General features: G+C 38.0%; 102 protein-coding genes, 3 pseudogenes, 1 riboswitch and 1 other annotated feature (2 of these 107 cut by a window edge). Of the genes and pseudogenes, 80 read left to right on the top strand and 25 right to left on the bottom strand.

Going from position 1 to position 115343, the window contains the following annotated elements; genetic code table 11:
- Positions 1-1347: the 3' portion of a GGDEF domain-containing protein gene (locus tag MHB44_RS16780; protein ID WP_053996632.1), read on the top strand. It extends 150 nt beyond the left edge of the window; the window shows 1347 of its 1497 coding nt (coding positions 151-1497); the start codon falls outside the window, past its left edge; its stop codon occupies positions 1345-1347.
- Between the two features lie 58 nt (positions 1348-1405).
- Here MHB44_RS16780 and MHB44_RS16775 read toward each other — a convergent pair.
- Positions 1406-1681, bottom strand: a pseudogene (locus tag MHB44_RS16775) (MFS transporter); the annotation flags it as partial.
- A gap of 814 nt (positions 1682-2495) precedes the next feature.
- A complete protein-coding gene (locus MHB44_RS16770; RefSeq protein ID WP_341300111.1) occupies positions 2496-2819 on the bottom strand; it encodes a Rieske (2Fe-2S) protein in 324 nt (107 codons plus the stop codon).
- Between the two features lie 111 nt (positions 2820-2930).
- On the opposite strand from MHB44_RS16770, the gene MHB44_RS16765 reads away from it, so the two are divergent.
- On the top strand, positions 2931-3341 hold the full coding sequence (locus tag MHB44_RS16765; protein WP_341300110.1) for a hypothetical protein: 411 nt from the start codon (positions 2931-2933) through the stop codon (positions 3339-3341).
- Positions 3342-3489: 148 nt separating this feature from the next.
- Here the strand turns inward: MHB44_RS16765 and MHB44_RS16760 are convergent, their stop codons facing one another.
- The 3 genes and pseudogenes from MHB44_RS16760 to MHB44_RS16750 all read right to left on the bottom strand — a co-directional run bounded on the left by MHB44_RS16760 (position 3490) and on the right by MHB44_RS16750 (position 4787).
- A complete protein-coding gene (locus MHB44_RS16760; protein ID WP_053996612.1) occupies positions 3490-4023 on the bottom strand; it encodes a GNAT family protein in 534 nt (177 codons plus the stop codon).
- Between the two features lie 163 nt (positions 4024-4186).
- A pseudogene (locus tag MHB44_RS16755) lies at positions 4187-4363 on the bottom strand (MFS transporter); the annotation flags it as partial.
- Positions 4364-4565: 202 nt separating this feature from the next.
- A complete protein-coding gene (locus tag MHB44_RS16750; protein WP_053996610.1) occupies positions 4566-4787 on the bottom strand; it encodes a DeoR family transcriptional regulator in 222 nt (73 codons plus the stop codon).
- 357 nt (positions 4788-5144) lie between these two features.
- On the opposite strand from MHB44_RS16750, the gene pepV reads away from it, so the two are divergent.
- The 10 genes and pseudogenes from pepV (at position 5145) to MHB44_RS16700 (ending at position 13958) form a co-directional block, all read left to right on the top strand.
- Positions 5145-6551 carry a dipeptidase PepV gene (gene pepV, locus MHB44_RS16745; protein ID WP_341300109.1) on the top strand — a complete coding sequence of 469 codons (1407 nt, stop codon included), beginning with the start codon at positions 5145-5147 and terminating at the stop codon, positions 6549-6551.
- 27 nt (positions 6552-6578) lie between these two features.
- Positions 6579-7433 carry a D-amino-acid transaminase gene (gene dat / locus MHB44_RS16740; protein ID WP_053996608.1) on the top strand — a complete coding sequence of 285 codons (855 nt, stop codon included), beginning with the start codon at positions 6579-6581 and terminating at the stop codon, positions 7431-7433.
- 205 nt (positions 7434-7638) lie between these two features.
- Positions 7639-8643 (top strand): NERD domain-containing protein, encoded by a 1005-nt coding sequence (locus tag MHB44_RS16735; protein ID WP_053996607.1) that lies wholly within the window; start codon positions 7639-7641, stop codon positions 8641-8643.
- A gap of 2 nt (positions 8644-8645) precedes the next feature.
- Complete coding sequence (locus tag MHB44_RS16730; protein ID WP_083448625.1) at positions 8646-9230, top strand: diacylglycerol kinase family protein; 585 nt, start codon at positions 8646-8648, stop codon at positions 9228-9230.
- Positions 9231-9268: 38 nt separating this feature from the next.
- Positions 9269-9331, top strand: a pseudogene (locus MHB44_RS16725) (IS200/IS605 family transposase); the annotation flags it as partial.
- Between the two features lie 35 nt (positions 9332-9366).
- Positions 9367-10479 (top strand): RNA-guided endonuclease TnpB family protein, encoded by a 1113-nt coding sequence (locus MHB44_RS16720; protein WP_341300108.1) that lies wholly within the window; start codon positions 9367-9369, stop codon positions 10477-10479.
- Between the two features lie 143 nt (positions 10480-10622).
- A complete protein-coding gene (locus MHB44_RS16715; protein ID WP_341302992.1) occupies positions 10623-11009 on the top strand; it encodes a hypothetical protein in 387 nt (128 codons plus the stop codon).
- A 77-nt stretch (positions 11010-11086) separates the two neighbouring features.
- On the top strand, positions 11087-11734 hold the full coding sequence (trmB, locus tag MHB44_RS16710; RefSeq protein ID WP_341300107.1) for a tRNA (guanosine(46)-N7)-methyltransferase TrmB: 648 nt from the start codon (positions 11087-11089) through the stop codon (positions 11732-11734).
- A 14-nt stretch (positions 11735-11748) separates the two neighbouring features.
- Positions 11749-12612, top strand: a complete 864-nt coding sequence (locus MHB44_RS16705) for an MBL fold metallo-hydrolase (protein WP_341300106.1) — start codon at positions 11749-11751, stop codon at positions 12610-12612.
- 119 nt (positions 12613-12731) lie between these two features.
- Positions 12732-13958, top strand: coding sequence for a hypothetical protein (locus tag MHB44_RS16700; protein ID WP_053996604.1), 1227 nt, complete (start codon positions 12732-12734; stop codon positions 13956-13958).
- A gap of 59 nt (positions 13959-14017) precedes the next feature.
- Here the strand turns inward: MHB44_RS16700 and MHB44_RS16695 are convergent, their stop codons facing one another.
- The gene (locus MHB44_RS16695; RefSeq protein WP_053996603.1) at positions 14018-14332 is read right to left on the bottom strand and encodes a peptidase M4; all 315 of its coding nucleotides are present in this window, start codon (positions 14330-14332) and stop codon (positions 14018-14020) included.
- 160 nt (positions 14333-14492) lie between these two features.
- Here MHB44_RS16695 and MHB44_RS16690 point away from each other — a divergent pair, with 160 nt between their 5' ends.
- The 9 genes from MHB44_RS16690 (at position 14493) to MHB44_RS16650 (ending at position 24456) form a co-directional block, all read left to right on the top strand.
- Positions 14493-15569, top strand: a complete 1077-nt coding sequence (locus MHB44_RS16690) for a M42 family metallopeptidase (RefSeq protein ID WP_341300105.1) — start codon at positions 14493-14495, stop codon at positions 15567-15569.
- Between the two features lie 59 nt (positions 15570-15628).
- The gene (locus MHB44_RS16685) at positions 15629-16150 is read left to right on the top strand and encodes a DUF84 family protein (protein WP_341300104.1); all 522 of its coding nucleotides are present in this window, start codon (positions 15629-15631) and stop codon (positions 16148-16150) included.
- An 84-nt stretch (positions 16151-16234) separates the two neighbouring features.
- Complete coding sequence (locus MHB44_RS16680) at positions 16235-16753, top strand: hypothetical protein (RefSeq protein ID WP_341300103.1); 519 nt, start codon at positions 16235-16237, stop codon at positions 16751-16753.
- Between the two features lie 157 nt (positions 16754-16910).
- Positions 16911-17735, top strand: a complete 825-nt coding sequence (locus tag MHB44_RS16675; protein WP_341300102.1) for a DUF1444 domain-containing protein — start codon at positions 16911-16913, stop codon at positions 17733-17735.
- Positions 17732-18346 (top strand): YtpR family tRNA-binding protein, encoded by a 615-nt coding sequence (ytpR, locus tag MHB44_RS16670; protein WP_341300101.1) that lies wholly within the window; start codon positions 17732-17734, stop codon positions 18344-18346. The genes MHB44_RS16675 and ytpR overlap by 4 nt, the downstream gene beginning before the upstream one ends.
- A gap of 265 nt (positions 18347-18611) precedes the next feature.
- Positions 18612-21671 carry a DNA translocase FtsK gene (locus MHB44_RS16665; RefSeq protein ID WP_341300100.1) on the top strand — a complete coding sequence of 1020 codons (3060 nt, stop codon included), beginning with the start codon at positions 18612-18614 and terminating at the stop codon, positions 21669-21671.
- 230 nt (positions 21672-21901) lie between these two features.
- Positions 21902-23215 (top strand): UDP-N-acetylmuramate--L-alanine ligase, encoded by a 1314-nt coding sequence (murC, locus tag MHB44_RS16660; protein ID WP_341300099.1) that lies wholly within the window; start codon positions 21902-21904, stop codon positions 23213-23215.
- A 105-nt stretch (positions 23216-23320) separates the two neighbouring features.
- Entirely contained in the window at positions 23321-23827 is a 507-nt protein-coding gene (locus tag MHB44_RS16655) for a DUF948 domain-containing protein (protein ID WP_341300098.1), read from the top strand.
- Between the two features lie 134 nt (positions 23828-23961).
- A complete protein-coding gene (locus MHB44_RS16650; protein WP_341300097.1) occupies positions 23962-24456 on the top strand; it encodes a YtxH domain-containing protein in 495 nt (164 codons plus the stop codon).
- A gap of 55 nt (positions 24457-24511) precedes the next feature.
- Here MHB44_RS16650 and MHB44_RS16645 read toward each other — a convergent pair whose 3' ends face one another.
- The gene (locus MHB44_RS16645; RefSeq protein WP_341300096.1) at positions 24512-26665 is read right to left on the bottom strand and encodes a cell division FtsA domain-containing protein; all 2154 of its coding nucleotides are present in this window, start codon (positions 26663-26665) and stop codon (positions 24512-24514) included.
- Between the two features lie 173 nt (positions 26666-26838).
- Between MHB44_RS16645 and MHB44_RS16640 the strand changes: the two genes are divergently transcribed.
- Both MHB44_RS16640 and ccpA read left to right on the top strand, forming a co-directional pair.
- Positions 26839-27924: a bifunctional 3-deoxy-7-phosphoheptulonate synthase/chorismate mutase gene (locus MHB44_RS16640; RefSeq protein WP_341300095.1), complete on the top strand. Its 1086-nt coding sequence runs from the start codon at positions 26839-26841 to the stop codon at positions 27922-27924.
- A gap of 217 nt (positions 27925-28141) precedes the next feature.
- On the top strand, positions 28142-29146 hold the full coding sequence (gene ccpA / locus MHB44_RS16635) for a catabolite control protein A (protein ID WP_341300094.1): 1005 nt from the start codon (positions 28142-28144) through the stop codon (positions 29144-29146).
- Between the two features lie 195 nt (positions 29147-29341).
- On the opposite strand, the gene MHB44_RS16630 is transcribed toward ccpA, so the two are convergent.
- The 3 genes from MHB44_RS16630 to MHB44_RS16620 are packed head-to-tail and all read right to left on the bottom strand — an operon-like array spanning position 29342 to position 31808.
- A complete protein-coding gene (locus MHB44_RS16630) occupies positions 29342-30502 on the bottom strand; it encodes an acetoin utilization protein AcuC (RefSeq protein ID WP_341300093.1) in 1161 nt (386 codons plus the stop codon).
- Positions 30502-31149 carry an acetoin utilization AcuB family protein gene (locus MHB44_RS16625; protein ID WP_341300092.1) on the bottom strand — a complete coding sequence of 216 codons (648 nt, stop codon included), beginning with the start codon at positions 31147-31149 and terminating at the stop codon, positions 30502-30504. Before MHB44_RS16625 ends, MHB44_RS16630 begins: the two co-directional genes overlap by 1 nt.
- Before the next feature lie 26 nt (positions 31150-31175).
- On the bottom strand, positions 31176-31808 hold the full coding sequence (locus MHB44_RS16620; protein ID WP_341300091.1) for a GNAT family N-acetyltransferase: 633 nt from the start codon (positions 31806-31808) through the stop codon (positions 31176-31178).
- 330 nt (positions 31809-32138) lie between these two features.
- Here MHB44_RS16620 and acsA point away from each other — a divergent pair, with 330 nt between their 5' ends.
- From acsA to MHB44_RS16595, 5 genes are all read left to right on the top strand, one after another.
- The gene (gene acsA / locus MHB44_RS16615) at positions 32139-33866 is read left to right on the top strand and encodes an acetate--CoA ligase (protein ID WP_341300090.1); all 1728 of its coding nucleotides are present in this window, start codon (positions 32139-32141) and stop codon (positions 33864-33866) included.
- 595 nt (positions 33867-34461) lie between these two features.
- Positions 34462-35496, top strand: a complete 1035-nt coding sequence (gene argC / locus MHB44_RS16610; protein ID WP_341300089.1) for an N-acetyl-gamma-glutamyl-phosphate reductase — start codon at positions 34462-34464, stop codon at positions 35494-35496.
- 34 nt (positions 35497-35530) lie between these two features.
- A complete protein-coding gene (gene argJ, locus MHB44_RS16605) occupies positions 35531-36763 on the top strand; it encodes a bifunctional glutamate N-acetyltransferase/amino-acid acetyltransferase ArgJ (protein WP_341300088.1) in 1233 nt (410 codons plus the stop codon).
- Positions 36726-37511 (top strand): acetylglutamate kinase, encoded by a 786-nt coding sequence (gene argB, locus MHB44_RS16600; RefSeq protein WP_341300087.1) that lies wholly within the window; start codon positions 36726-36728, stop codon positions 37509-37511. Before argJ ends, argB begins: the two co-directional genes overlap by 38 nt.
- Positions 37512-37574: 63 nt before the next feature.
- The gene (locus MHB44_RS16595; protein WP_341300086.1) at positions 37575-38705 is read left to right on the top strand and encodes an acetylornithine transaminase; all 1131 of its coding nucleotides are present in this window, start codon (positions 37575-37577) and stop codon (positions 38703-38705) included.
- 52 nt (positions 38706-38757) lie between these two features.
- Here MHB44_RS16595 and MHB44_RS16590 read toward each other — a convergent pair whose 3' ends face one another.
- Positions 38758-39639 carry an NAD-dependent epimerase/dehydratase family protein gene (locus tag MHB44_RS16590; RefSeq protein WP_341300085.1) on the bottom strand — a complete coding sequence of 294 codons (882 nt, stop codon included), beginning with the start codon at positions 39637-39639 and terminating at the stop codon, positions 38758-38760.
- Positions 39640-39732: 93 nt separating this feature from the next.
- A complete protein-coding gene (locus MHB44_RS16585; RefSeq protein ID WP_341300084.1) occupies positions 39733-42705 on the bottom strand; it encodes a transglycosylase domain-containing protein in 2973 nt (990 codons plus the stop codon).
- A 385-nt stretch (positions 42706-43090) separates the two neighbouring features.
- Here MHB44_RS16585 and tyrS point away from each other — a divergent pair, with 385 nt between their 5' ends.
- The gene (tyrS, locus tag MHB44_RS16580) at positions 43091-44359 is read left to right on the top strand and encodes a tyrosine--tRNA ligase (RefSeq protein ID WP_341300083.1); all 1269 of its coding nucleotides are present in this window, start codon (positions 43091-43093) and stop codon (positions 44357-44359) included.
- Between the two features lie 44 nt (positions 44360-44403).
- Here the strand turns inward: tyrS and MHB44_RS16575 are convergent, their stop codons facing one another.
- Together MHB44_RS16575 and MHB44_RS16570 are read right to left on the bottom strand one after the other, a co-directional pair.
- Complete coding sequence (locus tag MHB44_RS16575) at positions 44404-45207, bottom strand: cobalamin-binding protein (RefSeq protein ID WP_341300082.1); 804 nt, start codon at positions 45205-45207, stop codon at positions 44404-44406.
- 119 nt (positions 45208-45326) lie between these two features.
- Positions 45327-46532: an iron-containing alcohol dehydrogenase gene (locus tag MHB44_RS16570; RefSeq protein ID WP_341300081.1), complete on the bottom strand. Its 1206-nt coding sequence runs from the start codon at positions 46530-46532 to the stop codon at positions 45327-45329.
- A gap of 620 nt (positions 46533-47152) precedes the next feature.
- On the opposite strand from MHB44_RS16570, the gene MHB44_RS16565 reads away from it, so the two are divergent.
- Positions 47153-47596 (top strand): TetR/AcrR family transcriptional regulator, encoded by a 444-nt coding sequence (locus MHB44_RS16565; protein WP_341300080.1) that lies wholly within the window; start codon positions 47153-47155, stop codon positions 47594-47596.
- Between the two features lie 150 nt (positions 47597-47746).
- Entirely contained in the window at positions 47747-48604 is an 858-nt protein-coding gene (locus MHB44_RS16560; protein WP_341300079.1) for a CPBP family intramembrane glutamic endopeptidase, read from the top strand.
- Between the two features lie 51 nt (positions 48605-48655).
- Here MHB44_RS16560 and rpsD read toward each other — a convergent pair whose 3' ends face one another.
- On the bottom strand, positions 48656-49258 hold the full coding sequence (gene rpsD / locus MHB44_RS16555) for a 30S ribosomal protein S4 (RefSeq protein ID WP_053996481.1): 603 nt from the start codon (positions 49256-49258) through the stop codon (positions 48656-48658).
- A 449-nt stretch (positions 49259-49707) separates the two neighbouring features.
- Here rpsD and MHB44_RS16550 point away from each other — a divergent pair, with 449 nt between their 5' ends.
- Entirely contained in the window at positions 49708-51591 is a 1884-nt protein-coding gene (locus MHB44_RS16550; protein ID WP_341300078.1) for a GGDEF domain-containing protein, read from the top strand.
- Between the two features lie 93 nt (positions 51592-51684).
- On the opposite strand, the gene MHB44_RS16545 is transcribed toward MHB44_RS16550, so the two are convergent.
- Positions 51685-52164 (bottom strand): GAF domain-containing protein, encoded by a 480-nt coding sequence (locus tag MHB44_RS16545; RefSeq protein WP_341300077.1) that lies wholly within the window; start codon positions 52162-52164, stop codon positions 51685-51687.
- A gap of 20 nt (positions 52165-52184) precedes the next feature.
- A complete protein-coding gene (hisJ, locus tag MHB44_RS16540; protein ID WP_341300076.1) occupies positions 52185-52982 on the bottom strand; it encodes a histidinol-phosphatase HisJ in 798 nt (265 codons plus the stop codon).
- A gap of 163 nt (positions 52983-53145) precedes the next feature.
- Here hisJ and ezrA point away from each other — a divergent pair, with 163 nt between their 5' ends.
- The 4 genes from ezrA to MHB44_RS16520 all read left to right on the top strand — a co-directional run bounded on the left by ezrA (position 53146) and on the right by MHB44_RS16520 (position 57730).
- Complete coding sequence (gene ezrA, locus MHB44_RS16535) at positions 53146-54846, top strand: septation ring formation regulator EzrA (RefSeq protein ID WP_341300075.1); 1701 nt, start codon at positions 53146-53148, stop codon at positions 54844-54846.
- Between the two features lie 157 nt (positions 54847-55003).
- The gene (locus MHB44_RS16530) at positions 55004-56161 is read left to right on the top strand and encodes a cysteine desulfurase family protein (RefSeq protein ID WP_341300074.1); all 1158 of its coding nucleotides are present in this window, start codon (positions 55004-55006) and stop codon (positions 56159-56161) included.
- Entirely contained in the window at positions 56158-57366 is a 1209-nt protein-coding gene (thiI, locus tag MHB44_RS16525) for a tRNA uracil 4-sulfurtransferase ThiI (RefSeq protein WP_341300073.1), read from the top strand. The genes MHB44_RS16530 and thiI overlap by 4 nt, the downstream gene beginning before the upstream one ends.
- Positions 57367-57511: 145 nt before the next feature.
- Positions 57512-57730 (top strand): alpha/beta-type small acid-soluble spore protein, encoded by a 219-nt coding sequence (locus MHB44_RS16520; RefSeq protein ID WP_053996474.1) that lies wholly within the window; start codon positions 57512-57514, stop codon positions 57728-57730.
- A 65-nt stretch (positions 57731-57795) separates the two neighbouring features.
- Here the strand turns inward: MHB44_RS16520 and thiE are convergent, their stop codons facing one another.
- From thiE to thiM, 3 genes are read right to left on the bottom strand one after another with little or no spacing between them, the layout of a single operon-like run.
- On the bottom strand, positions 57796-58449 hold the full coding sequence (gene thiE / locus MHB44_RS16515) for a thiamine phosphate synthase (protein ID WP_341300072.1): 654 nt from the start codon (positions 58447-58449) through the stop codon (positions 57796-57798).
- The gene (thiD, locus tag MHB44_RS16510) at positions 58439-59263 is read right to left on the bottom strand and encodes a bifunctional hydroxymethylpyrimidine kinase/phosphomethylpyrimidine kinase (RefSeq protein WP_341300071.1); all 825 of its coding nucleotides are present in this window, start codon (positions 59261-59263) and stop codon (positions 58439-58441) included. Before thiD ends, thiE begins: the two co-directional genes overlap by 11 nt.
- On the bottom strand, positions 59263-60018 hold the full coding sequence (thiM, locus tag MHB44_RS16505) for a hydroxyethylthiazole kinase (RefSeq protein ID WP_341300070.1): 756 nt from the start codon (positions 60016-60018) through the stop codon (positions 59263-59265). The genes thiD and thiM overlap by 1 nt, the downstream gene beginning before the upstream one ends.
- A gap of 87 nt (positions 60019-60105) precedes the next feature.
- Positions 60106-60204: riboswitch (TPP riboswitch) on the bottom strand.
- A 183-nt stretch (positions 60205-60387) separates the two neighbouring features.
- On the opposite strand from thiM, the gene MHB44_RS16500 reads away from it, so the two are divergent.
- The 5 genes from MHB44_RS16500 (at position 60388) to MHB44_RS16480 (ending at position 65621) form a co-directional block, all read left to right on the top strand.
- Positions 60388-61989, top strand: coding sequence for an acyl--CoA ligase (locus MHB44_RS16500; protein WP_341300069.1), 1602 nt, complete (start codon positions 60388-60390; stop codon positions 61987-61989).
- Positions 61990-62238: 249 nt separating this feature from the next.
- Entirely contained in the window at positions 62239-63252 is a 1014-nt protein-coding gene (sppA, locus tag MHB44_RS16495; RefSeq protein WP_053996469.1) for a signal peptide peptidase SppA, read from the top strand.
- 12 nt (positions 63253-63264) lie between these two features.
- Complete coding sequence (locus MHB44_RS16490) at positions 63265-63891, top strand: RDD family protein (protein ID WP_341300068.1); 627 nt, start codon at positions 63265-63267, stop codon at positions 63889-63891.
- Between the two features lie 207 nt (positions 63892-64098).
- Positions 64099-64602: a thiol peroxidase gene (gene tpx / locus MHB44_RS16485; RefSeq protein ID WP_341300067.1), complete on the top strand. Its 504-nt coding sequence runs from the start codon at positions 64099-64101 to the stop codon at positions 64600-64602.
- Between the two features lie 89 nt (positions 64603-64691).
- Positions 64692-65621 (top strand): class I SAM-dependent methyltransferase, encoded by a 930-nt coding sequence (locus MHB44_RS16480; protein WP_341300066.1) that lies wholly within the window; start codon positions 64692-64694, stop codon positions 65619-65621.
- A 70-nt stretch (positions 65622-65691) separates the two neighbouring features.
- Here MHB44_RS16480 and MHB44_RS16475 read toward each other — a convergent pair whose 3' ends face one another.
- On the bottom strand, positions 65692-66141 hold the full coding sequence (locus MHB44_RS16475) for a universal stress protein (protein ID WP_053996465.1): 450 nt from the start codon (positions 66139-66141) through the stop codon (positions 65692-65694).
- Between the two features lie 410 nt (positions 66142-66551).
- Between MHB44_RS16475 and ald the strand changes: the two genes are divergently transcribed.
- On the top strand, positions 66552-67667 hold the full coding sequence (gene ald, locus MHB44_RS16470) for an alanine dehydrogenase (RefSeq protein WP_341300065.1): 1116 nt from the start codon (positions 66552-66554) through the stop codon (positions 67665-67667).
- 271 nt (positions 67668-67938) lie between these two features.
- Entirely contained in the window at positions 67939-68106 is a 168-nt protein-coding gene (locus MHB44_RS16465; RefSeq protein WP_341302991.1) for a GNAT family N-acetyltransferase, read from the top strand.
- Between the two features lie 216 nt (positions 68107-68322).
- On the opposite strand, the gene MHB44_RS16460 is transcribed toward MHB44_RS16465, so the two are convergent.
- Positions 68323-69411, bottom strand: coding sequence for a Xaa-Pro peptidase family protein (locus MHB44_RS16460; protein ID WP_341300064.1), 1089 nt, complete (start codon positions 69409-69411; stop codon positions 68323-68325).
- Between the two features lie 228 nt (positions 69412-69639).
- Between MHB44_RS16460 and MHB44_RS16455 the strand changes: the two genes are divergently transcribed.
- Entirely contained in the window at positions 69640-70323 is a 684-nt protein-coding gene (locus MHB44_RS16455; protein WP_341300063.1) for a metal-dependent hydrolase, read from the top strand.
- A 151-nt stretch (positions 70324-70474) separates the two neighbouring features.
- Entirely contained in the window at positions 70475-71782 is a 1308-nt protein-coding gene (locus MHB44_RS16450; protein ID WP_341300062.1) for a DRTGG domain-containing protein, read from the top strand.
- Positions 71783-71856: 74 nt separating this feature from the next.
- Here the strand turns inward: MHB44_RS16450 and MHB44_RS16445 are convergent, their stop codons facing one another.
- Entirely contained in the window at positions 71857-72162 is a 306-nt protein-coding gene (locus MHB44_RS16445) for a YtpI family protein (protein WP_341300061.1), read from the bottom strand.
- A gap of 90 nt (positions 72163-72252) precedes the next feature.
- On the opposite strand from MHB44_RS16445, the gene MHB44_RS16440 reads away from it, so the two are divergent.
- The 10 genes from MHB44_RS16440 (at position 72253) to MHB44_RS16395 (ending at position 85154) form a co-directional block, all read left to right on the top strand.
- Positions 72253-73200, top strand: a complete 948-nt coding sequence (locus MHB44_RS16440; protein WP_341300060.1) for a bifunctional oligoribonuclease/PAP phosphatase NrnA — start codon at positions 72253-72255, stop codon at positions 73198-73200.
- A 19-nt stretch (positions 73201-73219) separates the two neighbouring features.
- Positions 73220-74821 (top strand): DNA polymerase III subunit alpha, encoded by a 1602-nt coding sequence (gene dnaE, locus MHB44_RS16435; protein WP_341300059.1) that lies wholly within the window; start codon positions 73220-73222, stop codon positions 74819-74821.
- Positions 74822-75505: 684 nt separating this feature from the next.
- Entirely contained in the window at positions 75506-77377 is a 1872-nt protein-coding gene (ltrA, locus tag MHB44_RS16430; protein WP_341300058.1) for a group II intron reverse transcriptase/maturase, read from the top strand.
- 139 nt (positions 77378-77516) lie between these two features.
- On the top strand, positions 77517-79010 hold the full coding sequence (gene dnaE / locus MHB44_RS16425; RefSeq protein ID WP_341300057.1) for a DNA polymerase III subunit alpha: 1494 nt from the start codon (positions 77517-77519) through the stop codon (positions 79008-79010).
- Positions 79011-79143: 133 nt separating this feature from the next.
- Positions 79144-79785: a GntR family transcriptional regulator gene (locus MHB44_RS16420; protein ID WP_341300056.1), complete on the top strand. Its 642-nt coding sequence runs from the start codon at positions 79144-79146 to the stop codon at positions 79783-79785.
- A 21-nt stretch (positions 79786-79806) separates the two neighbouring features.
- On the top strand, positions 79807-80664 hold the full coding sequence (gene accD / locus MHB44_RS16415) for an acetyl-CoA carboxylase, carboxyltransferase subunit beta (protein WP_341300055.1): 858 nt from the start codon (positions 79807-79809) through the stop codon (positions 80662-80664).
- Positions 80657-81625: an acetyl-CoA carboxylase carboxyltransferase subunit alpha gene (locus MHB44_RS16410; RefSeq protein ID WP_341300054.1), complete on the top strand. Its 969-nt coding sequence runs from the start codon at positions 80657-80659 to the stop codon at positions 81623-81625. The genes accD and MHB44_RS16410 overlap by 8 nt, the downstream gene beginning before the upstream one ends.
- A 257-nt stretch (positions 81626-81882) precedes the next feature.
- Positions 81883-82842, top strand: a complete 960-nt coding sequence (gene pfkA / locus MHB44_RS16405; RefSeq protein WP_341302990.1) for a 6-phosphofructokinase — start codon at positions 81883-81885, stop codon at positions 82840-82842.
- Positions 82843-82868: 26 nt separating this feature from the next.
- The gene (gene pyk, locus MHB44_RS16400; protein WP_341300053.1) at positions 82869-84629 is read left to right on the top strand and encodes a pyruvate kinase; all 1761 of its coding nucleotides are present in this window, start codon (positions 82869-82871) and stop codon (positions 84627-84629) included.
- Positions 84630-84764: 135 nt separating this feature from the next.
- A complete protein-coding gene (locus tag MHB44_RS16395; protein ID WP_341300052.1) occupies positions 84765-85154 on the top strand; it encodes an FxsA family protein in 390 nt (129 codons plus the stop codon).
- On the opposite strand, the gene MHB44_RS16390 is transcribed toward MHB44_RS16395, so the two are convergent.
- Positions 85138-86103, bottom strand: a complete 966-nt coding sequence (locus MHB44_RS16390; protein WP_341300051.1) for an AI-2E family transporter — start codon at positions 86101-86103, stop codon at positions 85138-85140. The two genes, MHB44_RS16395 and MHB44_RS16390, sit on opposite strands and share 17 nt — an antisense overlap.
- Before the next feature lie 250 nt (positions 86104-86353).
- On the opposite strand from MHB44_RS16390, the gene citZ reads away from it, so the two are divergent.
- The 15 genes from citZ to coaE all read left to right on the top strand — a co-directional run bounded on the left by citZ (position 86354) and on the right by coaE (position 103561).
- Entirely contained in the window at positions 86354-87469 is a 1116-nt protein-coding gene (gene citZ, locus MHB44_RS16385) for a citrate synthase (protein WP_053996451.1), read from the top strand.
- A gap of 79 nt (positions 87470-87548) precedes the next feature.
- On the top strand, positions 87549-88811 hold the full coding sequence (gene icd, locus MHB44_RS16380) for an NADP-dependent isocitrate dehydrogenase (protein ID WP_341300050.1): 1263 nt from the start codon (positions 87549-87551) through the stop codon (positions 88809-88811).
- A gap of 193 nt (positions 88812-89004) precedes the next feature.
- Positions 89005-89943, top strand: coding sequence for a malate dehydrogenase (mdh, locus tag MHB44_RS16375; RefSeq protein ID WP_341300049.1), 939 nt, complete (start codon positions 89005-89007; stop codon positions 89941-89943).
- A 68-nt stretch (positions 89944-90011) separates the two neighbouring features.
- Positions 90012-90140: a hypothetical protein gene (locus MHB44_RS16370; protein WP_341300048.1), complete on the top strand. Its 129-nt coding sequence runs from the start codon at positions 90012-90014 to the stop codon at positions 90138-90140.
- 47 nt (positions 90141-90187) lie between these two features.
- The gene (locus MHB44_RS16365) at positions 90188-90628 is read left to right on the top strand and encodes a MaoC/PaaZ C-terminal domain-containing protein (RefSeq protein ID WP_341300047.1); all 441 of its coding nucleotides are present in this window, start codon (positions 90188-90190) and stop codon (positions 90626-90628) included.
- A 55-nt stretch (positions 90629-90683) separates the two neighbouring features.
- Entirely contained in the window at positions 90684-91400 is a 717-nt protein-coding gene (locus MHB44_RS16360) for a response regulator transcription factor (protein WP_341300046.1), read from the top strand.
- Positions 91397-92956, top strand: a complete 1560-nt coding sequence (locus MHB44_RS16355; protein ID WP_341300045.1) for an ATP-binding protein — start codon at positions 91397-91399, stop codon at positions 92954-92956. Before MHB44_RS16360 ends, MHB44_RS16355 begins: the two co-directional genes overlap by 4 nt.
- Positions 92957-93208: 252 nt before the next feature.
- Positions 93209-94174, top strand: coding sequence for an FtsH protease activity modulator HflK (hflK, locus tag MHB44_RS16350; RefSeq protein ID WP_341300044.1), 966 nt, complete (start codon positions 93209-93211; stop codon positions 94172-94174).
- Positions 94171-95181: a protease modulator HflC gene (locus MHB44_RS16345; RefSeq protein WP_341300043.1), complete on the top strand. Its 1011-nt coding sequence runs from the start codon at positions 94171-94173 to the stop codon at positions 95179-95181. Before hflK ends, MHB44_RS16345 begins: the two co-directional genes overlap by 4 nt.
- A gap of 149 nt (positions 95182-95330) precedes the next feature.
- Positions 95331-95747 (top strand): DNA polymerase I, encoded by a 417-nt coding sequence (locus MHB44_RS16340; protein ID WP_341300042.1) that lies wholly within the window; start codon positions 95331-95333, stop codon positions 95745-95747.
- A gap of 290 nt (positions 95748-96037) precedes the next feature.
- Complete coding sequence (locus tag MHB44_RS16335) at positions 96038-96511, top strand: hypothetical protein (protein ID WP_341300041.1); 474 nt, start codon at positions 96038-96040, stop codon at positions 96509-96511.
- 36 nt (positions 96512-96547) lie between these two features.
- Complete coding sequence (locus MHB44_RS16330) at positions 96548-99238, top strand: S-layer homology domain-containing protein (RefSeq protein WP_341300040.1); 2691 nt, start codon at positions 96548-96550, stop codon at positions 99236-99238.
- A gap of 203 nt (positions 99239-99441) precedes the next feature.
- Complete coding sequence (polA, locus tag MHB44_RS16325) at positions 99442-102069, top strand: DNA polymerase I (RefSeq protein ID WP_341300039.1); 2628 nt, start codon at positions 99442-99444, stop codon at positions 102067-102069.
- A 12-nt stretch (positions 102070-102081) separates the two neighbouring features.
- Complete coding sequence (mutM, locus tag MHB44_RS16320; protein WP_341300038.1) at positions 102082-102954, top strand: bifunctional DNA-formamidopyrimidine glycosylase/DNA-(apurinic or apyrimidinic site) lyase; 873 nt, start codon at positions 102082-102084, stop codon at positions 102952-102954.
- A gap of 13 nt (positions 102955-102967) precedes the next feature.
- Positions 102968-103561 carry a dephospho-CoA kinase gene (gene coaE / locus MHB44_RS16315; RefSeq protein WP_341300037.1) on the top strand — a complete coding sequence of 198 codons (594 nt, stop codon included), beginning with the start codon at positions 102968-102970 and terminating at the stop codon, positions 103559-103561.
- Between the two features lie 134 nt (positions 103562-103695).
- Here coaE and MHB44_RS16310 read toward each other — a convergent pair whose 3' ends face one another.
- Positions 103696-104277 (bottom strand): TetR/AcrR family transcriptional regulator, encoded by a 582-nt coding sequence (locus MHB44_RS16310; protein ID WP_341300036.1) that lies wholly within the window; start codon positions 104275-104277, stop codon positions 103696-103698.
- Positions 104278-104420: 143 nt separating this feature from the next.
- Between MHB44_RS16310 and MHB44_RS16305 the strand changes: the two genes are divergently transcribed.
- The 10 genes from MHB44_RS16305 to rplT all read left to right on the top strand — a co-directional run.
- Positions 104421-105335: an ABC transporter ATP-binding protein gene (locus MHB44_RS16305; RefSeq protein WP_341300035.1), complete on the top strand. Its 915-nt coding sequence runs from the start codon at positions 104421-104423 to the stop codon at positions 105333-105335.
- Positions 105335-106945, top strand: coding sequence for an ABC transporter permease (locus tag MHB44_RS16300; RefSeq protein WP_341300034.1), 1611 nt, complete (start codon positions 105335-105337; stop codon positions 106943-106945). Before MHB44_RS16305 ends, MHB44_RS16300 begins: the two co-directional genes overlap by 1 nt.
- Before the next feature lie 401 nt (positions 106946-107346).
- The gene (locus MHB44_RS16295) at positions 107347-108369 is read left to right on the top strand and encodes a glyceraldehyde-3-phosphate dehydrogenase (RefSeq protein WP_053996435.1); all 1023 of its coding nucleotides are present in this window, start codon (positions 107347-107349) and stop codon (positions 108367-108369) included.
- Between the two features lie 180 nt (positions 108370-108549).
- On the top strand, positions 108550-109020 hold the full coding sequence (nrdR, locus tag MHB44_RS16290; RefSeq protein ID WP_341300033.1) for a transcriptional regulator NrdR: 471 nt from the start codon (positions 108550-108552) through the stop codon (positions 109018-109020).
- 25 nt (positions 109021-109045) lie between these two features.
- Positions 109046-110401, top strand: a complete 1356-nt coding sequence (locus MHB44_RS16285; protein WP_341302989.1) for a DnaD domain protein — start codon at positions 109046-109048, stop codon at positions 110399-110401.
- 18 nt (positions 110402-110419) lie between these two features.
- Positions 110420-111358, top strand: coding sequence for a primosomal protein DnaI (gene dnaI / locus MHB44_RS16280; protein WP_341302988.1), 939 nt, complete (start codon positions 110420-110422; stop codon positions 111356-111358).
- 647 nt (positions 111359-112005) lie between these two features.
- The gene (gene thrS, locus MHB44_RS16275) at positions 112006-113937 is read left to right on the top strand and encodes a threonine--tRNA ligase (RefSeq protein ID WP_341300032.1); all 1932 of its coding nucleotides are present in this window, start codon (positions 112006-112008) and stop codon (positions 113935-113937) included.
- A gap of 155 nt (positions 113938-114092) precedes the next feature.
- Positions 114093-114241: a sequence feature (ribosomal protein L20 leader region), on the top strand.
- 94 nt (positions 114242-114335) lie between these two features.
- Complete coding sequence (gene infC / locus MHB44_RS16270) at positions 114336-114839, top strand: translation initiation factor IF-3 (RefSeq protein ID WP_016994853.1); 504 nt, start codon at positions 114336-114338, stop codon at positions 114837-114839.
- A gap of 31 nt (positions 114840-114870) precedes the next feature.
- Positions 114871-115071 carry a 50S ribosomal protein L35 gene (gene rpmI / locus MHB44_RS16265; RefSeq protein WP_004226312.1) on the top strand — a complete coding sequence of 67 codons (201 nt, stop codon included), beginning with the start codon at positions 114871-114873 and terminating at the stop codon, positions 115069-115071.
- 54 nt (positions 115072-115125) lie between these two features.
- Positions 115126-115343 carry the 5' portion of a 50S ribosomal protein L20 gene (gene rplT, locus MHB44_RS16260; RefSeq protein WP_053996429.1) on the top strand. The gene runs 142 nt beyond the window's last position, so 218 of the gene's 360 nt are visible here — the first part of the coding sequence; it begins with the start codon at positions 115126-115128; its stop codon lies off the right edge, out of view.

The raw sequence follows: 115343 nt of genomic DNA, 5'->3' as shown, positions 1-115343 counted from the left end.
TTGACAGATATGCAAGCGGTAGATTCAGCACAGTTTTATTTTGATGAAAATAGCTCAGATAAGTTAGAGCAGGAACTGAGAAAATTAGCCACCTACTATCGAGAGAACCCGAACATTGCTACTTGGGACCTAGAACAAATAAAAGATAGCATTGGAATGGATATATACATATTAGATCAAACGAATACGGTCGTTTACACAACATTTTACAAGGATCTAGGCTTGAGCTTTGCTAAATGCTGTCAACGTTTTTCTACATTATTGGATGAGCGACGTGCTAGTGGTGAATTTTATACAGATGGCATCGATATTTCAACAACTACTGGAGAATACCGAAAGTATGGCTATCTCGCCACGCACGATAAAAAATATATACTAGAGCTTGGGATGAATTTATTGGATGATCCCATCTTTCAAACCTTTAATTTTGAAAAAACTGCAAATTATTTAATAGGAAAATACACCGATTTAATGGATATTCAAACGATTAATGCAGGTGGTGTATTTTTTAGTAATTCTAAGGCTAAAAGAATTACAGTGCAGGATCAATCAGAGCTGTTTCAGCAGTATTTTGGGCTTGCGTTAAAAAAGATGAAGCCTGTTGAATATCAAAAGACCTTGGATCATGGTCTTACCGAAACACATCTTTTTTTACCCTATGAAGCGGAAGCAGTAAGAGGGGAGTCCTCCAAAAGAATTGTCTATGTAAAGTATGGTAATTTTACAAAATTGGAGGCGCTTCAAAAAAACACGCAGCAATTTTGGTTTACACTGACGATTGCTTTGTTAACCTCCTTTATCATGCTATTAGTGATTAATAAAATTTTATCCAAAACGATGCAGCTTGCCACGTTTGATCCGTTAACAGGTGTTTATAATCGAGCAACTTATCTCAGAAAGTTTGATAAATTAATAAGAAAACAGAAAAACAAGACACCAGGATTATTGTTGGTAGATTTAGATAACTTTAAACAAGTCAATGATCAATTTGGCCATGTCGAAGGGGATACGATCCTGATTGAAACAGCTAGAATTTTAAAGCAGGTAGTAAAAAACAATGGCTTTGTCGTGCGGTTTGGAGGAGATGAATTTGCCGTTGTTCTGTATGATACGACAGAGCTTCATATGCAGCAAATCGCCAATGCCATTTTAACACAAATACGAGCAGCTCGATATAGAGGTAAGCAATGGTCTGTATTATCGGTCAGCTTGGGCGGTGCTGTTTATCATCGTGAAGATACGGAAACAACTCTTTTTAAACGGGCAGATCACGCACTCTATCAATCTAAACATGCTGGAAAAGACCAATATTCTAGCTATGCAGAAGTCGCTGCCACCAAAGAATAATAGAAAGCTCCATTCTACGGATCGTTATATGACTAATCCAATAGAAGTGGAGCTTTTTTTAATGGACAACCTTTTTTGCTCTATAAAATAAGCAACTGCACAGTACAAGGATAGCGATAATCGGAAACAGCGCATCCGTATAATGGGTTAATAGCCATCCACCAATAATAGGACCAAGAAAGCCTCCTAAATTTCTAAACTGTGCAGCTCCTAGATAAGTGGCTTTTTGTGTATCAGGTGCAATTTCATCAATCATCACATTCATTGTTGGAAAGGCGAAGATTTCGCCGATTGTAAAAATAATCATTGCTATAATATAGAGTACATAATTATTGGCAAATCCAAATAGTCACGCGTGTTGATTAACCAAAATTATAAAGCCTACCCATTGTTAGACTCTACAGCCATTCCACTAACTCCTTGATTTCTAAACCCCATTCAATCGGCACTTCATCATAAAGAAGTAGGCAGAGAAAGCCTGCGAATGACAAGGGTTTACAGTATGTTCCTTTGTGTCCTTGCGCATGAAGATATTTGAGTAGAAAGTATACGATCAATGCTGCGAACAGCAGATTGAACACCACGTTTTTGGTCGTGCTGAATAGAACTGGTACATTCAGATTCTGCTTTATCCAACGAAAGAAGGACTCGATTATTCAATGTGATTTGTGCATATCGGCAATTTCCTCTGCTGTCATGCCCATCAGGCTTATGATGACGCTAAATCTTCTACCTTCATAATCCAAGAACTGCACAACGCGATGCTATTTTCTGTCTTTTTTTGTGATGTTCCGAGCTTGCAAGTAAAATCAGCGGTCACATTGGTGCCTATCGGACGGCTTCATAAAGTGATTTCTTTCGGTTCAGTTGGATGTTATCCTGGAATATCCAAATCATTAAAAATCTATATGGAAATATTTTTATAACCTAAAATTTTAATGTTTCTACTCTGTGTGCTCATCTAAAACTAGATATTTTGAATCCGGAAGTTCTTTAACTAAGACTGGATTCAAAATATAGTTATCAGAAACTAATTTTGATTTAACTTTAAACAAGCGGCTTGCTGTATATTTCTCATGTATGTACAATTGGTGTATATTTTTAAATTTTACATAAAGTTGTTTTTAATTTTTTACACTTTACCTTTCCTATATATGAACAAAGATATATTCATTTTCAATTGTAACAGGATAAGTTTCAACTGGATCTTTCTCGATGGTAACCTTATAAGCTTTTGTTCGGCATTTTAATGGGTTAAAAATGGAGTTACCGTTTAATAAATCAAATTCCCAACCGTGCCATGGACATCTCAGAATTTCACCATCTCTTATATATTCGAGTTCTCTGTTTTTTTTAACCACTGTCATGCCCTCTACTCTGCCTTCGCATAAAGGGGCTCCTTGATGAGGACATGAATTTTTAATTGCTGTATATTTTCCTTTGGTACTCCTTATTTTATTGAAAGCGGACATATAGTTCCCGGAATAGTAACAAAGCAACAGGAACAAGAAATTATTAAAAATCAAGAAAAATTAATAAATATATTAGTTGCACAGACGGGGATACTCCATGCTGAATGGATTGTGACGAAAGAAGGACCTAAGCTAATTGAATGCGCTGGAAGAGTCCCCGGTGACGATATCTTAACATTAATAGAGCATGCCTATGACTTTAATGTATATGAAAACTACATTAAAATGCTATGCAATATGTCTACAGCGATAAAAACATACGCTATATGTGGAACTGCAATTAAATTTTTTATGCCTAATGCCGGAATTTTGGAGGATATTAGAAATCTTGATATATTAGACAAGTATAAAAATGAGATAATAGATTTCAACATTACTGTAAATAAGGGAGATACTATACCTCTTTTAACTTCTTCATGGTCAAGGACAGCAGGATATATCATTGTCAAAAATAAAACTAATTATCAAGTTAAAGAGTTTTCGGATTATCTTACTAATAATATAAAATTTTTAGTAAGGTAAAATCAGACGTTTCTAGTGAGCTTGTAGACAAACCAAACGTTGTTAGACGAGTCTACAAGCTTTTTTATAATGTTTATTTTTCAGCCCGAATTCTGTGTTTGCTGGAATATCCGCAGAAAATCACTAATTATAAGACATTGGAGTGAATCTATTTTTGTTCACTGCGCCTTTCTTTAAGAATTGTCCATTCCCTTTTCAAAATACTCATTTCGTATAGGTTCCAAAATTCATTTTCATATCTACATACTTCCCTTAATAACCCTTCTTTTACAAACCCTGCCTTTTCGTAACAACGAATAGCAGATTCATTAAAGTCAAAAACCCCTAGGCTTACTCGATTAAGATCATATTTTTTAAAAGCTAACTCTAGAACACGCTGGATCATCATTAATCCGTACCCTTTTCCTCTTTCGGTATTATTAAATACTAATACTTTACCAATCCGAGCAGTCCTGTTTTGGAAATCGATATCTTGCAGTGCAATGTGTCCAATAGAATAATTTAAATCATTTACTGCTTTAAATATAATTCTAGTATTGTTATTTAAGTAATTATCGAGCTGTTGGGTATTTAATGGATGTTCGAAGGCACGTCCTGCCCATTGAAGCAACATTTTTTTTGAGTCTATATTGGCGATTAATTCATTATAATCATTTCTAGTAAAAGGTTGTAGTTTTATCATACAAATCCTCTCCTCCTTTTTTCTCTTGTAAGGAATATTATAACAATTTTTAAGGATAAGTGATAAAAAATGTGAATTATTAAATGTATTTTTAAAGGTACAAATGTCAACCAATCTATATACAAAAACGCTCGCTTAATTGTGTATAAAATCACTCCCCTCCTGTAGAGATCAATAGTGCTATGCCAATGGTCAACCCTATTTGTAATGGAGAGGCTTGGATTTCATTATGTAAATAAATTGCCAAAAAGGGCATTGCCATAAAGCTTGCAATCCGTGTAAAAATCGTTCCACCTAAAATAATCCAGACTAATGGATGAAACAATTTTGATAATTTCATCGAAACTCCCCCTCTCAAGATGTAGAATGTTTCGAGTTTAACGGATTATAAAGTAGCTGTAAATAGTGAAAATTATCGTAAGAGGGTAAATAACGCAAAATAAGCCTGAGATTGAGCGATTTGCCAAAACGACAAAAAAGAATGACCCCGACGAAAGGTCATTCTTTTTCCCTACTCAATGTTTTACATACAAAACATAAAACTAAGACGTTAATTTTACTTTTTTCTTCGTCGTTGTCCATCTGCCTCGACTTGGACTCATCACCAAATCGTTAAAGGCTAACACGTTCAAATCTCTTTGAACGGTGCGAGGAGTGATACTAAACTCTTCGACTAAATCCTGTGTAGACACGGTTCCTTTGTCTAAAATAAACATGTACACGTCTTTAATACGATTAAGCATTCGATCAGTAGTTGGTTTCATAAATGAACCACTCCTTCATCTTAATTCTCTTGGCAAAGACTAGCGGACGACAATATGTGCGGAGTGCACTTAGGCTTTTTAAATAGCTGCCTTAGACATCCCCTTTTCTAATTTGATGATCAGAACAATTATTCTGATAACTTTATTATATAGAAAAACTACTTGATTTTCTAGTGAATGCAAGAGAAATTTACAATTGAAATATAAAATTTATACTGTATTTTGTGGAGGTATGGGTAAATCATGCTATATATGGTAGTGTTCATCTAAGCGATTGCAAATAGTTGTTAGCAAGATAGTTGTCATCTATGTTGTAAAGTGTAGAATAATGTTATGACATTGAAGGAGGTACATCATATGGATTGGTTACAAGCTGCAAAAGACAGACAAGATGAATTAATACAGGAGCTACAGGAGCTTGTGCAAATTGATAGTGTGCTCGATGAGGAAACGGCTACTGCTGAAGTACCTTTTGGTGATGGTCCACTGCAAGCGCTAGAATGGTTATTAGCAAAGGGTCACAAGGAAGGACTACCAACAAAAAATATCGATAACTACGCTGGGCATATTGAAATGGGTGCAGGTGAAGACTTGTTAGGAATTTTATGCCATGTTGATGTTGTGCCAATTGGTGATGAGGCAGATTGGACATATCCACCATTTAGCGGCACGGTTGCAGATGGTAAAGTATATGCGCGTGGTGCAATTGATGATAAAGGTCCTACTATGGCAGCATGGATGGCTATGAAGCTTGTAAAGGATGCAGGTATTCCATTAGAAAAAAGAGTACGTATGATTATTGGTACGGATGAAGAAACAGGATTCCGCTGTGTCGACCACTATTTTAAAAAAGAGGAAATGCCCACGATCGGCTTTGCACCAGATGCGGATTTCCCGCTCATTAATGCTGAAAAAGGCATTGCAGAGCTTGCATTCTCTCAACATCAAACTGGTGATGCAACGAAAGAACAGCTACTACTATTTAATGCAGGAAAGCGCCCAAATATGGTACCTGATTTTGCTAAAGCAGTGCTTCAACATGTTTCAGCATCAGTCGAACAGAATTTTCGATCATTTTTAAGCAAAAATCAGCTAGAAGGCTCTTTATTATTAGAGGGTTCTCGCTATATAATAACTATCAAAGGTAAAGCAGCGCATGCAATGGAGCCTGATAAGGGGATCAATGCCGCTGTTTATCTTGCGAAATTTTTACAGCAAATGTTAACGACAGAAGCAAGTAAGCAATTTGTTGATTTTATTGCAGATGTTTTTTATCAGGATCATTATGGACATCAGCTTGATTTACAATTTGAGGATGCAATGTCAGGCCCAACAACATTAAATCCAGGGGTTGTTAGCTATGATGTTCAGCGAGGTGGCAGCTTGATAATAAGTATGCGCTACGCTGTAACGTATCCATTTGATGAAAAAATAACAGCTGCCCAGCGATTAGCCGCTGAAAAGGGATTTTCATTAGATATACAAGATGACTCCAAACCACATTACGTCAGTGAGGATGATCCATTTATTCAAACATTGGCAGCCATCTACCGACGTCAAACAGGTGATAGCACAACACCTTTATTATCTACAGGTGGTGGAACGTATGCACGGGTAATGAAAAAAGGTGTGGCATTTGGCATGCTATTCCCAGGCGAGCCAGATGTTGCACATCGAGCCGATGAGTTTGTCGTGGTGGAAAATCTTGTGAAGGCAGCAGCTATTTATGCTGAAGCAATTGTTGAGCTTGCAGGAAGAAAATAACTCAAAGACGAAAAGGATGAACGAAATATGGCATATTCATTATGGAATGATCAAATTGTTGAAGAAGGATCGATTACAGTATCACCAGAAGACAGAGGCTATCAATTTGGTGATGGTATTTATGAAGTAGTTAAAGTATATAACGGACATATGTTTACAGCACAAGAGCATATTGATCGTTTCTATGCGAGCGCCGAAAAAATTCGTCTTGTTATTCCTTACACAAAAGACGTTCTGCATAAATTATTACATGACCTCATTGAGAAAAATAATTTGGACACAGGACATGTTTATTTCCAAATTACACGCGGTGCTAATTCCCGTAATCATGTTTTTCCAGATGCAAGTGTTCCAGCTGTATTAACGGGTAATGTAAAAGCTGGTGAACGTGCATATGAAAACTTTGAAAAAGGGGTGAAGGCTACGTTTGTAGAAGATATTCGTTGGTTACGCTGTGATATTAAATCCTTAAATTTACTTGGGGCTGTACTTGCTAAGCAAGAGGCTGCTGAAAAAGGTTGCTATGAAGCGATTTTACATCGTGGAGATATCGTAACAGAATGTTCATCCGCAAATGTATACGGTATTAAAGATGGTAAGCTTTATACACATCCAGCGAATAACTTCATCTTAAATGGTATTACACGTCAAGTTATTTTAAAATGTGCAGAAGAAATTCATTTACCTGTTATTGAAGAACCAATGACAAAAGCAGATGTTTTAACAATGGATGAAGTGATTGTGTCATCTGTATCTTCTGAAATAACACCTGTGATCGATATAGATGGTCATCAAATCGGTGCTGGCGCTCCAGGGGAATGGACACGTAAATTACAACAGGCTTTTGAGGCGAAATTACCACTTGCATCAAATACAAAATAAACACATCTTGGAAGAAGAACTATTCTATATGGATAGTTCTCTTTTTAATGGTAAAATAAAAAACAGAGTAATAGAACAATTTTACATATTGAACATTGCAGTACAAATGTCGATGTAATAACTACAACTGCCTCTTTTTCGAACACAATAATTGTCATAGAAAGAGAACAAAAGATATGGTAAGGAAGAATGGGGTGACCTTTATATGGCACAATTGGTGAAATTACAAGATTATATTTCACGCTATCAAATTGATTTAGCAAGATATCCAACACAATTTGTTCGCCTAAAGAAAAATCAATGGGAGCGCATTAAGCGTCAATGGGAATTGGGGGAGGATATTAGCGAATGGCAACATGTCGACAATGAGGCAGAAACGGATGTTTTTGAAGAAAAGGAAAGGTTTTCTTTCTTGAAAAAAATATTTGCTGGACGGCAAAAAGAAATAGTAGAGGATGTAGAACAATTAGAAATCTCAACTGAACTTGTGAGCGATGAGGACACCATTCCTGAAGAAGAAACAACCTTAACATTTGAGCCTAAAATTGTCTATGCACCACAATCCATTCATGAGCTAAAACGAATGTTTATTGATCAATTTTTCCATTTTCAAATAAAATGGGCGAGCTCAACATTACGAGAGAAATCTTATGTAGATCCTCGCTTTATGCGTGACTCTTTACTACGCATGTTATTGCAAACGTTACCAGATAACTACTTATTGTTTTATTACCCGATATTACAAATAAGAAAAGCACCGATTGAACTTGATGTAGTGCTAATGTCACCGACTGAATGCATTTGTATTACGGTTTTAGAGGCTGAAAATCAAGCTGTATATGTTGGTGGCAGTGATCGTTTTTGGCTAAAAAAAGTAGGCACAAAGGATGCAAAAGTGTTGAATCCAACCATTAATTTAGGACGTATGGAATCGGTGCTGACGCAATTATTTAAACAAGATCATATTAATATGCCTATCCGCAAGGTCATCCTAACGCGTAATGGCTATTTTGACTATCCTGGCTCACCGTTTGGAGTGCGTTTTGTCGATCGTCGTAATTATGGAGAATGGATTGAGCAGTTAAGAAAAGTGTCCTCCCCTATGAAACATATGCAGATTCGTGCTGCCCAAACCATTTTAAATAATGTGCAAACAACATCCTTTAATCGCGATATTTGGCAGCAAACGAACCATTCAGCAGAGGACTAAGCATGCAAATCTTATTTATTGTCAATGAAGCTGCTGGCAATGGTAGAGGGAAGAAGGTTTGGCAACAGCTCCAACAACAGCTAACAATTGCCTATGAAGTAGCTTTTACAGCCTATGAAGGACATGGGCAAGTAATAGTCAAACACTGGGCACAGCAACATCAGGGTAAAAAACTGCTTGTAATTGTTGGGGGTGATGGCACAATTCATGAGGCAGTAAGTGCTATCGTACATAATGAATACGTTTTAATCGGTGTTGTGTGTGCTGGTTCTGGTAATGATTTTGCACGTTATTTCCCTACCTTTCGCAATGCTAGGCAAATCGAAGATTATGTAAAAACAGCTATGGTCACTACAAAGATAGATGCTGGGTTCATTGAACTTGGCGATCATCACCATAAAATCTTTGTCAATAATACAGGTATAGGGTTTGATGCATATGTGACAAAAGCTATCAATACATCTCGCATTAAGCTGTATCTCAATAAATTAGGACTAGGCAAGCTGTCATATGCTGCTGCTGTGATAAGAGGGCTATTTCGTTTTAACGGCTTTCCGAAAGAAGTCTCCCATCCTGAAGGAATGTGAAGGTTCGAATAGCACCAATAGTAGGTGGGAGGTATATTTGGTCAAGAAGCTTCTGCCTACTTCCAACAGGCGGTGTCCCAATAGATACCATCAAAAAATAGATTGAAAATCAAGGTCAAAAGTGAGGTGAATTGATATGACCAAACAAAACAAAGCTTTCAAATTTCGTTTGTTGCCAAACAAAGAACAATCCGTCTTATTAGCTAAGACATTTGGTTGTGTTCGCTTTGTCTACAATAAGATGTTAGCTGAACGCAAAGAAACGTATGAAAAGTTTAAGAATGATAAAGAAGCACTTAAAAAGCAAAAGTTTCCGACTCCTGCAAAGTATAAAGGTGAATTTCCATTCCTAAAAGAAGTGGATTCACTCGCTTTAGCGAATGCACAAATGAACTTACAGACGGCTTATAAGAACTTTTTTGAAGGAAATGCTGAATTTCCAAAGTTCAAAAACCGTAAAACAAAACAATCCTATACAACTAACTTTGTCAATGGAAATATCGAATGGAAAGATGGTCATATCAAGTTACCAAAACTGAAACTTGTGAAAATCAAACAGCATAGAGAAATTCCTAAGGATTACAAACTAAAATCATGTACAATCTCAAGAACAAACTCAGGAAAATATTATGTTTCTGTCCTAACAGAATACAAAAAAGACATACAGCCTAAAAAAATAGAAAATGTCGTTGGGCTGGATTTTGCTATGGCTGAATTTTACGTGAGTAGTGAGAATGAGAAAGCCAATTATCCTCGCTATTATCGTGTCATGTCAGAAAAATTAGCTAAAGCACAACGTATTCTATCGAAACGCAAGAAAGGTTCTGCACGTTGGCACAAGCAACGGCTAGTCGTGGCTAAGTTACATGAAAAAGTAGCAAACCAACGCATGAATTTCCTTCACCATAAGTCAAAAGAGTTAGCTTCTAATTTTGATGCTGTTGTGATGGAGGACTTGAACATGAAAGGAATGTCTCAAGCCCTTCGCTTTGGAAAAAGCGTTCACGACAACGGTTGGGGGATGTTCACTACTTTCCTCGCGTATAAGCTAAAGGAACAAGGGAAACAACTTGTGAAAATTGATAAGTGGTTCCCTTCCACTAAAAAGTGTTCTTGTTGTGGTGCAGAAAAACCGATGAAACTATCTGAACGCACCTACCATTGTTCCTGCGGCTATGTGGCAGATCGAGACTATAATGCAGCAATCAATATCAAAAACGAAGGTATACGCCTATTAGCGTTATCGTAAGCACCAAAACTCTTGGAACAAGAGGGGTAGCTCGGTCAGTTTTCGTTGGCTAGTAAAAGCAACGATAAGTCGAGAAGCCCCCACTTCAAGCGACTCGCAAGGGTGGTAAGTGGTGGGAGTAGTTCACCTGTTTCGATGTAACAATACATTCAGATAAACAAGCATGGCATTTTCAACAGGTATGGTTTGTGGCAGTAAGTAATCAGCCTTACTTTGGGGGAGGGATGAAAATATCCCCTGCTGCTAGACCCGATGATGGGCTAGTCGATCTAACAATTGTGCATGGCATCTCTCCAATAAAATTATTATTTGCCTTTGTCACTGTATTTTTTGAAAAGCATACTAAATTTAAAGAGATTACCTTTTTACAAGGACCATATTTTGATATTGTTGTACAGGAACATCCGGTAGATTGCCATACAGATGGTAATTATATTGGGGTGGTTCAGCAGGATACAACTATTCATTGTACAGTGCAACAGCAAGCGTGGCAGGTTATAGCACAAAATGGAGATATCATTTCGCAATAATTTTATGCGAATTAAAGAGGAATACGTTATACTATAAAAAAATCAATAATTTTACAAGACAGAAATGAGGAAGAACAGTGAGATTAAGAAATAAGCCTTGGGCGGAGGAAATGATTGATAATCATCCAGAGGTGATTATTCCAAAGCCAGAGGACTTTAAAGGAAATTGGCAGGCTATTTTCGGCAATGACCAGCCTATCCATATTGAGGTGGGTACTGGAAAAGGGCAATTTGTATTAGGAATGGCATTGCAAAATCCGCATATTAACTATATCGGTATTGAGCTTTATGATAGTGTAATTGTTTGTGCATTAGAGAAAATTTTAGAGGCAAAGTCTCCAGCCAATTTACGTTTATTAAAAGTAAATGGCGCGGATTTAAATAAATTCTTCGATAAAAATGATGTATCACGTGTGTATCTGAATTTCTCAGATCCTTGGCCAAAAAAACGTCATGCCAAAAGACGTTTAACGCATGAGGATTTTTTGAAATTATATGAGTCGATTTTGGTGGATAATGGGGAAATCCATTTTAAAACGGATAACCGTAGTCTGTTCGAGTATTCATTAATCAGCATGTCTGAATATGGTATGTTGCTAAAATATGTTTCACTTGATTTACATGCTAACATGCCAGAGGATAATGTGATGACAGAATATGAGCAGAAATTTTCTGCAAAGGGACAGCCGATTTATCGACTAGAATCGCAATTTATCATTAAATAGTAGGGGGAGTATGGATGGATCAGTTACAGTTTCACAGTATGTCATTATCATGGCTAAACGGGGGTGTGACGTGCTTAGATGGTGGTGCAATGTTTGGTGTTGTCCCAAAGCCACTATGGTCACGCAAATATCCTGTCAATGAAAAAAATCAAATTGAGTTACCAACAGAACCAATTCTCATTCAATATGAGGGGAAAAACTATTTGATTGATACAGGTGTAGGCTTTAATAAATTAAATGAAAAACAACTACGAAACTTTGGTGTAACAGAAGAAGGTTCATTGGCAGCTAGTTTACAGGAGCTAGGTTTAACAGCAGCGGATATTGATGCGGTGTTAATGACGCATTTACATTTCGATCATGCTGGTGGTTTAACGCAATGGGAAGGAGATGTACTTGTACCTACTTTCCCGAATGCTAAAATTTTTGTCACAAAAATTGAATGGGATGAAATGCGTAACCCAAATATCCGCTCTAAAAATACGTATTGGAAAGAAAACTGGGAGCCTGTACAGCACTTAGTGGAAACCTATGAGGATACATTAGAGGTAGTGCCTGGTATCGAAATGATTCATACAGGTGGTCATAGTGAGGGACATGCTGTTATCAAGCTAACGCAAAATGGTGAAGTGTTATTGCATATGGCAGATATTATGCCAACGCATGCGCACCAAAATCCATTATGGGTATTAGCTTACGACGATTATCCAATGACAAGTGTATTTGCAAAAGAGCGACTGATGAAAGAAGCTTTGGCAAATAACTATAGCTTTATTTTCTATCATGATGCGTATTACCGTATGATTAAATGGGATGAAACGGGCAAAGAAATAGTGGACAAGCTGGAGCGCAGTAGACAGGCTGTTATTACTTTTTAATATAAGACGAGGTATTTGACAGATAAAATGTCAATACCTCGCTTTTTTGTTCGTGAACAGGATAAAAAATATGATACACTAAACACGATACTAAACTATAAAAGAGAGTTGAAATAAACATGGCAACTGAGCAACCATTTTTACCTGTTTTACTAGGATCAGATATGAATGCATACGGTATGGCACGTGCATTTTATGAGGCATACGGCATTAAACCACTTGTTTTAGGTCGTTCTCATTTAACAGCCACACAAGATAGCCATATTCTACAATTTCAAGAAATTGATCGTTTAAATGAACAAGATGTTTTTGCCCCTGCACTGGCACAGGTTGCAAAAAAATATACAGATAAAAAACTATTACTATTAGCTTGTGGTGACGATTATGCTAAGCTTATTATTAAAAATAAGCCTGCCCTACAGGAGCATTTTACTGTCCCGTATATTGATGAGTCATTAATGGATGAAATTTTACTGAAAGAAAATTTCTATAAAATGTGCGATCAGTATAATTTTAAATATCCAGGTACAGCAACGGTAACAGCCGATAACTATGAAAACTTTACACCACCATTTGATTATCCGATTATTTTAAAAGCATCCAATTCTGTAGAGTATTGGGCATGTAAATTCCCGGGTAAGAAAAAGGTGTTTGTGGCGCACGATGAGGCAGAAAAAACAGCTATTTTAAAAGCGATTTATAGCTCAACCTATCAGGATACAATGATTATTCAGGAATTTATCCCTGGGGATGATTCTTATATGCGTGTGTTAAATGCCTATGTTGGGAAAGACGGCAAAGTAAAATTAATGTGCTTAGGTAATCCAATACTTGAGGAGCATTCGCCTGAAGGCATTGGCAGTTATGCAGCTATCGTAACAACGTATGACAAGGAGTTAATGGACCAGGTACGCTTCTTTTTAGAGGATATCGGCTATACTGGCTTTGCAAATTTCGATATGAAATACGATATTCGAGATAAGCAGTATAAGCTATTTGAAATTAATTTGCGCAATGGTCGTTCCAGCTATTATGTCACAGCAAGCGGTCATAATTTAATGAAGTATGTAGCAGATGACCATATGCTAAATATTGAGCAGGATGTAACATATGTACAGGACAAGCACTTATGGATGATTATTCCAAAAGGTGTGCTGTTTAAATATGCATCGAATGAAAAGCTAAAATTAGAGGCGAAGAAATTAATTCGTGAAGGCAAGTATACAAATTCCCTATACTTTAATGAGGATATGAATGCCAAGCGCTGGACAAAGCTTACACTTAACAACTTAAATTATTATCGAAAGTATAAAAAATACTTTAATAATAAAGGTTTGTCTGAATAAATGAAGGGAGGGCTATGCAAAAAGATGTTCACTTTTTGCATAGCCCCTTCATTTGTTCTTTATACTTCTGTTAGTTCCACGACAACACCTGAACGTGCATCGGCAGCGAATTCGAAGGTTTGTAGTTCACCCTCATTCATACGAGAGATACCTCCACGATATACTGGGATAGTCATAATACCATTTGTATAATCCTCAGTTTTCATAAAAATCCAAGAGCCATCAATGGGTGCATCCCTTTTAAATTCTTTTTTTATGTTTTCAAGTACTTGTCCTGCGGGTACGAATGGAGAAACTTTTTCACTTGCTTCTTTAATAATGACTGCGGCAGCTAGGCCAGTTGCAACACCGATTAAAAAATCACGTAATTTCATGTTTCTTTCCTCCTTTTCTATATTCTTTATTTTAGCATAGCCTATAGAGTGAATGCACGTTCACGATTTTAAAGAAATAGTTCAATATTTCGAATTCAGAAATAAATATGTTACAATAAGTAAAGAAGAATATTCTACTTCGTGGGGAGCGATAGTCATCATGGATAAGGAAACATTACAATTATTTAAAACATTAACAGAATTACCAGGGGCGCCTGGGAATGAACATGCTGTACGCGCATTTATGCGTTCCGAGCTAGAGAAATATTCAAATGAAATGATTCAAGACAATTTAGGTGGTATTTTCGGTGTTAAATATAGTGAAGTTGCTGATGCACCAAAAGTGTTAGTGGCAGGGCATATGGATGAAGTTGCATTTATGGTGACATCCATTACAGACAATGGGATGTTGCGCTTTCAAACATTAGGTGGCTGGTGGAACCAAGTCATGCTGGCACAGCGTGTAGAAGTATTTACGAAAAATGGTGCAATTCCTGGTGTTGTATCATCTATTCCACCACATTTATTAACAGATGCTGAGCGTTCAAAGCCAATGGATATAAAAAATATGCTGATTGACATCGGCGCTGATAACAAGGAAGATGTGTTTGCTCTTGGTGTTCGACCAGGACAATCGGTGATTCCAATTTGTCCATTTACACCAATGGCAAATCGGAAAAAAATTATGGCAAAAGCTTGGGATAATCGATATGGCTGCGGATTAGCCATTGAATTAATGAAGGAAGTACAGCATGAACAACTTCGCTCTCATTTATATGTAGGTGCAAATGTAATGGAGGAGGTTGGCTTACGCGGTGCACAAGTATCAGCAAATATGATTAAGCCAGATTTATTCTTTGCCTTAGATGCTTCTCCTGCAAATGATATATCAGGAGACAAAAATCAATTCGGGCAGCTTGGCAAAGGAACATTGCTTCGAATTCATGACCGCACAATGATTACACATCGAGGGATGCGAGAGTTTATTTTAGATACAGCTGAATCAAATCATATTCCTTACCAATACTTTATTTCACCAGGTGGCACAGATGCAGGGAAAGTGCATATCGCCAACGATGGGATACCGAGTGCAGTAATTGGTATTTGCTCACGTTATATTCACACATCTGCCTCAATTATTCATATTGATGATTACGCAGCTGCGAAAGCATTAATTATTGAATTAGTGAAAAAAGCAGATCGTTCGACATTAGCATCGATTCACGCTAATGTATAGGAAGTTAGAAGGATGCCTTTAGCGGGCATCTTTTTCTATGGAAAGAAAGTGGGGATTAGATGAATATAGCAATTGGTACAACCAATAAAGCTAAAATAGAAGCAGTTGAAGCAATTGCTCGACACTATTTTAAGGATGCTACTTTTACTTATGTAAAAGCTGCCTCAGAAGTAGCAGATCAACCGCTCAGCCTTGAAGAAACTCGAAGAGGTGCTATTAATCGTGCCCAAAATGCTATGATACAAACGGCTGCACAATTATCATTTGGCTTAGAGGGTGGTATTATGGAAATAGAGAATGATATGTATGTTTGCAACTGGGGTGCACTTACTGTTGCAGATGGAGCGAGGTTTACAGCTGCTGGTGCTCAAATTATATTACCAAAAGAAATTGCCCAGGAAATAAGAGCTGGTGGAGAATTAGGGCCCATTATGGAGCAATATACAAAACGTCAGGATATTCGTCAAGGTATGGGAGCTGTAGGAATTTTTACGCAAGGTTTAGTCAGTAGACAAACAATGTTTGAGCATATTGTATCACTTTTAATTGGTCAATATTTGTTCGCATATTTACAAAAATAGTGGATGGTGGTAAGGTAGTGCGGTTGCAACTTATGAAAGATTTTTTTAAAATAGAAAAAACTTTGTAGTGAAAGGAAGAGAGACATGTCATATACATGGCTAAGAGCTGCTGGCCTAATGCTTTTACTGTTGGGGCTTTCTGGTTGTAGTCAATCTATTGAGGAACAAATTGCAAATGGACTGCAAATCACAGAAACCGTTTTTGCTGAAGAGCCAGAACAACATACAGAACAAATTGATGATATCCAACTATACTTACCTGCAAAATTTAAAGTTGAAGATAGTTCAGATGACTATAATATTGTTATTTCAAAAGGAAAAGAAAGCTATATTCTTTTTATTAATGATCGTGAAGCTAAAGATAGTAAGTTATACTATAATCTGTTAAAAGACAATGATGCTGACAAAATTATTGAAGAAACAACTTATGAGAAGGATGGTCATTTTGGCTTTACTGCAGTGCTAAAAACAGCTAATGAGGATGAAATGGAGCTAGTTGTGAGTAGCGGTGGTATAAAAATGACAACGATTTCACAAGCCAAATATATTGAGGACAACTTACGAGAAATGACGAAAATTGTTCATTCCGTTAAGATAAAGTAAGTGGATGAGATTGAATAGATCAAAGATAGAACTCCTTATCAATATAATAAAATCTGATTAAAAATATTTCAAGATAATATTATGCGTGAGATACGTCAATAAAAATCCATATAGATTTTATTGTTAGGAGCTATTTCAAAAATAGGATGTGAACAAAGTGAAGCCAATAAAATCAGAGCAACTTGTAGAGCTATTAAAAAAGCAACTAAATACGGAAAAATTCGAATTTCATGTTGATAAGAAGCACGATAAATTACGTTTAAATCACAAGAAGCTTGGAAAAGGAATGGAGCTTTCTTTACCAGGAATTGCGGCTAAATATAATGATAAACAACAAGCAGCTATTGCAGAAGTTATCTATACAATTGAGCAAACCTTCTATGCAATGGAGCAAGAGATGGATCAGGGTTTCCAGAAAACAACACAAATTTATCCTGTAATTCGTGCCACCTCGTATCCGCAAGCATCAAAAGAGGGACATGCCTTTATTACAACAGAGCATACAGCCGAAACCCGTATTTTTTATGCCCTTGATTTAGGAAAAACATATCGCTTTATTGATGAATCCATGCTTGAAGCATTACAATTAACCGTGGAGCAAATTCGAGAAATGGCTAGATTTTCCGTTAAGCAGCTACCAACTACGTATAAAAAAGATGAGGTAGCAGGCAATCTATTTTATTTTGTCAATGTCAATGATGGCTATGATGCAAGTCGTATCTTAAATGAAAACTTTCTAAAAGAAATGCGCTCGCAGGTGGAGGGTGATATGACATTATCTGTGCCTCATCAAGATGTGCTAATTATAGGTGATATTCGCAATGAAACAGGGTATGATGTATTAGCACAGATGACGATGCATTTCTTTGCAGTCGGTACAGTGCCGATTACGTCATTATCATTTATTTATGAAGACGGGGAATTAGAGCCCATCTTTATCCTAGCAAAAAACAGAGTGAAAAAGGAGCAAGAAAAACAATGAATGTATTTTACAACAAAGAGCATGTAGGCGACGTTTTATTAGTTCAACTAGCAACGGAGCCAATCGTCAAAACAATCGTAGAACGTGCTGGCGATTTTGCGATTTTAAAAGAGGCACAAACAGGAGAAATTAAGGCTTTTAATTTATTTCATGCAAGTAGCTATGTGCAAACAGATGCAAACGGTGTAGTGGATGTAACGCCAGAATTAGTAGCCCAGTTGGAAGCAGCGATTGAAAAAAATGATGCTGCTCTTCGTCTCAATGTTGACTTTTCTCCGAAATTTGTGGTCGGTCATGTAGAAACAAAGGACAAGCATCCAAATGCTGATAAATTAAGTATCTGTTCTGTAAATATTGGCGATGAAACGTTACAAATTGTTTGTGGTGCGCCAAATGTAGCAGCAGGTCAGAAGGTAGTTGTAGCGAAAATTGGTGCAGTGATGCCTTCAGGAATGTTGATTAAAGCGGGTAATTTACGTGGGGTGGATTCCTTTGGTATGCTGTGCTCCGCTCGTGAATTAGCTATTCCAAATGCCCCTTCTGAAAAAGGTATTTTAGTGTTGTCTGAAGACGCAGTAGTGGGCAGTGCCTTTGAAGTGCCAAGTAAATAAAATGGCTAAGCTATTAAATAGAAAATGGTTCAATTTTTAAGAGCATGAATTCACTAGTTGTTCTCCTATTAAGATAAGATATGCTAAATCGTTATGTTACGAATATGACAGTAACATAACGATTTTTTTTGTTTAGAATCATCTACTAAATGCAAGTTTCTCACACATTTTTATGGTATGCTTTTTGATGTAGACATTGTGCTATTGAAAGAAAGATACATAGACAATGCTATAAATGAAGTGTAAGAGAAATGAGTGAAATAAAGTGAATTGGTTTAAAAAACAAATTAATAAAATTTTAAATAAAGAAGATGATGAATACGACTATGAAGAATATTATGAGGACTACGAACAAGAACAACAGGTACAAAGTGAGCCACCTGTAGCGAAGCAAAAAACTTTCCGTTTCCCATTAATTGATGATGAGGAAGTAATGTCTCAGCAGCCATCACAAAAAGAAGCATTTGATTATATAGAAGATGATTATTATGGACAAATTGAGGACCTCTCTTTACCTAAACATTTAAACCATCATATTGTGGATTCTCGTGTTTATGATGTAGAGGTTTCAGGGATTCGGGAGTTATTGGCGAATCGATCAAAGCGTACAGGTCGAAAAACAACTATGCCAAGAAGTCAGGCTGTGGAGCAGGAAAAGAGCTCAAGGGCAAGCCTTGTTTTTCGAGATGCACAACAACAGCCTGTCCAACCTCAACCATCAACACCAAAAGAAACATTTCAGCAACCAGAGAAAATCGTTAAAAGTAGCCTGCCTGAAAACCGTAAACGATTTGTGCCAACAGATGTACCGTCACCTGTCTACGGCTTTGCAAAACCAAGTCCAATCAAGGAATTATTAGATAAACGAAAGGAAGAGTATGACAAGCAAGCGGTGAACGTTCAGAAATCTGATAGACAGGAAACTAATCCGTTATTAAAAGAAGCGACAACAAATAAGGTCAATGCAAATATACTAGAAGAAAAAGAGTCGGTTAGCATCAACCAGCAGGCTGTAGTGGAACAGCCTACACCACTTGAGAAGCAGGAGCCACCTATAAATGAACCGATTATTTTTGATGACGAAGTGTTGGAAGCAGTGAATGATCCGCAGGGGCATACTGAGCCAGACATAGCCGTGCCTCAAACAACCGCCTATGCAATGGACTTTGAAGAGCCTGTACAGGAGGACATTGTGCAAGAGCAAACTATTCAAAAGCTATCAGCAGATCAATCGGAAATTCATGTAAAAGAAATGGTTGTGGAGCAAGTTCAAATTGAAAATTCTACCATTCATATTGGCGAAGTTACTGTAGTGCAGCCAGCAACAAATGAAAAAAACGACCAACAGCTTTCAGCAGAACAATCTATAGCTATGACACAAAGAGACGAAAAAAGTCGAATTCCTTTTAATGTACTCATGTTAAAAACGGATAAAGAAAAGTGGAAAATCAAGCAGCAATCGAAAATGGCACAATCCTCTAATACCGTAGAAAATCAGCAATCATCTTCTAATAAGGTAGTGGATGTCAAACCAGTTGTAGACGAAAAAGATACAGAAGACAGCGTGAACATAGCAGCTAGTCAGCTAGATGTACCACAATATAAAGAACCAGACCATTCAATAACTGCTGTGCAATTGCATGAAGAAACGAATACCAATAAGCACCAGTCAGATAACCATCAAACGGTTATTACAATGGCTCCTGTCACAACGATGTCCAATGTCGCTACTTTAGAAAAAGCAGAAATGGAGCTAGCAAGTGCGGATGAAATTTCAGCAACGACTGAGTTAATGATAGAGCCTATTACTGAAGTTGTTTCCACTACTATTGAAGCGCCTGTGCAAGTGGAGGTGGTGGAACAGCAAGAACCACAAACTGTAGCAGTAGTCGAAAAAACGACAAAGCCTGTACATGTTTACCAAAAACCTGCTGATGAATATTTAGAGCCACCAGAAGAAAAAACACAGGATACAGAGTGGATGGAGCAACAGGGAGATACATTGGTTGAGGCACTTTCTTATTTCCAAGTGTCTGCACAAATTGAATCAATTATGCAGGGACCTGCTGTTACGCAATTTGAAATAACAGTGAGTCATGGTACAAAGGTTAGTAAAATTCGCAACCTAGCAGATGATTTAAAGCTTGCCCTAGCAGCAAAGGATATTCGTATTCAAGCACCGATTCCTGGGAAAAGTTCCATCGGTATTGAGATTCCAAACCGAGTATCACGAGCTGTTCGCTTATCAGAAGTGACAAATAGCGCAGCCTTCCTTGAATCAGATTCACCGTTAGAGGCAGCCTTAGGTCTTGATTTAACAGGAAAACCTGTTACGCTGGACTTGCGGAAAATGCCTCATGGTTTAATTGCTGGTGCGACAGGTTCTGGTAAATCTGTTTGTATCAATTCAATTTTGGTTAGTTTATTATATAAAGCTGCGCCACACGAGTTAAAGCTTATGCTAATTGATCCTAAAATGGTAGAGCTGGCACCATTTAATCATATTCCACATTTAGTGAGCCCAGTCATCACAGATGTGAAGGCTGCAACGGCTGCACTTAAGTGGGCAGTAGAGGAAATGGAGCGTCGTTATCAGTTATTTGCGCATGCAGGTGCACGTGATATTACCCGTTATAATGCAATCGCTGATAAAAATAATGAGCATAGCCTGAAATTACCATATATTTTAATTGTTATTGATGAGTTAGCTGATTTAATGATGATGTCTCCAGCAGATGTAGAGGAGGCCATTTGCCGTATTGCGCAAAAGGCTCGTGCTTGTGGTATTCATTTAATTGTGGCCACACAAAGACCATCTGTGGACGTTATTACAGGATTGATTAAATCCAATATCCCTACACGTATTGCTTTTGCTGTTTCCTCACAAATTGATTCCCGTACGATTTTAGATGGGCAGGGAGCAGAAAGGTTGCTTGGACGAGGCGATATGTTATATTTAGGCAATGGTATGTCAGCACCTGTCCGTTTACAGGGAACATTTGTAACCGATGATGAGATTGAGGCCATTATTGAGCATGTTCGTGAGCAGGGCGAGCCTGATTATATTTTCGATCAGGAGGAGCTTTTAAAGAAAACAGAGGTGTCTGCAGAGCAGGATGATCTATTTGAGGATGTCTGCCGATTTGTTTACGAGCAAGGTGGCGCCTCTACCTCATTAATTCAACGAAAATATCATATTGGGTATAATCGTGCTGCTCGTTTAATTGATATGTTAGAATCACACGGCTTTGTGTCAGAGGCGAGGGGCAGTAAACCACGTGAAAGTTATATTACAGAAGAAGATCTAATCACGATGTTTGAATAAGAATGGCGTCAATCACATCTGAATAATCTTATTGATAAGAAAATTATTTTTTTAGAAAACTTACACATTTATTCTTATGCATAAAAAGTGCTATAATAGACAAGATGTGTTGAATAGTACGTATTTTTTAACACTTGTAAAGGTACTAATACCTAAACAGTCTTGTAATAATACGATACACCTACTAGAGATGATAGATGGGATATTGAAATTCCCGGGGGGTTTAATTAATGACAGTTTTTCATTTCACAGGCATTAAAGGCTCTGGTATGAGCTCGCTTGCACAAATTTTATTTGATGCGGGGGAACAAGTACAAGGCTCAGATGTCGAAAAATATTTCTTCACGGAGCAGCCGTTACGTGAACGTAATATTCCAATTTACACATTTCATGCAGATAATATTCGAGAAGGGATGACGGTTATTGCAGGCAATGCTTTTCCTGATGATCATCCTGAATTAACGCGTGCTCGTGAAATCGGTGTAGAGATTATTCGCTACCATAAATTTTTAGGTGAATATATTGGCAACTACACGTCGATTGCTATCACAGGGGCACATGGTAAAACCTCTACAACGGGCTTAATGGCACATGTAGTAGGTGGTTATAAACCAACCTCTTATTTAATTGGTGATGGTACAGGAGCTGGTCATGAAAATGCTGACTTCTTTGTGATGGAAGCATGTGAATACCGTCGTCATTTCCTAGCATATAATCCTGACTATGTAGTTATGACAAATATTGATTTTGATCATCCGGATTATTTTGCCAATATAGATGATGTTTATTCAGCGTTTCAATCATTAGCGTTACAAGTGAAGAAAGCGATTATTGCATGTGGAGATGACGAGCAACTCCAGCGTATTCAAGCGAAAGTGCCTGTTGTTTATTACGGATTTGGTGCTGAAAATGATTTTGAGGCACGGAATGTTGAAAAAACAACTGAGGGTACAAAGTTTGATGTCTTTGTGCGTAATGAATTTTATAGCACTTTCTTTATCCCGTTATTTGGAGATCATGCAGTTTTAAATACGTTAGCAGTGATCACATTATGTGAATATGAAGGCATTTCACCTGAGCTTATTCAGGAGCGTCTACACACGTATAAGGGTGTAAAAAGACGTTTTACGGAAACAAGGATAGGGGATAATGTGTTAATAGATGATTATGCACACCATCCAACTGAAATTCGTGCAACGATTCAATCGGCACGACAAAAATTTCCTGAGCGTGAACTAGTCGCTATTTTCCAACCACATACATTTACACGTACACAAGCTTTTTTACAAGATTTTGCAGATAGTTTAAGCCTTGCAAATACAGCCTATTTATGTGATATTTTTGGCTCTGCAAGAGAAACACAGGGCGCTCTTTCGATTCAGGATTTAGCGTCACTTATTGAAGGCAGCGCAGTGATTAGCACTGAGGGAATTGAGATATTAACACAACATAGAGGTGCAGTATTTTTATTTATGGGTGCTGGTGATGTTCACAAATTCCAAGATGCTTTTGAAAATGTGTTAAAAAGCAATGAAACAGCTTAGTCCGTAGGGGTTAAGCTGTTTTTTTAAAACTTTAGCAGGAATTTTGTTTTTTTTGTCGAAGTTAGGGAAAGTAATAGTAAAGAGAATTTACTAGGAGGTCAACTTATGGAAGTGATTTTGTATATTGCAGCCATTATTGCTGCAATCGGATTTTTAATTTTATGTGTGAGCTTAGGTATGACATTATTTTCACTCAAATCTATTTTAAACAGCTTAGCTGGGACATTATCAGGTATTGAAGGACAGATGCAAGGCATTACCCGCGAAACAACGTCCTTATTAACAAAAACAAATAGCTTAGCAGAGGATATACAACATAAATCTGAACAATTAAATTCAGTTGTTCATGCTGTTAAAGGTATTGGTGACTCCGTTAATGGTTTAAATAATTCTGTCCAACAAATTACATCCTCTGTTTCTAAAAGTGTAGAGCAAAATGAAGAAAAAATTGCACAGGTTGTACAATGGAGTAATGTGGCAATGGGCATTGCTGATAAATGGAAAAAGCGTAAAATTATTGAACAAGCCCAGGAAGCTGTAGCTGAAAATGCATATGAATTTGAAGCCGAGCAAGCAGAAAAGCCGAAAAGAAAATGGGGTCGTAAAAAATAATAATTATTTGGTGAGTATACAATACTGACCGAATAAAAATAAAGTCTTAGACATAAGTTGAAGATGCATCTGTAAAAGTAGATGAACAACAAGTCTGGACAAAATTGATCATTAGATGGGGAGGAATTGTTTGCATGACAACTAACAAGCCAAATTTTAACGAAGTAAAGGAACAGCAACTTGAAAGTTCATTACCACAGCTTTATCATCCGCAGGAATCGATTTACGAAGAGGAGCGTGTAAATATGAAAGATTTTGTGATTGGCGCATTAGTTGGAGGAATCGTAGGGGCAGCGGCAGGTCTATTATTAGCACCTAAATCAGGAAAAGATTTACGTAGCGACGTAGCTGTACAAGCTGTTAGTTTAAAAGATAAGAGTGCAGATTTTTCAACAACGGCAAAAGATAAAACATTACAGCTTTCTAAACAACTTCAAGAGCAATCTTCACAATTAGTAGAAAAGGTAAAAACATTAAAAACAGCGAAAGCACCAACTGTTTTTGATGATGGGACAGTTTCATTTGAAGGTGAAGAACCACTAGAGGATTATACATCTAATGAGGAACCAGCAGCTGAAGAAACAACAGAGCAGGCTGCTGAAGAGACAACAGAAGAAGTGCGTGCATGATGTGATGCATTGTAAAAGGGCTACGTTACATATTTTCGTGTAACGTAGCCCCTTTTTACATAATTGGTGATTGCTCTAATAAAATTTCTAATTTATCTCCACCGAAAATTTCCATATCAAAGCTAGCAGGTTGTCCATTTCTTAAAATCGTGAAATTTCCTTTAAAGCTGGTAGGTAGTTGCCAATTAGAGAAGCGGAATACATCCTGATAAATCCAACGACTGCGATCCTTTTCTCTAAATACAACTGAAGATCGATTGGCCACCGTTGAAAGAGGCGAAACGACCACCTCATTAACAAGTGCTTCATTTGCTGTTTTTGACAGTTCCAACACTTCATTTTGGAAATGAACAGTTATTTTATCCTCTAGTAAAAGATTCATTTGTTCTGCAATTCGTTGTATAGTTGGGAGGGCTTGTTGCTGAAAGCTAATCACATCCCCATCCTGTACAGCATAGCTTAATTTAGCTGCTTTTCCATTAATCAGTAACTGTGAAGAAAATTCTGGTAAATATAATGGTTGTCCATTTACTTGAATCGTATAGGACTCAAATTGCTTGAGTAAATGCCAATTATTTGTAATCTTAAAGGCGGCTTCAATAGTTTCAGCAATATCAAATGTAATGATATCACGATCATTTAAAACAGTATCTAGTGATGCAGGGGTATGATTCACCGAAATTTTTGGTTCAATCACATACTTAGTATTTTGGATGGTAATGGTTTTAATGGCCGCAGGGTCAACAATGTCACGGACAGTAGCAGTTGCAGGCTGTCCATCTTGCCCTTCAATAAGCTGAATAGCATCTCCTGTTTTAATAAGTGTTTTGGTCGTTGCTTGTTGCCCATTTACTAATATTTCTGCAGGCTGTCCATGTCCACCTGGGATAAAAATATCCTGCCCATTGACATGAACGGATAAGCCATGACCAGGCTTTCCATATAATTGCTTTGCTCGAATATTTGCCGCTAGAAAAGCATCTGCCACGGTCATTTCTTTTAATTCAAAAAGACGCACAACTTGATTATTAACAGTAAGGCTCATATACTGAATCGGCATTTTTTTAGCAGCAATCGCAATTCCTATTGGCGTCACCAACTCTGGTGAGGTTTTAATATGCTCTTCTTTTGTAAGATTCTGAATAGCATCAATGCCACGAACAGCTATGCGATTTGCTGGTAAATCAAGAATATATCCAAGCTCTGCTGGCAGGTGTGGCGTTAAACTACCACCGCCAACAAGCATCACTGCTTTAGGTGCTGTTTGATTATTTAAACGTAAAATTTCCTCGCCAATGGATTTTGCGAGCTGTTTAACGGCTGGTGCAATGGCTAATAAAACCTCATCCCTTGGGAAATACTGATCAAAGCCCAAAATATCTTGAATCAATATATCTTCCTCTGTTTGGAGCTGTCGCTTGGCATTTTCTGCGACAGGAAAGTCTAGTAAATAATGGTCACTTAATGCTTCTGTAATTTCATCACCAGCTGTTGGCACCATTCCATAGGCAACAACGGTGCTTTTATCGGTAATGGCAATATCGGATGTACCAGCGCCTATATCGACCAATGCTACATTTAAGCGACGCATCGTTGGCGGAATTAGCACATTAATCGCTGCAATAGGCTCTAATGTTAATGCCTCCATTTCTAAATCAGCGCGCTTTAAAGCAGCAATCAACGATTCCACAACAACACGTGGCAGGAAGGTAGCAATCACTTCAATTTGTGCCTCATCACCTTGCTGATCAAGCAAGCTACCAATTTCCTCTCCATCCAAGCGATAATAGAGAACGGAGTAGCCAACACAATAATAATGACTAATTTTTGCATCCTCTTTTTGCTGTAATAGTTGCTGCTGAGCTTGCTGGACAGCCTGAAGCTCCAAGCGACTAATATCCTCCTCTGTAAAAATTGGTCGATTTCGTATATTAATGGTCACGCTTGCTTGTTCTGTTTTTAAAGATCGTCCAGCTGCAGCTACACTTACCTTTGTTAAAGGACCGTGTTTTTCTTCAAGCTCATGTTTAATTCCATTAATTAATTCTGCTACATACATGACATTATGTATTTGCCCATCTACCATGGCACGTTCTTTATGCTCTTTCACTAAAATATCTTCCACATGGAAATGGTCGTTTTCCTCTTGGAGGATAATACCAACCACTGAGCGTGTACCAATATCCAGTGCAAATAATTTAGAACTCAATGTAATCGCTTCCTTTCTTATTATAGCTGAAAACAATTTAGCGAGTTGAAGCGCTAAATTAAAAATGCGTGACATTTTGCACAACATTGATTATAATATTGCTAATATCTAAAAATGTAACATACATTTCAGAGTTCTGAAAGTGTCTGTCATAATGAGAGGAGCAACAACGCATGAGCCAAAAAGATTTAGAAAGCTTACGCAGTCAAATAGACGGCTTAAATTTAGAAATTCTTCGTCTAATTAACGAACGTGCAACTGTAGTTGATGAAATCGGTAAAATTAAAGAAAAACAAGGTGTCCATCGTTATGATCCATTACGCGAAAGACATATGCTTGATCTTATTAAGGAACATAATAATGGTCCATTAAACCAAATGACGGTTGATTATATATTTAAGCAAATCTTTAAAACAGCTTTAAAGCAACTTGAAGCAGATAAGAAGAAGGAATTGCTTGTATCTCGTAAGAAAAAATCAGAAGATACTATCATTAATATTAATGGTGAATTAATTGGACAAGGTAAACCATCATTTGTATTCGGCCCTTGTGCAGTTGAATCTTATGAGCAAGTAGCAGCAGTTGCAGCCTCTATCCAAGCAAAAGGTGAAAAATTAATTCGTGGTGGTGCATATAAACCACGTACTTCTCCATATGACTTCCAAGGTCTAGGATTAGAAGGTCTTAAAATTTTAAAACGTGTATCAGAGGAATATGGCTTAGCTGTTATTACAGAGATTGTAACACCTAGTCATTTAGAGGAAGCATTAGATTATATTGATGTAATCCAAATTGGTGCACGCAATATGCAAAACTTTGAATTACTAAAAGCAGCAGGAGCTACAAATAAGCCTGTATTATTAAAACGAGGCTTAGCTGCAACGATTGATGAATTTATTCATGCGGCAGAGTATATTATGTCAAAAGGCAATGAAAATATTATTTTATGTGAGCGCGGTATCCGTACTTATGAAAAAGCTACACGTAATACATTAGATATTTCAGCTGTACCAATTTTAAAACAAGAAACACATTTACCAGTTATGGTAGACGTAACGCATTCAACAGGTCGTCGTGACTTATTATTACCATGTGCGAAAGCAGCTATTGCTATTGGCGCTGACGGTGTTATGGCTGAAGTGCATCCAGATCCATCTGTAGCTCTTTCTGACTCACAGCAACAAATGGATATTCCAACATTTGATGCGTTCTATGAAACACTACAAAAATTCATGAAAAACTATGAAGTTCATGCTTAATGATTAATAATAAACACCGCTTGCTTACTTTTGCAGGCGGTGTTTGTTGTATCGTGACAAATTAATGGCTAGAATATGACTATTTATACTTGGGTTTATTAGTTCTTCTTGAAAGTCATATGAAAATTATCGTATGATAGGGCTATCAATGGTTCCTCATCATGCATCTTTATTATTGATGATGGGCCTTATAATTAGGAAAAGGGAGGCACGTACGATGACTGTTACAATTTATGATGTTGCGAGAGAAGCAAATGTTTCTATGGCAACGGTTTCTCGTGTAGTCAATGGCAATCAAAACGTAAAGCCAGCAACACGAAAAAAAGTATTAGAAGTAATTGAACGATTAGAATACCGTCCAAACGCAGTAGCGCGAGGTTTAGCAAGTAAGAGAACAACAACAGTTGGCGTGATTATCCCAGATATTGCAAATAATGTTTATGCTGAGCTGGCTCGTGGGGTAGAGGATATTGCCACAATGTATCGCTACAATATTATTTTGGCCAATTCGGATCAACATGAAGATAAAGAGTTACAACTACTCGATACCATGCTTGGCAAACAGGTAGATGGCATTGTTATGATGAGTGATGAGGTAACGGAAAAAATGCAACAAACCATGGACCATTCCCCCGTACCAATCGTACTTGCAGGCTCAGTAGATGAATCCCAAACAATCGCTACTGTGAATATTGATTATTTCCAAGCAGCCTATGAAGCCATTTCTTTACTGATTCAAAATGGACATACACGAATTGGCTTTGTGACAGGTCCACTTTCGTATACAATTAATGGCAAATTCAAGCTAGCAGCCTATAAGAAGGCCTTGCAGGATGCTGCATTACCAATCGATGAAGCTTTAATTGCCGCAGAGGAGTCTAGTTATGATATGGGCTTAGAGGCTTGGGAGAGGTTAGCTGCACTTGATAATCCGCCCACAGCTTATTTTGCAGGCAGTGATGAATTAGCGATTGGTTTAATCCATGGGGCGCAGGATGCAGGGAAAAATGTACCTGACGATATTGAGATAATGAGCTTTGAAAACTCAAAGTTAGCACGAATGGTTCGTCCACAGCTTACAAGTGTTGCGCTACCACTTTACGATATTGGGGCTGTTGCGATGCGCCTGCTCACTAAATTGATGAGCAAGGAGCCTGTGGAGGACGAGGCGGTAATTTTACCACACCGTATTGAGCATCGACAATCTGTTAAAAGTAAATAATGAAATAGTAACACGTAAATCTGATGATAGCGGATTTACGTGTTTTTTTTGTTGCTAGAGGGATAGACAAGAGAATAGATATCTTCAAATGACGGATAGAGCCTTTCCATTACCAGATAGAAACCACAAAACGATGGATAGAGCTGTGCTACGAATCCAATGAAAAAAGCCCCACAAATATTGTGAGGCTCAAGGTTAATCTCGCTTTTCATTGCGAATGATGTGTAGCGCTTTCGCTAACATTTGTGCATTCTTTTCTTCAATTTCAGCTTTTCGTGGGATTGCTTCGTATAAAGGATTTGGGTCTTCCCAAGTGGGAATTAATGGAACGGGTGCTTCAGGCTGCCAGCGATCCAGCCATGCTTGTGGTAGTGGACCAGTTGGTAGCGCTTGATTTGTCATTTCGAGCCATAGCATAGCCCAGGCACGAGGCACTACACGCCAAATATCATAGCCACCGCCACCAACAGCAATCCATTTACCATCACAATACTCATGGGCTAATTGGTGTGCAAGCTTTGGAATTTCACGATAAATATTCATTGTGCCATGTAGATGTGTTAACGGATCAAAGTAATGAGCATCAGCTCCATTTTGGGTTAACACAACATCCGGCTTGAAAAATTCAAAGATCTCGCGCATAGATTGCTCATAAATATCTAGGAAACTTTCATCCTCTGTAAAAGCATCCATTGGAAAATTAAAGGAGGTCCCATAGCCTTGACCATTGCCTCGCTCTGTAATATTCCCTGTTCCTGGAAAAAGATAACGACCTGTTTCATGGATGGATAATGTACAGACATTTGGGTCCTCATAAAAGCTCCATTGCACACCATCTCCATGATGCGCATCTGTATCGACATAGAGTACGCGGGCATTATATTTTTCCTGTAAGTAACGGATGGCAACTGTACTATCATTATAAATACAAAAGCCCGATGCACGTCCACGAAAACCATGATGTAATCCGCCACCAAGATTGAGGGCATGCTCTGCTTTGCCTTCCATTACATAATCTACAGCGGTCAATGTTCCACCCACAAGCTGTGCACCTGCTTCATGCATATTTGGAAAAATAGGCGTATCCTCTGTACCGATCCCATAGCTTTCACCTTGGGCTTCCGATAATTCACCGTGTCCTGCTCTTTTTACGATATCAATATATTTTGGATCATGTGCCAGCAAAAGCTCCTCTTCTGTTGCCACACGCGCTGGCACAATATCGACATCATTGAGTGCATTGCTATTTTTTAATAAGTCCATTGTTAGCGTCAAGCGTTTATGGTTGAAAGGATGTGTATCTGAAAATTTATATCCGAGTTGTTCAGGTGAATAAACAAATACTGCCTTTTTCATTATAATGAAACACCTGGTAAATTAGGCCACAAGACATCAAAGCCCTCTTTACGAAGGTCTTCAATCATGGCTAAAGGATTGAGTGTTTTTACTCGGACGCTTAAAATTTTATTTTGTGTATTTTCAGAGTCAGGATAAACTAAGACGCTTTGGACGTTGGCATGATGTTGATGAAATATTTTCGTGATTTCAAATAAAATTCCTGGCGTATCAGATACACGAATATCAATTTTGGAGCCAGGTTCTGTAGCACCTGTTAACTCTATATATGTATAGAGTAAGTCAGTGGTTGTGACGATTCCTACTAGTTTTCCTCCAGAGACAATGGGTAAACAGCCTACTTTCGATTCATAAAATGTAAGCGCTACCTCTTCGACAAAATCAAGTGGATGAGCAACCAGTGGATTCTTCACCATAATTTCCTCTACGCGTGCATGAAAAATAGGAGAGTTAGGTTCATCTTGTAATGGTGAGGGTAAAGCTTCTTTAATATCTCGCTCTGTAATTACGCCTAGCACATGCTGCTCCTCATCTACAACTGGCAAATGACGCACTTTTTTTTCACGCATTAGCTTTAGCGCTTCAAGCACTGTATTACTAGGAGCTAATGTGTAAGGATTATCATTCATAATTTCTTCTACGATCATCTATACATATCCCCTTTGTGTTGATTTTAATACATGAAACGATTTCTAAAACGAAGCTTATCAAATCTTTCCATTGCTTCAGTAGACACGCGTTTTCCTTCGCGCGCCATGAGGCAGTTTGCTGGGTGTGATGTAATTTCAGGATCATCTGTAGCAAAATATTCGAAACCAGCTGAACTCATCATTTTCTCCATCATTTTGCGATAATCCCAAACATTTAAACCAGTCCCCTTTAAATCCCAATGCCAATAATATTCAGTAGTAATCACCAGATAATCTTCCATTTCATCCCCCATAAATGAAACGGCTAGCAATGCCTTGCCTGCCCCTGTGCCACGATATTCTGGAATCACTTCGATAGCACCTAGCTCAATCATATTATCGATGCGATCCTCAGCCCACCGTTCAAGTGGATCAGGATAAAGGTAAGTAACATAGCCAACGATTGTATCATCCTTGCGTATAATAACAATACGTCCTTCAGGAAGTCCTGCAATTTCTATAATGGCTTTCTGTTGTTGCTTTGGGGGTCTAAAGGCAACCAAGCCTTCATGGAAGGAATATGAAGCTAATTTTTCTGGAGGAACAGGTCCTTCCACATACACAGTACCATGCTTTGTTTCCTTTGTGACAGAAAAAAAAGTTTTTTTATGTTCCATAATTACACCACCTGAGTTTAATAATTACATTATAGCTGATTTCTTGCGGAAAAACGTTTATTTTTGCAAAATATACCTATATTTTTGGAAAAATAAAAATATTGAGACATTCTATGTGAATTCGTGTAAAATAGTATTATATTGCTTCTGTTATTTAACAGATGAAAGTAGTATAAATGATATTTTAATTGTTTTCACTATCTTTATCTGTTATATAACAAATGTTGCATCATTATTTTTCCTTGATGGAAAATCGTGAATAATAGCAGAGGGGATTGCTAACATTCACGATATATAGTCAAAGGTAAATGCAAAGAAAGGGGTATTTTCATGGGGATGAAAATGAAAGAGAAGTTAACTGCTTTAACTGGTCAGCACCACCTAACAAATTATGAGGAAACGGCAAAAACGCATAATTGGGCTGATACGGAAAAAGCATTTAGCTGGTTCGAAACAGGTTTAGTAAATATGGCGTATGAGGCAATTGATCGTCATACAGAAACGTATCGCAAAAATAAGGTCGCGCTTTATTTTAATGATGGGAAGCGTAAAGAGGCATACTCTTTTAATGACATGAAAAGGCTAACAAATAAAGCGGCAAATGTCTTTAAAACAACTACGAATCTACAAAAAGGGGATCGTTTATTTATTTTTATGCCACGTTCACCTGAACTTTATTTTTCATTATTAGGTGCGTTAAAAATGGGCGTCATTGTCGGGCCATTATTTGAGGCTTTTATGGAAGGCGCTGTCTATGATCGACTGGCAGATAGTGAAGCAAAAGCAATCGTTACAACACCAGAGCTACTTAACCGTGTACCTTTAGCTAAATTACCAAAATTAGAACGTGTTTTTTTAGTGGGTGAAGGAATAGAGGAAACAGAGCAAATATTAGATTTTAAGAAGCATTTAGAAGAGGCTTCTAGTCAATTTGATATTGAATGGGTGGATCGAGAAGATGGAATGATTCTTCATTATACATCTGGTTCCACAGGTGCGCCAAAAGGAGTGCTACATGTCCATAATGCGATGATTCAGCAATATCAATCAACACAGTGGGTGCTTGATTTACGTGATGATGATATTTACTGGTGTACAGCCGATCCAGGTTGGGTAACGGGAACTGCTTACGGCATCTTTGGTCCATGGTTAAATGGCGTGACAATGTTAATTGTTGGTGGAAGATTCTCACCACAAGCATGGTATCAAGCTATTGAGGACTATAGTGTAACTGTTTGGTATAGTGCCCCAACAGCGTTCCGTATGCTGATGGGTGCGGGCAGTGGCTTGCTTGAAAATTATGATTTATCGTCGCTACGACATGTTTTATCGGTTGGTGAGCCATTAAATCCAGAAGTCATTCGCTGGGGGGTAGAGGAGCTAGGACACCGTATCCATGATACATGGTGGATGACAGAAACAGGCGCTCATATGATTTGTAACTATCCTTCGATGGATATCAAGCCAGGCTCTATGGGAAAACCACTCCCTGGTATTTATGCAACGATTGTTGATGATACGGGTGAGGAGGTACCTCCATTTACAATGGGGAACTTAGCTATTCGACGAGGCTGGCCTGCGATGATGCGCCAAATTTGGGGCAATCCAGAGCGCTATGAATCCTATTTCTTAAAAGGTGAATGGTATGTATCTGGAGATTCTGCCTATATGGATGAGGATGGCTACTTCTGGTTCCAAGGGCGTGTGGATGATGTTATTATGACGGCTGGTGAGCGTGTAGGGCCGTTTGAGGTAGAAAGTAAGCTACTAGAGCATCCAGATGTGATTGAAGCAGGCGTAATTGGTAAGCCTGACCCAGTACGTGGAGAAATTATTAAAGCCTTTGTAGCATTGCGTGATGGTGTTGAGCCTTCCGATGTATTAATTGAGGATATACGTGATTTTGTAAAGAAGGGCTTATCTGCTCATGCAGCACCACGAGAAATTGAATTTAAGGACAAGCTGCCAAAAACGCGTAGCGGAAAAATTATGCGTCGTGTATTGAAGGCATGGGAATTAAATTTACCAACAGGTGATTTATCAACAATGGAAGATTAAAAGACCCGTCGATATTTATACAATAGATGCATAAAAAGGGGCAAGAATTCCTTCGATGAACGAAAGGATTCTTGCCCTATTTTTTCTGATACTTACAATTATATAGAAGTAAGCGGTATCTTTTCTTGAACTACTCGCCACTTAGCTCACGCTTGAAGTGGGAGATTCCTGCGAACACCAACGTAACCGCCAGTTTTTTAGCAGGCTACCCTCGTAGTCCCTACGATTGATACGAGATTCGTATGGTCTTTCAATCTTGTTTTCGGTTTGACACTTGGTTTTCGTGCCATAGGTTTACAGTGATCTCGTGCGACTCTTGAAAGCTATTGGCGAACGATAGCCAGCAGACGAGTTCTATTTATACACCTACTACTACAGTAGAATCGTTCAAGAATATTATACCCTCAAGAAGGCATGTTGGCTATCGCCAACCGACATTCATCTCCCACTTACTCATGGGGCTACACCTTACACATTCCTAGGAGTGGGCGTCTTCTGTCGGAAAACGATAAAAATTATAATTAAATAAAAATTCAGTTGACTTAATAATTATGCAGACGTATACTATTTTTAACTTATTTCAGAGGTGAGCGCATTGAAAGTAGGTATTGTTGGAGCAACAGGATATGGCGGATTGGAACTTATTCGATTTTTACATAATCATTCAGCTGTAGAGCAGATTGAGTTATTTACATCTTCTGAGGAAGGCGTCATTTTTTCTTCCAAGTTTGGACATCTTGTGCAAATTGCTGATATACCCTTGCAAAAAATTGATCATGACATTTTGGCACAATATGATGTCGTGTTTGCAAGTACACCTTCTGGGGTGACGAGCGAACTTTTACCACCATTGGTAGGGAAAGGCCCAAAATTGATCGATTTGTCTGGTGACTTCCGATTAAAAGACCCGACAAGCTATGAAACATGGTATGGCAAAAAAGCTGCACCATTCACAAGCATTCAGCAAAGTGTCTACGGCTTAACAGAATGGAATACAGAGGCTATACGACAGGCAACACTGATTGCCAATCCAGGTTGCTACCCAACGGCTGTTTTATTGTCGTTATTACCATTGTTAAAAGAGCAGTTAATTGATCCAAACTTTTTAGTCATTGATGCGAAAAGTGGTATTTCAGGAGCTGGTAATAAGCCATCACAAACAACGCATTTTAGTGAGGCCAATGAGAACTTCTCAATCTATAAAATGAATACCCACCAGCATATCCCGGAAATTGAGCAAGCTATTTCTATGTTTGCACATGTGGATACAACGATTACGTTTAATACTCATTTAGTACCCATGACACGGGGAATTTTAGCAACAACCTATGCTCCTGTGTTACCAGGTATTACGGAGGCACATTTAGTTGCTTGCTTACAGACAGCCTATGAAAAGCATCCATTTGTGCGGATTGTGACAGATAGTAATAGCTTAGCAACCAATCGTGTAAAGGGCTCCAATTATTGCGATATTTTAGTGAAGGTGGACAGCCGTACAAACCGTGCCACAATCGTTAGTGTGATTGATAATCTTGTCAAAGGAGCAGCAGGGCAGGCGATCCAGAATATGAACGTTCAATTTGATTTACCCCAAACAACAGGGCTAGATGTTGTACCATTCTTTATTTAGCAACTGTGATTTTTCAATCGAAGGAGGAAATGAAATGACCATGTCGACATCCACAAATAGTATAAAAAAATTATCAAGTAAAAATATTGTTTCACCAAAGGGCTTTAAGGCAGCGGGGCTACACTGCGGTTTAAAGCATAAGAAAAAGGATTTAGCGCTTTTAGTAAGTGAGGTTCCTGCTAGTGTTGCAGGTGTTTTTACAACAAATGCTGTGCAGGCAGCACCATTAAAGGTGACAAAAGAAGTAGTCTACACAACAAAGAAGATGCAGGCGATGATTGTAAATTCTGGAAATGCAAATGCCTGCACAGGTAAGCAAGGTCTGCAAGATGCTCAAACAATGCAAGCACTAGCGGCTGAAAAATTGGGCATTGCAGCAAACTTAGTAGGCGTTTGCTCAACAGGGGTGATTGGGGAAATCATGAAAATGGAACCAATTATCGATGGCATTCAAAAGCTAGAGCCAAAGGACAGTTTGGAAAGTGCCATTGATTTTGCACAGGCTATTTTAACAACAGATACTGTGATGAAAAACACTAGCTATAGTACGATTGTGGATGGCAAGGAAGTCATTATTGCTGGCGTAGCAAAAGGGTCAGGGATGATTGAGCCGAATATGGCAACGATGCTTGGCTTTATTACAACAGATGCCAAAATTGAAGCAGATGTTTTACAAAAAACACTTGCAGATATTACGAATTTAACATTTAATGCGATTACAGTGGATGGAGATACATCTACAAACGATACAGTGGTTGTTTTAGCAAATGGTCTAGCAGATAATGATACGTTAACACCTGAGCATCCGGATTGGCATAATTTTTACTATACATTGAAAATGGTAGCGGAAGATTTAGCAAAAATGATTGCGAAGGATGGCGAAGGTGCAACAAAGCTAATTGAAGTTGAAGTTGAAGGGGCTATTTCAGATGAGGAGGCACGTAAAATTGCCAAATCAGTTGTTGGTTCACCACTTGTCAAGACTGCTGTATTTGGCTGTGATGCCAATTGGGGACGTATTATTGCAGCAGTAGGCTATAGTGGTGCAGTGGTTGATCCAGATAAAATCACTATTCAAATTGGTGGGGCAACAATGGTTGAAAATGGAGAGCCAGTGCCTTTCTCAGAGGATGAGTTAATTCAGCTTTTAAAAATGCATGAAGTCAAAATTTATGTGTCTCTTGGTATTGGTGAGGGCAAGGGGCATGCGTGGGGGTGTGACTTAACCTATGACTACGTTCAAATCAATGCATCATACCGCTCGTAAACGTATGGTCATCAAGCTTGGAGGCAGTACACTGGCGGGCTTAAATGAAGCGTTTTTTGAAAATTTTAAAAGGCTACAAGAGAGCGGTGTAGAGCTTATTATTACTCATGGTGGCGGTCCTGCTATTAATCGTGAACTGACAGCTCGAGGCATTGCGTCACATACGTTAAATGGCATACGAGTGACAAATGAAGCAGCTATGGAAGTTGTTCAGTCAACATTAATAGGAAAAGTGAATCCTGCATTAGTTCATGAATTAACGAGTGCTGGCATTGCAGCAATTGGCTTAAATGGTTTTGATGGTCAGCTAATGGTCGCAGATTTTTTAGATAAAGACACTTATGGCTATGTGGGCGCTGTTCAAGCTATCAACACATCATTGCTTGAAGCGCTCTTACATGCAGGGATTGTCCCTGTTATTGCTTGTGTTGGTGCACATGAAGAAGGGCAGGCATTAAATATTAACGGAGATACTGTTGCAAGTGAAGTCGCATTAGCTGTAGGAGCAGATAGCTTATTACTGGTAACAGATGTGAGTGGTATTCGTATTGATGATGAATATCAAGCAACGGCCACACCTGCCTTAATTGAGCAATGGATAGAAGAAGGGCATATCTATGGGGGGATGATCCCCAAAGTACAGGGTGCTCTCGATTGTTTACAAGCAGGTATTCCTGCTGTCCAAATTGTGGGGGAAGCATTAGTAGGTACAACAATTGTAGCTTCCAGTAAAAGCTATTCCTCATAATGTTTGAATCTTTAATATATAGTGTGATAAGAAGAACATTTTAATAATAGGGGAGATGATAAGATGAGTGCTTTATTTGGAAACTATGGGCAACGTCGCGCACAGATTGTTAAAGGGCAGGGAACCATTGTGGAGGACTCTGCTGGGAAACAATATTTAGATTTTACGAGCGGTATTGCTGTGGTAAGTCTTGGTCATGCACATCCAGCCATTGTGCAGGCAGTGAAAGCGCAAAGTGAAAAGCTTTGGCATACATCCAATCTTTTTGATATTTCTGGTCAGGAGAAGGTAGCTCAACGACTAATAGCTGATACACATTTTGCTCATGCTTTTTTCTGTAATAGCGGAACGGAGGCAAATGAAGCCGCCATTAAATTAGCACGTAAGCATACAGGAAAACATCATATTATTACGTTTGAAAAATCATTCCATGGTCGTACGTTTGGAGCAATGTCTGCGACAGGTCAAGGCAAAATACATAATGGCTTTGGACCGCTTGTTGAAAAATTTACAATTTTGCCGTTTAATGATGTTACTGCACTTGAAGCCGCCATTGATGACTCTGTAGCAGCTATTATGCTGGAGATGATTCAAGGAGAGGGTGGCGTTAATAGTGTGACGTCAGAATTTGCAGCTGTCATTGCGCAGGCTTGTAATGATAAGGGAATTTTATTAATTATTGATGAAGTACAAACAGGTATTGGACGCACAGGAACACGCTATGCTTTTGAGCAAACCGTATTAAAGCCACATATTATTACATTGGCAAAGGGCTTAGGCGGGGGCTTCCCTGTTGGGGCAATGCTAGGAACGGCTGAGCTTTATGCGACATTTAGCCCAGGTACACATGGCACAACATTTGGTGGTAATCCTCTTGCGATGAGTGTGGCAGAGGCTGTGTTAAGCCATATTTTTGAGCCAGCATTTTTACAGCAAGTACAAGAAATGGCTACCTATTTTGTGGAGCAATTAAAAGCTCATTTACCTTCTAGTTATACGATTCGAGGACAGGGCTTATTATTAGGAATTGATTGCGGTGCAACAGAGGTAGCATCTTATATCACAGCAGCAGAGGATAAGGGGCTATTACTGGTAGGCGCAGGGCCCAATGTTATTCGCCTCTTACCACCTTTAACGGTAACAAAGAAAGAGATCGACGAAGCTATTGCTATTTTAAAGACAATTTTGCCTTAAAATAAACCCCAAGAATCTGCTAGTTATAGTGGATTATTGGGGTTTTAAATCGTTATTGTAATTGCTTTATTAATGTTGTTACTAATTTCGGTAGCCATTCATGAAGCTCACTAAATGTAAATCCTGCTGTAGTTGCTTTTGTATTTGACATATACCAATGCGCAGGAATGTTATAGGGTGATTGAGATACCTGATCGCCGCCAACAAGAGAGATTTTTGCCTGCTTGCCACTTGCTTGTTCAATAAGCGCAATTAATTCCTTTAATGAAATAGTACCATTTGCTGTTGCATTGTAAGGACCTTCAATCGGGTACATCCCAGCAAAATATAAAAATGCAGCGGCTTCCTTATCTGTCATATAGCTCATTTGTGCATCGATATTGGAGACAATGATAGGCTGGTTGTGTAAAATATGCTCAATATGAAAGTGTAAACGGCGTGTATAATCATGCTCACCCATAATAATGGGGAAACGGACAGCAACAACAGGGAAAGTAGCTGTTTGAAATAAAACAGCCTCTGCTAGTCGCTTTCCTTCTCCGTAAGAAAAATCTTCTCGGTGTCCCATACGAATAGGATAATGGAATGGATCGAAGTCTTCTTCCTTTTTAATTTCGCCATCCACCTCATAGGTTGACAATGTAGAAGTAAAAACAAGCTTTTTTGTTTTCCCTTTTAATACCTTGCAAATAACCTGTGCTTCGTCTGGAGAATAGCAAATATTATCATAAACAATATCCCATGCTGTATGAGCAAGAGCCTGTATTAATGCCTCACCATTATTGCGATCAACAATTAATTGCTTTACATTTGAGCCGAATGGATGCTTTGTTTGACCTCGCGTTAAAATAGTGACATGATGTCCCTCTTGAAGACAAAGCTTCACTAGCTTTTGACCAAAAAAACGTGTACCTCCTAAAACTAATATGTTCATTAATATGCCACCCCTTTAAAATAGTAATCCTCTCTATCATGGCAAAAAAATCAACCTACTACAATTCAAAGATGAAATGTAGTAGGTTGATTGTTATTGAGGTGGTGTATCTGTAGGCGGAGGAGTGCCGGTGTTTCCTCCATTTGAACCATCACTAGGATTTGCTGTGCCACCGTTCCCATTGCTATGAGACCCATTGCCATTTGCAGCACCATTCCCATTTCCCTCACTGCTATTGCCATTCCCCTCAGCAGGTGGTGTCGTTGGTGTTTCTTGATCTGGCTCTTGTTCTTCTTCATTTTCCTCTGGCTCAGGGATGTTCTCGCTACCACCTGTAGAAACAACATTGGATTGAGCAGATGTTAAGCCTGTAATATCGACAGCGACAACAACATAGGCTTGTCCGCTAGCCACAGTCATACTTTGTGTTGATTCAAGCACAGATGTAACTAAGCTTCTGCCACCATTTGTAACATTGTAAATACGGTAGCCAACCACATCATTAGATGACCCTGACCACGATAATGTGGAGCCATTCACAGTAGCACTTACTGTTGCTGGTGGGCTACTATCGGCTGGGAAATCCAATGCTGAGACAGACGAGTTCGATAATGATGAATTTTTTGGTAATAAATTAGCAGGGTTACCGCCAAGTCTTCCTAACATTCGTGTAATAAAGGCTTGATTAATCCCTACACCACCTGATCTCGTGAATTCAGCAGGGGTACTTGATAGGGCATTATAGGTTTTCCCTTTAATCGTTACAACGCTGCCGCTTCCAGAGCCGAAGCTATCATCAGGTTTTGATGGTACAAATACTTTTGCATTAAATAAGTCTGAACGCACAAGACCAGCACTTGAACAAGCTGCAGAAGGCGCTAAGCCCGAAATACCGCAGAATGAAGCGCTCACGACATTTGGTGGTCTCTTAAAGCTTGTTTGTGGATCAATAAACTGCGGGTCCACATCATAAACAGAATTCATAAGCGTTGCCCATAGCTTATTAATACGAACACTAGGCTGTGAATACGTATTATTAAAGGCATATAAGGTACGTGGCTGATCATAGCCCATCCAAACGCCAAGAGAGACATTCGGGTTATAGCCTACTAACCAAACATCTTTATACTCTTGAGAAGTCCCCGTTTTGGCAGCGAAGTCAGAAGAGAATTTTAATGAGTTTCGTGCAAGTGTGCCTGTTCCTTTTGTTAATACATCACGTAACATATCTGTAATAATATATGACGTTTCAGGACTAAATACTTCTGTAGGCACTATCTCATGCTGATAAATAATATTGCCATCTTGATCTTCAATTCGATCAATCATATAAGCATCTATAAACTGTCCACCATTTGCAAAGGTTGCGAAGGCATTCGTGTTTTCTTCAACAGTTGCCCCTTCATGTAAAGCACCGATACCTGTTGCAAGATTGGTGAAATCATCAGGATGTAATTTACTGAAGCCCATTTTAACTAATAGGTCGGCAGGACGTTTATTCAAAATATCATTATATAAACGTAGTGCTGAAATATTTTGCGAGTCTGCTAAAGCCTCACGTGCAGGGATAATTCCCCGTTCATCACTTGTAATATAGTTGCTTGGGCTCCATGAACCAATGGAGAATTTTACGTCAACTAATGGACTACCTGCACCGATAACGCCATATTCAATCGCTGGTGCATAAACAAGCAATGGCTTCATTGTAGAACCATTCGAGCGATAAGCTTGTGTCGCATGATTTACCTGTGTTGTTTTAAAGTCTCGTCCACCGACAAAGCTTAAAATTCGACCTGTTGTGTTTTCAATTAGAATACTACCTACCTGTACAGGCATTTCAATATCAGTTTCCTCACCAGTTACAGGGTCCTTCCCCTTCCCAGTATACGTATGACCATAATATTGGAAGTCTTGTGCTGCCTTTTGCATCGCATCATACATATCTTTATTAATCGTTGAATAAATTCGATAGCCCTTTGAGCGAACATCACGATCAGCTAAAATCGTATACTTATCTCTTAATTTTTTTTCTGATTTCAAACGCTCAGCATCAATGCCATCTTCTTGCGCTAACTTTTCTGCAATAATATCTTTGGCGCGACTTTCAAGCTCATATGTAAGCCATGGATAACGATCCTCCGCGCGCATTTCAGGTCCGCGGAAATCGGCAGTAATATCGTAGTCGAGCGCTTCTTGATATTGCGCATCATTAATATAACCAGCTTCTTTCATGCGATAAAGCACTGTTTTCATACGATCAATACCTGGTTGTAACGCTTCCTCGCTTTTTAGCTCACCTGTATTTGTAAACGGTGTATAGGCAAATGGCGCCTGCGGAATACCAGCGATATATGCTGCCTGTGGAAGTGCTAGCTCTTTCGCTTTGATGCCAAAAATCCCTTCAGCAGCTGTTTCAATACCAGCGATATTTCGACCTGATGAGTTACGACCATAGGGAATAATATTTAAGTAAGCCTCTAATATTTCTTCCTTTGTCATAAAATGCTCTAAACGCATCGCAAGTAAAATTTCCTTCGCCTTACGTTCATAGGATACTTCATTTGTTAATACTTGGTTTTTAATAAGCTGTTGGGTAAGAGTAGAGCCACCTGTCTGTGTAGCAGAATTTGTGACATCTTGTAATAATCCGCGAATAACTGCTTTTGGTACGATGCCAGTATGCTCGCGGAAATATTCATCCTCTGTTGCAAGAACCGCATTAATTACATCGGGTGCAACATTGCTAAGTGAAGTTTCACGACGATCTAAATCTGTACGTAATTTCCCAATATAAATATCATTGGCAAAATAAATTTCACTGGTTTCTTCATAGCTAAAAATTTGATTTCGCAGCTCTGCTTTTGAACGCAATGGCTCATTTTTTACAAGAGAAGCAAAATAACCAGCACCAACTGAACCGACAAATACAGTACCAACCAATGCAAAGACTAAAAATAGTAAAAATAAGTTCCAGGCAACACTACCTGAAATACGTAATCTCTTCATCCATGTTCGTTCCAGTAATTCATCGATTTTTGCATTGATTTGTTGAATCTTAGCTTTCAATGTATCGACCTCCTAAAATCTTGTTTATTATAGCACATATTGTTTTAGTAGGAACATAGTTATTGACATTGAAAAAGATTCGTATAGAATAATGTTTATAGTTTTCTGGTGAGGAAGAGCTTGCAGTAGTATCTATATTCCCTGTTTAGAGAGCCAGTGGTTGGTGAAAACTGGTCATAATGTAGAGACGAATTACGTGCTTGGAGCTTAGACGTGCGCGCCTGCGATAAAGGCGATTGAACGAAGTGGAAGGTGGATGACATCTTCAAGCCGGGTGGTACCGCGTTAATTGTCGATTTAACGTCCCTGCATGCAAATTTTGCGTGTAGGGACTTTTCTTTTTTCTACACGCAATAAATTTTCAATCATTTTAGGAGGAGTAACTATGACAACCGAATTATTACAAGATTTAGCATGGCGTGGCTTGCTTTACCAGCAAACAGATGCAGAAGGTATGGCAAAATTATTAGAGGAGCAGGCTGTTTCTTTATATTGTGGTGTAGACCCAACGGCAGACTCTATGCATATCGGGCATATCGTGCCACTTTTAACATTACGTCGCTTCCAAAAAGCAGGTCATCGTCCAATTTTACTTGTTGGCGGTGCAACAGGGATGATTGGAGATCCATCTGGTCGTTCTGAAGAGCGTCAATTACAAACAGTAGAACAAATTGATAAAAATGTCCAAGGTATTCGTAGTCAATTAGAGCGTATTTTTGAATTTGCAGAGGATGGCAATGGGGCACAGCTTGTCAATAATCGTGACTGGATTGGCAATATGAACACAATTGAGTTTTTACGTGATTATGGCAAATTAATTAATGTCAATTACATGCTAGCGAAGGATACAATTGCCTCACGTCTTGATACAGGTATTTCTTTTACAGAGTTTGCCTATACATTAATTCAAGGCATTGATTACAATCATTTATACAACCATTACAACTGTCGTATTCAAGTAGGTGGCTCTGATCAGTGGGGCAATATTACAACAGGCTTAGAGGTTATTCGAAAAACACATGAGGAGGAGACAAAAGCCTTCGGGATTACAATTCCTTTAGTGACAAAAGCAGACGGTACAAAATTTGGTAAAACAGCAGGTGGTGCTGTCTGGCTAGATGGCAAAAAAACATCACCATATGAATTCTACCAATTCTGGATCAATGCTGCGGATGCGGATGTTGTAAAATACTTAAAAATCTTTACCTTCCTTTCTCGTGAAGAAATTGAAGCATTGGCCGTTTCTGTAGAGGAAGAGCCACATTTACGGAAGGCACAAAAGGCACTTGCTGAAGAAATGACTCGTTTAATTCATGGGCAAGAAGCTTTAGAGCAAGCCATTCGTATTACAGCCGCTTTATTCTCAGGCGACTTAAAAGCTCTTTCCGCAGATGAAATGAAGGATGCCTTTAAAGATGTTCCTTCTATTGAAATGGCGAAAGAGGATAAAAATATTGTGGACCTTCTTGTGGAGGCGGGAATCTCCTCCTCAAAACGTCAGGCGCGCGAGGATGTAGCCAATGGTGCGATTAGCGTAAATGGTGAAAAGGTGACGGATTTACAATATGTAGTTGATGGAAAAGATCGTTTAGAGGATGCATTTAGCATTGTCCGTCGAGGTAAGAAAAAATACCATATGGTGAAATTCGTATAAGTACTAAAAACAACATCCCACAAGCTACCTGGGATGTTGTTTTTTTATAAGAAACTGGGATTTTCTATATGTTTATATTCCATTGGATGTAATAGTTTTGCAAGCTTAATGGCTCCTTCAAGAAGGCGGGGAGAAGGGCGACAATAAAGCCATTCCTCCATAACATATAGCTGCTGATTTTTGACAGCCTCTAAATCCTTGGCATGTGGACGTTTTAATACATGGGCTGGCTTTATTCGCTCAAAAGCAACACCAACCCAAGCCATCATTATGTAGTCAGGCTTACGCTGTACCACATCTGCCCAATCTGTTTGGACACTGGCTAGTTCCACATCTCGAAAAAGATTGACACTGCCAGCAATTGCACTAATTTCCGTTAGCCAATTAATACTGCCAGGTGTAAAAATAGGATTCGGCCACCATTCCCAATAAAGCGTGGGCTTTTTCTTAATTGTTTGAGCAATGTGCTGCATGTTGTCAATTGTTTGTAAATATTCCTGCACGACAGATTGTGCCCGTTGTTCCATATTGCAAACCTTACCAAGTGTGAGAAGATCTTGTGCGATTTCCTCTAAGGAGTTTGCATTAAAAACAATATGTGGAATGTTTCGTTCTTCCAATGCCTGAATATTTTTTTCCATACCCGGTACGCTTAAAGAAGCAAGCACAAGATCAGGCTCCAATGCTTCTAGTGCATCCATATTAATCGATAAATCAGGCCCAAGTTGTGGTAAATTTTTCACTGCTATTGGCCAATCAGAAAAATCATCAACACCAACAAGCTGATCGACCAGTCCTAAATAGGCGACCAGCTCTGTATTGCTAGGACAAATTGAAATTAAACGCATATCGCTATCTCCTATTCTTTTTAAGAAAAGTATAACGAGGGTTAGCCTTATAGACAATGAACTTATCGTTAAATAGAAGAAAAGGCGGAGAAAGTTCTCCGCCTTAGCATCTAATACTATTAAGAAAGTGCTACAGCCTCAAGCGACTGCTCTTTCTTTGCAACAGGACCCATTGCATTTGTAATGATTTGTTTAATATCTTCCAATGTGGCTTTACGAGGATTTGTTGCCGCACAAACATCTAGCAGCGCATTTTTCGCTAATATTTCAATATCCTCATCTTTTGCCCCTAATTCACGGAAGCCGCTAGGAATATTTAAATCCTTAGCTAGCTTTTCAATCGCTGTAATCGCTTTTTCAGCCGCATCGCGCTTACTTAAGCCTTCCACATTTTCGCCTAATAATTCAGCAATACGAGCAAAACGCTCTGTACGTGCTGTCACATTAAAGCGGCAAACATGTGGCAATAGAATCGCATTACATACGCCATGTGGCAGATTATAGAAGCCACCTAGCTGATGGGCAATTGCATGGACATAGCCAAGTGAGGCATTATTAAAGGCCATACCCGCTAAAAATTGCGCATATACCATTTGCTCACGTGCTTCTAAATCAGCACCATTTGCATAGGCACGTGGTAGGTATTCTGGGATTAGTTGAAGTACCTTTTCTGCACAAGCATCTGTAATTGGTGTTGCATTTGTCGAAACAAAGGCTTCGATCGCATGTGTTAAAGCATCAACACCAGTAGCCGCTGTAAGAGCAGGAGGTAAACCAATCATTAATTCAGGGTCGTTAATGGAAAGTAACGGTGTCACATGTTTATCAACAATCGCCATTTTTACTTTACGTGCTGTATCTGTAATAATCGTGAAACGAGTCATTTCACTTGCAGTACCAGCCGTTGTGTTGATCGCAATATAAGGCACAAGTGGATTTTGAGATTTATCCACCCCCTCATAATCATGAATGCGTCCACCATTCGAAGCAATAAGTCCGATTGCTTTTGCTGCATCGTGTGCACTGCCTCCTCCAAGAGATACAATGGAATCACAATTTTCAGCATGATACACTGCAACCCCATCTTCTACGTTTTGATCTGTTGGATTTGGTTCGGCTTTCGGGAAAATTGCTACATCAATTCCAGTAGCTGTAATGATGTTTGCAATTTGTTCAGAGAGACCTAATTTGTGTAAGCCCTCATCTGTTACGATTAATGTCTTTTTCACTTCTAAATCATTTAAGCGATTACCAACTTCTTGAATTGCTCCGGCTCCAAATAAGTTTGTTTTCGGCATTACAAATTGCTTTAGAACGTCTGACATATGTCCAACCCCTTTAAAATTATTATTGCTTGAATGATGGTGAACCACCTTTCGCAATTCATCGTAGTCTATTTTTTATCAAACTGCAACTCAAATTTTTATCAAAATTAATATTTTTTACGGAGTTATTATTTTACAAAAAAGTTAACCTATTAATAGGTCGTTTAAAAATATTGACTGCTTTACTTCTTGATTTTATTACGTTTTGAAAAATATTTTACTATAAAAGTAAAATATATTTTTTGGAAAACGGTTCTATTTTTATGACTAATTGAATAGTAAATACATGATAATATATTTTTATCGTATAGGTAGTAGTTATGCTGATTTTAAAAAACATAAAATAGAATATAATCCTTTTTATGTTTATTAGCGAACTTAGGACAAGAATAGTTACTTTTTTAGTGGAGCTGTGGATTGTAGAAATACATAAAATACCAACTTGAAAATTCCTCCTATTTTTGATAATACATAAAAGATGTTAATTGAAATTCTAGTGGAATGCCTCTGTTTGAAAAATTTACTTCTTATATCTTTTTTTTATGGAAGGTAGATATTTAGCAGGAAATTTTGTTGAATATAATTTCGATGAAAATATATTTAATAAATGAGGTGGCAAAATGTCAAATAGACAAGTACAAAAGGAACGAAGAAAAGCCTTAATTTTAGAATGTGCATTAGATTTATTTATTCGAAAGGGCTATGGTGAAACTAAAATTGCGGATATTGCGAAGGCTGCTGATATGAGTATGGGATTACTTTTCCACTATTTTGAATCGAAGGAGAAGTTATATGAAACACTCATTCTCATTGGCTGTGAAAAGCTTAAAATGGATTTTTCTCCTTCAGATGAAGAACAACCGCTAGCTATTTTTAAAAAAGCTGTAGAGGACATATTTAACATGATTGAGACAAATTCATTTGCTGCTAAAATGTTTGTTCTAATGGAAAGCGCGCAGCATTTGGACGCTTTAGCTCCTGACCTAAAAGAAAGGCTTGCCGAAGCTACGAAACTAATGGAAAAAAAGTGCTCTAATCATCGAAAAAGGGCAGTTACAGGGTGACATTAAACAAGGGAATGCACAAGCGCTTGCCGTAGCATTTTGGTGTTCTATTCAGGGCATTGCACAATATATAGCTCTGCATCCTGAAACACCGTGCCCTGATCCAATGTGGATTGTTGTCATACTTGAAAATAGGGAGGCTTGTTGTAAATGAAAGGAAATATGATAGCCTTTACGATTGTTGTCTTACTATGTGGATGGCTGGGGGTGTGGGTAGACAAATCACTCCCTGAGCAGCCTCAGGGCGATTCACTTGGTATGGGAATTTGGCTAATTTCACCGTTATTTGTAACGATACTATTGCGTGCCTTTGCAGGGGATGGTTGGCGGGACATGGGATTATCACTTAATTTAAAAGGCAATGTAAAATGGTATATTACCGCATTGCTGATTTATCCTGTTATCACATCTATTATTGTACTGGTAGGCTATGTTTTTAATTGGATAGATTTTTCGAATTTTGATATGTCTACAATCGTGTCTGTTTTTGTAAGTGGTTTACTTATCCAGTTTATTAAAAATTTTTTTGAAGAATCGGTTTGGCGGGGCTATCTTACAAGCAAACTCATACAGCTAAAATTAAATGACCTTTGGCTCTATGTTAGTGTTGGGGGAGTGTGGGGAGCCTGGCATATTCCTTACTTCCTTGTATTTTTAACTGAAAATGATATTACGAGCGTACTTCCTGTAAATCGATGGGTATTTATGCTTGTAGGAATTGTCACCATCATTTTCTGGAATGTTATGTATACTGAAATTTATCTTATGACAAAAAGCATTTGGCCACTAGTCCTTATGCATATGACAGAGGATGCTTTAGTAAATCCGCTTATTCTTGAGGGCTATCTCAACATTGCCCAAGGAAAAGAAATTCTTATTTCACCAACCGCAGGCATTATTACAACATTCCTCTATTTGCTTGTTGGGTTGATGTTACGTACTAAAAGAAAAAGGCAGGAGAGTAGAAGGATAGGACCAGCAACCCATTTAAGTTTAGGAAGCGCATAAAAAAACCCTAAAACACTTGGTATACCAAGGTTTTTAGGGCTTGTAAGGTCATTAACGAGAGTAATACTCTACGATGAATGCTTCGTTGATTTCAGCTGATAATTCAGAACGCTCTGGAAGGCGAGTGAATGTACCTTCTTTTTTGTCAGCGTCAAATGCTAAGTAGTCAGGTACGAAGTTGTTTACTTCGATTGCTTCTGCTACAGCAGTAAGGTTTTGAGATTTTTCACGAAGAGAAATCGTTTGACCTGGTTTTACGCTGTATGATGGAATATCAACGCGTTTGCCATCTACTAAAACATGACCATGGTTTACTAATTGACGAGCTCCACGACGAGTGCGAGCTAAACCTAAACGGTAAACTAAGTTGTCAAGGCGAGTTTCAAGAAGGATCATGAAGTTTTCACCGTGTACACCTTTCATTTTACCAGCACGGTTGAATAATGTGCGGAATTGACGCTCATTCATACCATACATATGGCGAAGTTTTTGCTTTTCTTGAAGTTGTAAACCGTATTCTGATAATTTTTTACGTTGGTTTGGACCGTGTTGACCTGGTGCATAAGGGCGTTTTTCGATTTCTTTACCTGTACCGCTTAGTGAGATACCAAGACGACGTGATAATTTCCAAGATGGACCTGTATAACGAGACATAGTGTTGTCTCCTCCTTTAAATTTGGTTTTTTTGTTGTAAAACAAAAACCAGTAGTACCCATTCTTACAAGCATTTTATTTTCATGTATTTTCGCCTATGCAGCCGTTAGGTTACACAATACACCATCTATTTTATCTTGCTGTATTGCAAATAGAGGAATAAAATACAATTATAAGCTTATACCACTGCTGCGTTTATTTTACACAACCTCCATTGTAACTGTTTAGAGTATGTACGTCAATTATTAGTATTAATATTTTTAAAGCATACATAGTAAAAAAATCCTTACTAATCCCATTTATACATTTTCAATAGGGTTAATGCTGCGTTTTACAAGTTAAAATATAAAAGTGGAACAGAATTACATAGTCAAAATGACACAATTTATGTATAATATATTATAAGTTAATAGTAATTGATTTGTACGTTATATAGAAAAGGTGATTTCATGACAGACCATTTACAAACGCTAAAATGTATAAAATCTGATGTTTTGAGCTTGTGGGTGAGTTCTAATGAAGAACAAGCTAGTTTTAATGAGTATTTTTGTTCATTTAAACAGTGTCTAAAGAAGCACTTGAAAATTGAAAATGCTGCTTTTCTTAGTTTTGAAAGTAATTCTTTAATACCTATTGAAGAGGTAGCTTCCTTAACAATTGAAACAAAATTGAATGCTGTGTCATGGCTAATGGTTGAAGCTAGCTTCTATCAACAAAAAGTAGTGAAAATTCCGTATATATTAAAGGAAAAACAGACTTATTCCACGATGACAGATATGGTGCTTTTCCAGGCAGAAGGTAAAAATCCTATTGGTGTATTACTTGTAGAGGCAACAGAGTCTTGGACAGATTTTATGACCTCTAGTTACGGTGAAGAATGTATAGAAATACTGACGAAAGTTCTTCAAACGATGAAAGATAATTTAGAACTAAAAATAAATGAAGATCAATACAGAAAGCTATATAACGTGACGGATTTATTTCATTCAACAATGGATATTGATGTAATTTTAGAAAACGTGTTAAAAAATATTAAGGATAATTTTCCAGGGTTTAATGTAGAGCTCATCTTATCGAATGATCAAGATCGACATACAACCATCGATATTAAACTTTTTGATTACTTAGCGGAAAGACCTGCTACCGTTGAAGCATTTGTATCAGGAGAGTTAACGACAGAGCTTGCGGGTGATTTGAATTGCCGTTTGTTAAATGCGCCCATAAAAGGTCGACAAGCCATTTACGGTATCTTGCAGGTAAGTGCACCGACAACATACCTTTTTTCCACAACTGAAAAGGATTTTGTGCGGATGCTTGCACAAGCGTCAGGAAATGCACTGGAAAATGCAAAATTATATCATCAATCACATCGCCTCGTTAGTGACTTACAGCTTATTAATGAAACATCACATCGTTTAAATATGCGCATTGATGTTTACGAAATGTTACTTTTCTTACAAAAGCAGTTATTAAAATCTTTTCAGCCAATGGAAGTTTGTTTTGCATTTAAAAAGAATGACACCTTTGAAGTATCAGAGGCCAGTACAACCTTATTTAGCTCAGAGACGGGTCAAATCTATATCAAGCATGTTGAACAGCATTTTTCACAGACGAATGACCCACTATTTATTGCCGATTTTAGCCGATTAACCCCTAAGCAAATTGATTATCGTTCCATTATGGCGATCCCTATCTTAATGGAAGAAGAAATAAATGGTTTTAGTATTGTATTACACAAAGAGCCCTATTTCTTTTCGTTTGATAGCTTTAAATTAATGCAGTCACTTATTCATCACTCATCCTTAGCCATTGCCAACTCGATTTTACGAACACAGCTTCAGGAAATGGTGGATTTAGATCATTTAACAAAACTGTATGCTCGTAGTTATTTAGACCAATTTGTAGAAAAATCACTCGAATATGATCAATCGGGTATGTTTTTATTAATTGATATTGATAATTTTAAGCGTGTCAATGATACCTATGGTCATCAAGTTGGTGATAATATACTCGTGCAAATTGCGGTACAGTTAAAGAAAACGATTGGTGATCGTGGTATTTGTGCAAGATGGGGCGGAGAAGAAATGTCAGTCTACGTTCCTAATATTGTGGAGAAAGAAGCATTGAAATTGGCAGCAGCTATTGTAGAAGTCATTCCTAAGGCTACAGATCCCCAAGTAACAATTTCAGCAGGTCTGATTATGTGGGATGAACGAGAGCGGCCAGCGTTCCAATCTGTATTTTTACATGCAGATACGGCTTTGTATGAGGCAAAGAATAGTGGGAAGAATCGCTTTTGTATTCATAACGGTTCCTTTCAAACCAATTCCTGATACTGTTAAACCAAATAATGATAATTCTATAAACGAATCGCCCTGAAATGACAATAAAAAACATTTCAGGGCAATTTTTAATGACAAAAAAGTTTATAGATGAATAAGCAATGTTTTTACAAATTGCTCTAAACCCTCTCGATCTTCCAGAGAAAAGCGATTTACCAGGGAGCTATCAATATCTAAAACACCAATAACCTCTCCGTGTTTTATTAATGGGATAACAATTTCGGATTGTGAAGCTGCATCACATGCAATATGCCCTGGGAAATCATGGACATTTTTGACAACAATTGTTTCTTGTGCTGCAACAGCTGTTCCACAAACTCCACGTCCAACGGGAATTCTCACACAGGCAGGTAGACCTTGAAATGGTCCTAAAACGAGCTCATCTTGCTGTAAAAGATAAAACCCTACCCAATTAATATCGGTTAAAAATTGATTTAATAGGGCAGTAGCATTACTTAAATTAGCAATCTGATCTGTTTCATCTGTTAGGAGAGCGTCTAATTGTTTAGATAATGTAAGATATTGCTCAGCAATAGAACCTTTATAATCGATTTGTATAAACATGATGATACCTCGTTTCGTTATTATTTATGGTGGTATAGTACATGATAATGTTGATGCAAATCATCGACAGTATGAGCATCTGAACCAAATACATATGGTAATTCAATGGCTCGACAATACGCCATGAAAGATAGAGGCGGATAAGACTCCTGACAATATTGTTTGCTAAGTCCAGCACTATTTAAGTCCAACTCACAGCCTGTTTGCTTCATAACAGCTAAAATTTCTTGAATACGCATCGTGTCATTTATTTTTTCACCATGGGCTAGCTGAAATTTATGAATAAGCGATGGATGCCCAATGCGTTTTGGTTTATATGGGCCAAGATCTGCCTTAATAGATTGTAGAACAGTATCATAATATAAGTTATAGGTTTGTTCAACAGAGCCCACTTTTTTTGAAAAATCGATAAAATTCTCAGGTGAAAAGTCGATGCATGTATAGGTATCTTGCCATTGTAAGAAATGGACAGATAAAATGGCATCATCTAAAAAGTGCCCATAAGTATCCAGGAATTGACGAGTTTCCTGTTCAAAGCCTATGATATAGTCAACCTCTAACCCAATTCGTATGCGAATATCCTGTGCATATTGTTTTTTGAGGTGCTGTAACTCTTCAAAATAAGGTATCAAGTGATCTGGATGCATACCGCTATCTTGCTGGGGAGTAGGGTCCACGAAGTTTTTGGGTAATGGGGCATGCTCTGTAAATGTGATATCTGTGAAACGATAAGAAATTGCTTTTTCAACATATTGAATAAATGAATCTGAACTACCGTGTGGACAATAAGGACTATGTATATGCCCGTCGCGTTTCATAATTTACCACTCCTTTAGCTCTATAGATGTGCTATTAAAAATTTTTAAAATAGCGAAAATGCAGATTTCCGTAAAACACTTAAATTTTAGTACAAAAGGCGAAAACATAGTATATAATAAATACAACTAGCCAATTCGTTTATTGTAGAATAGGGGGCTTACGATGGAGTATATCATCATTCCGATTATCCTACTATTAATTTTAGCCATAGTAGGATTTATGATGCGAAGAAAACATGTTGCAATTATTGCAAAACTTGAACATGAAAAATTACAAATTCAACATAAACCTATCAATGAGGAAATTTCAAAAGTCAAATCTTTAAACATGAATGGTGAAACAGAAGAGATGTTTGAACGATGGCGCAATACTTGGGATGAAGTCATTGATGTACATATGACGAAAATTGACTCATTACTATTTGATGCTGAAGAACAAATTAATCGACTTCGTTTTAAAAAAGCGAGGTTAATAGAGCGTGAAATAGAGGACTATATTCAAAAGTGTGACCAAGATAAAGATAAAATCTTAGAAGAACTGAATGAATTAATTGGTAGCGAAGAAAAAAATCGCATTGAAATTGAACAATTAAAAGAATATTATCGCTCTGCAAGAAAAACATTGCTCGCTCATCAGCATTCATTTGGTGTAGCTTTACCTGCCCTTGAGAAAAATTTAGAGACATTTGTTCAAAAATTTGACGAATTTGATGTTCTGACAAATGAAGGAAATTATCTGCAAGCACGTGAAATTGTTATTAGTTTAAACCAAGAATCACAACAAATATTTGACTATATTAACGATGTTCCTACGATCTTAACAGAATTACAAGTAAAGCTTCCGGGGGCAGTGCAAGAATTGCGTAATGGGCAGCGTGAAATGGAAGAACAATCGTATTATTTGCAGCATTTAGAGTTAACCGAAGCATTAAATAAGTATGAAAAAGAATTTGCTTCATTAAAAAGTGGCTTAGCAGCGCTGAAGATAGCTATTGTGAAGCCTCGCGTAGCAGAAATAAATGAAGAAATTGACCATTTTTATGATTTGCTTGAAAAAGAGGTTATTGCGAAAAATTATGTCGATCAAAATTGTGATCGCTTATTAAGCTCTATTACAAATATTATTGCTTCGACTAAATTAGTGGGCGAAGAGGCAGCTTATGTACAGCAAAGCTATCATCTAAATGAAAAGGATGCTGAAGTGCCGAAGATAGCACTCAAGCAGTTAGAGGCATTGCAACGACGCTATGATTTATTAGCAATGCGTGTTAGGGAGGAACAATCTGCTTACTCTAGCTTACAGGAGGAGCTAATCGAGATTAGTGAAGAGCTTGAACGTATTCATGAGGAGCAAGAACATTTATCCAATACAATGAAGAAGCTTCGGATTGATGAAAATAAGGCACGTACACAAGTTGAAAAATTAAAGAAAATACTACAAGAAACAGACCGCATATTAAATAAGGCAAATATTCCAGGAATCCCTGAGGAGATGGATGCACGCCTTGATGAAGCGGCGGAACATATTTATTTAGTGATGCAAAGCTTACAAGAAGTGCCACTGAATATGGGAACGGTTCATAATAACTTAAATGCAGCAACACTTTGTGTAGAGGATGTTAACGCAAAGGCGCATGAATTAATCGAAAATGTGATGTTAATTGAACGTATTATTCAGTATGGTAATCGCCATCGTGGTACAAATCCAAAATTGAATATGCGTTTAACAGAGGCGGAGGAGGCATTCCATCAATTTCGTTATGTAAAGGCATTAGAGGAAGCAGGAACAGCCGTGGAAGAAATGGAGCCAGGTGCGTTAAAGCGTATTCAGGAAATTGTTGCAGAAGAAACCATGTCAAAATAATTGAAAAACATAGAAACTGTCTAAAAGTATAGCGATTACTTTTAGACAGTTTTTTTGGTTTCACTTATGAATAATCGTTAAAGTTAGTGGTCATTCCTTCGAGATTGCGTTATGATAAATACCGTTAAATCAACGTGGTGAAAGTGTGTGAATAGTAATGAATAAGGCAATTTATTTAGATAATAGTGCGACAACCAAGCCTTTGCAAGAGGTGATGCAAACTTTTATGACTGTTAATGAACAGTATTATGCGAATCCTGCGTCCATTCATGCTATGGGTGTTGAAGCAAATGACTTATTAATGCGTGCGCGTGAGCAAGTAGCAGATATTTTGCAGACAGAAGCAAAGAATGTGCTATTTACTTCAGGTGGTACAGAATCGAATAATGCAGCAATTTTTGGAGTAGCACGCAGTAATACGCATATCGGTAAGCATATTTTAACAACAGAAATTGAACATCCTTCTGTTTTAGAGGCAATGAAAGAGCTTGAAAAGGAAGGGTTTGAGATTGAATATCTTCATATTGATAACCGTGGTATGATTTCATTAGAAGAACTACGGACAAAAATACGTAAGGATACCATTTTGGTAAGCATTATGCATGTCAATAATGAAATGGGAGCGATCCAACCTATTTTTGATGCAGGGAGCATAATTCATGAAATGAGTCGAGCTATTTTTCATGTAGATGTGGTACAAAGCTTTGGCAAATTAGCCGTGTTCTTTAAAGGAGAAGATGGTCCAGATTGTCTATCCATTTCTGGTCATAAAATTCATGGCCTTAAAGGTTCAGGTGTATTAGCATTTCGTAAACCAATGAGATGGCAGCCCTATGTGGTGGGCGGAGGTCAGGAATTTGGATTGCGAAGTGGAACCGTAGCTGTCCCACAGGCTGTTGCTTTATCAAAAGCAGCACGGCTAGCAGTTGAAATAATGGAAGAACGTACGAAAAAATATCGACAATGGCAGGCAGATATTTGTACGCAGCTACAGAGCTATGGAGAGGCTGTGCATATTTTATCGAACCCGCAAGGAGCAGCCCATATTTTATCGTTTAGTGTACGTGATCTAACAGGAGAAATTATTATTAATGCTATGCAAAAGCAAGGTATTATTGTTTCTACATCAAGTGCTTGTTCATCCAAACAAACAAAGACAAGCCATGTTGTGGAAGCTTTACATCTTGAGGAGCATTATAAAAAAGGTGTTATTCGTATCAGCTTTGGTGCACATAACACAAACGAAGATATTAAAAAGTTTAAACAAGCATTAGCAAAAGTAATGATAGAGCTTAAAGGAGAAATAAACAAATGATTTGGAAAGAGATTTTAATTCGATATGGCGAGCTTTCAACAAAGGGTCGTAATAAAATGGATTTTATCCGCCGCTTGCGTGAAAATATTCGTCATGCCTTTGCAGATTTAGGACATCTGCATATTCGTACAGAGCGAGACCGCATGTTTATTGCAATTGAAAATGAAACACAAATGCAGACGCTTATAACAGGATTGCCTAAAATTTTTGGTATTCAATCCTTTAGCCCTGTCGCTGCATGTGAAAAAGATATAGAAAGCATGAAGCAGCTTGCTGTAACAATTATGGATACATTTAAAGAAGCCCAACATACATTTAAAGTAGAAGTTAAACGTACAGATAAAACATTTCCCTTAGAGTCACATGCCATTCAGCGTGAGATCGGTGGCTATGTTTTACCACAATTTCAAAATTTATCTGTCAAAGTGAAGCAGCCTGATATTGAACTACGTGTAGAAGTGCGTCATGATGCCACATATATGATGGCCCAAGTCATTGCTGGCGCAGGTGGAATGCCTGTAGGGTCTAATGGAAAATCATTATTAATGTTGTCAGGTGGTATCGATAGCCCTGTTGCGGGTTATTTAATGATGAAGCGAGGTGTGCGTTTAGAAGCGATACACTTCTTTAGTCCACCATACACAAGCCAAAATTCATTAGAAAAAGTAAAGGTGCTTGCTAATGAATTAACGAAATTTGGTGCAAGTATTCGTTTACATGTTATTCCGTTTACAGAAATACAAGTTTTAATAAAAGAAAAAGTGCCTTCAAATGTATCAATGACAACAACGCGTCGTATGATGCTAAAAGTAGCTGATCAAGTACGTAAGGAAATTGACGCTCTTGCCATTGTCACAGGTGAAAGTCTCGGACAAGTAGCAAGTCAAACGCTTGAAAGCTTGACTGCTATTAATGCTGTAACTAATACACCGATTTTACGTCCATTAATTTCAACAGACAAATTAGAAATTATTGATATTGCAGAAAAAATCGGCACATATGAAACATCTATTCAGCCATTTGAAGATTGCTGTACTATCTTTACACCTGCTAGTCCAAAAACAAAGCCAAAGCTTGAAAAGGTAGAGCATTATGAAAGCTTCTCCGATTTTGATGAACTGATTGCACGTGCCGTTAAAAATCGTGAGGTCTATATTTTCCCTAAGAAAGAAGAACAACAAGATAAATTTGCAGATCTGTTATAAGGTTTTAAAAGCCGTCTCAAAGCCCATTTTGAGACGGCTTTTTTGTATGGCTGTTGATATTCCATTAGAGGTACAATTTACCTCTAAAATTTTCGTATTAAAAATCTAATATCGCACATTCTATATTCACAAGGAGGTGAGAGACATGACTTCAAACAACAACCGTAATTCAAACCAGCTTGCAGTACCTGGTGTACAACAAGCACTTGATCAAATGAAATACGAAATTGCACAAGAATTTGGTGTTCAATTAGGAGCTGAAGCTTCAGCTCGTGCTAACGGTTCCGTTGGCGGTGAAATCACTAAACGTCTTGTACAAATGGCAGAATCTCAATTAAAAGGTATGCCAAACAACAACCAATAATTGCGAAAATAAGCAATTATTAAACGTAAAACCAGTGTCCGTAACAGGCACTGGTTTTAGTTTGTTTATATATAGCTTTTTTTATTCTCTCCAAACAATGACTTAAACATAGCTACTGTATGGGGAATATCCTTACTACCACAAAGAGCAGAAATAACAGCAATACCATCCGCCCCCGCTTGGAGAACTGATGGTGCATTGAAGCAATTGATGCCCCCGATAGCAACTATAGGAAGTTCAGGGCTTTTACTACGTACACTTTGTAAAAATGTTGTACCACTTGGTGGATTGGCATCGCTTTTTGATGTCGTAGCAAAAATTGGGCCAATTCCTACATAATCTACCCCATATTGTTTGGCAGTTTGTAATTCGGCTTCAGAATGAACGGATACACCAAGAATCATCTGCCCAATTTTTTCCCGAATTTTACATACAGGAAAATCCTCTTGACCAATATGGATTCCGTCCGCCCCAAGCTTTATCGCAAGCTCTACATCATCGTTGATAATAAATGGTACATGATATTGTTGACACAGCTTTTGACAATGCCGTGCAAAGTCTTCATATGCCTGCCCTGTTAATGCGTTGGGACCTTTCTCACGTAGTTGAAACATGGTAATGCCATGCTGTAAAGCCTTTTCCAGAACAGTGATTGGCTCCTCATGAACACAATTACCTGTTCCCATTATAAAATAGAGCTGTAAATCTTTACGATTCATAAATAGTCACCTCACATGATTTTTTGTCGTTCTGATAAGCAAAATGATTTGTTGGTCCATGTCCGTGACCTAGTGCTAAATCATGTGTGATTGCCAATTGAATAAATTTTTTAGCTTCAATTATCGCTTCTTTGATCGAAAGACCACGCCCTACAAAAGCTGTTAATGCTGCGGAAAATGTACAGCCAGTGCCATGTGTATTTTTTGTCGCAATACGAGGTGTTTGCATTGAAAAAGCTTGCCCATCTTGGAAAAATACATAGTCAATGGCATTTGTTGTATCTGCTAAATGCCCGCCTTTGATAATCGCACAGTGTACACCTGTTGCTAATAGATGGTCAGCAGCTTTTTTTATATCAGCGATTGTGTTGATTTTTTTGCCTGTCAATGTTTCAGCTTCCGGAATATTTGGCGTGACAATAGTTGCGATTGGCAGTAAATAATGGATAATAGCATCAATGGCTTCTTGCTGTAATAAACTTTCGCCACCTTTGGCAATCATCACAGGATCAACAATAAGTGGTATGTTTGTATCAGCTATTACTTGCGCAATTGTATGAATAATAGCTGAGGAAAATAACATGCCTGTTTTGACAGCACTTATTGAAAAATCATCAAGCAATGCCTGTAGTTGTTGTTTTACAAAAGCTGCCTCAATTGGCAGAACACCTGAAACACCTCGTGTATTTTGAGCAGTTAAAGCTGTAATAACGGTTGTTCCAAACACTTTTAATTCCTGAAAGGTTTTTAAATCAGCCTGTATGCCAGCACCGCCACCACTATCAGAACCAGCGATTGTTGTCACAATGTGCATTATTGCTCACCGCCCTTGGATAGACGACCTAGTTCATTTAACACAGCAATTTGAAAATCACCTATATATTGTGTAGAAGCAGCAGCTTGCTCGGCAATTTGTTTATAAAGCTTTAGTATCTCAGCTAACTGATGATAGGGCTGCTGATCAGCTACATAAGCAGCACAACAAATAGCACTTAAAAGGCAGCCTGTTCCAGTGACCTCTGTCATTTGGGCATTTCCACCTGCAATCCATTGCTGCTGATTGCCATCTGTGATAAAGTCCTTTTCACCTGTAACAATGACGATACATTGATACAGCTTGGCCACTTTTTTTGCTTCATCCTCTACAGAAATAGAGCCTGTTCCACTATCTACACCCTTTTGCTGCCATTCTACATGAGCAATTGCCGCAAGTTCTCCAATATTGCAACGAATAGCTGCAAATTGAATTTCTTCGAGTAGGTATTGTACAGCTTGTTTACGGTAGTTTGTTGCACCAGCGCCTACTGGATCTAACATAACAGGGATACCAAGCGCATTTGCCCTTTTTCCAGCCAGTAACATAGATTTTTTCATGGTATCATTCAGTGTGCCGATATTAATTAATAAGCTTGAGGAAATTTTTACCATTTCCTCCACCTCATCGTTGCCATCAGCCATAACAGGTGAAGCACCAATTGCTAATAGTCCATTTGCTTGGAAGTTTGCGACGACATAATTTGTAATGCAATGAATTAATGGATTTTTTTGCCGAATTTTTTGAATAATCATTATAGGTCCTCCTTATTGGACGAACGTAAGCATGCAAAAAGGCCCTTTTTGTGTAAAAATACACGCAAAAGAGCCCTTCATCAATAAAAATAGATGGATATTGCTCCCTACGCCAGTATTAACTAACAGGTTCAAAGGGTCAGGTTTTACCTTCTCAACTCATAATGAGTCCCCCTGCAATCTTGTTTTCAGTTGACCAAAATGTACCATACTTTTTTAGCTTGTTCAAGAGAGAATTCATATGAATATGACCGATACCATATAACTAAATATGATAGTTGTCATGACTTTTGGTAAATTGAACGCAAAGCATTGAAAAACACAAAATAGGAGATTTATAATGTGTCATAACAAAAGGGGGCATTTGCCGTGAAAAGACAAGATTTGATTGCACCAGAATGGTATAATATTACAGAGGAAATTGAAAAATATGCACAGGATACAACTAAAAATGCATTAATTATTTGTGATGAACATCAAGAGGTTCAATGGATTACATACACGCATTTACTTGAAAGGGCCAATCAGGCAGCACATGTTTTTACAAAACAAGGCTTAACAAAAGGTGATGTGATACTAGTGATGGTACCACGCTCTGTCGAAGCCTATATTGTTTATATTGCTGCTTTAAAAGCGGGTTTAACGATTATTCCAAGCTCAGAAATGTTAAGAACCAAAGATATTGACTATCGCATTCAACATGCAAATGTACAAGCTATTATTGCCTATGAGCCTTATATTGAACAATTTGATAAGGTGGAAAATTTACAGGGTATACAGCAATTTGTAATTGGTAATGCACATGAACCATGGCAACCATTACTAGAAAATATGCAATATCAATCAACAACTTACATAAATCCTACTCCAACCAAAAGCACAGATATTGCTTTTTTAGCCTATACAAGTGGTACAACAGGTAATCCTAAAGCCGCAGTCCATAGTCATAGCTGGGGCTATGCACATTTACGTACATCAGCTCCCTATTGGTTAGGTGTCCAAGAGAATGATATTGTTTGGGCTACAGCAGCACCTGGCTGGCAAAAATGGATATGGAGTCCGTTCCTTGCTACATTAGGAAGTGGTGCAACAGCATTTGTCTATAAGGGGAAATTTGATGCAGCTACTTACCTAACATTGCTTGAAAAGTTCAATATTAATGTTCTATGTTGCACACCAACGGAATATCGTTTTATGGCAGCACTTGATCATTTACAGCGATATAATTTAAGTGCCGTTCGTCAGGCTGTGTCAGCAGGTGAGCCTTTAAATAGTGAGGTGATTAAAGTATTTTCAGATGTTTGTCATGTACAAATACGAGATGGCTATGGTCAAACTGAAAATACATTACTTGTTGGTACAATGGTGGGAATGGAAACAAGAGCTGGTTCGATGGGAAAACCAACACCTGGCAATACAGTAGACATTATTAATGACGAAGGTCAGCCAGTTGCTGTCGGAGAAGTGGGAGATATAGCCGTCCACCGAGCAACACCTGCACTCTTTAAAAAATATTTAAAAGACCCTGAACGTACACATTTACAATTCCGTGGTGATTGGTATATTACAGGAGATCGTGCCTATAAAGATAAGGATGGCTACTTTTGGTTTGAGGGGCGAGGTGATGATGTCATTATTTCTTCAGGCTATACAATTGGCCCATTTGAAGTGGAGGATGCCTTAATGAAGCATCCAACTGTCAAAGAAGCGGCTGTTATAGCAAGCCCTGACAAGGTTCGAGGAAATATTGTCAAGGCATTTATTGTTCTTCATCAGGGTGAAATCGGTGATCAGCAGCTTATGCAAACACTTCAGCAGCATGTAAAAACATTAACAGCACCCTATAAATATCCTCGTGCCATTGAGTTTGTAGAAGAGCTACCAAAAACCTCTTCAGGGAAAATTCGCCGTGTCGAATTACGACAACAAGAAGCGAAACAACTTGAATATACATCATTTCCTAGGAAATAATATCGAAAATCAAAGTTTATGTAAGCGCATGGACTTTGATTTTTTTTATGATTTTGGTAAGGTATTATAAGGAAATAAATAGTATCAAGCTTTTTAGCTCTTTATTAAAAGTATTGTGTAGAGGAATTGGAGCATGACAATAAAGTCAATCTTTTGCGATGCTGAGTAGCTAAATTTTTGCGTATTATTTCAAGAGAATGAAACAATTAAGGTAATCATTCGTATTACATGTTAAGGAGGCGGAAAAACATGAATGTAAAAAGATGGGTTGCTTTAGTAGTGGCAGGTGTTCTTTTGCTGTTTTCATTAGGCATTAACACTATTTTTGCGCTATTTAAGTCAGACTTCTTAGGAAATTTTGATAGCCTAATGGCAGGAAATAATTTAGATGTTTATGAAAATGTCATTGAAGGCAATAATTTTGATAAACGCATTGCTTATTTAAAGGTAGATGGTACGATTCAAGATATTGGCTCAGGTACACTTTGGCAGCCAGTAGCATATGACCATCAGTTTTTCTTAGAGCAATTGGATAATATTTTATATGATGACTCTATACAGGGTGTTGTATTAAGTGTTAACTCACCAGGTGGTGGTGTAAAAGAATCAGCAGATATTTATAAAAAACTTGTAAAGATTAAAGAGGAACGACAAATTCCAATTTATGTATCAATGGATTCAATGGCAGCGTCTGGTGGTTATTATATTGCAGCACCAGCAGATAAAATATTTGCCCACCGCGATACAATTACAGGCTCGATTGGTGTCATTATGCAATCGATTAACTATCAAGCATTGGCTGAAAAAGTGGGGGTTAAATTCGAAACGTTTAAATCAGGTGCACATAAGGATATGCTAAGTCCAATGCGCGAAGTGACAGCAGAGGAACGTGCAATGATGCAAGATATGATTAATGAAACATATGAGGAATTTGTAGATATTGTAGAACAGGGACGTAATATGTCTGAAGCAGATGTTAAGAAAGTTGCTGATGGTCGTATCTTTGGTGGTACAAAAGCGCTTGAGGCAGGCTTGATTGATGAAATCGGTGATGAAGAGGCAGTAATTGCTGCGCTACGAGCGGACTATGGATTGGAAGATGCTGCTTTATTTGAATACGCTTATGATACGGGCGGCTGGCAATCCTATGTTGGGATGAAAATTGGCTCTATATTTGGCCCATCAGCCGAGGAAAAAATGCTAATGAAGATTATGACAGACTATAGCGCACCTAAAATGATGTATTTATATGGTGAATACTAAGGGGGGAGTACGATGACAAACAATGAAATTGTTATGCAAGGTTCACCCTCTATGGAAAATAATGCTGTGATTGAGCCATCAGACGTCTCCATAAAATCTAAAAGCTACACTCTAAAAACAGCAGGCTTTTGGATTCGATTTTGGGCATTTTTATTAGACGGCTTCATTGTCTCCGCTGTCGTTGGAATACTAATAAATCCTATTTTTTATCTCATGGATTGGTCTTTGTCGGAATCTGTGTGGTATGCACCGATCTCTATTATTACAGCGATTCTCTATTATAGCTATTTTATACTGATGACAAAATTTTTCGGGCAAACATTGGGGAAAATGGTTTTTGGCTTACGTGTTATCTCATTAAAGCATGATCAGCTTACTTGGTCAGATGTGCTATTCCGAGATTGGATTGGCCGTATTATCAATAATATTTTTATGCCACTCTATATATTGGTCGTTATTTTGCCAGAAAATCAAGGTTTGCATGATTATTTTGCTGATACAACAGTAGTACATGAAAAAGTCTATATTGAAAAGGCGGAAGCGCCAACGATAGTATCACAACAAGAGGAAATTATGGTAGCTCATGAACAAGAGGAAAAAGTAGAACTTGCGAAGTTAGAAGGAAAAAATGAACAATAAGTATCAAGGGGCTGTGCTAAAAGTGAAAATCTTTTTGCATAGCCTTCTTTAAATTATTATCATTCTTGGCACAAGGGGTTTGTCCCACAAGAGACATTTCGGCTAAACTTTTTACGCAGTATCTTTTCATACAGTGAGTTGTCTGAGTTGCAATGAATTCCCTTCATTTAGTAATATGAATACATATGATGATGAGGAGGCGTTTAGATGGCACAAGTAACATTTAAAAATGGTCCAGTAACACTAGTAGGAAATGAAGTAAAGGTGGGCGACCAAGCACCAGATTTTACAGTATTGGCGAATGACCTATCACCTGTAACATTAAAAGATTCAGAGGGTAAAATTCGTTTATTCAGTGTTGTACCATCATTAGATACGGGTGTATGTGATGCACAAACACGTCGTTTTAATGAAGAAGCAGCCGATCTAGGTGACAATGTAGTAATCTATACAGTATCTGTAGACCTTCCATTTGCTCAAAAACGTTGGTGTGGTGCAGCAGGTATTGATGCTGTTCAAACGGTTTCAGATCACCGCGACCTTTCATTTGGTGAAGCATATGGTGTGTACATTCAAGAATTACGTCTTCTGACACGTGCAGTATTTGTTGTGGATGCAAATAATAAAGTGACATATGTTGAATATGTATCTGAAGCTACAGATCATCCAAACTATGAAGCGGCCATTGCAGCTGTCAAAGCACTAGCATAATAAGCTGCTTTTAGGCTAAGATAATACTAGACAAAGGGGCTGTGACGAGTGTTTGTCACGGCTCTTTTCTGCGTGAAAGGAAGTTAGATATGGAAAATATCGAGAAGTTATTTGGTTTGCTAAATGAGCATGCCGAAAAAACCGAAAAAGAACACAATGTAACATTGCTAGAAGGATTATTAGATGGTTTAGAAGCATGGCTCGATGGCGAAGTTGATTTTTCTCAAAAAGATGCTACAAAAGAGGATATTCGTAAAGCTATTCAAATTGCTATTTTAAAGGGGATGCGCAAAGGCTCACAGCCGAATCATCAAATGACTCCTGATACTTTAGGGTTATTAGTGGGCTATTTGGTGGAGCAAATATTTGCAGAGCGTCTTGAAAATGAAAAGATCTCGATCATGGATCCAGCAGTAGGCACAGGCAATTTATTACTGACGGTCATGAATTTATTAGATGGAAAAGTGGAAGCAACAGGTGTAGAAGTTGATGAACTACTCATTCGTCTTGCTGCGGCTACTGCTGATTTAACAGAACAGCCTATTTCTTTATACCGTCAAGATGCCTTAGAGGATTTATTGGTAAATCCAGTTGATGCCGTTGTTTGTGATTTACCTGTAGGTTATTATCCAAATGAAGAAGTGGCGCTCGATTACGAATTATGTGCGGCTGAGGGGATGAGCTATGCCCATCATTTATTTATTGAGCAATCAATGAACTATACAAAGGATGGCGGTTATTTATTTTTCCTTGCACCATCTCATCTTTTTGATTCAGAACAGTCTAAGCAATTACACAAATACATGCAAAAGCATGCATGGATTCAAGCTATTATTCAATTACCCGATTCTATATTTGCTAATAAGGCATTAGAAAAGAGCATTGTAATTTTGCAAAAGCAGGCGAAGGAATTGAAAGCCCCGAAAGAAGTGCTATTAGCAAAAGTGCCGAATATGCAAAATAAACAGGCACTAGCCTTATTTTTTGAAAAAGTAAGGCTGTGGAAAGAAGGCCAGTGAGGGCTTATAAAAACAACATAAATAAAAAAGGTATCCTATATAAGTGGGATACCTTTTTATGTACTGCTTATTAGTTTTCTGGTGTACGGATAACAAGTACGTCACATTTAGCTGAACGTACAATTGCTTCAGACACTGAACCGATTAGGAAGCGTTCAACTGCATTTAAACCAGTTGCACCACAAATAATTAAATCTGCGTCTACAACATTAGAAAGCTCTTTTGTAATGATATTTTTCGGAGAACCGTATTCGATTACAAGATTAACGTTCGTTAAACCTGCATCCTCAGCTTGTTTTTTGTAGCCATTTAATAGTTCCTCAGAAAATGCTTGTGCACGCTCTGCGATGGAGCGGTCATATGCCTCGATTGCCGCGAATGAACGAGTATCGATAACATTCACTAAATTTAATACAGAACCCTCATTACGTTTTGCAACATCAATTGATTTACGAAATGCATATTCAGCCTCTTTTGAACCATCTACTGCTACAACAATGCTTTTATAATGATTAGCCATTTGAATAACCTCCCTAATTTGTATATGTTGATTATACCAAATGATTTTCTAAAGGAAATACTTTCCGACAGAAAAAATGTAAAAAAGTGAACTAATTTCACATAGAAGTATAATTATCTAATTCCCACTATTTATAGTGTGTAAACGTTTTTTATTGTTTTACCTTTTCATTCATGTTCTTACTTCTTCCCTGCTCTAAGCTTGTTAATTAGTTTTTTGATATAATAATTTAAGTTAGAATTAATCGTTTGAATATTTAGCATTTTGAAAATGTTAGGAATTTTATTTGTTTTGATTTTAGTTAAAGCTTTTTTAGTATTTGTTTGGTAATATGGAATTGTAAGCGATTCATCAATTCATCGTTAGACAAGTGATGCTGATTTCTTAGGTATGGAAGGGGATAGGAAACAATGAAGATTGGTATTCCAAAAGAAATTAAAAACAATGAAAATCGTGTAGCAATGACACCAGCAGGAGTTGTCACATTAACACATGCTGGTCATGAGGTGTTTATTGAAACAGGAGCAGGCTTGGGTTCAAGCTTTACAGATGCCGACTATATCGTAGCTGGAGCTCAGATTGTGCAAACTGCAAAAGAAGCATGGTCCCAAGAAATGATTATGAAGGTAAAAGAGCCTGTAGCTTCTGAGTACGATTATTTTTATGAGGGTCAAATCCTATTCACATATTTACACTTAGCGCCAGAGATTGAGTTAACTCAGGCACTTTTAAATAAAAAGGTTGTAGGTATTGCCTATGAAACGGTTCAATTAGCAAATGGTTCACTACCATTGCTTACACCAATGAGTGAAGTAGCGGGTAAAATGGCTACACAAATTGGTGCGCAATTTTTAGAGAAAAACCATGAAGGTAAAGGTATTTTACTAGGCGGTGTGTCAGGTGTACCACGCGGTAAAGTAACGGTTATCGGTGGTGGTATTGCAGGAACAAATGCTGCAAAAATCGCCGTTGGTATGGGAGCAGATGTAACAGTTATTGATTTAAGTGCTGAACGTTTACGTCAATTAGAAGATATGTTTGGTCGTGATGTTCAAACATTAATGTCTAATCCGTATAATATTGCAGAATCAGTGAAAAGCTCAGATCTAGTTATTGGCGCTGTTTTAATCCCAGGCGCAAAGGCACCAAAGCTAGTATCTGAAGAAATGATTCAGTCCATGCAACCAGGCTCTGTCGTAGTCGATATTGCGATTGACCAGGGCGGTATTTTTGCCACATCTGATCGTGTGACAACGCATGATGATCCAACATATGTGAAACATGGTGTTGTACACTATGCTGTAGCCAATATGCCTGGAGCAGTTCCACGTACATCAACAATTGCCTTAACAAACAATACAATTCCATACGCACTGCAAATTGCCAACAAAGGCTATAAACAGGCTTGCCTAGATAATGCTGCACTGAAAAAAGGTGTAAATACATTGGATGGACAACTTGTTTATAAGGCAGTAGCAGATTCACAAGGGTTACCATATGTGAATGTGGATGAGCTAATTCAATAAATAGAAAAAGGAAGCCTGTTCAAAGTGCTTCCTTTTTATGTTGTTAACGTTTAGGTGGTAGATATAGAGTAAAAGCATAATAATTCATGTATCTTTTTAAGCTAAATGAAGCAGGAGGATTAGATGAAAAAAATTAACGTAAATCCTATTCAAGCTGATATAAGAAAACTTTTACCCTTTGCAACTTTGGACAAGAATATCGAACATGAATATGGACTATATATGCAATCACCCATCAGAGAATTATATGGGCGCTATTTGAAAGAGTGTTATCGGCTGTATAGGCATAGAATTTTCAGGTCCAAAGCACTGTGAAATAAAGCATATCGCAGTATCTCCAAGCTGTAGAGGAGAGGGGATAGGAAGTGAAATGATTGATTTCATTAAAGATAAGTATACACTACTTGTAATTGCTGCTGAAACTGATAAGATGCTGTAGATTTTTACAAAAAATATGGTTTCAAAGCTTTGAGCCTGGGGGAAAAGTACCCTGGCGTAGAACGTTTTGCATGTGTTTTAGAAAGCAGATAAATTAGCATGCAAGTCTTTTCACTAACAAAAAAACGAACGAACCAATGTGAAACGCTCATAGAGTATTTAGGATCGTTCGTTTTTTCTATTTATAAATAAAGCAGCTAGTTAGGCTTCAATCCTTTTATAGAACAATTAATTCTTTTGGGAATTTTGTTAGAACCTCCACGCCATCTTTCGTCACCACAACATCATCCTCGATACGCACTCCTGTTACATCAGCTTTATAAACCCCTGGCTCAATCGTAAAGACCATGCCTTCCTCCATCGTCATCTCATTTGCGCCCGTAACGGACGGGAATTCATGCACAGAAATGCCAAGACCATGCCCAAGACGGTGCGTGAAATATTCACCATAGCCTGCTTCTGTGATTGTGTCGCGTGCAATTTTATCTAAGTCCATCGCACGAATACCTGGTTTCACGGCTGCGACAGCATTTGTATTGGCGGCTAAAACAGCATGATAGATTTCTTTCTGCGCTTCACTTGGCTCGCCAAAGACAACAGTACGTGTAATATCTGAGCAATAGCCCTCGTAAATAACGCCAAGGTCAAATAACACCATATCGCCTTTTTCGATTTTACGAGCACCTGGTTTGCCGTGAGGTGATGCTGTTTTTGGGCCACTCAATACCATTGTTTCAAAGGACATTTTACAGCCTTTATCTTGAATAGCCCTTTCAATTACTGTAAGAATTTCCATTTCTGTTTTCCCCTCAGCAATTTCCTTGCAACCGATTTCAATAGCGTAGTCAGCAAGCTCGGCAGCCTTTCGCAATTTATCTAATTCATTTTTATCTTTAATGACGCGCATTGCATTTATTTTTTCATCGAGACGAACAAAGCTTACTTGTGGAAAAGATTGCTGCAACGCCTCGAAACGTTCCACGATAAGTTGTGCTTTTTCAACGGCAAATGTAGCTGGTTGTACTTGACGTGCTATTATAGCCTGAGCAAGAATTTCCATGGCATTATCGGTATCTTGATGGCCAATAACCTCATAAGGCCATCCTGCATTCTTCGCATCTGGAATCTCCATTTGTGGACAAATTAGAAAAGGTTCAGCCTCTTTAAAAATCATTACACCTAGTAATCTTTCATGTGGATTACTGTTAAAGCCTGAAACGTAAAAAACATTGTCAGGTGTAGTGATAAATGCTGCGTCAATGCTGTTTTGCTGTAAATAATTTTGAATTTCTTCAACCTTTGACATAAATATGTCCTCCTTTAATTGCATGGGGAATTTTTATGACAAAGCATCGGCTACTGTTATTAACGATGCTTTATCTTATAAATTGAATAATTGTGTTCTAACAGGGTATAGAATTGTTAGAGAATTCTACGATTATTCTCTGTACAAGCATATCAAAAAAAGGGAAAACGCGCATGAATAGCGAATAAAATGATAGGCCGCAGATTGACATATAAGGGGGACTTTAAAATGGAAATTAGTTATCATGGACATTCTGTTGTTAAAATTCAGACAAATGGGCTTACAATTTTAATTGATCCGTTTATTAATGGCAATGCGCAAACGGATTTAACAGTAGCAGATGAAGCACCAGATATCATTATACTGACACATGGACATAATGATCATGTAGGTGATACTGTGGAGCTTGCCAAGAAAAAGGATGCACTTGTTATTGCACCAAACGAATTAGCGAATTGGCTTTCTTGGCAGGGTGTAAAGGTACATCCTATGCATATCGGGGGAGCAAGGGAATTTGATTTTGGTAAGGTGAAATTTACACAGGCTTTCCACGGCTCTTCTTATGTAACAGAAAATAATGAAATTATTTATATGGGGATGCCAGCAGGCGTTTTAATCTTTGTAGAGGGCTTAACGATCTATCATGCAGGTGACACAGCTTTATTTAGTGATATGAAATTAATTGCTGAACGTCATCCAATTGATGTTGCATTCTTGCCAATTGGCGATAATTTCACAATGGGACCAGAGGATGCAGCTTATGCAGTATCCTTATTAAAACCGAAATTTGTTGTACCAATTCATTACAATACATTTCCACCAATTGAGCAGGACCCACAAGTTTTTGCAGAGTTAGTGCAAAATGCAGATGTTCAAATTTTAAAAGCTGGTGAAAAAGTAAACTGTTTCTAAACACTAATAATGCTGTACTAATGAATTGACACCACGCTGGTAGTAGAAATGATGGGGACTGATAAACAATTTCATCACTTTATATTAAATATTTTTCTAATAAATATGATACACTAAGAGCAGAATTGAAGCTTAGGAAATAGGTGATATTTTGTCGACAAAACATGAGAAAATTTTACAATACATCGAATCCCTACCCGTGGGCGATAAAATTTCAGTACGTCAAATTGCAAAGGAAATGCAAGTGAGTGAAGGAACAGCTTACCGTGCGATAAAAGAAGCGGAAAACCGTCGCTTAGTGAGCTCTATCGAACGTGTTGGAACCATTCGTATTGAGAAAAAAAAGAAAGAAAATATTGAACGCTTAACATTTGCAGAAATTGTTAATATTGTAGATGGTCAAGTTTTAGGTGGCAAATCAGGTCTACATAAAACATTGACAAAATTTGTGATCGGTGCGATGCAGCTAGAGGATATGATGCGTTACACAGATGCAGGAAGCCTGTTGATTGTTGGAAATCGTATTAAAGCCCATGAAAATGCACTTCGAGCGGGTGCGGCTGTTTTAATAACTGGTGGTTTTGATACAACTGAAAATAATAAGCAGCTTGCGGATTCACTAGATTTACCGATTATTTCAACGAGCTATGATACATTTACAGTAGCCACGATGATTAATCGTGCCATCTATGACCAATTAATTAAAAAAGATATTTTATTTATTGAAGATATCTATATCCCAATGACGGACACAGCTGTGCTAAAAAATGATGAAACAATCCATCATTTTCAGAAACTGAATGAACAAACAACACATGGTGCATTTCCTGTTGTGACCCATCAAAATAAACTTGTTGGTATGGTTACGGTTAAAGATGTTATTGGACGAGAAGAAAATGAGCTTATTGAAAAAGTAATGACGAAAAATCCGATTGCTGGCTCAATGAAAATGAGTGTGGCCTCTGCGGGGCATCGCATGATCTGGGAAGGAATCGATCTCTTACCAATTGTTGATGATGATAATATTCTGAAAGGTGTAATTAGTCGTCAGGATGTCCTAAAAGCACTTCAATTAGCTCAAAGACAACCTCAGCATGGCGAAACGATTGATGATTTAGTAAAAAATGAAATTAAGGTGCTTGGCGATGAAGAATTAATCGTAGAGTTTAAAGTCACACCTCAAATGACCAATCAATATGGGGCAATTTCCTATGGAGCCTTTACAACCTTATTAGCAGAGGTTGGTTCATTTGCGTTAAAACGCCGTAAACGTGGGGATGCAGTGGCAGAGAATATGACCATTTATTTTATTAAGCCAGTTCAAATGGAAAGCACATTAACGGTGAAGCCTCGTATTTTAGATATGAGTCGTAAGTTTGTGAAAATGGATTTTGAAGTATACAATCAACAAATACTTGTTGGAAAAGCAATGATGATGTTCCAGCTATTAGAACGCTAAATAGTAAAAAGGGGTATCTCAACGTCATTTGAGATATCCCTTTTTGTGAAAAAGTATATTGTAATGGTGTTTTTTTATTGATTGATACGAAATTCTTCTTCAACAAATTGACCATAGTGTCGTGCTTTTTTTATATTTTCTACAATTACATAGATGCCTAAAATGACAAGAATTGTTACAATAATAAAAGTATAGAGTCCAGGGAATAAGTAAGCTTGGTTTAACGCAAAAAACAGAATAAAGGACCCAAAACCAATATTCGCCTTACTTTTGTACCATTTTTTAGCAATAGGTAATGGAGAACGAAATTGTTTTGTTTTAAAATAAAAATAGAAGACGAAAGATACAATAATCACAAATACAAATATAAAATTGAGCATAGTAAACCTCCTAGCATAACTAGACATTATTGTAACGATTATTATCGAAAAATGCTAACGGTTCTTACTATCAGTTTGGAGGAATTTATTTTGAAAAGACAAATCATCGACACAATTGCTGCATATGACACGATTATTATTCACCGGCATGTACGTCCAGATCCTGATGCTTATGGCTCCCAGCAAGGGCTAAAGGAATTAATTTTAGCCAATTATCCTGACAAAAAGGTTTTTGCTGTAGGTGAGCATGATGCCTCCTTATCGTTTATGGCACAGCCTGATCAAATAGCAGATGATGTTTATAACAATGCATTAGTGATTGTTACAGATACTGCCAATACAGAGCGTGTTGACGATCAACGCTATACGGAGGGTAAGATGGTTATTAAAATTGATCACCATCCAAATGATGATGCATATGGCGACCTTTTATGGGTAGACACAACAGCAAGCTCTTGTAGTGAAATGATTTATGAGCTCTATGAAGAAGGAAAAAAAACTGCTGATTGGAGACTTTCAGCTGCTGCTGCACGTTTTTTATTTGCGGGCATTGTAGGAGATACAGGAAGATTTCAATTTCCAAGTACAACAGCTAAAACATTTAATGTTGTGGCAGAATTGATTACATATGATTTTGATCGAAATCAGATTTTTGATGGTATGTATGAAATGGAGCAAAAGCTATTAAATTTACAAGGCTATATTTATCAAAACTTTCAAATGGATCAGCATGGGGCAGCACATATTAAGCTAACAAAGGAATTGCTGACAGCGCATGATGCTGTACCATCAGAAGCCTCTCTTTTAGTAGGCTGCCTTGGGAATGTTAAGGGAATATGTGCATGGGTTGTTTTTATTGAAGAAGAGGATCAAATCCGTGTGCGTTTACGTTCAAAGGGTCCAGTGATTAATACATTAGCAAAGGAATTTAATGGTGGTGGACATCCACTTGCAGCGGGTGCTACAGCTTATTCATGGGAGGAAGCAGATCGCGTTATCGTTAGATTACAAGAGATTTGTAACACGTATCATTCATAAAGAAAAGGAAGGGATTCATTTGGCACATGTATATACGAAAATGCATACGAGCGCGGATTTATTGAAAAGTACAATTCGGCTGGAACAATTGATTCCTTTTTTACAAGAGCAAAAAACACAGGCCTGTGCAATCGTCAATACGAAATTGTACGGGCTTTTGCCTTTTTGTAAAGCCATGGAACAGGCTCATATTCATGCCGTTATAGGGCTTTCGGTAAAAGTACAGTGGCAGGAGGAAATAATCCCACTTGTACTGTATGCACAGACTCAGAAGGGTTATCAAAATCTATTAAAAATAAGTAGTGCTCTGTCGATTAGGGATGATGAAGTGCTGCCGTGGAAATGGCTTGAAGGCTATGCGACAGGCTGTATCGCCTTGTTAACGACGGATGATGTTATAGCTGTAGATAACTGGTATTCGATAGCCAATGCTATTGCACAATTGTTTCAGCATTATTTTTATATAGGCATAGCAAGACCAGAAGGGATAAAATCAGCGAACGAGGATGAGCTTATAGCATGGTGCCAAGAAAAAAACATCCAAGTTGTAGCAACTCAAAGCTGTTATTTTTTACGTCCAGAAGATCATTTTGCTTATGAAGTGGCTAGAGCAATTGATATAGGAGCAAAGCTTGACACGACAAGTCGAACTGCTAGCTTGCAAGGCTTTTTTGCGCCCACAGCAGATGAATGGCAAAGCTGGTTTGCTGATCGACCAGAATGGCTTCTCTCCAGTGCTACCATGCTGGCAAGCTGTGAGGCAGTGATACCAGAAATGCCTGTACAAATGCCAAAATTTCCGGTACCAGTAGGTGAAACTGCTGAAAGCTTACTTGTAAAAGAGGCATTCAAAGGATTAGAGGAGCGGTTTAAGCAGCGAGAGCCACCATTAAGCTATCGAGAACGATTACAATATGAGCTGGATATCATTTGTTCTATGGGCTTTGCTGATTATTTTTTAGTTGTGGCAGATTTTATGCGCTTTGCCAAAGAAAATCGTATTTTAACAGGACCTGGTCGTGGCTCCTCAGCCGGTTCACTTGTCGCGTACAGCTTATTTATTACACAGGTAGACCCACTGGCTTACGGCTTATTATTTGAGCGTTTTTTAAATCCAGAACGTATTACCTTACCTGATATTGATATTGATTTTGTTGATAGTAAACGACAGCAAGTCATCCAGTATGTTGCACAAAAATATGGCAAGGCGAATGTAGCGCAAATTATTACATTTGGTACATTATCCGCTAAGGCAGTGGCTAGAGATGTGGCAAGAGTTTTTGGCTTTGATGCGGAAACCTTAGAAAAAATCTCTAAAATGATTCCGAATAAGCCTGGTATAACCCTACAAAGGGCAGTAGCAGAATCACCAGACCTACAATACTGGCTAACAGCAGATGACAAGCATCAGCAGTGGTTTGAGGTCGCGTTAAAGCTAGAAGGCTTGCCAAGGAATTCATCCACACATGCGGCTGGTATTGTGCTTGCTCCTTCCCCCTTAGTACATACAGTACCGATTGAGGAAGGGCATGATGGCATTTATTGCACACAATGGCCAATGGGCGATATTGAGGCATGTGGTCTTGTGAAAATGGATTTTTTAGGCTGTGCGATACGTTAGTTTGAAAGGTTATCAGAAATGGTAATCGGGGATAACTTGTTAGAAAACTGTAATTCTGATGGTTGGAATGAGAGCAGTCATGTTTGCTCGAAACACCACGCTAATATCCCACATGCATTATGTTTCATATAAAACATGGTGTGTGAAGCTGGGTGAAGTCGTCGAATACTAAGGGAAATCAACCGAGGTATAGAGTAGGCGGGCGGTGGTAGGATATGGTTAGAATGTGGTTCAATACCACTGACGAATCTTCGAATGTAAGGCTCTTGAGGAAGTTATATAATCTGAGACGATTATGTAGTACCGATGCGGTATGCTTGATAGGGAAAAGTAGTCATAGCCGAAGCAAAATTCCTGATACTCAACAAGGAGAGTATAATGCAAGCAGGGTCAAAGAAGAAACCTACGTCTTATCAATACTAGGAGTTACGGAACGTAGAAAGCTAGTGATTGCTACTTTAAACCTTATATGAGGGGCAAGTATAACGAAAAGATAATTTATCTATAAGTTATTTAACGCTAGTGAGAGTGGAGTCACAGTACCAATGAAACCATGATAATAAGTGGTGGAGGGATAGGCTCTAGTCGTTTCATGAGATATTAATTAATTGATGAACTATTTCGCTTTTCGAGTATGACAGGGAAACAACCACCTCTAGTTTTATAAGGAGGTTGCCCAGCGAAATGAATATCTACAGATACAATCAATACTACCAAATGCAAGACGTTTTCGATGGATTATTTAATGATTCATCAAACCAAGTTGAATTTAAAAACCTTGTGGACATTATTGCAAGTGAAAATAATATTAGATTAGCTTTTAGAATCATTAAATCTAATACAGGCAGTCAAACCGCTGGAATTGACGGTATAACCATTCAAGATGTTAAGAAAGAATCTTTAGAAGAATATATTTCACTCGTCAAGGATAAGCTAAACAATTTCAAACCAGATACAGTGAGACGAGTATTCATACCTAAAGAAAATGGTGACAACAGACCGTTAGGCATTCCATCTATGATTGATAGATTAGTGCAACAATGCATTAAACAGGTTCTTGAGCCAATATGTGAAGCCAAATTTCACCCACATAGCTATGGTTTCAGACCTAATAGAAGCACGAAACATGCCATAGCAAGACTGAATAGTTTAGTCAACCAAGCAGGTCTACATTATGTAGTAGATATAGACATTAAAGGGTTCTTCGATAATGTCAGCCATAATAAACTGATTAAACAGATGATAGCGATGGGCATTAAAGATTTTAAATTACTTAAAATCATCAAATTAATGCTTAAAGCACCTATACAGGGCAAAGGTATTCCGAATAAAGGTACACCACAAGGAGGAATATTATCACCGTTACTTTCTAATATTGTGTTAAACGAATTAGATTGGTGGATTAGCTCTCAATGGGAAACACATCCTACACATCACGAATACACTCAATTAAATAAATATAATGCAATGAAAAAATCGAAACTAAAAGAATTCTTTTTAGTTAGATATGCGGATGATTTCAAAATTGTTTGCAGAAGTTATACCGTTGCACAGAAAATATTTATTGCAGTTGAAGAATGGCTCAGTAAAAGACTTAAACTTAAAATTAGTAAAGAAAAATCAAAAATAGTGAACCTCAGAAAAAGCTATTCAGATTTTCTAGGTATCAAGGTCAAAGTACTACCAAGACCAAAAAGTAAACATGGCTATGTTGCACAATCAAGAATAGCGGACAAAAGATTTAATAAAATCTTGCAAGTCTATAGGGATAAAATCGAAAAGATAAAGAAAACACAAAATATAAAATATGTTGCAGAACTAAACAGCATGACATTAGGTATTCACGAATACTACAATATGGCAACATATGTTAGCCTTGACTTTAAGAAAATAGGTTGGAAATTATTAAGATATATGTTCAACTCTTTTAATAAATATGGTAAACAAGAAGTTCCAAGCATGAATATGACGGATTCAATCTACAAAAAGTTTTACGGTAACTCTAAAAGTAAAACCTGGTTGATGTTTGGTAAATATATTTATCCGATTCATTATGTGAAACACAAATCAACAATGAACTTTCAACAAACCATTTGTGATTTTACAATGCAAGGACGAGAATACTCGAACAAAGCATTGAAATCTAAAACACACGTATTAGCAATTGAAATGGTAAAAAGATTTAATGCCAACGAAACAGTTGAATATAATGATAATCGAATTTCACGTGCGTCGATGACAAAGATGAAATGCGAAGTCACTAAAATTGAACTTGAACTAGAACATTTACACTGTCATCATGTGATTCCACGAGAAATAGGTGGAGATGATAAATACGATAATCTAAGAATTGTTCATCGAGATATTCACAAGCTAATACACGCAACAAATGAAGATACAATTAAGAAATACATTCACATAATAAAAGATTCGAAAAACACCATTAAAAGAGTATTAACGAATTTAAACAACCTTCGAAGGAAAGCTAACAACTATAAACTTGAAGAAGCTACTGTCAGAGAGTGGTTAGAGGTTAAAACTTGGAAAAACAAATAGGTAGTAATATCAACTAATTAGTATTCAAAAGGGAAACGATGGAACGCCGTATGATGGGAAACTATCACGTACGGTGTGAAGCGGGGGAAAGGGAGTAATCATAACAGATAATGCTGATGAAGAAACCTACCTATCGCTATTGCGTAATCTTACAATTTTGGAGCAGATGCGTTGGTCTATTTATAAAGCGGGAGGGCCATGGATTGAATTTGAGCACATTCCTCTGCATGATGATAAAACCTTTCAACTTCTACAAAGCGGCGATACACTTGGTATTTTCCAATTAGAATCAGTGGGAATGCAGCAAGTCTTACGTGATATCCGTCCAACGCATTTTTTAGATATTGTAGCTGTTAATGCATTATACCGTCCAGGTCCAATGGAGTTTATTCCTATCTACGCAAGGAGAAAAGCAGGCAAAGAGCATGTTGCTATGCCCCATCCTATATTAGCGCCTATTTTGCAGGAAACATTTGGTGTAATTGTTTATCAGGAGCAAATTATTCAAATTGCCTCTGTGCTAGCAGGCTTTACAATGGGACAGGCTGATTTACTGCGCCGGGCAGTTAGTAAAAAAAATCGCCAAATTTTAGAGGAGCAGCGTGCTGTCTTTGTAAATGGAGCATTAAAACAGGGCTATGAGCAGTCTGTAGCACAAGACGTATATGAATTAATTGTCCGTTTTGCTGATTATGGTTTCCCTAAAAGTCATGCGGTAGCCTATAGTATGATCTCCTATCAAATGGCTTATTTAAAGGCCCATTTTCCACATAGCTTTTACGCGGCATTATTATCAAATGCAACAGGAAACATAGATAAAATTATGCAGCTTGTGCAAGAGGCAAAAGACAAGAGGATTCCGTTTTATCCGCCTTCGTTAAAAAATAGTACAAAATATTTTACAGTAGAAAATCAGGGCATCCGCTATAGTTTATCAGGCATTAAGGGTGTTCCACATACGTTTATAGATAAAGTAAATGCATTACAACAAACAAATCCAGAGGCATTCAATAATTTATTTGATTTGGCTGTTGCTTTAAGTGCCCAGCATTTTAAGCCAAAAGTGATGGAGTCTTTAATTTATGCTGGTGCGCTTGATTATTTAGAAAAGGATCGTGCTGTTCTTATAAAGACAGTAGATGCTGCAGGGAAGCATGCTGAGCTGCTAAGGCCAACTGAAGATATTGATATAGCCACCGCTACAGCCTATAGCTTTGGGAAGCCAAAATATCTGGAGGCAGTAGCCATGTCACAAAAGGAAAAATTAATGCATGAGAGGGAGAGCTTAGGCTTTTATATTTCTGCCCATCCAGTAACAGAAGAAAGGCAGAACTGGCAGGATATCAATTGTACATGCTACGAGCTTAAACAGACACGAGATGGTACGTATGTGAAAATGGTTGGTATGATTGATGATGTCAAAAAAATTCGAACGAAAAAAGGGGAGCAAATGGCTTTTGTGCAGCTTCAGGACGAATATGGAACTGTTTCAATCACGTTATTTCCACAAGTATTTCAACTTGTTCAAGACCTACTGATAGAAGATGAACTGCTGTTTATTGAAGGAGTTTTAGAAAGACGCTTTGGCAAGCCGCAGATCAAAGTAAAACATGCAAAAACGATGAAAAAGTAATAAAATTAAAGAAAAATTTACAAACTGCATGAAATTTTGTGCAGTTTTTTCTTTACTTTTGTGCAGTTATTTTGTAAGCTAGAGTCAATATTAAAAGTGGTCAGACCACTTTTTGATAAGGGGAGTTAGTCGTATGGATAAAAAAACCACACAAAAAAAAGTGTTTTTAGAAATCGTCCAACAATTACGTCAACTCATTAAAATAGAAAAAATTCAGGTAGGTGAAAAATTACCTTCTGAACGAGTCCTATCAGAGCGTCTAGGCGTTGGGCGATCCTCTGTCAGAGAGGCTTTGCGTAGCTTAGAATTACTAGGGCTTATTGAAACAAGGCATGGCGGAGGTACTTTTCTTGCCTCCACACATAAACATCAGCTCGTAGAAATACTGTCGATGTTTATCTTAGAAGATGAAAAATCCAAAAAAGATGTCGAATTAACACGGCAAATTCATGAAAAGGAAGCCATTCGCGTAATAAGTTGTACGGAGACTCTTCGCACACTACCTGTGTGGGATAGTTTTTTTGTGAAGCTAGAAATAGAAGGAACGGTTCATTGCCGAGATATTTTGCGAGAGCTGTTAATTACAACAGGTAATCGCCTTTCATTAAAAATCTGGTTTCAATTAGCAGCTTACGATGGCGACCGTTTAAATCGCAACTCAACAGAAGATGAAAAGTTAATCATCCAAACTCTGTTGAAATCAATGCAGCTTGGTTATGAAAAAGAAGCATTAAAAGCTTATGAGCAGTGGATGAATACTGTCGCAAGCACTTAGACAATGGAGGGGGAGTCGAACATGGCAATACGCAGCTTATTTAGTGGCAATCGAAAAAAGAAAGAGAATGGACAGGAAAAGGGATTTCCAGAAGGTTTAATGACAAAATGTCCTGAATGCCGTCATATTCAATTAACAAAGGAACTCGAAAAAAACTATAAGGTATGTACAAAATGTGGTCATCATTTCAAAATGACCGCACAAGAGCGTGTAGACTATTTCTTAGATGAAGGCTCCTTTGTATCAATGGATGATCATTTACAAACGAGCAATCCACTTAATTTTCCAGCATATGTGGAGAAAATTGCGGCAGACCAAGAAAAAACAGGCTTAAATGAGGCCGTCTTAACAGGTGTAGGCACATTGGATGGAGAGGAAATTGTGGTAGCCATTATGGACTCTCATTTCCGTATGGGTTCAATGGGCTCAGTAGTGGGCGAAAAAATTACGCGAGCAGTTGAAAAAGCAACAGCATTAGGTGTACCATTTATTATCTTTACGGCTAGTGGTGGCGCACGTATGCAAGAGGGTGTCCTATCCTTAATGCAAATGGCAAAAACGAGTGTGGCATTAAAGCGCCATAGTGATCAAGGCCTATTATTTATTTCGATTTTGACGCATCCAACAACAGGTGGCGTTTCGGCAAGCTTTGCATCTGTTGGCGATATTAATATTGCAGAGCCACAAGCATTAATTGGTTTCGCAGGTCGTCGTGTAATTGAAGAAACAGTCAGAGAAAAATTGCCAAGCGATTTCCAGACCGCAGAATTTTTATTAGAGCATGGTCAGCTTGATGCAATCTTCCATCGTCAGGATTTACGTCAACGGGTTTCATTACTTGTCAAAATGCATACGAAAGGCGGCGTACAACATGCCTAAAAATTTAGCGTTTGAAGAACCAGTGGTACAATTACGAGAAAAAATTGATGAATTAAAAACAATTGCTGCAGAAGCAGATGTAGATATGACAGGTGAAATTGAAAAGCTTGAAACACGCTTATCGCAGCTAGAGCAATCGATTTATACAAATATGAAGCCATGGGATCGTGTGCAGGTTGCCAGACACCCAGAAAGACCGACAACATTGCAATATATTGAAGCCATGTGTGAAGACTTTATTGAGCTACATGGTGACCGTACATTTGGTGATGACGCCGCAATTTTAGGTGGAATTGCTATGTTCGAAGGGCAGCCAGTAACTGTTATTGGTCATCAACGTGGAAAATCAACAAAGGAAAATATACGTCGTAACTTTGGGATGCCACATCCAGAAGGCTATCGTAAAGCATTACGTTTAATGAAGCAGGCTGAGAAATTTAATCGTCCGATTATTTGCTTTATTGATACAAAGGGAGCTTACCCAGGAAAAGCTGCGGAAGAGCGAGGGCAGAGTGAAGCTATTGCTAGAAATCTTGTGGAAATGGCTGGTTTAACAGTACCTGTTATTAGCATTGTTATTGGCGAGGGTGGAAGCGGTGGTGCACTAGCATTAGGCGTAGCGAATCGCGTCTTTATGCTAGAAAACTCAACGTATTCAGTTATTTCACCAGAAGGCGCTGCTTCAATTTTATGGCGTGATGGTAGTCTTGCTAAGCAAGCAGCTGAGGCAATGCGTATTACAGCGCCTGATTTAAAGGAGCTTGGAGTTATTGATGGCATTATTCCTGAAATTACAGGTGGAGCGCACCGCAATGTGGTAAAGCAGGCACTTTCTATTAAAGAGTGCATAAGTGACACGCTTCATGTATTAAATTCACTAAGTGGTGAACAATTAATAGAAGATCGCTATGACAAATTTAAAAAAATTGGGCAATATACAGAGGAGGAAGAGAGAGCTTAATTTGCTCGAAAGAGGTTAAAATTTGTATTTTAACCTCTAAAAAACTTTCAAAATTAAAGAAGATAATTGCGCAATATTAACGTCAGACTTCTTAAAGAAATGTTAAATTTAGGACGTTTTTTTATGGAAAGAGTGTGTGAAAGCGCATTCTTTTCATTTTTTATGTAAAAGTTATGTTTTTGTGCCCTCAGAACCCTTACATAGTTTGTTTTTTCATGTTAATGTGAATAATAATAGTAATTGCAGGAGGTCCAATGATGAAAAAAATTGCTGTATTAACAAGTGGTGGAGATGCACCAGGCATGAACGCAGCTATTCGAGCGGTTGTTCGTAAGGCGGCATTTCATGGAGTAAGTGTTGTTGGTATTAAGCATGGCTATGAGGGCTTAGTTAAAGGCTCTATGGAAGAACTCAATTTAGGTTCAGTGGGTGGCATTATTCAACGTGGTGGCACCTATTTAAACTCCGCAAGATGTCCTGAATTTAAAGAGGAAGCAGTCCAGCAAAAAGCCATTGAAAACTTGCGGGCAGCTGGTATTGAAGGGCTTGTTGTTATTGGTGGTGATGGCTCATATCGAGGGGCAATGGATTTAGTGAAAAAGGGATTTCCTGCTGTAGGTGTACCAGGAACAATTGATAATGATGTACCAGGAACTGAATACACAATAGGCTTTGATACAGCACTTAATACAGTTGTAGAATCCATTGATAAAATCCGAGATACAGCTACCTCTCATGAAAATTCTTTTATCGTTGAGGTCATGGGACGTGATGCAGGAGATATTGCCTTATGGGCAGGTCTTGCGGCTGGTGCTGAAACGGTGCTTATTCCTGAAGAAGATTATAATTTAGATGATATTGTGGCACGCTTAGATCGTGGTGCAGCACGAGGTAAAAAGCACAGCATTATTATTGTGGCAGAAGGCGTAATGTCTGGAAATGAACTGGCAAAACTGTTGAAAGAGAAAACAGGAAAAGAAACACGTGTATCTGTATTAGGTCATATTCAACGCGGTGGTTCACCGACAGCACGTGATCGTGTGCTGGCAAGTCAACTCGGTGCACATGCCGTTGAGTTGTTAATGGAAGGTAAAGCTGGTAGAGCTGTAGGCATTCGCAATCATCAAGTTATTGATTATGATATGCCGGAAGCTTTTGAAAAAAATCATGAGGCAGATATTAGCCTTTATACATTAATGAAGGAACTATCAATATAATTTGTTATAAAACGGAGTGGGCAAAAATGAGAAAAACAAAAATCGTATGTACAATTGGACCTGCAAGTGAATCTCCAGAAATATTAGAGCAACTAATTGAAGCAGGTATGAATGTTGCCCGTTTGAATTTTTCACACGGCTCTCATGAAGAACATGCGGGACGTATTCAGTTAATACGTGAAGTCGCACAAAAGTTAAATAAACCAGTTGGAATTTTACTCGATACAAAAGGTCCTGAAATTCGTACACATAATATGAAAAATGGCGAGCTTCACCTAACAGCAGGACAAGTGATTGATATTTCAATGACAGAAGTAGAAGGTACAGAGACATGCTTTTCTATTACGTATGATCGTTTAATTGAAGATGTTGAGCAAAATTCGATTATTTTATTGGATGATGGTCTTATTGAATTACGTGTTTTAGCAACGGATATGGAAAAAGGCTTAATTCATACAATTGTTGAAAATGCTGGAGTTTTAAAAAATAAAAAAGGTGTGAATGTGCCAGGCGTGTCTGTCCAACTACCAGGGATTACAGAAAAAGATGCGCAAGATATTTTATTTGGTATTGAACAGGATATTGATTTTATCGCTGCTTCCTTTGTTCGACGAGCAAAAGATGTGCTAGAAATTCGTGAATTGCTTGAGCAAAATGGTGGTAGTCATATTCAAATTATCCCAAAAATTGAGAACCAAGAAGGCGTCGATAATATCGATGAAATCATTCTTGTATCTGATGGCTTAATGGTTGCACGTGGAGACCTTGGCGTGGAAATTCCAGCAGAAGAAGTACCGCTTGTACAAAAGAAATTAATCTTAAAATGCAATCAAGTCGGCAAGCCTGTTATTACCGCTACACAAATGTTAGATTCTATGCAACGTAATCCACGTCCAACACGAGCAGAAGCAAGTGATGTAGCGAATGCTATTATTGATGGAACAGATGCGATTATGTTATCGGGAGAGACAGCTGCAGGTTTGTATCCAGTGGAATCTGTCCAAACAATGAATAAAATTGCACAACGCACCGAAGACTCATTAGAATATAAATCCATTGTTTCTGCACGTAGTCGTGAAAAAGAAGCCAATATGACGGAGGCGATTTCGCAAGCAGTAGCGTACACATCCATTAATTTAGGCGTAAAAGCAGTATTAGCACCAACAGAAAGTGGCAATACAGCAAGAATGATTGCTAAATATCGCCCAGGTGTACCCGTTATTGCCGTTACGGGATCTGTTCATACAGCGAATACGTTAACATTAGTATGGGGTGTCTACCCAATTGTTTGCCAACGTGTAACAACAACAGATGAAATTTTAGAGCTAGCTGTAGATGAGAGCTTGAAATATGGCTATGTGACACATGGAGATGCCGTTGTGATTACAGCAGGTGTGCCAGTAGGAGAAGCAGGCACAACAAACTTAATGAAGGTACACATTATTGGTGATTTATTAGCGCGTGGTCAAGGGATTGGTAAAGCATCAGTCGTTGGTACAACAGTGATTGCCAAAAATGCTGCCGAGGCACTTGCTTATGATACAGATGGTTGTATCCTTGTCACGGTTGGCTCAGATCGTGATATGATGCCAGCATTAGAAAATTGTGTTGGTTTGATTACAGAAGAAGGTGGACTAACAAGCCATGCAGCCGTTGTGGGCTTAAGCCTTGGCATTCCAGTAATTGTTGGTGTTAAAGAAGCCACTACATTAATACGTCATGGTCAAGAAATTACAATGGATGCTGAGACAGGTGTTATTTATAAAGGACATGCTAGCGTTCTTTAATGCATAGCGAAGGAGCTGTCTGAAAAATTATGTGGAGACAGCTCCTTTTGTACCACTATTTTTATTTTAAATGAAACTAAATGGGCCATAATAACGTATATAAGGTGTAGCTTTTCAAGTAGAGAGGAGAAAAATATGCGTAAAATTTTTCTTGGCTTTGTTGTCTATGCATTAGCCGAATTGGCGTTATTAATAGTTATTGGACAAAATATAGGTGTTTTCAGTACATTGTTACTTATCATTGCAACCAGCATTATTGGTATGTATGTGATGAAAAATAAAGGCATGAATTCTATTCAAAATGTTAAACAAACAATGGCACGTGGAGAGGCTCCAGGAGCTGCTCTAGTGAACACACTTTTAACATTTAGCGGTGGATTACTTTTAGCCTTACCAGGATTTTTAACAGATCTTATTGGTTTACTGCTACTTATGCCCTTTTCACGAAAAATGTTTCAACCGCTTGTCTATTATTGGATGCGTAAGCAAATGAAAAAAGGTCAATTTATTATCGTTCAAAGATAGCATTTTCCTTAAGCTTGACCGCTAAAAATAAAAAGATGGGGCTTAGTAAAATTCCATAAAAACCAAATAATAAAATAGAGGCAGCACTGATAAAAAATGTATGGAAGGTACGTAATTGAAGTGTATTTGACCATAGCATGGAATCAGCAAGCTGCCTCGTTAATTGGACAAATAAATAGAGAAGTAGCATCGCTATACATAAAAAGGTATTGCCATTGAAATAGAAATAAATGCTCATCGGTACAAGAAACACGCCAATACCGAAAAACGGTAGCACATCTGCGAAGGCTACGATAAATGCTTTTATAATGGCTTGTTCAAATTGAAGGATCATAAATCCTGCACATAGAATAAGTAGAGTAATTGTAAATAATTGAAACTCTACAAACAGAAAGTAATGAAAAAGCTGCATGATTTTTGCAAAATGTGATTGCCATTCATGTCGAAATTTTTTAGGCACATACTGAAAAAACCAATACCGTGATTTACGTGTTTCTAATAAAGCAAAATAATAGGCCACTAAAAAGATAAATACTTCAATTACATGTTTCATTAATAATTGAAAAAGATCGGCTGTATAGACAAGGATAGAATCAAAAATAGATAATGATTTTTCCTTTAAAACTTGCATAAATATAGATTCATATTCACTAAAAAGTGGAAAATTTTGCAATGTATCGCGGATTTCTGGAAAGATGAGAATAATACTGTTGATCGATATAAGTACAAGTAGAAAAATACAACCTAAAATCAATATTTCAACAATAATTGCTGCTATCCAATAAGCAATTCGACAGTATTTATGTAAAAAATTTATAATAGGATACGTCGAAAATGATAAAAAAATAGCAAGTGAGACAGGCAATACAAACCAAAGTATGATTAAATAAAAAATAAACAGCAACATACTTGTAGTTCTTTCATATGAAAAATATTTTAAATTCCTCATTTTTACAATTTCACCCCACGTTTATCGAAACATTAATGTCAAAATATACAAAACAAACTCTTTAACGTAGATATATGGTCGTTCGTACGTCTTTTTCTTTATTTGTTGAATTTCCATTCACAAAGCTGTCAAAAATGATTATAATAGCAATGTAAGCGATTTACTTAATGATTCATATGAGCAAAAATCGTAAATGTCAGATAAAAAATGCATTTACAACAAAAATTAAGAATGAGGGAGCGATAATTTTATGTCAGCAACTAAAGGTTTAGAAGGTATCGTAGCAGCGGAATCTAAAATTAGTTCAATTATCGATGATACACTTACATATGTTGGTTACAACATTGATGATTTAGCAGAAAATGCGTCATTTGAAGAGGTAATTTATTTATTATGGCATACTCGTTTACCAAAAGAGGACGAGCTTGCTGAATTAAAACAACAATTAGCAGACAATATGTCTATTCCACAACCGATTATTGATCAATTCAAAACATACCCACTGTCAACTGTACATCCAATGGCTGCGTTACGTACTGCAGTATCTTTACTTGGTGTATTCGATGAGGAAGCGGATGTTATGGATCCAGAAGCAAACTATCGTAAAGCGATTCGTCTACAAGCGAAAATTGCTACAGTAGTAACTGCATTCGCACGCGTTCGTAAAGGTTTAGAGCCAGTTGAACCAAAACCTGAACTAGGATATGCGGCAAACTTCTTATACATGCTAAATGGTGAAGAGCCAGCAGCTATTGAAGTGGAAGCATTTGATAAAGCACTAGTTTTACATGCTGACCATGAATTAAACGCATCTACATTTACAGCACGTGTATGTGTAGCTACATTATCAGATGTTTATTCAGGTGTTACTGCTGCAATCGGTGCACTAAAAGGACCACTTCATGGTGGCGCAAATGAGCAAGTAATGAAAATGTTATCAGAAATTGGCTCACTTGATAATGTTGAATCTTATATTCAAAATAAATTAGATAACAAAGAAAAAATCATGGGCTTCGGTCACCGTGTATATCGTAAAGGCGACCCACGTGCACCACATTTACGTGTAATGTCTAAAAAATTAACTGAACTAACTGGTAAACCAGAGCTTTATGAAATGTCAGTTAAAATTCATGACATGATTGTAGAACAAAAGAAATTACCTGCAAACGTAGATTTCTTCTCTGCGTCAGTGTATGATTCTTTAGGTATTGATCATGACCTATTTACTCCAATTTTCGCAGTATCACGTACTTCAGGTTGGGTAGCACATATTCTTGAGCAATATGCGAATAACCGCCTAATCCGTCCACGTGCTGAGTATGTTGGACCAGGCATGCAAAAATATGTTCCAATCAGCGAGCGCTAATTTGGAAAATATGCTAGAATGTTTAGGACTGTGTTATCACTAACACAGTCCTATGATTATGAATTTAGGAGGCAACAGAATGTCAAACAAAATTGTAGTTGAAAATGGCGTACTTAATGTACCAAACAATCCAGTAATTCCTTTCATCGAAGGTGATGGAATTGGACCAGATATTTGGGCTGCAGCTTCACGTGTAATTGACGCAGCAGTAGAAAAAGCTTATAACGGTGAAAAGAAAATTGAATGGTTAGAAGTTTTAGCGGGTGAAAAAGCATTTAACCAAACAAATGAATGGTTACCACAAGAAACTTTAGATAAAATCAACGAATACCTAATTGCAATCAAAGGTCCTCTTACTACTCCAATCGGTGGTGGTATCCGCTCTCTAAACGTAGCGTTACGTCAAGAACTTGACTTATATGTATGCTTACGTCCAGTACGTCACTTTGATGGAGTGCCTTCTCCAGTTAAACGCCCAGAAGACGTTGATATGGTTATCTTCCGCGAAAATACAGAAGACATCTATGCTGGTATTGAATTCGAATCTGGCTCTGAACAAGCTCAAAAAATCATCAACTTCCTACAAACTGAATTTGGTGTAAACAAAATTCGCTTCCCAGAAACATCTGGTATCGGTGTAAAACCTGTATCTAAAGAAGGTACGGAGCGTTTAGTACGTTCAGCTATCGAATATGCAATTAAACACCAACGTCCATCTGTTACTTTAGTTCATAAAGGTAATATTATGAAATTCACTGAAGGTGGATTCAAAAAATGGGGTTATGAATTAGCAGAAAAAGAATTTGCTGATCAAACATTCACTTGGAACCAATATGATGCAATCAAAGAAGAGCAAGGCGAAGAAGCAGCAAACAAAGCACAAGCTGACGCTCTTGCAGCTGGTAAAATCTTAGTTAAAGATTCTATCGCTGATATCTTCTTACAACAAATCTTAACTCGTCCAACTGAGTTTGATGTAGTAGCTACAATGAACTTAAATGGTGACTATATTTCTGATGCATTAGCTGCACAAGTTGGTGGTATCGGTATTGCTCCAGGTGCGAACATTAACTATGTAACTGGACATGCAATCTTCGAAGCTACTCACGGTACAGCTCCAAAATATGCTGGTCAAGATAAAGTAAACCCATCTTCTGTATTACTTTCTGGTGTATTAATGCTTGAGCACTTAGGCTGGCAAGAAGCTGCTGACATGATCACTCAATCTGTTGAGAAAACAATTTCTTCTAAAGTTGTCACTTATGACTTCGCACGTTTAATGGACGGTGCTACAGAAGTGAAATGTTCAGAATTCGCTAATGAGTTAATCAAAAACCTATAATTTTCTATGTTAATATAGAGTTCATCACAACAAGCAAATGCTTGATGATGCCGATATAATTAGGGTAAAAGTAAATTTCTATTAACTTACGTTGAATAAAATATTTACGAGAAACTTGTTTAATAGAGGGAGTGAGATATAGTTCTCCTCCCTCTTTTAAAATATATAACCTAATTTAAAGGAGCGTATTGAAATGTCTCTGAAACGAAAAAAAATCTCAGTAATTGGTAGTGGCTTTACAGGTGCTACAGCAGCATTTTTAGCGGCTCAAAAAGAACTTGGTGACATCGTGCTCGTTGATACGCCACAAGGAGAAAATCCAACAAAGGGAAAGGCGTTGGATATGTGGGAAGCAGCGCCTATACAAGGCTATGATTCTTACGTGAAAGGTACTTCGAATTATGCAGATACGGCTGATTCTGATGTAGTTATCATTACTGCTGGTGTTGCTCGCAAACCAGGAATGAGCCGTGATGATCTTGTTCAAATCAATCAAGGCGTAATGAAAGCTGTTTCAAAGGAGATTGCCGAATATTCACCAAATGCTACAATTCTTGTGCTGACAAATCCAGTGGACGCCATGACTTACACAGTATACAAAGAAACAGGTTTCCCGAAAAACCGTGTAATTGGTCAATCAGGTGTTCTTGACACAGCTCGTTTCTGTGCATTTGTTGCGGAGGAATTGAATGTGTCTGTAAAAGACATCTCTGCTTTTGTGCTAGGGGGTCATGGTGATACGATGGTTCCGCTAACACGCTATTCATTTGCTGGCGGCATTCCGTTAGAAACATTAATTGCCACGGATCGTTTAGAAGAAATTGTGGATCGTACACGCAATGGCGGTGCTGAAATCGTCAATCTGCTTGGGAATGGTTCAGCATACTATGCGCCATCAGCAGCATTGATTGAAATGGCAGAGGCGATTTTAAAGGATCAGAAACGTATTCTTCCTTCTATCGCTTATTTAGAAGGTGAATATGGCTATCACGATTTATACCTAGGTGTACCAACATTACTTGGCGCAAATGGCATTGAAAAAATCTTTGAGCTGGAATTAACAGACAAAGAAAAGACAGCTTTAGATAAATCAGCAGATGCAGTACGCGATGTGATGAAAATTTTAGCGTAAATAAAAGGCGGGTGGGAGTAATTCCTACTCGTTTTTTTAGTGAAAGAATATATGAATGGGTGGATAACATGCTTAAAATAATGGATAGAGTGGCAAGACTGATGGATAGAACCATAAAATTGATGGATGGCAAAAGCGCAAGCATAACGAAGCAGGAGCTTGCTACTTGTGAATGTTTTATTGTACTTTTAGCATAAAGTTGATACTATGGATGTAGTATGATGGAAAAGGGGTTGGCATATCTTTGCTTCAAAAAAACAGTAAACTTGGTCTCACTATTGACGAAATTACAGTTGGCGAAAAAATTCATATCACGGAAAAGATTGAGGATAGAGATTTATTGTTGTATTTAGGGCTTACAAATGATAGTAACCCGCTATATATTCAACATGATTATGCGGCTATGACATCTTTTCAAAAGCCTATTGTGCCAACAATTATGTTAAATGGTATTATTACATCAGCTGTGTCAAAGTATATTCCTGGACCAGGCGCACGAATTATTGAGCAACATTTAAAATTTTTAGAACCTCTTTATCATTATGAATTGTTTGATACGTTTTTAGAGGTAACAGCAGTTCATAAATTAGACAATACCATTACTGTATCTGTACACTCCTATAATGAGCAAAAACAGCTTGTGATTGAAGGGATGTTATTAGTGACACCACCACTTGCATTATAGACGTCTTGGGATTTGAAATGGGGGTTTCAAATCACTCACGGAGGCATTATTCGTTATGACAAAAACAATTTTAGTGATAGAAGATGAACTTTCCATTGCAACATTATTGAAATATAATTTAGAGCAAGCAGGTTATATAGTGGAAACGGCTGCTGATGGTCAAGAAGGACTAACTAAAGCAATCACTATACAACCCAATTTAATACTCCTCGACTTGATGTTGCCCAAGCTGGATGGCATGGAGGTTTGTAAACAAATTCGTCAGCAGCGTATGAATACACCAATTATTATGCTAACAGCTAAGGATGATGAATTTGATAAGGTATTAGGACTGGAATTAGGGGCTGATGATTATATGACAAAGCCTTTTAGTCCACGCGAAGTATTAGCACGTGTAAAAGCCGTTTTAAGACGTTTCACACAAAATATTGTGACAGATGACAAGGATGAGTCACAAGAGAAAATGTATGAATTTGGGCAATTGCGCGTGTTTCCTGAACGCTTTGAAGTCTTTTTACAAGATGAAGCACTGGAATTTACACCAAAAGAATTTGAACTGCTAATTTACTTACTTGAAAATAAAAATCGTGTATTAACACGTGATCAGCTATTAAGTGCTGTCTGGAAATATGATTTTGCAGGTGATACTCGCATTGTGGATGTGCATATTAGTCACCTTCGCGATAAAATTGAAGAAAATAGCCGTAAACCTATTTTTATTAAAACAATTAGGGGACTTGGCTATAAATTTGAGGAGCCAAAAACAACATGAAATCAATGAGCAACCGCTTATTTTTGACATTCATGCTTTTAATTGGAACAATACTAGCTGTCCTAATGATTGTGATAGGTCAGCTTTTTCCTATTTATATGAAGCAGTATGATGAACAGGAAAGCTTGCAACGGGAAGCATCCATGCGACAAGTTATAGATGAACATAAGATTGAGTTATCCAAGGCAGACCAAGAGGCATTGTATGCGGCACAGAATGTGGAACATAAGGAATCTTTGCTAACCTCTACACGTATACGCCTCTATATGATACTAGCTCTTCTTTTTGCGATAACACTTACCCTGATTGCTATTATAAGTCGCTATATGATTCGTGATTTTACAGCACCTATTGATAATGCAACTGAAACGGCACTTGAACTGGCAAAGGGTAATTATCGGGCACGTGCACATGAAAATGAACATGAACGTATGAGCCCTCTTAGCCATTCTATTAATATTTTAGCACGTAATTTACAGGATATTACAGCTATCCGAGAAGTAGAAGAAGAACGACTTAAAACATTAATTGAAAATATGGGTAGCTCTCTAATGATGATTGGTCGTGAAGGTAATATATCCATCGTGAACCGGGTCTTTTTAGAGCGTTTTGGGATGCAGCTTGATGATGTGCAGGGCAAAGTATTTCGCACAATTGGCTTACCGCAATCACTTGAGCAATTTATTGATCATGTATTTTTAACAGAGATGCCTTATCGCCAACAAATAAAAAAAATGGAAGTGCAGCAGGAGCTCTATCATAAAGAGGTATATGGGGCACCCGTTATCGGAGACCATGGGCGATGGCTAGGCGTTGTGATTGTTATGCATGATATTACAGAGCTAGTGCGTTTAGAGCAAATTCGCAAAGACTTTGTAGCAAATGTCTCCCATGAATTACGCACACCAATTACCTCGATTAAAGGCTTTTCGGAAACTTTGCTGGACGGAGCCTATAAAGATGAAAAAATGCTGATCTCCTTCCTAGAAATTATTTATAAAGAAAGTAATCGCCTACAAATGCTTATTCAAGACTTGTTAGAGTTGTCAAAAATTGAGCAACATGGGTTTACGGTTAATATTATGCCGATGGGCTTACAGGATGTATTGATTCGTGGTGCAGAGCTAACAGCGCCACGATTGGATGAGAAAAACATGAGCTTTCACGTGGATATAGAGCGGGATGTACAGGTAATGGGGGATGCCAACCGTATTATTCAAATTGTTACAAATTTAATTACAAATGCAATTACCTATTCTCTTGAAAATACAACGGTATCGATTCGCTTAAAGGAAAATGAAACCTACGGCATTATTGAAATAGAGGATCAAGGGATTGGGATTGAAAAGCATGAAATTGCGCGGGTATTTGAGCGATTTTACCGTGTAGATCGAGCACGGAGTCGAAATTCTGGCGGCACAGGCTTAGGGCTAGCGATTGTCAAGCACCTTATAGAGGCTCACCATGGTCGGATACAGGTGGAAAGTGAAGTAGGGGTAGGCACAAAAATGATTGTGATGATTCCGAAAAAATTAACAAATCCTTTACATTCCTAAAATATTAAATTCATATTTGGGCATTATACTTGGTTAGTAGAAACCCCCTATATGAATTACCATAAAGACTTTTAAGCAGTACTGTATTACCCACAACTATATTCCCAGTAATTGAACATTTAGTTGTTAAAATCCTGTTGCCATGAATGGTAATAGGATTTTTTTATACTAGATAAATTATATGAAAATATTTTGAAACTTTTATAAAGCTTTTCCGTAAACAATAGTAATAAGCAAAAGGGAGGAACAACTATGAGTGTGAAAAGGGCACTGATGATCGTTGGGCTTGGCGTTTTTGGAATTATTGCACTTATTACTGTATTTACATCATGGTACACTGTGGATGAATCGGAGCAAGCAGTTGTGATTACATTTGGACGTGCTGATGATACTGTAACAAATCCCGGTTTACATTTTAAATTGCCTTGGCCAGTGCAATCAGTGGAAATTTTGTCAAGGGAAACATTTAGTTTACAATTTGGCTACAAACAGGATAAATCAGGCGAATTGGAAACTTATGATGCTGAAACGAAAATGATTACAGGGGATGAAAATATTGTTTTAACAGATCTTGTTGTACAATGGAAAATTACTGAGCCTCATAAATTTTTATTCAATTCACAAGACCCCGAAAGAATATTACATAGTGCGACATCAAGTGCCATTCGCTCTATTATTGGTAGCTCATCTATTGATGCAGCGTTAACAGAAGGTAAAGCTGATATCGAAGCAAATACACGTCAACTACTGATTTCCCTTATAGAAAAATATGATATTGGGATTAGCGTTTTAGCTGTAAAATTGCAGGATGTAGAATTGCCAAATAAAGATGTACGTGCAGCATTTACAGCCGTGACAGATGCACGTGAAATGAAGAATACGAAAATTAATGAAGCTGAAAAATATGAAAATCAGCGCATGAGTGAAGCTGAAGGTGAACGAGATGCTATTATGTCAAAAGCAAAGGGTGCTAAAACAGCCCGTATCGAGCAAGCACAAGGTGATGTAGCGGTCTTTAATAAAATGTATGAGCAATATAAAGGCAATCAGCAAATTACTCGTGAACGTTTAATTTTAGAGACGCTTGAAAATGTTTTACCAAAGGCACAAATTTATATTATGAACGATGATGGTAGTACGATGAAATACTTGCCGCTACAATCATTACAGCCACAGCAGGTACAAACAGAGAAAAAAGAAGGGAGCGGTAAGGAATGAGTAAAAAAAATAATGATTTTGAGAAATTCCTTCGTTTTTTATCAGGTAAAACGAAACATACTGCCCCAGCTACTAATGGTACAGAAGATAATGTAGTAAAGATGTCTAAAAAAGGACCTAAAAATCTTAAAAAATTTTTTTCTTTAGCCATAACAATAACAGCCGTGTTTGCGCTTGCTATTATCCTATTGTCAAATATTTATATTGTGAAAGAGTCAGAGTATGCTGTTGTCAGGCAGTTTGGTGAAGTTGTTAAATTTGAACGTGAACCAGGATTAAATATGAAAATACCATTTATTCAAAGTGTCACAAAGCTCCCAAAAAACCAAATGACCTATGAAATCTCAGAGGAAGAAATTAATACGAAGGATAAGAAGCGCATCATTATAGATAATTATGCAGTATGGCGCATTACAGATCCTAAGTTATTAATTTCCAATGCAGGCACGATAGAAAAAGTTGAATCACGTATGGAGGAATTTATTTATTCTGTAATTCGCTCAGAGCTTGGAAGAATTAACTATACAGAGATTATTAATGATGAGGATTCGTCGAGAGGGAGCATCAACGATCAAGTAACAAAACGTGTCAATGAACTACTTTCAAATGATCATTATGGGATTGAAGTAGTGGATGTACGTATTCGACGTATTGATTTACCAACTGAAAATGAGCAGTCTGTCTTTATGAATATGATTTCAGATCGTGAATCGATTGCACAAAAGTATCTGTCTGAGGGGGATGCTGCGAAACGCCGTATTGAAGCTCAAACGGATCAGCAGGTGCAGGAAATGTTAGCAACAGCCAGTAAAGAGGCAGCATTAATTCAAGCAGAGGGAGAAGCAGAGGCAGCAAAAATTTATAATCAATCGTTCTCGCAAGACCCTGAGTTTTATTCTTTATACCGTACATTAGAATCGTATAAGAAAACGGTTGAAGAAGACACAGTTATTATTTTGCCAGCTACTTCGCCTTATGCAAATATACTATCAGGCTATATTAAATAACAGCAAATACAAATCGCCTCTCTTCTTTAGGAGGCGATTTTTGTTTGTTATATTTTAGAAGTAATAGAAATTTATAATTTTATATTCCCCAAATTACGATAATTTGATAGAATGATAATGTTTAATATAAACATTTGGGGGTAGTAGCTGTGAAATTGCAAATTCACGTATGGTTTCAAAATTTAGGAATTGCTTGCAGTATAGCTTCATTATTCACACTTTTCTTTCGCCTATCAGATTTTGCATGGGTGACCAAAAGTGTTTATTATATACCTGTGTTTTTTATCATCATCTTTTTTATGAGTATGATGATTGCAGATGATATACGAAATATCTTTAAAAAATTATTTTGGTATGAAAAACGTAAGATCAAGCGTCCTATTTGGCAAGTTGGCATTGGCTTTATTTTCTTTCTAGCTCAAATTAGTACAGTGATGGTATTTAGCCAAGAGCTAACACATCCGCAATTAGGTGGAATGCCTTTATTTTTAGTGTTTGCTTTTATGAATTCCTTTATATTAACGGTTATATATGAAGAAATTTTTTATCGCACAACAATCAAATAAATAATAGGAATCAATCAACTTTCATTCACAGAGCTTTGCCTGCTGAATGAAAGTTTTTTATTGATTCAGCACATGTTTCATGTATCGAAAGCGGCAGCAAATATAAAGAAATGACGAGATCCATGCCTGTTATAGTATGTAAGGATTTAATAGAGGAGTAATGCCGTGCTAAGGCTCATCTATATAGGGGGCTCTTCTAAAAATTTTTTACTTTTTAACCTGAATTTAACCTTGGTATTCTATAGTATATGTGAAAACGATTTTAGCATTAGTGGAGGAGGTAACTAGAAATGAAGAAAATGATGATTGGTAGTGCATTAGCAGTAGGTTTATTGTTGAGTGATGCTGGGAATTCCTTTGCGAATAGTGAAAGCGATGAAGGTAATATGCAAGGGATGGATCTTGAAATGGCTTTACAGGACATACAAGCACAACGAGTACAGTTGTTTGAGGAGCAATTAAATAATCAATTAGAAACTGTTCAACAAAGAAATCAACAACTGATGGAATTAAATAGACAGCTAGGAGAGCTAAATAAAGAAAAGGTAGCTACCCCTGTCGAAGATACAGATAAACAAACCACACTTGATCAACAAATCCAAGATTTAAAAAATCAAATCGATCATTTAAATAATTCACAGCAAATGGAAATGCTGCGCTTGCAAAGCTTGAGTAATAAGCGCAACGAAGCCTTTGATATTATGACGAATTTTATTAAAAAAATGCAAGAGAGTCGATCTTCAATTATTGATAATATGCGTTAATGGTGCAAGCAAAATAGACTAGTGGGAGGAAAAGCGATGAAGAAGAGTAAATTATTTATCGCAGCGACAGTAACAGCAACAAGTGCGATTGTTGCTGGGGCAGGGATAACAGCTCAAGCCGCACCATCTTTATTTTCAGATGTCAGTGAAAAAAGCAGTCATTATCCAGCCATTATGGACTTGACACAACGAGGTATTATTCAGGGCTATGGTGATGGAACATTTAAGCCAAATGAGGTAGTGACACACGGCCAAGCAGCTAAAATCATTGCAGGGGTGATAGGTTTAGATGGTAGTGATGAAGAGATACTAGCTGTTCTAAAGCAAAATGGGATTTTGGCAGATACATCTCACAGTAATGAGCCTGTGACACGTTACCAAATGGCCACCATTATTACACATGTATTGCAGCTCCCTACTTTTGATGCTATGACAATGCCATTTACAGATGTGTCTATGGAGCATCAACCAGCAGTAACCGCATTATTTACCTATGGCATTACAACAGGAACATCTGCCACTACATTTAGTGGAGACAAAGTTGTGACAAGAGGACAACTTGCTACATTTGTTGTGAGAGCTGAGCAAATTATGCAGCAAGTCTCAACAGGTCCAGAAATTACAGGGACAACCATTACAGTAGGGGGTATTCAAAATAATACGCTAAACGCAAATGGGCAGGAATGGCCAATTGGGACAAATGCTCAAACTATTTTAAATGGCAGAAATGCCCCTGCGTTAGCAGGTGCGCTGCTGGATGTTATCGTGATGGATGGCGAAATTGTAGAAGTCATGGCAATAGACCTAAAGGCTTCCGGACAGCGAGATGCGAATGTTGTGCTAGATGGTGATAACACAACGATAGGAAATATTGTAGTGGACGCTGATTTTGTAGAGCTGAAAAATCTAGTGGTTACAGCAGATATTCGTGTCACAGGGCGCGCAACCCAGATTATGTTAGATCAGCTAGAGATAAAGGGTGAGCTACTAGTACAAGAAGTCGAAGCACCGAAAACGGCATCTCTAACAACTATAGCCGTTACAGATCAAGTACCTATTGGTTTAAATATTACAGGAGCTGAATTTGCTATGCAGCTTCTCAGAAGTGGGGTTATTAACTCAGACACACACATACCTAACCTCTCTAATTTTAGTGCTGATTTAGAAATTAACGCACCTAGTGTAGGTACATTCTTTTGGCAGCCACAGCCAAGGGGAGCAACAATTAGTGGAACAACAACTATTGGAACAACGGTTATTGACCCTGATTATACGGCTACTTCACAAGAAATGATGAAGAGGTTTGGGATTCAACAGCAACAGCGAGCTGCACATCAGGAGACACTAGAGGAGCTGAGAAAACAACAGCAACAAAATCTTCTTCAACAAATACAACAAGAAATAGAAAAGCAGCGACAACAGCGGGAAGAGGCGGCAGAAAAACAGCGTCAGAAAGCGCAAGAGAACTTTTTAAAAGAATTAGATGAGTTAAGAAAGCAACAACAGCTTCCAGCTTTACCTGTAAATATTGGGGGTAATTTAAAATTTGATAATATGGTTATACCTCCATCTGCTGCTATTGAAATAGCTCTTGGAGAAGGTGTGCATATAAATAATGTACTGACACAAACGCCTGCAGAAAGAGTCGGCGAAATGTTTAAAAACCTGCGTCAAAATCAAATTAATACAATTACATCAGCAAATGGTCAACAAGCACCTTATCATCCAACGCCAGCATCTCCTAACGATAATTCAAATAGTAGTAGCGGTAGTAACACTGGCGGAGGCAGCTCAGGTGGAGGAAATACCGAAATACCGCTGGTCACCACAAATCTCGAAACAATGATTACTCATGCACAGGAGAAGCTAAATGAAGTACAAGAAGGTGCAATACCTCTATCTGAAAATGGCTATAATATTTCTTATATGCAACAATGGATACCTCAACTAGCAGTTGATACATTAGAAGCCGCTATTACGGAGGCACAGGCGCTGGTAGCTCATGCTCAAAATCCATCAATAGCCTATCAGCGGATAGCCTCCTTAACAACAAACCATTTACTAGCAACTACGACGCAAACGGATATTAAGCGTATGGTAGAAAAATTGGAAAAACTGATGAATATCCAGCCGATTGCCTATGGTTTACAGGAGAAGGCAATCATTCATAGCCTATTAGATGGCAAAAATATCACTAGTATTCCAGAGGGTGAAAACCTAAATGCTGGTAGAGTGTATGAGGCGATTTGGTCAATGCTTCAGGAAGAACTGACAGATGAACAGCAATTCTTTCTGGAGCTAGTACAGGAAATAAGACATACTATTCAAATTGAAGGCAATCAGGTAATATTTCCATTAAATGAGGCTATTTTATACACAGACCCTGTGACGAACCAAGCATCAGAGCTTGTACCAGCTATAACAGCACAGTTGGCGATTGTGCAGCCTGCTATGATTAATGAGGTCACTTTTATTGATGCTGAAAATATAAGGCTAACCTTCACTTCAAATATAGAAGTTTCGAATGGGGAGGAATTTATACTAATAATGGAAGATTCCTCAGATCCAATTTACGGAACGGTAAGTAATAGTACAACAAATAGTGTAGATATCCAAATTGATGGTAGTGTCACATCACCTGCAACCTTTATCCACATTGAATGTGAAAGTAATTCTGGTTATAACCTTTTACAGGAACCACTCACAATGGTGAACACAAACGTATAATATAAAAAAGCCAATTGCTATAGAAGCGGTTGGCTTTTTGAACGAGAAAGGAATGCTGAAGTGGTGGATAGATCTTTTCAACGGGTGGATCGATCAACTGCTGTTATTAGTTTTTTTGGATAAATACATTGTTATTGTTGGCAAAATAGCAGTTTTCTCGATAAAGTAGAATGGAGTAGAAGACAACGCAGGAGGATAAAAGGATGACCAAGGAAAAATTGCTATTATTGGACGGTAATAGTTTAGCGTATCGCGCGTTTTTTGCGTTGCCATTATTAACAAACGATAGTGGTATTCATACGAATGCTGTATATGGCTTTACAACGATGCTACAAAAAATATTAGAGGAAGAACAGCCAACAAAAATATTGGTTGCTTTTGATGCTGGTAAAACAACATTTCGTCATGAAACCTTTACAGAATATAAAGGTGGGCGACAAAAGACACCCCCTGAACTATCAGAGCAATTCCCCTATTTACGCAAGTTAATTGATGCTTATGGTATTAGACAGTATGAACAGGAATTATATGAAGCTGACGATATCATTGGAACGCTTGCACAAGAGGCTGCATCACAGGATATGGATGTTATCATTGTTTCAGGTGACCGTGATTTAACACAGCTTGCAACGGAACAGGTGACAGTTTATATTACAAAAAAAGGTATTACAGAAATTGAAAAAAATACGCCAGCCTTTATCGAGGAAAAGTATGGCTTAACACCCTTGCAAATTATTGATATGAAGGGCTTAATGGGTGATTCCTCAGATAATATCCCAGGTGTGCCAGGCGTTGGTGAGAAAACGGCTGTGAAATTGCTGAAGGAGCATGGTTCGGTTGAGGCACTTTATGCGGCAATGGACACATTAAAGGCTTCTAAAATGAAGGAGAAGCTTGTGGCAAATGAGGAACAGGCATTGATGAGTAAGAAGCTTGCAACGATTTATACGGATGCGCCAATTGAGATTTCCCTTGCTGACCTTGCGTATGATGGGCCTAAGGAAGAGGAATTAATCGGTGTATGGCAGGAGCTTGGCTTTAAATCCTTATTAGAAAAAAGTGATTTTACGATGCAAGAGGAAGAACAAGTGCCATTTGATTATCACATTATTAAAGAGGTGCAACCAGAGCATTTGCAGGATGTGATGGCTATACATTTGGAGCTTGAAAATGAACATTATCATACTTGTCAGCAGCTAGGAATTGCTTTATCAGATGGTACACAGACATACTATATAGCTTTCGAAGATGCTGCCAAATCAGATACATTACGCCTTTGGTTAGAGGATACGACCAAAACAAAGTATCTATCGGATTCAAAGGCTGCCCAAGCTGCATTACAGCGAGCAGGAATTCGTTTAGCAGGTGTTGCGTTTGATTTAGTGCTTGCTTCTTACATTAATAATCCTGCGTTAAGTGGAGATGATGTAGCGACATTGGCGAAAGAGCTTGGTTATCGCGATGTGCAAACAAATGAGGCTGTTTATGGCAAAGGTGCAAAGCGTGCTATTCCTAATGAGGATACATTAGCACAGCACGCGAGTCGTAAGGCATTTGCTGTATGGTCATTGCAGCCGAAGCTAGAACAGTTACTTCAGGAAAAAGAACAGTTTGAGCTTTATAAAAATTTAGAATTGCCGCTTGCTGCTATTCTAGGTGAGATGGAGAGCGAAGGCATTACGGTAAACCGTGCAACATTAGAAAGAATGGGACAGGAGTTAAGCGATAAGCTGTCAGTGATTGAGCAGGATATTTATGCAGAGGCAGGAGAAACCTTTAATATTAATTCACCAAAGCAATTAGGGGTTATTTTATTTGATAAACTAGGATTACCTGTGATTAAAAAGACCAAAACAGGCTATTCTACAGCTGCGGATGTCCTGGAAAAATTAAAGCCATCACATACAATTATTGAGCATATCTTGTTATATCGTCAGCTTGGTAAATTGCAATCCACCTATATTGAAGGCTTATTAAAAGAAATTCATCCAGAGGATAGCAAGGTGCATACACGCTTCCAGCAAGCATTAACAGCGACAGGACGTTTAAGCTCAACAGATCCGAATTTGCAAAATATCCCGATTCGTTTAGAGGAGGGGCGTAAAATTCGTCAAGCCTTTGTGCCATCGAAGGAAGGTTGGCTATTATTTGCGGCGGATTATTCACAAATTGAGCTACGTGTACTTGCCCATATGTCAGAGGATCAAACTCTAGTGGAGGCTTTCCGTGAAGGCATGGATATTCATACACGTACAGCGATGGATGTTTTCCATGTATCTGAGGACGAGGTAGATAGTAATATGCGTCGGGCAGCGAAGGCCGTTAACTTTGGAATTGTTTACGGTATTAGTGATTATGGTCTATCACAGAACTTAGATATCACACGTAAGGAAGCAGCCACATTTATTGAAAAGTATTTCGCAAGTTTCCCAGGCGTGAAGCAGTATATGGATGATATTGTGCAAGATGCGAAATTGAATGGCTATGTCACAACGATTTTAAATAGACGCCGCTATTTACCAGACATTACAAGCTCTAACTTCAATTTAAGAAGCTTTGCAGAGCGTACAGCCATGAATACACCAATTCAAGGAAGTGCTGCTGATATTATTAAAAAGGCAATGATTGATATGGATGCCCGCTTGAAAAAAGAACAGATGCAGGCAAAGCTGCTACTTCAAGTGCATGATGAATTGATCTTTGAAGCACCTAAGGAAGAGATTGCATTACTAGAAAAAATTGTACCAGAGGTGATGGAAAATGCCATTGAGCTTGCTGTACCGCTTAAAGTGGATTTCAATTCTGGTTCAACGTGGTATGAAGCAAAATAAGGAGGGATTCATATGCCTGAATTACCAGAGGTAGAAGGTGTCGTCCAGGCATTGAAGCCAAAGATTGAAGGACGCATCATTCAACAGGTTCAGCTATCCGACAGAGTACATTTCTCGTTTAGTGAGGGCAAGCAATGTATTGTAAAACAAGCAGAGCCTGATATATTTGAACTGACGATGTCCCAGATGACCATTACTAAAATTGAACGACGAGCAAAATATATTTTCTTTCATTTGCTAAAGGATGATGTTCCCTACGTCCTTGTTAGCCATTTAGGGATGACGGGTGCATGGTTTGTTGTGAATTCACCGGAAGAAATTAATGAGGCAAAATTCCAAAAGCATATACATGCAACATTTAAAATGGCAGATGGAGGATACTTGATTTATTCAGATATTCGCCGCTTTGGTGAACTTCGTTTTCTGTCAAAAATTGAAGATCATATACCGTTGACAAAAATGGCACCCGAGCCATTTGAGGATCAAGCATGTGATTATTTTATAGCAAAATCTACATTGCCAAAGTATGAAAATAAGGCAGTAAAAGAAGTGATTATGGATGGGCAAGTTATTTCGGGCTGTGGCAATATTTATGCAACAGAGGCATTATTTGCGCAAAAAATTCACCCTGCACGCAAAATGAACCGTATGAGTGAAAAGCGAAAGCGAGCATTATTTGAGGAGATTGTGGCTGTCCTGCGTCAAAGTATTGAAGCGGGAGGCTCAACGATTTCTGATTATCGGAACATTAATGGGGAAGCTGGGAGCATGCAAAATCGATTAAAAATGTATGGGAAAAAGATATGCCCAGCATGTGAAACGGCAACAAGTCAAATGACAATTGGTGGACGTACATCTGTCTTTTGCCCAAATTGTCAACATTAAAGGGGATTTAGCAATGATTATCGGACTAACAGGAAGTATTGCGAGCGGAAAAAGTACAGTAGCCAAAATGATGACAGCACTAGGTTTACCAATTGTTGATGCAGACAAGGTAGCACGCGATGTAGTAGAGCCAGGAACAGCAACATTAGCATTGATTACTGAAAGCTTTGGACAGGCCATTTTACAAGAGGATGGTAGTTTAAATCGAACAAAGCTGGGCGATATTATTTTTCATGAGCCTGCCCAGCGTAAAGTTTTAAATGATATTATGCATCCAGCGATCAGAAAGGAAATGCTACGTCAGCGTGATGCTTATTTAGAGACAGGCTCTAAGCATGTAGTGATGGATATTCCATTACTATTTGAAAGCCAGCTCCAACATTTTGTAGATCGTATTATCGTTGTTTCAGTAAGTGAGGAGATTCAGCTTCACCGCTTAATGGAACGCAATCAATTATCATATGAGGATGCGCTGGCACGTATGCATGCTCAGCTACCGATGTCTGTGAAAGAAAAAGGCGCACATGCCGTTATTTATAATAATGATAGTATTGAGCATACCGAGGAACAACTAAAAAAAATCCTTAGTTATTGGGAAGTTATTTAGGAGTAAAAAAAGCAGATCTTCACGGCGTACATCACATCCCACAGTTAACTCCTTAATATTATTGTGGTTGAGCCTGTTTGGAAGTCAATTCCAAGCAGGCTTTTTGCTTTTAGTAACTCACTTGCCCCTTTATCTTACCTTTTCCCAGCTATACCATAAAAGAATAACTTGGTAAGCTCCTCTGCTACTGGAAGTGCCATTTTTGCACTATCCTCACGCTGCAAGTATTCTTGAAACATCTTTAAATAAAATAAAATAGCTTCATCTGATACCGCATCATCAATATATCCTTGTTCTCTCCCTTCATTAAAAAGTTTAATCAAAAGTGGAAGTGCTTCCTTTTCATAAATTTCTTCAGCATAACTTTGACCCATAGCATAATCCTTCATAAAATCTTGAAAAAACGTCTCACTTATTTGACTAGCGGCTGTTCCTTTTTCAAATATAATCTTTGTGATTTTCTCATTAAATGGAAGATTTCTTTTAAGGAGCTCTTTTTGCTCCTCCCATACTTGATCAACATAGAATTTAAAAACGGAACGCACTAGATTCTCTTTACTGTCAAAGTAATTGTAGATGGTGACTTGAGAGACACTTGCCTTTTTAGCTATCTCTGTGATGGCAACCTTTTGTATTCCATATTCCATGAATAAGGTTAAAGCTGCCTTTAATATATCTTTTTTCTTTTGATCTCTGCGTTTTTCAAAACCATCCATTTTATTCACCTCATTATTAGTTTAATGAAAGTTATGTAATAAAACAACGGAAATAGTTCATAAACTGTTGCGAAGAAAATGTTTTTTATATATTATGAACTATAAAGATTAAAATATTTCATAATTATAGGGGAGAGTGAAATATGCCTATTATAGAAACAGTCAATTTAACGAAAAGATTTGGTAAGTATACGGCATTAGAGGGTGTGAATTTAGCAGTGAATGAAGGGGAGGTTTATGGTTTTATTGGTCCAAATGGTGCGGGGAAATCCACAACCATTCGCATATTACTTGGGATGTTAAAAGCCACTCAAGGAGAGGCTACGATCTTTAATAAAAATGTTTGGACGGATGCAGTGGACATTCATAAACGTATTGCCTATGTGCCTGGTGATGTTAATCTGTGGCCAAATTTAACAGGTGGGGAAGTGATAGATCTTTTTATGAACATGAATGGCAGTGCAAATCAAGCTAAAAGAGAGGAGCTAATAAAGAAATTCAATTTTGATCCAACGAAAAAGAGTAGGACGTATTCAAAAGGAAATAGACAAAAGGTTGCATTAATAGCTGCATTTGCATCAGATGCAGATCTTTATATTTTAGATGAACCGACATCAGGATTAGACCCTTTGATGGAGAATATCTTTCAGGAATGTGTACTGGATGCAAAAAAAGCGGGTAAAAGTGTTCTACTGTCCAGCCATATTTTATCAGAAGTAGAAAAATTATGTGACCGAGTGGGAATTATTCGACAAGGTGAGATAATTGAAACTGGTACATTGGATGAATTACGTCACTTAACCCGTACTCATTTAACCATTAAAACGAAAGAACCTTTTATTTCTTTAAACAAACTAAAAGGGATTCATAATTTGAAGGCAAAAGGTTCGGAGCTTACATTTCAAGTAGATACAGAAGAGATGGATACAGTTATTCGGTATATAGCTGAGTTTGGTATTTTGAAATTAGAAAGTGCCCCACCCACATTAGAAGATCTATTCATGCGTCACTATAGAGAAGAAGAGCACTCTCACTCTAAGGCAGAGGGGTCGTTATAATGGCGGTAAGGTATTTTAAAGGGACGAATAAATTAATAGTGTTCATTGGGAGACAACAACGATTTAAGGTGCTAGTTTGGCTAATTAGTTTAATCGGTATCACCCTGTCTGTTGCAACTGCTTACGCAAATATTTATAAAGATGAACAGTCGAGGCAAGCCGCTGCACTCACAATGGAAAATCCAGCTATGGTGGCGATGCTTGGGTCAGGTTATAAAATGGAGGATTATTTACATTCTAGCGGTGCCATATTTGCTAACGAAATGTTGCTCTTTACAGCAATAGCAGTAGCAATCATGAATATTTTACTTGTAGGGCGGGCTACACGTGGGGATGAAGAAGATGGCCGTATTGAAATGATTCGTGCCCTTTCTGTTGGCCGTTTGTCCTATGTGAGTGCAGTAATGATTGTTAGTGTTCTAGTAAATATAGTACTAGCTATTTTAATAGGGCTTGGCCTAGCCTCTCTTCAAATAGATGGTGTGGATGTAGCAGGCTCTTTATTATATGGCTCCATTTTAGGTGCAATAGGACTTCTCTTTGCTGCCATCACAGCCATTTTTGCTCAACTGACAGAAACCTTAAGAGGAACGACTATGTTTTCTTTTATGGTTTTGATTATAGCCTATTTGATTCGAGCAATTGGTGATGTAAGTAGTGAGGTACTATCATGGGTATCGCCCCTTGGCTGGCTCGTTAGGTCTGGCGTTTTCGCAGCTAATATTTGGTGGCCAGTTGTTATCACATTCGGAGCTGCTATTGTGTTTGGAGCCATGGCTTTTTATTTACATGCTATTCGAGATTTAGGCTCTGGATTTATAGCGGCAAGAAAAGGTAAATCATACGCTTCTCCATTTTTGCAAACACCATTGGGCTTTGCTCTAAGGTTACAGCGTACGAATCTAATTGCATGGATGATTGGGCTGTTTATTTTAAGTAGCTCTTTTGGAGCGATTTTAGGAGATTTAGAGTTATACTTTGCGGATATGGAGCTTATGCAAGCATTTATAGACGTAGAATCAGATTATACGATGACGGAGCAATTTATGACATTGCTAATGGCAATTATGTCATTAATGAGCGTAGTTCCAGCAGTGATGGTGGTATTAACCGTAAAAGGTGAAGAAACGAAAAATCTCACAGAAAACTATTATAGTCGTGCGCGATCACGAACTTGTGTACTAGGCAGTCATTTTCTCCTAGCAGTTGTTGTCAGCTTTATTATGCAATCACTTGTTGCTTTAGGGTTATGGTCGGTAGGTGAAGCAGTGATGGAGGAGACACTATCATTTGGTACAACTTTTGCTTCGGCTTATGTTTATTTACCAGCGATATGGGCAGTAATTGGTCTTGTTATAGGTTTGATAGGAATCGTGCCAAAATATACAGGGGCTATTTGGCTGTATGTGGTCTATTGTTTTCTTGTTGTCTATCTTGGCGATTTACTTGGCTTCCCCACATGGATGAATAGCTTATCTGTTTTTGACTATATCCCGCATATCCCAGTAGATACCATGAATTTTATGGTGCTGATGATTTTAACACTGATTACTGTTGCCTTATCTGTAATTGGCTTTATTGGTTATAATAGGCGGGATATTATGGGGTGATTTAGATTATTTTTGATAGCCTAGTAAAAGCTAATTATTGGTAAAGGGATGAATACACTAAGTAGCTCGTCAGAAGTAAAACAGCAAAAAGATCAAATTTTCCTTTAAAATGAATACCAAAATCTGTTAGCTAAGAATCCGTTTTGCTCTATCTTTTTTCAAAATGGATTCTTAGTTTTTTATTTTTAATGCGAATCAGTTTTTTCATCTTCAATCAAGCCAAGCATTTTCTAGCTCCTGTCTCAATTCATAAAAGAGTACAAACGGGAAAAGTGATTTTTCAGAAAATAAGAACTTTAAATATTAAGCATATTAATGTTCATCTTTTTTAAAATTGTGTTATACTAATCACTATAAAGTATATAATTATTATGAATATGTATCCACAGGAGGATTTATAAATGACAGTATCAATTGCTATTAACGGTTTCGGACGTATCGGGCGTATGGTTTTCCGCCAAGCGATCGTACAACAAGACTTAAATATCGTTGCGATTAACGCAAGCTACTCAGCTGAAACGTTAGCACATTTGATTAAGTATGACACAAATCATGGAACATTTGCGGGTACGATTGAACCAGCAGGCGATGCTATAATTGTAAATGGTAAACGTGTACAAATTATTAGTGAGCGTGACCCATTGAAATTACCTTGGGCTGCAATGGGCGTGGATATCGTTATTGAGGCTACTGGTAAATTTAATGAACGTGACAAAGCAGCTATGCACTTAGAAGCAGGAGCAAAAAAAGTAATCTTAACAGCACCTGGTAAAAATGAGGACGTAACGGTTGTGTTAGGGGTTAATGATGAGCAACTTGATATTGCGAAACATGATGTGATTTCTAACGCTTCTTGTACAACAAACTGCTTAGCGCCAGTAGCAAAAGTATTAAATGACACATTTGGCATTGATAATGGATTAATGACAACGGTTCATGCCTATACAAATGATCAAAAGAACTTAGACAACCCACATAAGGATTTACGACGTGCACGTGGTTGCGCTCAATCCATTATTCCAACATCAACAGGTGCTGCGAAAGCATTAAAATTGGTACTACCTGAGTTAGAGGGAAAAATTCATGGCATGGCACTTCGTGTTCCAACCGCAAATGTCTCTTTAGTGGACCTTGTAGTGGATTTAAATACAGATGTTACAGTTGATGCTGTTAATGCAGCGTTTGTAAAAGCAGCAACAGAAGGGCCAATGAAGGGGATTTTAAATTTCTCTGTTGAACCATTAGTATCTGCTGATTACAATACAACGACTTATTCTTCAACAGTTGACGGACTTTCTACAATGGTGTTAGGTAATCGCAAAGTAAAAGTACTTGCTTGGTACGATAACGAGTGGGGCTATTCTGCACGCGTTGTGGACCTTGTGAAAAAAGTAGCAAATGCATTAGAAACAGTAAACGCATAATTGTGTATAACACATTGAAATCTAAATGGTTTCAATGTGTTTTTTGATTGGCCAATATTTCTTGTGCTTTAAATGCTTAAGGCTTATCATGAGTTCACGAATGCTAATGCACTTTTCTTATATGTGGGAAATTTGTTATAATAGAAATATTAAATTGTTGTCAATCAGGAGAGTAATGATATGAGATGTCCATCTTGCCGATTTAACGGAACGCGTGTTGTGGATTCAAGGCCAGTAGATGATAATAAAGAAATTCGTAGACGACGTGAGTGTGAGTCATGTGGCTTTCGTTTTACAACGTTTGAAAAAATTGAAGAAACACCATTAGTGGTCGTGAAGAAGGAGGGCTCACGAGAGGAATTTAGCCGTGAAAAGGTGCTTCGTGGGCTTATTCGAGCTTGTGAAAAGCGTCCAGTGGCACTTAATGTATTAGAGGAGCTTGTGCTATCCATTGAAAAAGATCTTCGTCGTATTGGAAACTCGGAAGTACGCTCAGAGGATGTTGGTGAAATGGTGATGGATCGTTTAGCTAAGATAGATGAAGTGGCCTATGTTCGTTTTGCCTCCGTTTACCGTCAGTTTAAAGATATCAATGTCTTTATCGAGGAAATAAAGGACATTATTCAACGTCAAACGGAGCAGCAATCATAGCAAACAGAGAGGATGAAGGACGTTGATGCATTTATATAAGGAATTGCAGCCTGGCGATCCTTTCGATATTCGTCTACCTCATGCATTTTCTACACAGGAACGTCAATTAGTGACACTATTTTATCAACCATTAACAGGTTCAGAGCCAATCAGCCTTTATTTAACATTATGGGCAGAGGCAGAGCAAAAGCCAAAGCAGCAAATGACGCATTATTATTTAATGAATGTGTTAGGGCTGCCAATTGGTAAAGTGTTTGAGGCCCGTATTGCACTAGAGGCAATTGGTTTACTGCGTACATGGAAAAAAGAAAATGCAGGGGATCGAAGCTTTTTATATGAGTTACAGCGTCCGCTTGATGCAGAAAGCTTTATGAAAGACCCCCTGTTATCAATGTTTTTATTTAGTAAAATTGGAGAGCAGGCTTATCGAAACTTGCGGCAACGTTTTATAGCATCAGCAAAAGATAAGGCATTCAAAGATGTATCCCGTGCCTTTATGGATGTATATAAGCCTGTTCATGCCAATATGCCATCAGATTTAAAAGTAGGTATGAACCATGAGGATAAACAGCATAAGGTATATCCTTTTTATTTGGAGCAATTTGACTTTGTATTGCTGCAGGCGGGTTTATCGGAGCAATTAGTGCCTGCTAGCTTATTAACATTGGAAATTAGGGAAACGATTGCAAAGCTGGCATTTTTGTATCATCTAACAGCGCTTGATATGCAAAAGGTAGTGATACTCGCTTTAGATGATGATTTAGGCATTTCACAGGAACGCTTACGTAAAGCTGCTGCAGATTTTTATAAATTGACCGTTTCAAAGGAGCCACCAAAGTTAGCAAGAGTAACAGCATCTATACCAGAGGAAGAAACTGGACAAAAAACAAAGGAGCAGGAGCTACAGCATTACTTAGAAACGACCCCTCCTGTACAAGTGTTACGTGATATTAATAATGGCAAAGAGCCTCTACAAACCTCTGTTCAGCTAGCAGAGAGCTTAATTGTGCAACATGGTATGCCAGTTGGGGTAGTGAATGCACTGTTGGAATATGTGATGCTGACAACCGATATGAAGCTTCCGAAAAAATATGTGGAAACGATTGCCGATCATTGGGTGCGGAAAAATATTCAAACAGCTAAAGAAGCCATGGAGCTTGCCCGTCAAGAACATGATAAATATATGGCTTGGAAAAACAAACCACAAATGACAAGTAAAACGAGTCAGCAGACAAAGGGACGTTCAGGGCATCAACGTGAAGAAAAAGTCCCTGAATGGTTCTATAAACGAAATGATAAACAAGAGGAAGCCACTGCTAGCACGATAGATTTTGAAAAAGAGCGACAAAAAATATTAGAAATGCTAGGAAAAAGCGAATAATAAAGAAGGTGAGTAACAATCGAACCCATTAATGGACCATTAAAACGAGCGATTAATGTACCGTCATTTCAAGAACGATATGCAGCGCGGCGTCGTGAAATTTTAGAGCATCCGCGTGTGCAGGCATTTTTAGCGCAACATGCACAGGAACTAAATTATGACAATATTGAACGTAACTTGCCAAAGTTAGATGAATATATTAGTCAATCCACTGAGTGCTGTGGCTGTGATAATACGGAATATTGTACAAATTATTTAAAAGGCTTCCTTCCTACATTAAGGGTAGTACGGCACTCCATTGAAATGGATTATGTGCGTTGTGAACAAAAGATAAGAGAAGAAGAACGCAGAGATGTTGCGAATATGATTGCCAGTATGCATATGCCAAAAGATGTATTGCAAGCAACGATTCAAGATTTAAGTATTGATGATGAATCACGTGTGATGATCGCACAAAAAGCAGCCCAATTTGTTAAAACAACAAAAGAGATGGGCCAGTTACCATCAAAGGGTTTTTACTTATATGGTAAATTTGGGGTAGGGAAATCTTTTGTGCTAGGTGCACTTGCCAATGAATTAGCATCTCTTAATATTCGTTCTGTTGTTGTGTTTGTGCCAGAATTTTTACGAGAAATAAAAAATGCTATTGGCGATAATACATTGAATGAGAAAATTGATTATGTGAAAAAAGCACCTGTTTTAATGTTGGATGATCTTGGGGCGGAAACGATGACGGCTTGGACGCGAGATGAGGTTTTAGGGACAATTTTCCATTATCGTATGGCAGAGCAATTGCCAACATTTATTACCTCTAATTTTAATTATGAGGAGCTAGAGCATCATTTAGCACAGTCACAAAAAGGCGGAGTTGAGATCGTTAAGGCAGGCCGGATTATGGAGCGCATTAAAGCCCTGACGGTGCCAATTGAAATGCGTGGTAAAAATCGTCGACTATAAGTTGCATTTTTCGCCAATCGAGCGTATACTGTCTCATATACTTAATATCAACATGCATTGATGAGGACATGAATTTTGTGTATCAGCTTATAAGAGAGGGAAGTCATCGGCTGAAAGCTTCCTAGTGTGAGCACTGAATTTACTACCTACTGAGCAGCGAAAGGGGTAATCTTTCGCCGGTCCCTAGCCCGTTAGCTAGCCTTGAGCTTCGTCTGACTGTTATGTCGGAAGGAAGAAGGGTGGAACCACGAGCATATGCTTCGTCCCTTTCGTGAGGGACGGAGCTTTTTTTATTTGAGTGGAGAGAGAGTTCGCTCAATAAAGTGTTGAATCCGCTCAATTTGGTAGAGAGTTCGCTCAATACGGGGGAAAATCGCTCAATTCGAAGAGAGAGTCGCTCAAAAAAAAGTGGAGTTCGCTCAATTTGAGGAGGAATCGCTCAAAAAAGAGGAGTCCCCGCTCAATACGAGGGGAGAATCGCTCAAAAAGGTAGAGTCTCCGCTCAATTCGAAGAGAGAGTCGCTCAAAAAAGAGGAGTTCGCTCAATTTGGAGAGGAATCGCTCAAAAAAGAGGAGCCCCCGCTTAATCGGTTTCATTTTCCATCAAGCATAATGTCTTTTACCAAAAACGAAGGAGTGTCAAAAATATGCCAGAGAATATTAAATTAACTTTCCCAGATGGCGCTGTAAAGGAATTTGCAAAAGGTACATCCACTGATGACGTCGCATTATCCATCAGCCCTGGCTTACGCAAAAAAGCCTATGCCGGTAAAATTAATGGTGTGTTAGTAGATTTAAAAACACCAATTGAAGAGGATGCAACAATTGCGATCATCACACAAGAGGATGAGGAAGCACTTGAGATCTTACGTCACTCAACTGCACATTTAACAGCGCAGGCGGTTAAACGTTTATTCCCAGACGCAAAGCTTGGTATTGGTCCAGTGATTGAAGGTGGTTTCTACTATGATATTGACTCACCAACACCAATCACTGCTGAAGACCTGCCAGCTATTGAAAAAGAAATGAAAAAAATCATTGCGGAAAACCTTGAAATTGAACGCAAAAATGTCAGCCGTGCAGAAGCGCAAGCAATCTATAAAGAAATTGATGATGAGTATAAATTAGAATTGCTTGAAGCCATCCCAGCAGATGAGCAAGTATCCATTTATTATCAAGGTGAGTTTTTCGATCTTTGCCGTGGTATTCACGTACCATCTACTGGGAAACTTCGTGAATTCAAGCTATTATCATTAGCGGGTGCTTACTGGAGAGGAAACTCTGATAACAAAATGCTACAACGTATTTACGGTACAGCGTTCTTCAAAAAAGAAGAATTAAAACATCACCTACAAATGCTAGAAGAGGCAAAAGAACGTGATCACCGTAAAATTGGAAAAGAATTAGATTTATTCACAACATCTCAAAAGGTTGGTCAAGGTTTACCACTTTGGCTACCAAATGGTGCAACAATTCGCCGTGTCATTGAACGTTATATCGTGGATAAAGAACTATCCCTTGGCTATAAGCATGTGTATACACCAGTATTAGGTTCAAAGGAGCTTTACCAAACTTCTGGTCACTGGGATCATTACCAAGACTCTATTTTCCCACCAATGGAGATGGACAATGAGACATTAATTATGCGTCCAATGAACTGTCCTCACCATATGATGGTTTATAAAAATGGCATGCATTCCTATCGTAACCTACCATTACGTATTGCGGAGCTTGGTACAATGCACCGTTACGAAATGTCGGGAGCAGTTTCAGGCTTACAACGTGTACGTGGGATGACATTAAACGATGCACATATTTTTGTTCGTCCTGACCAAATTAAAGAAGAATTCCAAAAAGTTGTACAATTAATTTTAGAGGTTTATAAAGATTTCGATTTAAATGATTACTCATTCCGTTTATCTTACCGTGATCCAGCAGATACTGAAAAATACTTTGATGATGATGAGATGTGGGAAAAAGCACAAAGCATGCTAAAAGAAGCAATGGATGAGCTTGGCTTAGACTACTTTGAAGCAGAAGGTGAAGCGGCGTTCTATGGCCCTAAACTAGATGTTCAAGTAAAAACAGCGATTGGAAAAGAAGAAACATTATCAACAGTGCAACTTGATTTCTTATTACCTGAGCGCTTTGACCTTACTTATGTTGGTGAGGATGGGAAGCCACATCGTCCAGTTGTTATTCACCGTGGGGTTGTTTCAACAATGGAACGTTTTGTTGCATTCTTAATTGAAGAATACAAAGGCGCATTCCCAACATGGCTAGCCCCTGTTCAAGTAGAGGTGATTCCAGTATCGAATGAGGTACACTTCGACTATGCAAAACAAATTGAAGAGCAATTAACAGCAGCAGGTCTACGTGTAGAAATGGATGACCGTGAAGAGAAGCTTGGCTATAAAATCCGTGAAGCACAAATGAAGAAAATTCCGTATATGCTTGTCATCGGTGATAAAGAAGTAGAGGCAAATGGCGTCAATGTTCGTCGCTATGGCTCAAAAGATTCTGAAACAGTCAGCTTTGAGGAGTTTTTAGCAAATATTAAAGCGGAAAGTACAAAATAATACCTAGCATGAAAACCTTGCTTTACCATTTGAAGTAAGGTTTTCTGTATAAATGAACAATATTTAGACTAGACTATTTGCGATAAGCGAAATAAATATTTGACAGCTTATTTTATACATGCTAATATAGTTAAGGTTAATGAATACAAAGTTTGTGGTTGAAGTAGAGGCTGCCCGCTTCTCACCTGATACAACGCTTTAAAGGCTGTGAACAGGTATGACACGTTGAATTGTTTTGCGTAGACTTGCGCATGCACATATAGCGGGCGGACATCTTCAAAAATGTCCGTCCTTTTTTTATGGACATGACAAGAGGATGTACCGTTCAACCGGGCAAGACTTTGCCCAAACCATGTATTCGCGACAATTCTTGGAGGTGGATTACTATTAGCAAAGACATGTATGTAAACGAAGGCATTCGCGCACGTGAACTTCGATTAATTGATCACAATGGTGACCAGCTTGGTGTAAAGACACGTAATGAAGCGCTAGAAATCGCCGCTCGTGTAAACTTGGATCTTGTCCTTGTGGCCCCTCAAGCCAAGCCGCCAGTCGCTCGTATCATGGACTATGGTAAATTTAAATTTGAACAGCAAAAGAAAGACCGTGAAATTCGTAAAAATCAAAAGGTCATCGTAATGAAAGAGGTTCGTCTGAGCCCAACAATTGATGAGCATGATTTCCAAACGAAGTTACGTAATGCGATTAAATTCCTTGAAAAGGGCGATAAAGTAAAATGTAGCCTGCGTTTCAAAGGTCGTGCGATTACACATAAAGAAATTGGTCAACGTGTGTTAGATCGCTTTGCTGAAGCTTGTGCTGAAGTATCGACGGTAGAACAAAAACCGAAGATGGAAGGCCGAAGCATGTTCTTAGTTCTTCAACCAAAGAACGAGAAATAATATTAGACGAACAGTTTAGGAGGAATTCGACATGCCAAAAATGAAAACTCACCGTGGAGCTGCGAAACGTTTCAAAAAAACAGGCTCAGGTAAATTAAAATACGACCGTGCTTACGGAAGCCACTTATTCGCAAACAAATCTACAAAACAAAAACGTCATCTACGTAAAGCAAACATCGTTTCATCTGGTGACTTCAAACGCATTAAATCTTTACTTGTTTACATGAAATAATTGACTATAAAATACTAACATTCATTTTTTAATGAAAAGCAGGAGGTAATTCATATGCCACGCGTAAAAGGCGGAACAGTGACGCGCAAACGTCGTAAAAAAGTTTTAAAATTAGCTAAAGGTTACTTTGGTTCTAAACATACATTATATAAAGTTGCTAACCAAGCAGTGATGAAATCAGGTCAATATGCATACCGTGACCGTCGTCAGAAAAAACGTGATTTCCGTAAATTATGGATCACTCGTATCAATGCGGCTGCTCGCATGAACGG

Origin of the sequence: Lysinibacillus sp. FSL H8-0500 (assembly GCF_038051955.1) — a bacterium.
GTDB classification, from domain to species: domain Bacteria; phylum Bacillota; class Bacilli; order Bacillales_A; family Planococcaceae; genus Lysinibacillus; species Lysinibacillus macroides.
Note: the sequence above shows the minus strand (reverse complement) of the source record. Positions and strands in the feature narration are given on the sequence as shown.

What these genes read in the sequence shown, in the direction of transcription:
- MHB44_RS16595 (WP_341300086.1), top strand. Translation starts at nt 37,575, where the DNA reads ATGAGTGCTTTATTTGGAAACTATGGGCAACGTCGCGCACAGATTGTT.
- MHB44_RS16570 (WP_341300081.1), bottom strand. Translation starts at nt 46,532, where the DNA reads ATGTCAGACGTTCTAAAGCAATTTGTAATGCCGAAAACAAACTTATTT.
- MHB44_RS16370 (WP_341300048.1), top strand. Translation starts at nt 90,012, where the DNA reads ATGCTTAAAATAATGGATAGAGTGGCAAGACTGATGGATAGAACCATA.
- thiM (WP_341300070.1), bottom strand. Translation starts at nt 60,018, where the DNA reads ATGATTATTCAAAAAATTCGGCAAAAAAATCCATTAATTCATTGCATT.
- tpx (WP_341300067.1), top strand. Translation starts at nt 64,099, where the DNA reads ATGGCACAAGTAACATTTAAAAATGGTCCAGTAACACTAGTAGGAAAT.
- MHB44_RS16550 (WP_341300078.1), top strand. Translation starts at nt 49,708, where the DNA reads ATGACAGACCATTTACAAACGCTAAAATGTATAAAATCTGATGTTTTG.
- thrS (WP_341300032.1), top strand. Translation starts at nt 112,006, where the DNA reads ATGCCAGAGAATATTAAATTAACTTTCCCAGATGGCGCTGTAAAGGAA.
- MHB44_RS16640 (WP_341300095.1), top strand. Translation starts at nt 26,839, where the DNA reads ATGAGCCAAAAAGATTTAGAAAGCTTACGCAGTCAAATAGACGGCTTA.
- MHB44_RS16545 (WP_341300077.1), bottom strand. Translation starts at nt 52,164, where the DNA reads ATGTTTATACAAATCGATTATAAAGGTTCTATTGCTGAGCAATATCTT.
- MHB44_RS16655 (WP_341300098.1), top strand. Translation starts at nt 23,321, where the DNA reads ATGGAAGTGATTTTGTATATTGCAGCCATTATTGCTGCAATCGGATTT.
- MHB44_RS16285 (WP_341302989.1), top strand. Translation starts at nt 109,046, where the DNA reads ATGCATTTATATAAGGAATTGCAGCCTGGCGATCCTTTCGATATTCGT.
- infC (WP_016994853.1), top strand. Translation starts at nt 114,336, where the DNA reads ATGTATGTAAACGAAGGCATTCGCGCACGTGAACTTCGATTAATTGAT.
- argJ (WP_341300088.1), top strand. Translation starts at nt 35,531, where the DNA reads ATGACCATGTCGACATCCACAAATAGTATAAAAAAATTATCAAGTAAA.
- thiI (WP_341300073.1), top strand. Translation starts at nt 56,158, where the DNA reads ATGATTTGGAAAGAGATTTTAATTCGATATGGCGAGCTTTCAACAAAG.
- MHB44_RS16650 (WP_341300097.1), top strand. Translation starts at nt 23,962, where the DNA reads ATGACAACTAACAAGCCAAATTTTAACGAAGTAAAGGAACAGCAACTT.
- ltrA (WP_341300058.1), top strand. Translation starts at nt 75,506, where the DNA reads ATGAATATCTACAGATACAATCAATACTACCAAATGCAAGACGTTTTC.
- MHB44_RS16630 (WP_341300093.1), bottom strand. Translation starts at nt 30,502, where the DNA reads ATGAAAAAGGCAGTATTTGTTTATTCACCTGAACAACTCGGATATAAA.
- ald (WP_341300065.1), top strand. Translation starts at nt 66,552, where the DNA reads ATGAAGATTGGTATTCCAAAAGAAATTAAAAACAATGAAAATCGTGTA.
- dat (WP_053996608.1), top strand. Translation starts at nt 6,579, where the DNA reads ATGGCATATTCATTATGGAATGATCAAATTGTTGAAGAAGGATCGATT.
- MHB44_RS16410 (WP_341300054.1), top strand. Translation starts at nt 80,657, where the DNA reads ATGCCTAAAAATTTAGCGTTTGAAGAACCAGTGGTACAATTACGAGAA.
- MHB44_RS16475 (WP_053996465.1), bottom strand. Translation starts at nt 66,141, where the DNA reads ATGGCTAATCATTATAAAAGCATTGTTGTAGCAGTAGATGGTTCAAAA.
- MHB44_RS16295 (WP_053996435.1), top strand. Translation starts at nt 107,347, where the DNA reads ATGACAGTATCAATTGCTATTAACGGTTTCGGACGTATCGGGCGTATG.
- MHB44_RS16560 (WP_341300079.1), top strand. Translation starts at nt 47,747, where the DNA reads ATGAAAGGAAATATGATAGCCTTTACGATTGTTGTCTTACTATGTGGA.
- MHB44_RS16590 (WP_341300085.1), bottom strand. Translation starts at nt 39,639, where the DNA reads ATGAACATATTAGTTTTAGGAGGTACACGTTTTTTTGGTCAAAAGCTA.
- sppA (WP_053996469.1), top strand. Translation starts at nt 62,239, where the DNA reads ATGAATGTAAAAAGATGGGTTGCTTTAGTAGTGGCAGGTGTTCTTTTG.
- ezrA (WP_341300075.1), top strand. Translation starts at nt 53,146, where the DNA reads ATGGAGTATATCATCATTCCGATTATCCTACTATTAATTTTAGCCATA.
- acsA (WP_341300090.1), top strand. Translation starts at nt 32,139, where the DNA reads ATGGGGATGAAAATGAAAGAGAAGTTAACTGCTTTAACTGGTCAGCAC.
- thiE (WP_341300072.1), bottom strand. Translation starts at nt 58,449, where the DNA reads ATGAATCGTAAAGATTTACAGCTCTATTTTATAATGGGAACAGGTAAT.
- citZ (WP_053996451.1), top strand. Translation starts at nt 86,354, where the DNA reads ATGTCAGCAACTAAAGGTTTAGAAGGTATCGTAGCAGCGGAATCTAAA.
- argB (WP_341300087.1), top strand. Translation starts at nt 36,726, where the DNA reads ATGACTACGTTCAAATCAATGCATCATACCGCTCGTAAACGTATGGTC.
- MHB44_RS16685 (WP_341300104.1), top strand. Translation starts at nt 15,629, where the DNA reads ATGAATATAGCAATTGGTACAACCAATAAAGCTAAAATAGAAGCAGTT.
- hisJ (WP_341300076.1), bottom strand. Translation starts at nt 52,982, where the DNA reads ATGAAACGCGACGGGCATATACATAGTCCTTATTGTCCACACGGTAGT.
- MHB44_RS16575 (WP_341300082.1), bottom strand. Translation starts at nt 45,207, where the DNA reads ATGCGTTTAATTTCAATTTGTCCTAGCAATACAGAGCTGGTCGCCTAT.
- MHB44_RS16455 (WP_341300063.1), top strand. Translation starts at nt 69,640, where the DNA reads ATGGAAATTAGTTATCATGGACATTCTGTTGTTAAAATTCAGACAAAT.
- nrdR (WP_341300033.1), top strand. Translation starts at nt 108,550, where the DNA reads ATGAGATGTCCATCTTGCCGATTTAACGGAACGCGTGTTGTGGATTCA.
- murC (WP_341300099.1), top strand. Translation starts at nt 21,902, where the DNA reads ATGACAGTTTTTCATTTCACAGGCATTAAAGGCTCTGGTATGAGCTCG.
- pepV (WP_341300109.1), top strand. Translation starts at nt 5,145, where the DNA reads ATGGATTGGTTACAAGCTGCAAAAGACAGACAAGATGAATTAATACAG.
- ytpR (WP_341300101.1), top strand. Translation starts at nt 17,732, where the DNA reads ATGAATGTATTTTACAACAAAGAGCATGTAGGCGACGTTTTATTAGTT.
- MHB44_RS16720 (WP_341300108.1), top strand. Translation starts at nt 9,367, where the DNA reads ATGACCAAACAAAACAAAGCTTTCAAATTTCGTTTGTTGCCAAACAAA.
- MHB44_RS16330 (WP_341300040.1), top strand. Translation starts at nt 96,548, where the DNA reads ATGAAGAAGAGTAAATTATTTATCGCAGCGACAGTAACAGCAACAAGT.
- MHB44_RS16520 (WP_053996474.1), top strand. Translation starts at nt 57,512, where the DNA reads ATGACTTCAAACAACAACCGTAATTCAAACCAGCTTGCAGTACCTGGT.
- MHB44_RS16460 (WP_341300064.1), bottom strand. Translation starts at nt 69,411, where the DNA reads ATGTCAAAGGTTGAAGAAATTCAAAATTATTTACAGCAAAACAGCATT.
- MHB44_RS16490 (WP_341300068.1), top strand. Translation starts at nt 63,265, where the DNA reads ATGACAAACAATGAAATTGTTATGCAAGGTTCACCCTCTATGGAAAAT.
- accD (WP_341300055.1), top strand. Translation starts at nt 79,807, where the DNA reads ATGGCAATACGCAGCTTATTTAGTGGCAATCGAAAAAAGAAAGAGAAT.
- MHB44_RS16700 (WP_053996604.1), top strand. Translation starts at nt 12,732, where the DNA reads ATGGCAACTGAGCAACCATTTTTACCTGTTTTACTAGGATCAGATATG.
- coaE (WP_341300037.1), top strand. Translation starts at nt 102,968, where the DNA reads ATGATTATCGGACTAACAGGAAGTATTGCGAGCGGAAAAAGTACAGTA.
- MHB44_RS16695 (WP_053996603.1), bottom strand. Translation starts at nt 14,332, where the DNA reads ATGAAATTACGTGATTTTTTAATCGGTGTTGCAACTGGCCTAGCTGCC.
- polA (WP_341300039.1), top strand. Translation starts at nt 99,442, where the DNA reads ATGACCAAGGAAAAATTGCTATTATTGGACGGTAATAGTTTAGCGTAT.
- rpmI (WP_004226312.1), top strand. Translation starts at nt 114,871, where the DNA reads ATGCCAAAAATGAAAACTCACCGTGGAGCTGCGAAACGTTTCAAAAAA.
- MHB44_RS16750 (WP_053996610.1), bottom strand. Translation starts at nt 4,787, where the DNA reads ATGAAACCAACTACTGATCGAATGCTTAATCGTATTAAAGACGTGTAC.
- MHB44_RS16760 (WP_053996612.1), bottom strand. Translation starts at nt 4,023, where the DNA reads ATGATAAAACTACAACCTTTTACTAGAAATGATTATAATGAATTAATC.
- MHB44_RS16390 (WP_341300051.1), bottom strand. Translation starts at nt 86,103, where the DNA reads ATGAGGAATTTAAAATATTTTTCATATGAAAGAACTACAAGTATGTTG.
- MHB44_RS16300 (WP_341300034.1), top strand. Translation starts at nt 105,335, where the DNA reads ATGGCGGTAAGGTATTTTAAAGGGACGAATAAATTAATAGTGTTCATT.
- MHB44_RS16705 (WP_341300106.1), top strand. Translation starts at nt 11,749, where the DNA reads ATGGATCAGTTACAGTTTCACAGTATGTCATTATCATGGCTAAACGGG.
- MHB44_RS16680 (WP_341300103.1), top strand. Translation starts at nt 16,235, where the DNA reads ATGTCATATACATGGCTAAGAGCTGCTGGCCTAATGCTTTTACTGTTG.
- mutM (WP_341300038.1), top strand. Translation starts at nt 102,082, where the DNA reads ATGCCTGAATTACCAGAGGTAGAAGGTGTCGTCCAGGCATTGAAGCCA.
- MHB44_RS16420 (WP_341300056.1), top strand. Translation starts at nt 79,144, where the DNA reads ATGGATAAAAAAACCACACAAAAAAAAGTGTTTTTAGAAATCGTCCAA.
- MHB44_RS16565 (WP_341300080.1), top strand. Translation starts at nt 47,153, where the DNA reads ATGTCAAATAGACAAGTACAAAAGGAACGAAGAAAAGCCTTAATTTTA.
- MHB44_RS16530 (WP_341300074.1), top strand. Translation starts at nt 55,004, where the DNA reads ATGAATAAGGCAATTTATTTAGATAATAGTGCGACAACCAAGCCTTTG.
- pyk (WP_341300053.1), top strand. Translation starts at nt 82,869, where the DNA reads ATGAGAAAAACAAAAATCGTATGTACAATTGGACCTGCAAGTGAATCT.
- MHB44_RS16620 (WP_341300091.1), bottom strand. Translation starts at nt 31,808, where the DNA reads ATGGAACATAAAAAAACTTTTTTTTCTGTCACAAAGGAAACAAAGCAT.
- mdh (WP_341300049.1), top strand. Translation starts at nt 89,005, where the DNA reads ATGTCTCTGAAACGAAAAAAAATCTCAGTAATTGGTAGTGGCTTTACA.
- MHB44_RS16345 (WP_341300043.1), top strand. Translation starts at nt 94,171, where the DNA reads ATGAGTAAAAAAAATAATGATTTTGAGAAATTCCTTCGTTTTTTATCA.
- ccpA (WP_341300094.1), top strand. Translation starts at nt 28,142, where the DNA reads ATGACTGTTACAATTTATGATGTTGCGAGAGAAGCAAATGTTTCTATG.
- thiD (WP_341300071.1), bottom strand. Translation starts at nt 59,263, where the DNA reads ATGCACATTGTGACAACAATCGCTGGTTCTGATAGTGGTGGCGGTGCT.
- MHB44_RS16445 (WP_341300061.1), bottom strand. Translation starts at nt 72,162, where the DNA reads ATGCTCAATTTTATATTTGTATTTGTGATTATTGTATCTTTCGTCTTC.
- hflK (WP_341300044.1), top strand. Translation starts at nt 93,209, where the DNA reads ATGAGTGTGAAAAGGGCACTGATGATCGTTGGGCTTGGCGTTTTTGGA.
- MHB44_RS16770 (WP_341300111.1), bottom strand. Translation starts at nt 2,819, where the DNA reads ATGTCCGCTTTCAATAAAATAAGGAGTACCAAAGGAAAATATACAGCA.
- tyrS (WP_341300083.1), top strand. Translation starts at nt 43,091, where the DNA reads ATGACAACCGAATTATTACAAGATTTAGCATGGCGTGGCTTGCTTTAC.
- pfkA (WP_341302990.1), top strand. Translation starts at nt 81,883, where the DNA reads ATGAAAAAAATTGCTGTATTAACAAGTGGTGGAGATGCACCAGGCATG.
- MHB44_RS16395 (WP_341300052.1), top strand. Translation starts at nt 84,765, where the DNA reads ATGCGTAAAATTTTTCTTGGCTTTGTTGTCTATGCATTAGCCGAATTG.
- MHB44_RS16310 (WP_341300036.1), bottom strand. Translation starts at nt 104,277, where the DNA reads ATGGATGGTTTTGAAAAACGCAGAGATCAAAAGAAAAAAGATATATTA.
- MHB44_RS16360 (WP_341300046.1), top strand. Translation starts at nt 90,684, where the DNA reads ATGACAAAAACAATTTTAGTGATAGAAGATGAACTTTCCATTGCAACA.
- MHB44_RS16735 (WP_053996607.1), top strand. Translation starts at nt 7,639, where the DNA reads ATGGCACAATTGGTGAAATTACAAGATTATATTTCACGCTATCAAATT.
- MHB44_RS16355 (WP_341300045.1), top strand. Translation starts at nt 91,397, where the DNA reads ATGAAATCAATGAGCAACCGCTTATTTTTGACATTCATGCTTTTAATT.
- icd (WP_341300050.1), top strand. Translation starts at nt 87,549, where the DNA reads ATGTCAAACAAAATTGTAGTTGAAAATGGCGTACTTAATGTACCAAAC.
- MHB44_RS16730 (WP_083448625.1), top strand. Translation starts at nt 8,646, where the DNA reads ATGCAAATCTTATTTATTGTCAATGAAGCTGCTGGCAATGGTAGAGGG.
- MHB44_RS16625 (WP_341300092.1), bottom strand. Translation starts at nt 31,149, where the DNA reads ATGATCGTAGAAGAAATTATGAATGATAATCCTTACACATTAGCTCCT.
- MHB44_RS16690 (WP_341300105.1), top strand. Translation starts at nt 14,493, where the DNA reads ATGGATAAGGAAACATTACAATTATTTAAAACATTAACAGAATTACCA.
- rpsD (WP_053996481.1), bottom strand. Translation starts at nt 49,258, where the DNA reads ATGTCTCGTTATACAGGTCCATCTTGGAAATTATCACGTCGTCTTGGT.
- MHB44_RS16305 (WP_341300035.1), top strand. Translation starts at nt 104,421, where the DNA reads ATGCCTATTATAGAAACAGTCAATTTAACGAAAAGATTTGGTAAGTAT.
- MHB44_RS16480 (WP_341300066.1), top strand. Translation starts at nt 64,692, where the DNA reads ATGGAAAATATCGAGAAGTTATTTGGTTTGCTAAATGAGCATGCCGAA.
- MHB44_RS16335 (WP_341300041.1), top strand. Translation starts at nt 96,038, where the DNA reads ATGAAGAAAATGATGATTGGTAGTGCATTAGCAGTAGGTTTATTGTTG.